Source organism: Achromobacter sp. MUI-25009338 (genome assembly GCF_057359325.1).
In genome coordinates this window covers 3,099,845-3,210,964 of the sequence record NZ_CM170627.1, presented here as the reverse complement: position 1 = coordinate 3,210,964, position 111,120 = coordinate 3,099,845, and the positions used below count along the sequence as shown (strand labels likewise).

The window sequence follows — 111,120 nt, the reverse complement described above, 5'->3', positions numbered from 1 at the left end:
AGAGGCCACCGAGGCCATCCGGCGCCTGTACGGCACGGGCTTTTTCTCCGACGTGCAGATCCAGACCGACAATAACGTCGTCGTGGTGGTGGTGCAGGAGCGCCCCACCATCGCCTCGGTCAACTTCAACGGCATGCGCGAGTTCGACTCCAAGGCCATCACCACGTCGCTGGCGCAGGTGGGCTTTGCCGAGGGCCGCATCTTCGACCGCTCCATGCTCGAACGCGCCGAATACGAACTCAAGCAGCAGTACCTGTCCAAGGGCAAGTACGGCGTCGAGGTCACCGCCACCGTCACGCCGCTGCCGCGCAACCGCGTGGGCGTGAGCTTCGACGTGTTCGAAGGCTCGGTCGCGCGCATCCAGGAAATCCGCTTCGTCGGCAACAAGGCGTTCTCCGAAGGCGACCTGCTGGACGTGTTCCAGCTGACCACGCCCGGCTGGCTGACCTGGTACACCGACACCGACAAATACTCGCGCGAGAAGCTCGAAGGCGACCTGGAACGCCTGCGCTCGTTCTACCTGGACCAGGGCTACCTGGAATTCTCGGTCGAGCCGCCGCAGGTCACGATCTCGCCGGACCGCAAGGACATCCGCATCACCATCACCGTGCACGAGGGCGAGCCCTACAAGGTGCGCAGCGTGAAGCTGGCGGGCAACCTGCTGGGCCTGGACAAGGAAATCAACGCGCTGCTGCAGGTCAAGCCTGACGAGACCTTCTCGGCGGCCAAGGCCAACGACTCGGCCAAGGCCATCACCGACTACCTGGGCGAACTGGGCTACGCCTTCGCCAACGTCAACCCCAACCCGCAGCTGGATCGCGCCAAGCACGAGGCCGACCTGACGTTCTACGTCGACCCGAGCCGCCGCGTATACGTGCGCCGCATCCAGATCGGCGGCAACACCCGCACCCGCGACGAGGTGGTGCGCCGCGAGATGCGCCAGCAGGAAGCGGCCTGGTACGACGCCAAAGACATCAAGACCTCGCGCGACCGTATCGACCGCCTTGGCTATTTCAGCGACGTCAACGTCAAGACCGACCCGGTGCCGGGCTCGCCCGACCAGGTCGACGTCAACGTCGACGTCAAGGAAAAGCCCACCGGCATGATCAACCTGGGCGTGGGCTACGGTTCGTCGGAAAAGGCGATCCTGTCGGCCGGCATCAGCGAAGACAACGTGTTCGGCAGCGGCACCAACCTGACCCTGCAGCTGAACACCAGCAAGACCAACCGCGCGATCGTGCTCTCGCACACCGATCCGTACTGGACCAAGGACGGCATCAGCCGCACGTCGTCGGCCTACTACCGCGTGACCGAGCCCTGGAACAACAACGACGGCGACTATCGCGTCAAAGCCATGGGCCTGGGCATGAACTTCGGCGTGCCGATCTCGGAATACGACCGCATCTTCCTGGGCGCCAACTTCGAACGCAACCAGATCGAGCTGTACAACAACTCGCCGGCCGCCTACGAGAAGTTCGTCGACGACTACGGCGATTCGACCAACTCGGTAATCCTGAGCGCGGGCTGGTCCAAGGACACGCGCGACAGCGCGCTGGCGCCGACCAAGGGCTCGTACACCCGCCTGAAGGCCGACGTTTCCACCATCGACCTGCAGTACACGATGCTGACGGCCCAGCAGCAGTACTACGTGCCGCTGGGCGGTTCGTACACCCTGGCCCTGAACGGCCTGGTGGACTGGGGCCAGAGCTACGGCAGCAAGGACTACCCGGTCATCAAGAACGTCTACGCCGGCGGCATCGGCACCGTGCGCGGCTACGAAGGCTCCTCGCTGGGCCCGCGCGACACCAAGACGGGCGACTACCTGGGCGGCACGCGCCGCATCGTGGCCAACGCCCAGCTGTACCTGCCGTTCCCGGGGGCCTCGAAAGACCGCACCCTGCGCTGGTTCATCTTCTCGGACGCGGGCCAGGTTTCGGCCGGCAGCGGCCTGTCTTGCACCAACGGCAAGCCGGGCAGCGAGGTGGAAGATCCTTGCGGCTGGCGGTTCTCGGCGGGTATCGGCCTGTCGTGGCAGTCGCCGATGGGGCCGTTGCAGTTGTCGTACGCGCGTCCGCTCAACGCCAAGCAGGGCGACGACAAGCAGAGCTTCCAGTTCCAGATCGGGACCGGGTTCTGAGCGCCGTTACGCTTGAAAACAAGGCAGGAGGCCGGCTGGCCGGCTCCCTTGCCGTTTAGTGGCACAATACACACTTTGGCTTTGCCTTACTGGAAGGTGAGATTTTCATGATGTCTGATTCCGCACTTAAAACATCGAATTCGCTGCGCGCCAAGCGCCGCGGCAAGCTGGGGGGTTCCATCGCCCTGGTGGGTGCGCTCATTCTCGGTTCGGCTGCAGCGATTCCCGCGCAGGCGCAAGGCACCAAGATCGGTTTCGTCAACACCGAGCGGATCCTGCGCGAGTCGGGTCCGGCCAAGGCCGCCCAAAGCAAGATCGAAGCCGAATTCAAGAAGCGCGACGATGAACTCCAGCGCTTGAACAATAACCTGCGTTCGCAGGCCGAGAAGTTCGACAAGGACGCGCCCGTCCTGTCGGAATCCGACCGCGTCAAGCGCCAGCGTGAACTGTCCAACCTGGATACCGACCTGCAGCGCAAGCGCCGCGAGTTCCAGGAAGACTTCAACCGCCGCCGCAACGAGGAATTCTCGGGCATCGTGACCAAGGCCAACGAGGCCATCAAGCGCATCGCCGAGCAGGAAAGCTACGACCTGATCATTCAGGACGCCGTGACGGTCAACCCGCGCATCGACATCACCGACAAGGTGATCCAGAGCCTGGGCAAGTAAAACAGCAGCTGTCGCACCATGCCGGTTTTACTGGATCTTGTCCGCGCGCCGACGCTTGAAGCACTGTTGAGCGCCGCCAATACCCAGGGTCTGGACTGGCGTATCAGCGCGCAGCCTGGCGCAGACCCGTTGCGGGTCTGCGGCATCGGCACCCTGTCATCGGCGGGCCCCCAGGAAATCGCTTTCCTGGCCAATCCCCGCTACCAGAGCCAGCTCGGCGCCACGCGCGCCGCCGCGGTCATCGTCTCCCCCGACGTGGCCGAGGCCCTGGAGGCCGAGGGTAGCGCCCGGCCGCCTTTCGCGCTGGTCGTCTGCAAACATCCCTATCTGCTTTACGCCCGCGTGGCGCAGTGGTTCGACGCCGCCCGCCGGCCCGAGCTGCCCGGCAGCACGCATCCGTCCGCGGTGGTGGCCGAAGACGCCGTCATCGAAGAGGGCGCGCGCATCGGCCCGCATTGCGTGGTCGAGGCCGGCGCCCGGATCGGCCGCGGCGCGGTGCTGGGCCCGGGTTGCGTCATCGGCGCCGGCTCGTCCGTGGGCCCGGGCAGCCTGCTGCATGCCCACGTCACCCTGTACGAAGGCGTCAAGGTGGGCGCGCGCGCCATCATCCACAGCGGCGCCGTGCTGGGCGCGGACGGCTTCGGCTTTGCGCCGGACCCGACGCTGGGCCAGGGCGCCTGGGGCAAGATTCCGCAGCTGGGCGGCGTGACCATCGGCGATGACGTCGAGATCGGCGCCAACACCACGGTCGACCGTGGCGCGCTGGAAGACACCATCGTGGCCGACGGCGTGAAGCTGGACAACCAGATCATGATCGGGCACAACTGCCGCATCGGCGCGCATACCGCGATGGCGGCCTGCGTCGGCGTGGCCGGCTCGACCACGATAGGCGAGCGCTGCACCATCGGCGGAGCCGCCATGCTGTCGGGCCACCTGACGCTGGGCGACGATGTCCATATTTCGGGCGGCACCGCGGTCACCTCCAGCATTTCGAAGCCCGGCCGCTATACCGGCGTGTTCCCGTATGCGGAGCACGGCGACTGGCAGCGCAACGCCGCCGTGATACAGCAGTTGGCGCAATTGCGCCGCCGCGTGCGGACGCTGGAAAAAGAGTAGGGCGCATCGCCGCCCCGGCGCGTCCGCGCCGCGAAATTATTTCACTTTGCAGGAAAGCACAGAAAAATGGAACTCGACATCAAGGGGATCATGGAGAGGTTGCCGCATCGTTACCCGATGCTGCTGATTGATCGCGTCGTCGAAATGGTGCCTGGCAAGTCCATCGTGGCCATCAAGAATGTCTCGATCAATGAACCGTTTTTCAACGGCCACTTTCCGCATCATCCGGTGATGCCCGGCGTGCTCATCGTCGAAGCCATGGCGCAGGCCGCGGCGCTGTTCTCGTTCACCGACGAGGACGGCGGGCTCAAGTGCGAAGGCGCCAAGACGGCGTACTACCTGGTCGGCATCGACGGCGCGCGGTTCCGCCGCCCCGTGGTGCCGGGCGACCAGCTGCGCATCGAGGCGCAGGCCGAGCGTTTGAGCCGCAGCATCTGTAAATACAATGCGCGCGCCACGGTGGATGGCCAGGAAGTCGCCTCGGCCAAGCTGATGTGCGCGATCCGCAGCCTGGAAGACTAAATGGCAGGAAACATTCACCCCACCGCCGTCGTCGATCCGGCGGCCAAGCTCGATCCTAGCGTGGTGGTCGGCGCCTATGCCACGATCGGTCCCGACGTGACCATCGGCGCGGGCACCGAAATCGGCCCGTACTGCATGGTGGACGGGGTGACGACCATCGGGCGCGACAACCGCTTCTACCGCTATTGTTCCATCGGCGGCATGCCGCAGGACAAGAAGTACAAGGGCGAGCCCACCCGCCTCGAGATCGGCGACCGCAACACGGTGCGCGAATTCGTCACGCTCAACACGGGCACCGTGCAGGACGGCGGCGTCACCACGCTGGGCGACGACAACTGGATCATGGCCTACGTGCACGTGGCGCACGACTGCCACATCGGCAGCAACACCATCCTGGCCAATTCGGTGCAGCTGGGCGGCCACGTCCATGTCGGCGACTGGGCCATCGTGGGCGGTCTGACCGGCGTGCACCAGTTCGCCCGCATCGGGGCGCACAGCATGACTGGCGGCAACAGCTCGCTGATGCAGGACACGCCGCCTTTCGTGCTGGCCGCCGGCAATCCGTGCCGGCCGGTAGGCGTGAACGTCGAGGGCCTGAAGCGCCGCGGTTTCACCGCCGCCCAGATCTCGGCGCTGCGCGACGCCTACAAGATCATCTACCGCCGCGGGCTGTCCCTGGACGCGGCGCGCGCCGAGCTGCGCGCCCGCCAGCAGGCCGAACCGGAAGTCGCCGAGCACCTGCAGACGATGCTCGACTTCCTGGACGTCGCCAGCCGCGGCATCATCCGGCCATGAGCTACCGGATCGGCATGGTGGCCGGCGAGCCTTCGGGCGACCTGCTGGCCGGCCGCATCATTGCCGGTCTGCAGGCCCGCGATGCCGGCGTGCGCTGCGAGGGCATAGGGGGGCCGCAGATGCAGGCCCGCGAATTCGACGCCTGGCATCCCATGCACGCGCTGACCGTGTTCGGCTACGTCGACGCGCTCAAGCGCCTGCCCAGCCTCCTGGGCACCTACCGCGACGTCAAGCGCCGCTGGCTGGCCGAGCCGCCCGCGGTCTTCGTCGGCATCGACGCGCCGGACTTCAACCTGCGCCTGGAGCACCAGCTGCGCCAGGCCGGCACGCCCACCGTGCATTTCGTCGGCCCGTCGATCTGGGCCTGGCGCTACGAACGCATCCACAAGATCCGCGAATCGGTGTCGCACATGCTGGTGCTGTTCCCGTTCGAGGAAGAGATCTACCGCAAGGAAGGCATTCCGGTCACTTACGTGGGCCATCCGCTGGCCGGCGCGGTGCCGATGAAACCCGACCGCGCCGCCGCGCGCGAGCGCCTGGGCATAGACCAGAACGCGCGCGTGCTGGCCATCCTGCCGGGCAGCCGCTCGTCCGAAATCCGCCTGTTGGCGCCGCGCTTCCTGCAGGCCGCGCAGCTGCTGCAGAAGAAGGACCCGGCCCTGCAATGCGTGGTGCCCATGGTCAACGACCAGCGGCGCGCCGAATTCCAGGCCATCCTGGCCCAGTATCCGGTGCCCGGGCTGCGCTGCGTGACCGCGCAGGATCTGCACGGCGAGGGCGGCGAACGCCAAGCGCCGGTGGCCTGGTCGGTCATGGAAGCCGCCACCGCGGTGCTGGTGGCCAGCGGCACGGCCACGCTGGAGACGGCGCTGTACAAGCGTCCCATGGTGATCTCCTACGTGCTGTCGCCCTGGATGCGGCGCATCATGGCCTGGAAATCCGGCCAGCAGCGGCCTTATCTGCCGTGGGTGGGTCTGCCCAACGTGCTGCTGCGCGATTTCGCCGTGCCCGAACTGCTGCAGGACGACGCCACGCCCGACAAGCTGGCCGAGGCCACCTGGACGGCCCTCAGCGACGAGGCGCTGGCGGCCCGCATCGAGGCCCGCTTCACGGCCTTGCATCAGGATTTGTTGCGCGATACGCCGGCGCTGGCCGCTCAGGCGATCCTGGAGGTGGCCGGTGGAGCAGCCTGATCTGTTCGCCGCGCCCGAGCAGCCGCCGCTGGTGACGGCCGGCGTCGACGAGGCCGGCCGCGGCCCGCTGGCTGGCGCCGTCTACGCCGCCGCCGTGATACTCGATCCCGCCCGCCCCATCGCCGGGCTGGCGGACTCCAAGGTGCTCAAGCCCGAGACGCGCGAGGCGCTGGCGCTGGAGATCCGCGAATGCGCGCTGGCCTGGTTCGTGGCCAGCGCCAGCGTCGCCGAAATCGACAGCCTGAACATCCTGCGCGCCACCATGCTGGCCATGCAGCGCGCGGTCCAGGGCCTGTCGGTGCTGCCGCAGCTGGCGCTGGTCGACGGCAACCAGGCGCCCAAGCTGGGCTGTACGGTGCAGACCGTCATCAAGGGCGACGCGCTGGTCCCGGCGATTTCGGCCGCCTCCATCCTGGCCAAGACCGCGCGCGACGCGGACCTGCTGCGGCTGCACGCGCTGTATCCCCAATATGCGTTCGACCAGCACAAGGGCTACGGCACGCCGCTGCACCTGCAGATGCTGCGCGAACACGGCCCCTGCGCCGAGCACCGCCGCAGCTTCGCGCCCATCAAGGCCTTCGGCCTGACGCCATGAAGCACATCAGTTCCCGCGACAACCCCGCGGTCAAGGCGCTGGCCAGGCTGGCCGGCACCGCCGGCAAGCGCGGCGCGCCCGTGCTGCTGGACGGCGTGCACCTGTGCCAGGCCTGGCTGCAGCACTACGGCGCGCCGGACCGGGCGGTGTTCGACGTCGAGCGCCTGTCGCAGCCCGACATCGCCGCGCTGGCCGCGGCCGTGCCCGAGGCCCGCTCGCTGGCCCTGGACGCGCGGCTGATGCAGTCGCTGGCCAGCGTCGAAAGCGGGCAGGGCGTGGCTTTCCTGGTCACGCCGCCGGCCGTCGAGCCGCCCGACGCCATCGCCGAGAATTGCGTGCTGTTCGACCGTATCCAGGACCCGGGCAACGTAGGCACCTTGCTGCGCACCTGCGCGGCGGCCGGCGTGAAGCGGGTGTTCCTGGCGACCGGCACGGCCGCGGCCTGGTCTCCCAAGGTGCTGCGCAGCGGCCAGGGCGCGCATTTCGCCCTGGCGATCCATGAACACGTCGATCTGGCCGCGCTGCTGCCGCGGCTGCGGGTGCCGCTGGTGGCCACCGCGCTGGAAGGCGCCCGGGACCTGTACGCCGGGCAACTGCCGGCGCGCTGCGCCTGGGTCTTCGGCCACGAGGGCCAGGGCGTGGCGCCGGCCCTGCTGGCCGCGGCCCGCCTCAAGCTGCGCATCCCGCACGACGAGGCCGCCGTGGAATCGCTCAACGTGGGTGCGGCGGCCGCCATCTGCCTGTTCGAGCAGCGCCGCCAGGCGCTGGCCGGCGGCGCGGGCTGAGCCGCGCCTGGGGTCCGGTCTCAGCCGCGGTCCAGCCCCACTTCCTGCAGCACCGTGGTCGCGATCTCCTCGATCGACTTGGTGGTGCTGGACAGCCACGAAATCCCCTCGCGGCGCATCATGCGCTCGGCCTCGGCCACTTCGTAGCGGCATTGCTCCAGCTGGGCGTAGCGGCTGTTGGGACGGCGTTCGTTGCGCACCTCGGCCAGCCGCTCGGGCTGGATCGACAGGCCGAACAGCTTGGCGCGGTGCGGCGTGATGGTCGAGGGCAGGGTGCCGCGCTCGAAATCGTCGGGCGTGAGCGGGAAATTGGCCGCCTTGATGGCGTATTGCATGGCCAGGTACAGGCTGGTAGGCGTCTTGCCGCAGCGCGATACGCCCACCAGGATCACGTCGGCCTGGTCCAGCTGGTTGACGAACTGGCCGTCGTCGTGCGCCAGGCTGAAGTTGATTGCATCGATCCGGTTGCGGTATTTTTCCGAATTGGCCAGCATGTGCGAGCGGCCGATGGAATGGCTGGATTTCAGGCCGAGGGCCTGCTCGATATGGCTGACGAAGGTGCCGAACAAGTCCAGGAACACGCCGTTCGCCTGGCGAACACGGGCCAGCATGTCCGGGTTGACCAGGGTGCTGAACACGATGGGCGGGACGCCCGCTTCCTGGGCGCTGCGGTCGATCCGCATGGCGACTTCTGCGGCTTTTTCCAGCGTGTCGACGAAGGGCAGCCGCACCGGCTTGAATTCGACGCCCTCGAATTGCGAAAGCACCGACTGGCTGAAGGTTTCTGCGGTGATGCCGGTGCTGTCGGAAACGATGTAAACCGTGCGTACGATCGAGGTAGATGTCATGTGTAAAAAATTCCAACCAGGCCGATGGCCGGATGTACTCGACCGAGTACAATCAGGCCCCTATAAGTCACCCCAAGGGCGGTCCAAGGCCAGTTTGGTCAGCGCGTAAAAACACGGCAGGGCAGGGTTGCCGCGTTCGCTTTCTACGCATTGACCAAACTCGCTTTCATTCCATTGTAAAAGGTGACTTCAATGTCGTATGTTGTTTTGTTCGAGCAGCTCCGCATGACGGACGTGGACTCGGTAGGAGGCAAGAACGCATCACTAGGCGAAATGATCAGTCAGCTGTCCGGCGCGGGCGTGCGCGTGCCGGGCGGCTTCGCCACGACCGCGGATGCCTTCCGCGACTTCCTCAAGGCTTCGGGCCTGGACAAGCGCATCGCTGAGCGCCTTAGCACGCTGAACCCCGAAGACGTCCGCGAGCTGGCCAACGCCGGCGCGCAGATCCGCCAATGGATCGTCGAAGCGCCGTTCTCGGCCGAATTCGAAAAGCAGATCCGCGACGCCTTCGCCAAGCTCGACGCCGACGGCAAGGGCTCGTTCGCCGTGCGTTCGTCCGCCACCGCCGAAGACCTGCCCGATGCGTCCTTCGCCGGCCAGCAGGAAACCTTCCTCAACGTGGTCGGCATCGATGACGTGCTGGACAAGATCCGCCACGTGTTCGCCTCGCTGTACAACGACCGCGCCATTTCCTATCGCGTGCACAAGGGCTATGCCCACGCCGACGTCGCGCTGTCGGCCGGCATCCAGCGCATGGTGCGCTCCGACAAGGGCAGCGCCGGCGTGATGTTCACCATCGACACCGAATCGGGCTTCCAGGACGTGGTGTTCATCACCTCGTCGTACGGCCTGGGCGAGACCGTGGTGCAGGGCGCCGTCAACCCCGACGAGTTCTACGTCTTCAAGCCCACGCTGGCCCAGGGCCATTTCCCCATCGTCGGCCGCCGCATCGGCTCCAAGCTCATCAAGATGGAGTTCGACCCCGAGCGTCCCGAAGGCCGCGCCGTGCGCACCGTCGACGTGCCGGTGTCCGAGCGCAACCGCTACTCGCTGACCGACGACGAGGTCAATGAACTGGCCCGCTACGCCGTCATCATCGAGAAGCACTACGGCCGCCCCATGGACATCGAATGGGGCCGCGACGGCGTCGACGGCAAGATCTACATCCTGCAGGCGCGTCCGGAAACCGTGAAGTCGCAACAGGGTGCCGCCGACGTGCAGCAGCGCTACCGCCTGAAGGCCACCGGCCAGGTCCTGATCACCGGCCGCGCGATCGGCCAGAAGATCGGTTCGGGTCCGGTGCGCGTGGTCGGCGACATCTCCGACATGGACAAGGTCCAGCCGGGCGACGTGCTGGTCACCGACATGACGGACCCCAACTGGGAGCCCGTGATGAAGCGCGCCTCCGCGATCGTGACCAACCGCGGCGGCCGCACCTGCCACGCGGCCATCATCGCGCGCGAGCTCGGCATTCCGGCCGTGGTCGGCTGCGGCAACGCGACCGACGTGCTGAAGGAAGGCCAGGCCGTGACCGTCTCCTGCGCCGAAGGCGACGAAGGCCGGATCTACGACGGCCTGATCGAGACCGAGGTCGAGGAAGTGCGCCGCGGCGAAATGCCCGCCATCGACCTGAAGATCATGATGAACGTGGGCAACCCGCAACTGGCCTTCGACTTCGCCCAGATCCCCAACGGCGGCGTCGGCCTGGCGCGCCTGGAATTCATCATCAACAACAACATCGGCATCCACCCGAAGGCGGTGCTGGACTACCCGAACGTCGACGGCGAACTGAAGAAGGCCGTGGAATCGGCGGCCCGCGGGCACGCCAGCCCGCGCGCGTTCTTCGTCGAGAAGATGGCCGAAGGCGTGGCCACCATCGCCGCGGCCTTCTATCCGAAGCCCGTCATCGTGCGCATGTCGGACTTCAAGTCCAACGAGTACCGCAAGCTGGTCGGCGGTTCGCGCTACGAGCCCGAGGAAGAGAACCCCATGCTGGGCTTCCGCGGCGCGTCGCGCTACATCGCCGACGACTTCGCCGAGTGCTTCCGCATGGAATGCGAGGCGCTCAAGAAAGTGCGCGACGAAATGGGCCTGACCAACGTCGAGATCATGGTGCCCTTCGTGCGCACGCTGGGACAGGCCGAGCGCGTGGTCAACCTGCTGGCCAAGCATGGCCTGGCCCGCGGCGAGAACGGCCTGAAGCTCATCATGATGTGCGAAGTCCCGTCCAACGCGATCCTGGCCGACGAGTTCCTGCAGTACTTCGACGGCTTTTCGATCGGCTCGAACGACATGACCCAGCTGACCCTGGGCCTGGACCGCGATTCCGGCATGGAACTGCTGGCCGCTGATTTCGACGAGCGCGACGACGCCGTGAAGTTCATGCTGCGCCGCGCGATCAAGGCCTGCCTGGCCGCCAACAAGTACGTGGGTATCTGCGGCCAGGGCCCCAGCGACCACCCCGACTTCGCGCAGTGGCTGAAGGACGAAGGCATCCTGTCGATGTCGCTCAACCCGGACACGGTTGTGGACACCTGGCAGCGCCTGGCCAAGAACTGATCGGATCGCCGGTTTGAGAAACCCCGCGTCCCCCTTTGGGGGGCGCGGGGTTTTTTTTGGATGCTGCCGGCTGAGGCTGAGCATGGATTTGCCCGCCGCGTGATCCCGGAACGGGTGTGGTTTTTTATTTGGCGATGCCTAGGAACACCGCCATGCAACGCTCGACTTCCAGCAGTGTGTCGGCCTCAATATGGCCAAAGACCCGTCCGAGCTTGTCGCGGCGCACCGTCACGGCCTTGTCCACCATGATTTGAGAAGCTTGTCGAAGGCCGTTCTGCGGGCTCGGCGTGACCGTGACGCGAAGCAGCGGGGCGTCGACCGTGCTGCTGGTTACGGGTAGCACGGTTACGCTTTCATGGGCGTTGAAGAGGTCGGACTGAACGATCAAAGCCGGACGGGGCTTGCCGAAGTCCCCCTGGATGGCGACCGGCACAAGATCTCCCCGGTGCATCAAGCCTTCCAGCCATCCAGATCGGATACGGCTTCGTCCAGAAAGCGCTGCGTGTCTGCGTCCTTGGCGTCGGCCGCGGCAGCCGCGATGGACTGACGCCGACATTCTTGCGCGAAATCGGGCCGCCGCGTGTCGGGCACCCAGATCTGGACGGGCCGCAGCCCGGCGGCGCGCAGCGCCGCGCGGCGCTTGTTGACGCGGGCGCTTGCATCGGTCGTCGGCATGATGATCTCCCTGTTGCCTGAAAGCATAGGGCCGGATCTGCGCGGCATGCAACACCGGGCTTCAGGGCAGGGCAAATATAGGTCGATTGGCTGCCCGCCTACGCCGCCTGCGCTTCGCGCGCGATCAGTTCGCGCTTGCGGTCTATGCCCCAGCGGTAGCCGGCCAGGGAGCCGTCGGTGCGCACCACGCGATGGCAGGGGATGGCCAGGGCGATGTTGTTGGTCGCGCAGGCGCGGGCCACGGCGCGCACGGCTTGCGGCGAGCCGATGCGCCGGGCGATGTCGGTGTAGGTGGCGGTTTCGCCCACGGGGATCTCGCGCAGCGCCTCCCACACGCGGCGCTGAAAGGCGGTGCCTCGCACGTCCAGCGGCAGGTCCAGCCCGCGCGAGGGGTCTTCGACGAAGCCCACGACGGCCGCCACCCAGCGTTCGAACTCGGCGTCGGCCCCGATCAGGCGCGCGGCCTTGAAGCGGTCCTGCAGGTTGCGCACCAGTTGTTCGGGATCGTCGTGCAGGGCGATTTCGCAGATGCCGGTATCGCTGGCGGCCACCAGCAGGGCGCCGAGCGCGCACTGCGCGACCGCGAAGCGGATGTCCACGCCCGCGCCGTTGTTGCGAAAGGCGGTGGGCGTCATGCCGAGGATGGCGGGCGCGGCTTCGTAGAAGCGGCCGCTGGAATTGAAGCCGGCCTCGTACATGGCGTCGGTGACGCTGGCGCTTTGCTCCAGCTGCCGGCGGGCGCGGCTGGCGCGCAGCGCCGTGGCGTAGGCCTTGGGGGTGACGCCGGTGGCCGCCTTGAATACGCGGTGGAAGTGAAAGCGGCTCATGCCGGCCTGTTCGGCCAGCGTGGCCAGGTCCGGCGGCTGCTCCGATTCGAGCGCGCGGCAGGCGCGCTCGATGGCGGCGGCGTGCTGGGTGCCCAGGGAGGCGGCTTGGTTCGCGGCTTGGTTCATCTGGAACTCCTGACGGATGCGCGGATCGCGCGCTTGAACGTATGGTCCCAAGACCCGCGCCGCGCCGCACTCCGGTTGTTGCGCGGACCGGCGCCTAGGCGTAGACCTCCAGGAAGCGGCGCAGCAACCCGCCGGCCACGGGCGTGGCGCGCACGTTGGCCGACAGGCCGGGCACGTCCAGGTTTTCGGCCGCATAGCGGCGGCCGAAACGCTCGAGGTGGGCGCGCACGAACTCGGGGCCGAATTCCGGGTGGAACTGGGTGGAGAACACGTTGCGGCCGATCCGGATCATCTGGTGGTCGTCCAGGTCCGAGCGCGCCAGCACGGCGGCGCCGGGCGGCGGTTGCAGCACGGTCTGCGCGTGCAGCATCTGGGCCGGGAAGGTGGAGGGCAGGCCGGCCAGCAGGCGGTCGCCGGCGGCCGGCGGCAGCAGTTCGACGGTCTGCGTGCCGACCTCGCGGCCGGCCGGGTTGTAGCCCACCTTGCCGCCTAGCGCATGGGCCAGCAGCTGGTGGCCGTAGCACACGCCGAACATGGGCAGTCCGGCCGTGGCGGCCGCGCGCAGCCAGGCGGCGGTGTCTTCGCTCCAGGGTTCCAGGTCGGTCACCATCGCGGGCGAGCCGGTGATGAGGGCGGCGCGGTAGCTGGCCGGCGCGCGCGGCTGCCGGCCTTCATGCACGGCCACGATTTCCATCGTGTCGGGGGTCAGGCCGGCGGCCTGCGCGAGCTGGTCGGCATAGCCGCCGAACTGGCTTTTGAGCGTGTCGTCCGGATCGCCGGTGTGCAGGATCAGGACGGGAAGAGAGGAAGGCATTGCGGCGGTCATTGGGCTTTGCGTAAGTGGTGCGGATCACGGGCCCCGCTGGGTCCGCGCCGCCAGCACACATCATAATCCAGCGCAATTGTTCCCGATGCCCGACGCCTCTGCCGTTACGTCTCGGAAATACGTACAATCCCGCGCAGGGACTCCTCCTTGGGGGCTCGTTCTTTTGGGCGTACGAAACTATGTGGATATGGCTGGGACTGGCCGCGCTGGCCCTGATCGGAGAATTGGCGACCGGAACGTTCTACTTGCTCCTGGTGGCCTTGGGGCTGGCGGCGGGCGGGGTGGCCGCATGGTTCGGCGCCGCCCTGCAATGGCAGCTGGTGGCCTGCGGCGTGGTGCTGCTGGCGGGCCTGCTGGTGCTGCGCAAGACCCGTGTGCTGAAGCAGCGCGGGCTGGACGCGGCGCGCAACGCCGACGTCAATCTGGATATCGGCCAGACGGTGGTGGTTGAGAGCTGGTCCGATAACGGCACGGCGCGCGTCTGGTACCGCGGCGCGCACTGGCAGGCCGAACTGGCCCGCGGCCAGGCGCCCCGGGCCGGCGAACAGATCATCACCGAAATGCGCGGCTCCATCCTGGTGCTGACCCCCAAGCACACCGGCGGGCCGGCCTGAGGCCGGCGCGGCATACGTACTTACAGAGAGAGGCTTTCGAATCATGATCGACACGTCCACCATCGTCCTCGTCGTCATCGTCGCGCTGGCGATACTGATCGTCATCAAGGCGATCGCCATCGTGCCCCAGCAGCACGCCTGGGTGGTCGAGCGCCTGGGCAAGTTCGACCGGGTCCTGTCGCCGGGCGCGGGCTTCGTGATCCCGTTCATCGAGCGCGTGTCGTACAAGCACTCGCTCAAGGAAATCCCGCTGGACGTGCCCAGCCAGATCTGCATCACGCGCGACAATACCCAGCTGCAGGTGGACGGCGTGCTGTACTTCCAGGTGACCGACCCGATGCGGGCGTCCTATGGTTCGTCGAACTATATTTCGGCCATCACGCAGCTGGCGCAGACCACGCTGCGTTCGGTCATCGGCAAGATGGAGCTGGACCGCACGTTCGAGGAGCGCGACGCGATCAACAGCAATATCGTGTCCTCGCTGGACGAGGCCGCGCTGAACTGGGGCGTGAAGGTGCTGCGCTACGAGATCAAGGACCTGACCCCGCCCAACGAGATCCTGCGCGCCATGCAGGCGCAGATCACCGCCGAGCGCGAAAAACGCGCGCTGATCGCGGCATCCGAGGGCCGCCGCCAGGAACAGATCAACATCGCCACCGGCGAGCGCGAGGCCGCGATCGCCCGCTCCGAGGGCGAGAAGCAGGCGCAGATCAACCAGGCGCAGGGCGAGGCCGCGGCGGTGCTGGCGATCGCCGAGGCCACCGCCAAGGCCATTACCCAGGTGGCCGGGGCGGTGCAGCAGCCCGGCGGCATGGAGGCCGTGAACCTCAAGGTGGCCGAGCGCTACGTGGAAGCGTTCGGCAACGTGGCCAAGGAAGGCAATACGCTGATTCTGCCGTCCAACCTGTCGGACGTGGGCGGCATGATCGCCTCGGCCATGACCATCGTGAAGTCCGCCAACCGCAACGGCTGAGAACCGCGCCTGCCGGCGCCCGGACGATGATCGCTCCCGTCAACCTGCTATTGGTGGCGGCGCTGGCGGGACTGCTGGCGCTGTGCGTGCTCGGCTCGCTGGCGCGCAGCGGCATGGCCGGCATCAAGCAAACCATAGGCAGCAGCCTGCTGACGCTGCTGGCGTTCGGCGCGTTCTCGCTGCAGGCCGTCGGCGGTCCCCTGTTCATCTCGGTGATCCTGGCCAACGCGGCCGTGGCCCTGGCGCTTTGCGCCTATTACGCGGGCCTGTGCCGGCTGGTCGGGCAACCGGTGCCCAGGCGCCGCATGGCGCTGGGCGCCGGCGCCACGCTGCTGGTGCTGGCCGCCTACACGTATATCGAGCCGCAGATCGGGGCCCGCATGGTGGCGATGTCGATCCTGATGGCGGGCTTCATGCTGGCCATCGCCGTGACGGTCGGACGCGGCATGCCGTCGAACCGGTCGCGCTACAGCTACCACTTCGTGCGCGTGGTCGCGCTGGCGTCCGCCCTGGTGTGCGCCGCGCGCGCCGTGGTGTACCTGCTGGACATCGCCGAGCCGCAGGCGCTGCTGGTGCCCACCGCCTGGAATATCGTGTTCATGACGCTGGGCGTGCTGACCATGCCTTGCCTGACGCTGGGCACCATCATGATCATCCACGACCGCATGCTGGCCGAGCGCGAGCAGGAGGCCAACACCGATTTCCTGACCGGGCTGATGTCGCGCAAGGCGTGGTGGCTGCAGGCCGAGCGCTATTGCGCGCAGGCGCTGCGCACGCGCCGTCCGCTGTCGCTGCTGTTGCTGGACATCGATCATTTCAAGCGCATCAACGACACGCGCGGCCATGCGGCCGGCGACGCCGTGCTGCGCCATTTCGGCCTGCTGGCCACGGCCACGCTGCGCACCGGCGATCACGTGGGCCGGGTCGGCGGAGAGGAGTTCGCGGTGCTGTTTCCCGACCTGCGCAGCGAGGCGGTGATGGAGGTGGCGGCGCGCCTGCTGGAATCGGTGCGGCGCACGCCGTGCGCGCACGGCGGCAGTTCGATTTCGTATACGTTCAGCGCCGGCGTGGCGGAATGGATGCCGGGCGAAGGCCTGCAGGCGTTCTTCGAGCGCGCCGACGGCAAGCTCTATGCCGCGAAGGCGGCGGGGCGCAACCGCATCGTGGGGCCGGCGGGCGAGGGCGAGCCGGCGCCGCTGCCCGCGGCCGCCTGAATCAGTCGTCCTTGCCGCGGCGCGGGGCGCGGGTGTCGTGCTTCATCATGCGCTCTTTCTCGCGCTGCCAGTCTTTTTCGCGCGCGGTGTCGCGCTTGTCGTAGAGCTTCTTGCCGCGGCCCAGCGCGAAATCGAGCTTGATGCGCCCGTTCTTGTAATGCAGGTTGAGCGGCACCAGCGTGTAGCCGCGCTGCTCGACCTTGCCGATCAGCTTGCTGATTTCCTCGGCCTTGAGCAGCAGCTTGCGCGTGCGCATGGCGTCGGGGTGGATGTGCGTGGAGGCCGTGGGCAGCGGACTGACGTGCATGCCCAAGAGGTAGAGCTCGCCGTCGCGCACGATGACATAGCTTTCCTTGAGCTGCACGCGGCCATCGCGGATCGCCTTGACTTCCCAGCCTTGCAGCACCAGGCCGGCCTCGTAGCGGTCTTCGATGAAATAGTCGTGCGTGGCCTTGCGATTGTCGATAATGCTCATAATGCCTTGGGGGCGCGTTTGGCCGACCGGGGTAGCCCTCGATTAGCCGGGGTGCCGGCGGTGCCGGTAAAATCCCGCCATTCTAGCCATTTGCGATAGCCGATGCACAAAGTACAACGATCCGTCCTGGTACCTTACAGCGCCGCCCAGATGTTCGACCTGGTCGCCGACGTGGAGAAGTACCCCGAGTTCATGCCCTGGTGCGGCGGCGCCGAGGTGCAGACGCGGGACGAGCATGGCATGCAGGCTTCCATCCTGATCAGCTTCGCGGGCATGAAGCAGCGCTTCACCACGCGCAATACCCATGCCTATCCCGACCGCATCGACCTGGAGCTGGTGGACGGTCCGTTCTCCAGCCTGGTGGGGCACTGGGTGTTCCAGCCGCTGGCCGACGACGCCTGCAAGGTGCTGTTCACGTTGGAATACGCGTTCTCGAACCGGGCGCTGGAGATGGTGGTGGGGCCGGTGTTCAACCGCATCGCCACCAGCTTCATCGATTCCTTCACCAAGCGCGCGCAGGCCAAGTATGGCGAATGAGCCGGCCGCCGCCTGTCTGAGCGTCAGCGTCAGCGTCTGCTACGCCTTGCCGGGCCACGTCTGGATGCGGGAGCTGCGCCTGCCGGCCGGCGCCACCGTGGCCGACGCGCTGGCGGCCAGCGGCTTCGCCGCGGCCTTTCCGGTGGTCCAGCCCTGGGAACGCGGCGTGGGCATCTTCGGCCGCGCCACCGAGCCCCAGGCCCGGCTGGCCGACGGCGACCGCGTCGAGATCTACCGCGGCCTGAGCTTCGATCCCAAGGAATCGCGCCGCCGCCGCGCCGAGCACCGGCGCGCCAAGACCGCCAGGAACGGACGCATCCGCCCGGCCGGCCTGCTGTAGGGAACGGCGGCCGGCGCCCTGAAGCGCAAGTTAGCGTTGCTACGGACTTACGTTTACGTTAACGTCATGTCAAAATCGACATACCGGGGCCGGCGCCGCCAGCAATGCCGGCAGACAATACCGACTACAGGAGACAGGCTGTGGATTTGGAACTGAGCGACGAACAGCGGGCCTTCGCGCAGGCCGCGCGCGATTACGCGGAGGGCGAACTCGCCCCCAACGCGGCGCGCTGGGACGCCGAGGGCATCTTCCCGCGCGAGGCCTTCGCCCGGGCCGGCGAAATGGGCTTTTGCGCGATCTACGCCAGCGAGGACATCGGCGGCCTGGGGCTGCCGCGCCTGGACGCCACGCTCGTGTTCGAGGAAATGGCGGCGGTCGACCCGTCCACCACGGCCTTCCTGACCATACACAACATGGCCACCTGGATGGTGGGCAACTGGGGCCAGCCGGCCCTGCGCGAGGCCTGGGGGCCGCTGCTGGCCAGCGGCCAGAAGCTCGCCTCGTACTGCCTGACCGAACCCGGCGCGGGCTCGGACGCCGCGTCGCTGTCGACCCGCGCCCAGCGCCAGGGGGATGACTACATCGTCAACGGCGCCAAGGCCTTCATTTCCGGCGGCGGCGACACCGACCTGCTGGTGGTGATGGCGCGCACCGGCGGCGAGGGCGCCGGCGGCATCAGCTCCTTCGCCATCCCCGCCGACAGCGAGGGCATCAGCTACGGGCGCAAGGAAGAAAAAATGGGCTGGAACAGCCAGTCCACGCGTCCCATCACGTTCGAGAACGTGCGCGTGCCGGCCGCCAACATGCTGGGCCAGGAGGGCGACGGCTTCAAGATCGCCATGAAGGGCCTGGACGGCGGGCGCATCAACATCGGCACCTGCTCGGTGGGCGCAGCCCAGGGCGCGCTGGACGCCGCCCGCCGCTACATGGACGAGCGCCGCCAGTTCAACCGCCGCCTGGCCGAATTCCAGGCGCTGCAGTTCAAGCTGGCCGACATGGCCACGCACCTGGTGGCGGCCCGCCAGATGGTGCGCCTGGCCGCATGCAAGCTGGACGCGGGCGCGCCCGATGCGGCCACCTACTGCGCCATGGCCAAGCGGTTCGCCACCGACATGGGCTTCCAGATCTGCCTGGACGCGCAGCAGATCCATGGCGGCTACGGATACCTGCGGGACTATCCCTTGGAGCGTCTGGTGCGCGATACTCGCGTTCATCAGATTCTGGAAGGGACCAACGAGATCATGCGCGTGATCGTCGCCCGCCAATTGTTGGAAAAAGGAGCCGACATAAGATGAACGCACCGGTGCTGTTCGAAGAAAAAACCGCTGCCAATGGAACGCGTTTCGGGATCGCGACACTGAATTCGCCGCAGACCCTCAACGGCCTGTCGCTGGAGATGGTGGATGCGCTGGCCGCGCAGCTCGATGCCTGGGCCAATGATCCGGGCGTGGTCCTGGTGGTGCTGCAGGGCGCCGGCGAAAAGGCCTTCTGCGCCGGCGGCGACCTGCACGGGCTGTACCGCAGCATGCGCGAGAACGCGGGCCGGCCCGGTTCCGACAACGCCTACGCGCGGCGCTTCTTCGAGCACGAGTACCGGCTTGACTACCGCATCCACACGTACCCCAAGCCGGTGCTGTGCTGGGGCCACGGCATCGTCATGGGCGGCGGCATCGGCCTGATGATGGGCGCCAGCCACCGCGTGGTCAGCGAGACCTCGCGGCTGGCGATGCCGGAAGTCACCATCGGCCTGTTCCCGGACGTGGGCGGCAGCTGGCTGCTGAACCGCATGCCGGGGCGCACCGGCCTGTTCCTGGCGCTGACCGGCGCCAACATGAACACGTCCGACGCTTTTTTCGCGGGGCTGGCGGACTTCCGCCTGAACCACGCCGACTGGCCCAGGCTGCTGGAATCGCTGCAGGAACAGCCCTGGGCCGGCGCGGCCGACGACGGCCTGGCGCCGCGCTCCATCAACGACGGCCTGCTGCGCCGCGCGCTGGCCGCGCTGGAGCCGCAGACCCCGCTCGAACCGGGCCCGCTGCGCCAGCATTCGTTCCTGATCAACAGCCTGTGCAGCGGCAACCGGCTCGACGACATCCACGAGGAGCTGGCCGCGCTGAAAGACCACGAGGACCCGTGGCTGGCGCGCGCCGCGGCGACGATGCTGGCGGGCTCGCCGGGCTCGGTGCGCCTGTCGTTCGCGCTGCAGCAGCGCATGCGGGCGCGTTCGCTGGAAGACGTGCTGCGCGCCGAATACATCGCGGCGCTGGCCTGCACCGCGCACGGCGATTTCGCCGAAGGCATACGCGCGCTGCTGATCGACAAGGACAAGAAGCCGCGCTGGAATCCGGCCACGCTGCAGGAGGCCAGCGAGGCCTGGGTCGAGAAGTTCTTCGAAGACCCCTGGCCCGAAGGCGAGCCGCATCCGCTGGCGGACCTGGGACAGCAAGGGCGCTAGTCGCGTCCCGTCCCGGCGCCGGCCGGCCCGCCGCGCAGCACACGATGATTTCACACCTATAGCAGCAGCAACAGGAGACAAGACATCATGAGCAGTATCGCGTTTATCGGATTGGGCAATATGGGCGCGCCCATGGCATTGAACCTGGTCAAGGCCGGCCACAGCCTGACGGTCTTCGACCTGGTGCCGGCGGCCGTCAAGGCGCTGACCGACGCCGGCGCCAAGGCCGCCGCTTCCGCCGCCGAGGCGGTGCAGGGCGCCGAGGTGGTGATCTCGATGCTGCCGGCCAGCAAGCACGTCGAAGGGCTGTATCTGGACGGCGACCTGCTGGGCAAGATTTCCTCCAGCGCGCTGGTCATCGAATGCAGCACCATCGCGCCGGACTCGGCGCGCAAGGTGGCCCAGGCCGCCGAGGCGCGCGGCGTGGCGATGATCGACGCGCCGGTGTCCGGCGGCACCGGCGGGGCGGCCGCGGGCACGCTGACCTTCATCGTCGGCGGCCAGGCCGCGGCGCTGGAGCGCGCCCGTCCGATCCTGGAGAAGATGGGCAAGAACATCTTCCACGCGGGTCCGGCGGGCGCCGGCCAGGTGGCCAAGATCTGCAACAACATGCTGTTGGGCATCCTGATGGCCGGCACGTCCGAAGCGCTGGCGCTGGGCGTGGCCAACGGGCTGGACCCGAAGGTGCTGTCGGACATCATCGCCAAGAGCTCGGGCCGCAACTGGGCCACCGAGCTCTACAACCCCTGGCCCGGCGTGATGGATCACGCCCCGGCGTCCAAGGGCTATGCCGGCGGCTTCGGCGTGGACCTGATGCTCAAGGACCTGGGCCTGGCGGCCGAGGCGGCGCTGTCGGCGCGCGCCTCGATCCCGCTGGGCGAACTGGCGCGCAACCTGTATTCGCTGCACAGCGCCGGCGGCTCGGGCCGGCTGGACTTCTCCAGCATCGTCAACCTGCTCAAGCGCGAGCCGGACTGACATGGCGCAGCCCCAGGCATCGGACTGCCCGGCCTCGCGGGTCCAGGCCAGCTTCGCCCGGCAGAGCATCATGGCGCTGCTGGGCGCGGACCTGGACGTGGTGGAGCCGGGGCGGGTCGACATCGTCCTGCCGTACCGGGCCGATCTGTGCCAGCAGAACGGCTTCCTGCACGCGGGCATTTCCACCACCATCGCCGACAGCGCCGGCGGCTACGCCGCCTACACGCTGTTCGAACCCGGCGAGGACGTGCTGACCTCGGAGTTCAAGATGAACTTCCTGGCGCCCGCCAAGGGCGATCGCTACGTGGCCAGCGGCCGCGTGGTCAAGCCCGGCAAGCGCCTGTCGATCTGCCAGGTCGAGGTGCATGCCTACGAAGGCGAGCAGGCCACGCTTTGCGTGATAGGCTTGCTTACCGCGGTGCGCGTGACGCCGCGCTGAATCCTGCTTGCGGCGGACCCGTCCACACGAGGGCCGCCGCAAGGTTTGTCGCGCGTAGCATGGGTATCTGGCAATGCCTCCTAGAGAACATCATCGGATTTTCCGCGCCAACTGGCTGCGCGCCGCGGTGCTGGGCGCCAACGACGGCATCGTTTCCACGGCCAGCCTGATCTCCGGCGTCGCGGCCGCGCAGGCCTCGCACGGCGCCATCCTGACTTCCGGGCTGGCCGGCCTGGTGGCCGGGGCGCTGTCCATGGCCGCCGGTGAATACGTGTCGGTGCGGTCCCAGGCCGACACCGAGGCCGCCGACCTGCGGCTGGAGCAGCGCTCGCTCAAGCGCAATTCCAGCGAGGAACTGGCCGAACTGATCGATATCTATGTCTCGCGCGGGCTGACCCGCGACCTGGCGGCGCAGGTGGCCGGCCAGCTGACCAGCCACGACGCGCTCGACGCGCACGCGCGCGACGAACTGGGGATCTCCGTGCACAACCGCGCGCGGCCGGTGCAGGCCGCGGTGGCTTCGGCCGTGTCGTTCGCCGGCGGCGCGGCGCTGCCGCTGGTGGTGGCGGCGGTGGCGCCCCTGCCGCAGCTGGTGGGCTGGGTCATAGGCGCGTCGGTGGCCTGTCTGGCCGGATTGGGGGCGCTGGCCGCCGGCGCCGGGGGCGCGCCCAAGGGACCGGCCGCGCTGCGGGTGACGATCCTGGGCGCCCTGGCGATGGCGGCGACCGCGGGGGTCGGCGCGCTGTTCGGCGTGGCGGTCTAGGGCGTGATGGAATAAGGCAGGTCGGCGGGCGCGATGCGCGGGCCGTCGGCCGCGCCCAGGCGCAGGTCGCCTTGCGGCAGCGCCGCCAGCGTGGTTTCGAACAGCACCGAGACCACGCCCTGCGCGCTGGCGGCATCGACGATGCGGCCGGTGGGCTCGCCGGGCTGGCTGGCGTCGTAGACGTCCTGGCCGGCCAGCGACGCGCCCTCGGCGCCGGCGACGGTGCCGTACGCCATGCGCCGCTTGACCGTGCCGCGGTAATGGCTGCGCGCCACCACTTCCTGGCCGGGATAACAGCCCTTGGTGAAACTGACGCCTTCGATCAGGTCCAGGTTGACCGTCTGCGGAATGAAAACGTCCTGCGTGGCGGCGGTGATCCACGGGATGCCCGCGGCCAGGTCGGCGGCATGCCATTGCGCGGCCGGCGCCAGTCCGAGGACCTCGGCCAGCGCGCCCGACTGCTGCAGCTGCTCGTCAGAGGCGATCCACCACCAGCGCAGCCGCGCGTCGGCCGAGGGCGCGGCGATCCAGGTGCCGGAGGGGAGTTCCGCGCGCTGCCACGGCGTGCGCGGCAGCGCGCCGGCGGCGGCTTCCAGCGCGGCGGCCTGTTCGGCCGTGGCCAGCACGCCGGCCACGGACAGCGGCGCGGGCGCCAGCTTGACCTTGGCGCGCAGCACGAACATCGACAGGCGCTTGAGGAGGGCCTGGGCCAGGTCCCGGCGCACCAGGCCATAGAGCCGGGGGGCGTCGTCGGTTTGCGCGGCGGGCGCCAGCCACATCACCAGCGTGGCCAGCAACCGGCCCTTGGCCGTGCAGTAGCCGGCCAGGCGGGCGGCGTCGGCGGGCAGGCCGGTGACGTCCTGGGTCAGCTGGCCGTGCAGGAAGGTGAGGGCGTCGGCGCCGGAGGCGGCGAAGACCTGGAAATCATCGAGCGGCGCGCATTGCGCGCAACCTTCGGCGCGCGCGGGAATCGAAGAATAGAAAGCATGCATGGCGGCGGCGTTATCGCATCATCAAAGTGCAGATGATAGCCGCCTTCCCCTCGGGGCAGGGCCATGCCCGCGCCGCGCGCAGGGACGGACGGCGCGCTCCGGCCCCGCTTTTGGCGCGACAGGGCCGCGCGATCAATTAAACTTCCGGGACTTATGAAGAAGCGACTCTTTTTTTACGTCTTGTGGTTCTTCCTGCTGGTCGTGCTGGCCGCCGCGGGCGCGGTCGGCTCGGCCTGGTACTGGATGCACCGCCCCATCGCGCTGGCGGCCGACAAGATCGATTTCGTGGTGGACCCGGGCAGCAGCCCGCGCACCGTCGCGCGCACGCTGAACCAGGCCGGCGTGCCGGTGTGGGAGCCGGGTTTCGTCTGGATGGCGCGGCTGTCCGAACTGGACAAGCAGATGAAGGCCGGCGGCTACCAGGCCCATAATGGCGACTCGCCGTGGCGCCTGCTGCAGCGCCTGGCCCGCGGCGACATGACGCAGCGCCAGATCACCTTCGTGGAAGGTTGGACCTATCGCCAGATCCGCCAGGCGCTGCGCGCCAATCCCGACGTCAAACAGACGCTGGACGGCGTCTCCGACGAGGCGCTGATGGAGCGCCTGGGCTCTTCCATCAAGCATCCGGAAGGGCTGTTCTTCCCCGACACCTACATCTTCACGCCGGGCAGCACCGACTTCGACCTGCTGCGCCGCGCGTACGAGGAAGGCCAGCGCATCCTGCAGGACACCTGGGCCCAGCGCCAGCCCGACCTGCCGGTCAAGACCGCCTACGAGGCGCTGGTGCTGGCCTCCATCGTCGAAAAGGAAACCGGCCACGGTCCGGACCGCCGCCGCGTGGCCGGCGTGTTCACCAACCGCCTGAAGGTCGGAATGCTGCTGCAGACCGATCCCACCGTGATCTACGGCATGGGCGAGGCCTACCAGGGCCGCATCCGCAAGCGCGACCTGCAGACCGACACGCCGTGGAACACCTATACGCGCCCGGGCCTGCCGCCCACGCCCATCGCGGCGGCCGGCCGGGCGGCGCTGCTGGCCGCGGTGCAGCCCGAGCAGCACAAATTCCTGTACTTCGTGTCGCGCGGCAACGGGACCAGCGAATTCTCGGCCAGCCTGTCCGAGCACAACCGCAATGTCTCGCGCTACGTCCTGGGCCAGGGCCGCAATGCCGCGCCCGGCCCCGAACCGGCCGCGCCGGCCGCGCCGGCCGCGCAGCAAGCCGCACAACCCCCCGCACCAGAACCCGAACAAGGACCAGACCAATGACCTCGCGTGGACGCTTCATTACGCTGGAGGGCGTCGACGGCGCGGGCAAGAGCACGCATACCGTCTGGATCGCCGACTTCCTGCGCGCGCAGGGCCTGGAGGTGGTGTCCACGCGCGAACCGGGCGGCACGCCGCTGGGCGAGAAGCTGCGCGCCTTGCTGCTGGCCGATCCCATGGGGCTGGACACCGAGACCCTGCTGATGTTCGCGGCCCGCTGCGAGCACCTGCGCCAGGTGATCGAGCCGGCGCTGGCGCGCGGGGCCTGGGTCGTGTGCGACCGCTACACCGACGCCAGCTACGCCTACCAGGGCGGCGGGCGCGGCCTGGGCGCCGGGCGCGTGGCCGCGCTGGAAGACTGGATGCAGGCGGGCCGGCCCGACCGCACCTGGCTGTTCGACGTGCCGCTGGAAGTGGCGCGGGCGCGGCTGGCCGACTCGCGCGAGCCGGACCGTTTCGAGCGCGAGGGCGCGGCCTTTTTCGAACGCACCCGCGCGGCCTACCATGCGCGCGCGGCCGCCGAACCGGACCGCATCCGCATCGTCGATTCGACCCGCCCGATCGCCGAGGTGCGCGCCCGGCTCGAGGCCGGGCTGCGCGAACTGCTGGAGCAGGCGGCATGAACGCCGCCCGCAACGCTCAGGACGCGGCCGCGCAGGGCGGCGACGGCGCGGTCTCCAACGCGCCGCAGTTCCTGCCGTGGCAGATGGACACGGCGCGCGCCTGGCTGGGCAACCGCGACCGTTTCGCCCATGCCTGGCTGGTGCATGGCCTGGCCGGCATCGGCAAGCTGGACTTCGCGGTGGCCGCGGCCGCCAGCCTGCTGTGCGAGGCGCCCGAGCACGGCCTGGCCTGCGGACGCTGCGCCGCGTGCGCCTGGTTCGCCAGCGGCAACCATCCCGACCTGCGCCGCATCCGGCCCGAGGCCATCGCGCTGGAGGAGGGTGCCGACGCCGCCGAGCCCGCCGAAGACGCGGAGCCGGCCGCCGGCGCCAGCAAGCGCGCGCCGTCCAAGGAAATCCGCATCGACCAGATCCGCTCGCTGGAGTCCTGGTTCAACACCGCCACGCACCGCGGCGGCTGGCGCGTGGCGCTGCTGTATCCGGCCCACGCGCTCAACGTGGTGTCGTCCAACGCCTTGCTCAAGGTGCTGGAAGAGCCGCCGCCGCACACGGTTTTCCTGCTCGTGGCCGACGCGCCGGACCGCCTGCTGCCCACGCTGGTGTCGCGCTGCCGGCGTCTGCCGCTGCCGGCGCCCGATCCGGATACGGCCCTGCAATGGCTGCGCGGGCAGAACGTCGAGCCGGCGCGCGAATGGCTGGCGGCCGCCGGCGGCGCCCCGCTGGCCGCGCTGCGCCTGGCGCAGTCGGGCGCCACCGCCTGCCCGGCCTGGCTGGGGCAGCTGGTCGCGCCGCTGGCCAGCGGCCAGGCGCCCGACGTGGGCACCCTGGCCGAGTCCCTGGAGAAGGTGGCGGCCAGCGAATGGATCGACGCCTTGCAGCGCCTGTACACCGACCTGATGCTGGCCGGCGCGGGCGCGCCCGCCCGGTATTTCCCGTCGCTGGCCGAGGGCGTCGCGCAGGTCGCAAAACGCATGAACCCGGTCAAGGTGGCCGAGGGCGCGCGCTGGCTCACGCGTCAGCGCGCCCTGGCCACCCATCCCTTGAACGCCAAGCTGTTCGCCCACGCCGCCCTGCAGCGCGTGGTGCTATCCTGCCAGGCGTAAGCCCTTGATCCGGCGGCGCTTTGCCCGGCTGCGGGCGGGGCGCCGCGGTCCTTTATCCGATTCACCATGTACGTCGATTCTCACTGCCATCTGAACTTTCCGGAGCTCGCCGCCGATCTGCCCGCCATCCTCGAGCGCATGGCCGCCAACCAGGTGACCCATGCGCTGGTCGTCAGCGTCAACATGCCCGAATGGCCCTCGCTGATGTCGCTGGTCGAACCGCAGCCCAATCTGTGGGCCTCGGTGGGCGTGCATCCCGATTACGAAGACACGCCGGACCCGTCCGTGGACGAACTGGTGCGCCTGTCGGCAAATCCCAAGGTCGTGGCCATCGGCGAGACCGGGCTCGACTACTACCGCCTGTCGGAGCCGCTGGACTGGCAGCGCGAGCGTTTCCGCTGCCATATCCGGGCCGCGCGCGAGACCGGCCTGCCGCTCATCGTGCATACCCGGGCCTCGGCCGAGGACACGGTGCGCGTGCTGCGCGAAGAGCAGGCGGCCGAGGTGGGCGGGGTGATGCACTGCTTCACCGAGAACTGGCAAGTGGCCCAGGCCGCGCTGGACCAGAACTTCTATATTTCGCTGTCGGGCATCGTCACGTTCAAGAACGCCCAGGTGGTGCATGAAGTTGCCGCCAAGGTGCCGCTGGACCGCCTGCTGATCGAAACCGATTCGCCGTACCTGGCGCCGGTGCCGTACCGCGGCAAGCTCAACGATCCGTCCAAGGTCATTCACGTGGCCGAGAAGATCGCGGACCTGCGAGGCATACCGGTGGCCGAGGTGGCGCGTGCATCGACCGATAATTTCTTCCGTCTTTTCAATAAGATAAAGAAATAATTGAATCTATTTTATTTAAAGTAAATTCTAGGATATCCATGGCTATCAGTGTCGCTTCCGCTCATCGGACCGTGTTGACGTGCAGCCGCGCCGCGCTGCTGGCGCTGGCGCTCGGGCTGGCCGCGCCGGGTGCGCAGGCGGCCAATCCCGGCGACTGGTGGGTCTATGTCGCCAACGACTATCCCGACGATATCCGCGACCTGCTCAAGCAGGGCGCCGATCCCAACGTGCGCTACAAGAACGGCCAGCCGGCGCTGATGCGCGCGGTAGTCGACGGCGCCTGGAAGGTGTTCGACGTGCTGGCGGCCGACAAGCGCACCGACGTGAACGCGGAGAACCCCGCGGGCGAGACGCCGCTGATGTACCTGGCCATCGTCGGGCAGACCGACCGGGCCAAAAAGCTCATCGCGCGCGGCGCCAAGGTCAACCGCCTGGGCTGGACGCCGCTGCATTACGCGGCCTCCAAGGGTCAGATGGAGATGGCGCGCCTGCTGCTGGCGCAGCACGCCATGCCCAACGCGCCCGCGCCCAACGGCGAGACGCCGCTGATGATGGCCGCGCTGTCGGGCCGCAGGCCCATGGTCGAGCTGCTGCTGAAATCCGGCGCCGACGTGGGCACCCGCGACACCAAGGGCCAGACCGCGGCCGACTGGGCCCGTACCGGCAAATCCACCGCGCTGGCCGCGCAGCTGGACAAGCTGATCGCGCAGCAGGACGAAGCCCGCAGCAGGCGCCGCGCGGGGGTGGAGGCCGCGCCTGCCGCCGAGGCTCCAGCCGCGCCCGCGCCCGCGCCGGCGGCCGAAGCGCAGGCTCCCGCGGCATCGTCGGGCGCCGTCCAAGGCGTCTCGGGCCTGAAGCTGAACAATTACGACGAGCCCGCAGCGCCTTGACGCCGCGTCGCCGGGAGCGCGAGACATGACGACCGGAGAATTCGACAAAAGCCTGTGGAAGGCGCGCGACGACAGCGCCGAACAGGGCGATACGCGGCGCCTGGCGCACATCGTGGCGCCGGCCGCCGGGCAGGAAGTCCGCGACGGCGAAGCGGTGCTGCTGGGCTTTGCCTGCGACGCCGGCGTGGCGCGCAACCAGGGCCGCGTCGGCGCCGCCGGCGGGCCGGCCGGCATCCGCAAGTTCCTGGCCGGGCTGCCCGCGCACGGGCTGGCGCGCCTGCTGGACGCCGGCGACGTGGTGTGCAAGGGCGACCGCCTGGAAGAGGCCCAGGAGCGTCTGGGTCTGCGCGTGGCGGAGCTGCTGGGGCAGGGGGCGCGTCCGGTGGTGCTGGGCGGCGGCCACGAGATCGCCTGGGGCAGCTTCCAGGGCCTGGCCCGCTGGCTGCAGGCGCGCGCCGATGCCGGCCCGGTGCTGGTGCTGAACCTGGACGCGCATTTCGACCTGCGCACCGGACGGCCGGGCAGTTCGGGCACGCCTTTCGACCAGATCCTGCGCGACTGCGAGGCGCGCGGCCAGTCGCTGCAATACGCCTGCCTGGGCGTTTCGCGGCTGGCCAACACGCCGGCGCTGTATGCCCGGGCCGCCGAGACCGGGGCCTTCTGGGTCGAGGACCGCGAGATGCAGGAGCGGCACCTGGAGGCCAGGCTGGCCGACGTGGACGGCCTGCTGCGCGGGGCTGCCCACGTCTACCTGACCATAGACCTGGACGTGCTGCCGGCCGCCGTCATGCCGGGCGTCTCCGCGCCCGCGCCCTATGGCGTGCCGCTGCCGGTGGTCGAGGAAATCGCGCTGCGGGTCAAGGCCAGCGGCAAGCTGCGCCTGGCCGACATGGCCGAATACAACCCGGCCTTCGACATCGACGGCCACGGCGCGCGCGCGGCCGCGCGGCTGGCCTGGCAGCTGCTTGCGGCCTGACGGCCGGGCGGGCTCGCTTCGGGAGGCGGCTTTCTTTCGGGAAAGCCGCCTTTTTGCATTGGCGCCCCGGGGTCGCGGCGGGCAGGGCATCGGGCTGGACGGGCGCAGTGCGGCGGCTTAGGATAGGACCAGATCAGGTCCGGGCTTGCGACCCGTTCGACATCCGCAACACAAATATGTCCCCATTAAATATTTTTCATATTAAATTGGGGACGCTATATTTTTCGTGGATAAAATGGCGCAACTCAGTCAGGAGAGCATGCTCATGTCTCAAACTCCCACCCACGCCTTGCCGTCGTACCTGAATGCCGATGACCTCGGCCCCTGGGGTAATTACCTGCAACAAGTCGATCGGGTCACCCCGTATCTCGGTTCTCTGGCGCGGTGGGTCGAAACCCTGAAGCGCCCGAAGCGTTCGCTGATCGTCGACGTGCCCATCGAGCTCGACAACGGCAGCGTCGCCCACTTCGAGGGCTATCGCGTCCAGCACAACACCTCGCGCGGCCCGGGCAAGGGTGGCGTGCGTTTCCACCAGGACGTGACGCTGTCCGAGGTGATGGCGCTGGCGGCCTGGATGTCGATCAAGAACGCCGCGGTCAACCTGCCGTACGGCGGCGCCAAGGGCGGCGTGCGCGTCGATCCGCGCAAACTGTCGCAATCCGAGCTCGAGCGCATCACGCGCCGCTACACCTCCGAGATCGGCGTCATCATCGGGCCGTCCAAGGACATTCCCGCGCCCGACGTGAACACCAACGCCCAGACCATGGCCTGGATGATGGACACGTACTCCATGAACGAAGGCGCCACCGCCACCGGCGTGGTCACCGGCAAGCCGATCGCGCTGGGCGGCAGCCTGGGCCGGGTCGAAGCCACGGGCCGCGGCGTGTTCGTGGTGGGCTGCGAAGCCGCCCGCGACCTGAACATCGACGTCTCCAAGGCGCGCGTGGTGGTGCAGGGCTTCGGCAACGTGGGCGGCACCGCCGCCCGCCTGTTCCATGAAGCCGGCGCCAAGGTCATCGCCGCGCAGGACCACACCGGCACGGTGCACAACGCCGAAGGCCTGGACGTGCACAAGCTGCTGTCGCACGTGTCGCAGCACGGCGGCGTGGGCGGCTTCTCCGGCGGCCAGGCCATGGACAAGGACGAATTCTGGACGCTGGAAACCGAATTCCTGATCCCGGCCGCCCTGGAAAGCCAGATCACCGCCGAAAACGCGCCCAAGGTGCGCGCCAAGATCGTGGTCGAAGGCGCCAACGGCCCGACCACGCCGGAGGCCGACGACATCCTGGCCGAACATGGCGTGTACGTGGTGCCGGACGTGCTGGCCAACGCCGGCGGCGTGACCGTCAGCTACTTCGAATGGGTGCAGGACTTCTCCAGCTTCTTCTGGAGCGAGGACGAGATCAACCTGCGTCTCGAACGCATCATGCGCGAGGCCTACGCGGCCGTGTCGCAGGTGGCGCGCGAGCACAAGGTCACGCTGCGCACGGCGGCGTTCATCGTCGCCTGCACGCGCATCCTGCAGGCGCGCCAGGTGCGCGGCCTCTATCCCTGATACCGGCTTCGGCGGTGCGTCCCCGGACGCGCCCCGAGGAGGCAAGGAGACAAACCCGATCGCCCCGCAAGGGGCGATTTTCATTGCGGCATGCACGTCCGCGTTGCAGCCATGTGTACGGGCCCCATTTTTTTGGCGGTGTGGGCTGCCGGCCACAATATGTCCCGATTTGTGTCGCTCAGGGCAAATCCGGGCTTGCGCATAACGAATTGACACATTGCGTCCCTAGAATTCGCTGCAACCATGTGCCGGGGACGTCGCCCGCGATGCGAAGCAACCAGCTCATGGTCTGTTCAATCAACGGGAATTTGCAATGAAAAAGACTTTGTTCGCCGCCGCCATCCTGGGCGCGTTCGGCGCAACGGCACAGGCGGAAACCTCGGTGACGTTGTACGGCCTGATCGACACGGGCCTGGGCTACCAGCGCATCAAGGGCGAGAACTACCACGAATCCAAGGTCGGCATGGTCAACGGCGTGTCCAGCGGCTCGCGCTGGGGCCTGCGCGGCAGCGAAGACCTGGGCGACGGCCTGCGCGCCGTGTTCACGCTGGAAAGCGGCTTCAACTCGGGCAACGGCCTGTCGGGCCAGAGCGGCCGCCTGTTCGGCCGCCAGGCCACCATCGGCCTGCAAAGCGATTCGTGGGGCAAGCTGGAACTGGGCCGCCAGACCAACATCGCTTCGAAGTACTTCGGCGCGATCGATCCGTTCGGCGCCAGCTACGGCCAGGCCAACGTGGGCGTGGCCTTCAGCGCCGCCAACACGGTCCGCTACGACAACATGGTGCAGTACTCGACCCCGTCGTTCAGCGGCCTGCAGTTCGGCGTCGGCTACTCGTTCAACGCCTCGGACACGACCAGCGCCCAGACCGGTTTCAAGACCGCCGACAACACGCGCGCCATCACCACCGGCCTGCGCTACGTCAGCGGCCCGCTGAACCTGGCCGTGACCTACGACCAGCTCAATCCGGCCAACCAGCTGAACACCGACGCCACGCCGAAGTCGTGGATCGTGGGCGGCTCGTATGACTTCGAAGTGCTGAAGCTGGCGCTGGCCTACGGCCAGACGCGCGACGGCTGGTTCACCGGCCAGGGCATCAACGCCTTCGGCAGCGGCAGCCCCGAAGCCAAGGGCTTCAGCAGCAACGTGGCCGCGTCCGGCTTCAAGGCCAATTCCTACCTGGTCGGCCTGAGCGTGCCGCTGGGCGGCGCCAGCAACCTGTTGGCCTCGTGGCAGCGCGCCGATCCGGACAGCGATGCGCTGACCGGCGACGACGCGACCATGAACGTCTACAGCCTGGGCTATACCTACAACCTGTCCAAGCGCACCAATCTGTACGCCTTGGCCTCGTACGCCACCGACTACGCCTTCATCGACGGCGTCAAGAGCACCGTGGGTATCGTGGGTATCCGCCACCGCTTCTAAGGCGCGGCCATGAGCGGGCGGCGCGCACGCGCCGCCCCTTGCGCCGAGCCGCGGTTGCACTGAGCGGACTGGGCGTCTTACCCGGCCACAGACGCGAAAAAAGCGGCCACCTCCCTAGCTCCACTCTCAGTCCGCTCACCCGAACCCCGGCCACGCCGCGGCCTGGCGCCTGCCACAGGCGTTCAGGACTGCGGCAGCAGTTCGGGCTTGAGTATCCCGCGCAGATCGGGATAGGCGATGCTCAGTTCGGGCTCGCCATGCGAATACGGCGCGATCGAATACGCGTCGTACTTGACCACGATGCCGTCGCGCGTGAGCGCGAAATTGTCGCTTTCCTGGAACGGCCACATGCGGTTGTACGTCGCCGGATCGCGGCGCGCGTCGGGATTCTGTTCCAGCCACTTGGCGTGCGCGCGCTGCAGCGCGGCGACGTATTGCGCGCGCCGGCCCGGTATCAGGGCTTCGTCCAGGCTCATCACGCGGCCGCGGCTGCGTTCCCAGTTCAGGTACTGCGTGGCGGGAATGCCGTGCGCGGCCCCGGTCAGGTACTGCTCGGTGTGCAGCTCGATGGCGATCACGTCGCCGACGGTGTCCTTGACGCTGGCCTTGAAATAGGTGGCGTCGCGCGGGCGCGCGGTGGACCAGAAGTACTGCGTGTATTCGGACAGCGTGTCGTAGGGGCCGCGGCGGTTGGCGTCGGTGCCGGTCATGTAGGCCAGCACGTGATCGACCAGCGCCGTCAGCTTGGGGATGCCGGGAAAGGCCACGCTGTCGATTTCGATGCGCGGGCAGTCGCCTTCGCAGCCGGGCTTGTTCGAGGCCCACTGGATGCGTTCGGTGGCCAGGTCGCCCAGCTGCTGCGGCGTGGATTGCGCCGACGGCGCCGGCGAGGCCAGGGTGATGTCGGCCGGCGGCGCGCTGCTGCAGCCGGCCAGCGCCAGGATGGCGGCGCCCAGGATGAGACCGCTGGTCGCGCCTCGCGGCGTGTACATGCGACGCATTGAATTACCTCCAGAGAATCAGGACACGGCAGCTCAGGGGACGACGCCCGTCCACTGCGGCGTGGAGAACTTTTCCAGGGCCTGCGCCTGCGCCTGCGCCAGGGTGACCTCGCCGACCTGCCCAGGGCTCAGACGATGGCGCGCGGCAAAAGTTTCCACCATGCGGTCGATGATGGCTTCGCGCGCCAGCCCGGTCTGGGTGCGCAGCGGGTCGACGCGCTTTTTCGCGCTGGTGGTGCCTTTGTCCGACAGTTTTTCGCGGCCGATGCGCAGGACCTCCACCATTTTATCGGCGTCGATGTCGTAGGACATGGTGACGTGGTGCAGCACCGCGCCGGAACGGCGCGCCTGCGCGGCGCCGCCGATCTTGCCGATCTCCGAGGCGATGTCGTTGAGCGGCTGGTACCAGGCCTTGATGCCCAGCCCCTGCAGCGCGTCCAGCACCCAGGCGTCGAGGAAGGCATAGGATTCCTGGAAGCTCATGCCGTGCACCAGCGCCTGCGGCACGCTGAGCGAATAGGTGATGGAGTTGCCCGGCTCGATGAACATGGCGCCGCCGCCGCTGACGCGGCGCACGACTTCGATGCCGTGGCGGCGCGCGCCTTCGGGATCGACCTCGTTCTTGAGCGATTGGAAGCGGCCGATCACCACGGCCGGCGCGGACCATTCCCAGATGCGCAGCGTCGGCGGGCGGCGGCCGGCGCCGACCTCGTCGGTGATGATGGCGTCCAGCGCCATGTGCAGCGCGGGCGGCTGCGGGCCTTCGTGGACCAGCTCCCAGTCGTAATCGTTCCAGTCGGTGCGCGTCATGCCAGCGCCCTCCGCAGCACCACGGCGACGGCCTCGGCCGAAAAGCCGAACATCTCCGCGCCGGGCGGCAGCGCCGACTGCACGGCCAGCGCCAGTTCGAGTTCGCCGGCGTCGGCCGGCAGGCCGTTCAGGCCGCGGTTGATGGCTTCGAGCGCTTCGGGGGGCTCGAGAAAAAAGTCGCCGCTGATGCGCACGTCGGCCAGGCGGCCGTCGCGCACTTCCAGGTCAGCGACCACCAGTTTGCCGCCGGGGACTTTGTATTCGCCATGCATGGGCGCTCCTTGCTGATTCCAGATCGGTAATGAACAAACAGAAAAACAGTGGCTACAGGCTGAGCTTCATGCCGTCGTGGCTGGCCTTGAAGCCCAGGCTTTCGTAGAACCGGCGCGCGTCGGGACGCGCGCGGTCGGTGGTGAGCTGCACCAGGCTGCAACCCTGCACCCGGCACTGCTCGATCGCCCACTCGAACATGGCGCGGCCCAGGCCGGCGCCGCGCGCCGAGGAGGCGATGCGCACGCTCCCGATCTGGCCGCGCCACTGGCCCAGCCGCGACAGGCCGGGGATGAACGATAACTGCAAACAGCCGACCACGCTTCCATCGCGCTCCAGCACCGCCAGGAACTGGTTGCAGTCCTGCGCGATGGCGCCGAAGGCGGCGGTGTAGCGCGGGTCCAGGGGCAGCGAGGGATTTTCGCGGGCCGCGCCGAGTTCGTCGTCGGCCAGCATCGCGACGATGGCGGGAAGATCGGCCAGGCGCGCACGGCGGAACACCAGTTGCGGATCGGGCATGGCGGCTCCTGTCAGCGGGTGACGTTCTGGGCGGTCTGGCCGAACAGGATGCGGCGCGAGGCCTCGTCGCTGACCGACGGCGCGGTGTTGACGGTGTCGGCCAGCGCGTAGGCGCGCACGGTGGCGGGCCTTGCCGCGATGGTTTCGAACCAGCGCTTGAGGTGCGGGAATTCGTTGAGATCCTGGCCCTGCTTGGCGTGCGGCACGATCCAGGGATAGGCGGCCATGTCGGCGATGGAGTAGTCGCCGGCCACGAACTCGCGGTCGGCCAGGCGCTTGTTCAGCACGCCATACAGGCGGTTGGTTTCGCGGACGTAGCGGTCGATGGCGTAGGGGATGCGCTCGGGCGCATAGCCCGAAAAATGGTGGTTCTGGCCGGCCATGGGGCCCAGCCCGCCCATCTGCCAGAACAGCCATTGGGACACTTCGGCGCGGCCGCGCAGGTCGGCGGGCAGGAAGCGGCCGGTCTTTTCGGCCAGGTAGAGCAGGATCGCGCCGGATTCGAACAGCGACAGCGGCGCGCCGCCGTCGGCCGGGGCCTGGTCGACGATGGCGGGGATGCGGTTGTTGGGCGCGATGGCGAGGAACTCGGGCTTGAACTGGTCGCCCCGGCTGATGTTGACCGGGTGGATGTTGTAGGGCAGGCCGGTTTCTTCGAGGAACAGCGTGATCTTGTGGCCGTTGGGCGTGGTCCAGTAATAGAGATCGATCATGGGGGTGTCCTGTTCGTGGCGCCGGCGGCGGCGGCCGGGCGGAACGCCCATGATAGCGGGCCGCCGCCGGCCGCGCCCTGAATAACCGGGGACTGGATACGGGTTTGGCCGGCGGCGCCGCCATCCGCCTAACAGGCCGTGCCCGGCCGCGCCCGGCGCGGCAGGCGCCAGCTCCAGTTCAGGCTGACGCCGGCGGCCGCCATGAAAATCATCGCCACGCCCACGATTTGCGAGCCGTCCATGCGGTGTCCGTAGACCAGGAAATCAAGCATGATGGCAACCGCGGGATAGATGAAGCTGAGCGCGGCGGTCGAGGTCGTGGGCAGCTTCTGGATGGCCGAGTACATCAGGATATACATGAGGCAGGTATGCACCAGTCCCAGGGCCACCAGGCAGCCCCATTGCAGGGGCGCGGCGGGCAGCGCGCCGAAGTCCGCCATCGGCAGCAGCATGAGCGCGCCGAGCGCGACCTGCACCAGCGCCAGCACCTGCGGCGGGATGCCCGTCAGGCGCTTGACGATGAAGGCGGTCACGCCATAGAGCGCGGCCGCGCCCAGGCCCAGCAGCAGTCCCGCCAGATAGCCGTCGCCCGCGTCGCCCGCCTCGGACAATCGCAGCACCAGCATCAGCCCGGCGAACGCGATGACCGACCAGGCCAGCTTGCCGCGCGTGGGCCGTTCGCCCAGGAACAGCACGCCCAGGCCGATCAGAAAGAAGGGCTGCACGTTGTAGACCGCGGTGGCCAGCGAAATGGACGCCAGCCGGTAGGCCGAAAACAGCAGCACCCAATTGAGGACCAGCGCCGCGCCGGCCGCCAGCGCCAGCGCCAGCGTCTTGCGCGTGAACAGCCCGGGCCGCAGCAGCCCGCGCAGCCAGCAGTACAGAAACAGCGACGCCGCGCCGAAGACGCAGCGGAAGAACACCACGTTCCAGGCGCTCTGCCCGGATTCCAGCACGAACACGCCCAGCGTGCCCGACAGCGTCATTGCGGCCGTCATTTGCGCCAGGCCGATGCGTTCCGATGAGGGAGCCATGAGATTTCTCCAGGAGGCGCGCGGCCTCGGTATGCGATGGAAAAATTATCCCAGGCGGATCAAGCTGGTTATATGATGTTGTTGCGGTCAATCGTTCATAGAACCTTTGTTTAGGTGAAATTTATGCGCAACGACCTAAAAAACGAAAATACCAATGAAGGCCCGGTGCTGGACGGTATCGACCGCCGCCTCGTGGAGATGCTGGACGCCAACGCGCGCACCACCACCGCCGACCTCGCGCGCCAGGTCGGCATGTCCGCGCCCAGCGTGGCCGACCGCCTGCGGCGGCTGGAGGAATCCGGCGTGCTGCGCGCCTACACGGTGGACCTCGATCCCGTGGCGCTGGGCTACACGCTGCAGGCCGTCGTGCGCATCCGGCCCTTGCCGGGACAACTGCGCCACGTCGAAGGGCTGATCCAGGAGATCCCGGAGTTCGTGGAATGCGACAAGGTCACGGGCGACGACTGTTTCATCGCCCGGGTGGTGCTGCGCTCGATCTCGCACCTGGACGGCATCCTGGAACGCGTGACCGAATTCGCCGAAACCAATACGGCCATCGTCAAGGCGCACACCGTGCGCCGCCGGCTGCCGCCGCTGCGCTAATCAGTGCCGCGCCTTCAGGCGGACGCGGCCAGCGCTTTCTCGATGGCGCCGGTCAGGCTTGCGGGCGTGTCGGTGGGCGCGTAGCGCTTGATCGGGCGGCCGTCGCGTCCGACCAGGAACTTGGTGAAGTTCCATTTGATCCGGCCGGTGCCGAGCAGGCCCGGCTTTTCCTGCTTGAGCCAGCGGTAGAGGGGATGGGCCGCGTCGCCGTTGACCTCGATCTTGGCGTAGAGCGGGAAGCTGACGTCGTACTGCGTGCTGCAGAATTCGCGGATCGCGGCTTCGTCGCCGGGTTCCTGGTGGCCGAACTGGTCGCAGGGAAAGCCCAGCACCGTCAGCCCGGCCTCGCGGTACTTGCGGTACAGCGCCTCCAGGCCCGCGTACTGCGGCGTGAAGCCGCACTTGGAAGCCACGTTCACGACCAGCAGCACGCGGCCGCGGTACGCGTCCAGGGGGCGTTCCGCGCCATCGATGCCGCGGGCGGAGAAATCGTAGATCGTGCTCATCGGGCCACCTTTGTGCTGCCGGGTCTGCGCGCTCAGGCGTCGGAACGCGAGGGCGCCAGCACGCCGGCCGGTGCGTCCAGTGTAGCCGCGGCGTGGCGGCCGTAGTAGCGCGTGCCCCACAGCGTCAGCAGCAGCACGGCCAGCGTGATGCCGGCCGAGATCCAGGGCAGGTCGGTCAGCGGCAGGCCGTGGCCCAGCGCCAGGCTGCCGAGCCAGGCACCGGTGGCGTTGCCCAGGTTGAACGCGCCCTGGTTCAAGGTGGAGGCGAGGTTGGGCGCCTCGGCCGCCTGGTCCACGATCAGCGTCTGCAAGAGCGGCACCACGGCGAAACCCAGCACGCCCCAGACGAACACCGTCAGGAGCATGGGCGCCAGCGCATACACCGCCTGGCTCAGCGCCAGGAACACCAGCAGCAGGCCCAAGAAGATGCGGCGCAGCGAGGCCTCCAGATTGCGGTCCCCGAGCTTGCCGCCCAGCGTGCTGCCCACGGTCAGCGCCACGCCGAAAAGCAGCAGTACGCCGGTGACGCCGCGTTCGGACACGCCGGTCGCCTCGCGCAGCAGCGGCGCGATATACGTCAGCACGCAGAACAGCGCGGCCGAGGCCAGCACGCTGGCGGCCAGCGGCCACACCACGCGCAGGTCGCGCAGCACCTTGAATTCGCGCAGGATATTGCCGGGCTGCATCGGGATGCGGGCCGGCAGCCATGCCGCCAGCGCGGCCACGGCCGCCAGTCCGATGGCGCTGACCACCCAGAACGTGGAACGCCAGCCCGCCACCTGGCCCAGCGCCGTGCCCAGCGGCACGCCCAGCACGTTGGCCAGCGTCAGTCCGGTGAACATGAGCGCGATGGCGCTGGCGCGCTGGTTGCGCGGCACCAGGTCGGCGGCCACCACCGCGCCCAGGCCGAAGAACGCGCCGTGGCAGAACGCGGTGAACACGCGCGCGGCCATCAGCAGGGCATAGCCGGGCGCCAGCGCACAGAGCAGATTGCCCAGCACGAAGGTGCTGGCCAGGCCGATCAGCGCGGCCTTGCGCGGCAGGCGGGCGGTGACGATGGCCATGATGGGGGCGCCGACCACCACGCCCATGGCGTAGCCGGTGATCAGCAGGCCGGCGATGTCGATGCCGACGTGCAGGTCGTCGGCGACGTTGGGCAGCAGGCCCATGATGACGAACTCGCTGGTGCCGATGCCGAAAGCGGCGGCGGCCAGCGCGATGAGGTGCAGGGGCATGGAGGAAAACAACGGTGGGCCGCGGCGGCGGCATGGAAAGGGCAAGGGCGCGATTCTAGGGCAGGGCGGCCGCGTCGCCCGGACAAAGCCCTGTCGTCGTTAAGGGTATACCCGTAGGTCGGGCGGGCCTGCGCCGATTCCTTGCGCGGCGCGGGGCCATTGTGCGGGCCGCGCGGGCGCCGTCCTATCATGTACGGCAACGAAATCGTCAAGCGGCTGAAGGAGAGCGGCTATGGATGGAATGATCGAACGCCTCGAGGCGATGCTGGCCAAGGGCACGGACAACATGCTGCTGCGCTTTTCGCTGGGCAAGGCCTACGCCGAACGCGAACGGTTCGACCAGGCCGAGGAACACCTGCGCGTGGCGCTGGCCTTCGATCCGGCCTATTCCGTGGGCTGGAAGTGGCTGGGCAAGGCCCGCCTGGGACGCGGCGACACGGCCGGCGCGCGCGAGGCCTGGGAGTCGGGCCTGAAGGCGGCGCAGGCGCGCGGCGACCAGCAGGTGGTCAAGGAACTGCAGGTGTTCATCAAGCGCCTGGACAAGCAGGCCGCGGCCGGCGTCTGAGCGCGAGCCGATGTAAAAACTAAGAGTAGATGTGTCCGTCCGGGCGCGGGCGGGCCGCGCGGCGGTCAAACCATGAAACACGCCAGGGACCCACGCATATTGACGCGGATGGGAGCCGCGCCATGTAATCCCAATAAACGACTAGAGAATGCTATGGGAAATCTGATGGACCTACGCCCGTCCTTTTTAAAGGGTCGCCCGCGTGCCGCCAAGGCGCCGCAGGACGTGTTGCAGGAACTCTGGCGCTCGGTCGACATGCCGGCCGAGTCCCTGAGCCACGTCGTGCTGACGGGCGCCGATCCGGTCCTTCCCTCGTCCTTCGCCGTCGGCACGGCGGCGCAGACCAGCATGGCCGCGGCCGCGCTGGCGGCCGCCGAACTCTGGCACCTGCGCGGCGGCGCGCGCCAGCAGGTGGGCGTGGACATGCTGCACGCGGCGCAGGAGTGCCGCAGCTACTTCAAGATCAACGGCGTGGCGCTGGACCCGCGCGACCCGCTCACCGGCATGTATCGTTGCGGCGACGGCGGCTGGGTGCGCATCCACGCCAATTTCGCCCATCACCGCGATGGCGCGCTGGCGCTATTGGGCTGCCCGCAGGGCGACGGCGCCACGCGCGCCGCCGTCGAGAGCGCCCTGAGCCGCTGGAAAGCGCTGGATTTCGAGCAGGTGGCGGCCGACGCCGGCCTGCCCGTGGCGGCCATGCGCAGTTTCGACGAATGGGACCATCATCCCCAGGGCCAGGCGCTGGCCGCGCAGCCGCTCCTGACCATAGAACGCATCGGCGAGGCCGACGCCCGGCCCTTGCCCAAGTACGGCGAAGACGCGCGGCCGCTGAGCGACATCCGCGTGCTCGACCTGACCCGCATCATCGCGGGGCCGGTCTGCGGCCGCGCGCTGGCCGCCTACGGCGCCGACGTGATGCTGGTGAATTCGCCGCAGCTGCCCAACATCGACAACATCATCGAAACCAGCCGCGGCAAGCTGTCGGTGCTGGCCGACCTGGACACGGCCGACGGCCGCATTGCGCTGGGCAATCTGCTGCGCAGCGCGCACGTGTTCGTGCAGGGCTACCGTCCCGGCGGCCTGGCCGCGCTGGGCTTCGGCCCGCAGGACGCGGCGCGCATCCGCCCCGGCATCGTCTATGTGTCGCTGTCGGCCTACGGTCCCAAGGGGCCTTGGGCCGGCCGCCGCGGCTTCGATTCGCTGGTGCAGATGGCCACGGGCTTCAACCACGCCGAGGCCCAGGCGGCCGGCCAGGACGCGCCCAAGCCGTTGCCCATGCAGATCCTGGACCACGCCTCGGGCTATCTGATGGCGTTCGGCGCGCAGGCGGCGCTGGCGCGCCAGGCGACCGAAGGCGGCAGCTGGCACGTGCAGGTATCGCTGGCCCAGACCGCGCACTGGCTGCGCAGCCTGGGGCGTGTGGAAGGCGGGCTGGCCTGTCCGATGCCGGGCTTCGAAGGCCTGCTGGAAACCGAGCCCTCCGGCTTCGGCGAACTGGTCAGCCTGCGCCATGCGGCGCATTTCTCGTCCACGCCGGCGCGCTGGACGCGCCCGTCGAGCCCGCCGGGCACGCACCCGCCGGTGTGGCCGTTCAATTAGCGGCGCTTATTGGCGGGTCTTCCACGCCCGCAGTGCGCGCATGGTGTTGGCGACGTGCGATTCAGGGCTCATGTCCGTGAATTCATAGAGGATCTTGCCCTGCGGCGAGATCACGTAGGACACGCGCTGCGCGTATTCCGGGCGCTTGTCGTGCACCGCGTCATAGGCCTTCATGATCTTGCCGTCGCTGTCGGCGGCCACCGCGAACTTGCTGCGGCATTCGCTGACCGAGAATTTCTTCAACGTACCGATGTCGTCGGTCGAGACGCCGATCACCGTGGCGCCCAGCGATTTGTATTCGTCCGTGGCTTCGGCGAAATTGCGCGCCTCTATGGTGCAACCCTGGGTGAAGGCCGCCGGAAAGAAATACAGCACGACCGGACCCTGCTTGAGCGCCTCGGCGAGCTTGAACGTGAACACGTCGCCGCCCAGCGAAGCCTGGGCGTTGAAGTCGGGCGCGGGGGCGCCGACCGTGAGCGCGGCCTGGGCGGACCCGCCGGCCAGCAGGCCGCATAGCAACAGGCAGGTGGCGGTGCGTTTCATCGGAATCTCCTTCGGTCGGGGCGTCGGTGGGTCTACTACTGTAGTCTCGCGCCGGGCCGGGGTCCAGGCCGGCTAGTCGCGCCCCGACTGGCCGCGGCCATTGCCATTGCCGTTGCCTTCGCCCCGCGGTTGGTCGCGGCCGCCGCCCTGCGGACGAGCCTGCTGTTCGCGCTGCTGTTGCTGGCGGGCCTGCTGCTGGGCCTGTTGGTCGCGCTGTTGTTGCTGGCGCATCTGCTGCTCGCGCTGCTGTTGCTGGCGGGCCTGCTGCTGGGCCTGTTGGTCGCGTTGCTGCTGCTGGCGCATCTGCTGTTCGCGCTGTTGTTGCTGGCGGGCCTGCTGCTGGGCCTGTTGGTCGCGTTGCTGTTGCTGGCGCATCTGCTGTTCGCGCTGCTGTTGCTGGCGATCCTGCTGGCGCGCCTGCTGCTCGCGCTGCTGTTGCGGCGGCGGCGCCTCCCTGCGTCCGTCCTGGCCGCGGTCTGGACCGCCGCGTTGACGGTCCGGCCCGTTGCCGGGCCGCGCGCCAGTGTCCGGGCGCCGCGGGTCGGACGCGTGGTTGACGTAGGCCTGGGGCGGGCGGCCGCGGTTGCGTTCGTAGGACTGGTTGCGGTCGCGGCTGGCGTCGCGCACGTAGCCGTGCTGCATCTGGGTGGGAGGCGTGTGGCGTTCCTTGCGCGCGGCCAGTTCGCGGGGATCGGCGCGGCGCTGGATGCCCGACGGTCCGCCGTGGTAGCTGACGCGGCGCTGGTCCACGTTCTTGACCACCACGTTGTGCTGATAGACGTTGGTCACGCGCGTGATGTTGACGTTGGTGACCGAGCGGTTGTAGTAGAAGCGGTCGCGCTTCCAGTAGCCGCCCACATAGCCCATGCCGGTGTAGCCGAAGCCGTAGTTGATGCCGCCATAGAAGCCCACGTGCGGCCCCCAGTAGCCGGCGGTCCAGATGTACACGCCATTGGCGAAGCCCCAGTAGCCCGGCGTCCACAGCGCGCCCACGTAGGGCGCCAGCACCCAGGCGCCCGGCACCCAGAAAAAGCCGTAGTGGTTGCGGCTCCAGTAGCCGGGAACCCAGAGATAGCCGTCGGCCGGGGCGGGCGGCTGCGTGTAGACGGGCAGGGGCGGCGGCGGCTCGGGGCTGCGGTCCACCAGCGCCAGGTTGGCGTCGGCCGGATCGCCGCCCTCGTACACGGGAGCGGCGGGCGCGGGCGGCGGCGCTTCATAGACTTGCGCGACCGCGCCGGCGCTGGCCGCCAGCAGCACGGCCGCGGCCAGCGGCCGCGCGGTAAGAATCCGGGTAGGGGCGATCATGGTTTTTCCTTTACGCGACGGATGCGCGGATCAGTGGCCACGATAGTAGTAATGCGGCGCAGGGTAGGCCGGGTAGTAGTACTGCGGCGTGTAGTAGACCGGGGCCGGGCGGTAATGGGCCGGCCGGGCCGGCACCACCACGCATCCGGTAAGGGCGCTGGACACCGCCAGCATCAGCAACAGACTATTTTTCATTGTGCGACTCCTGCCAAGCGCCAGGCGCGGCGTGCGCCCCGATTGCGCTTGTAAGGATTAGGCCATAGGCCGGCGCTTGCAGTTCTGGACTGTAATCGTTCCGAAACAGCTTTCAGGTGACGGATGTTTGCGTTTGCGTGACGGTTGATGTCGTTCGTATCAATGATTCCGGAAGCCATGAAAAAGGGCCGCTCTTGTGAGCGGCCCTCATGGCGCGGAACAGCCGGCGGCGCGGTTTTCAGTTCCAGCGTCCGCCGTTGCCGGCGAGGCTGAAGCGGCCGGCGCCCATGAAGGCGATGGCCAGGCCGGCGAAGAGGAACATGCCTTGCAGTTCCAGGGCCCAGCCGCCGTTGCTGGTCAGGCTGCCGATCTGCCCGGTGTGGGCCAGCAGGATGGCAACGATCATGTTGATCGCGACCAGCAGGCCGCCCAGGCGGGTGTAGATGCCGATGATGAGGAGGACAGGGGCGATGATTTCGCCGACGTAGACGCCATAGGCGAGAAAACCGGGCAGGCCGTGCGACGACAGCATGCCGCCGATGCCGCCGACGCCGCCGCCGGTGAGTTTGAACAAGCCGTGCAGGAGTATCAGGATACCGAGGGCTAGACGCAGGATCAGTTTGCCGGTGTCATCGGACTTGATCATGGTGGGTTCTCTTCTAATGGTTGAAAGGGACTGCGGCCGTTGGAGCAGGTTGCGAGCCTTTGGTTCCGCGCCCCGCGAACCGGGGACGGACCGACTCATTATGGCAAGAGCGTAGTGAAACCATCAACCGTTTGTGGCGGCGCCGCGACGTTTTGCAACGAAGGCAGGCCGGTTCAGAACGCTTCCAGGAAGCGCATGCGGAAACGCCGTCCCTTGATATTGCTGTTGGACAGCCGCGAGAACGCCTGCTTGGCGATCTGGCGGTCCAGCGCCACGTAGGAGGCGAATTCGCCGATATTGATCTTGCCGACCTGCTCGAACGCCAGGCCGCCGTCGCCCGTCAGCGCGCCCAGCAGGTCGCCGGGACGCAGCTTGTCTTTCTTGCCGCCCTGGATGCACAGGGTGATCATCGGCGCGCGCAGCGGGCGGTCCGCCTTGGGACGCAGAGACTTGATGTCGGCCCAGACCAGCGGCGCGCCCTGGTATTGCTCGATCAGGTTGGCCCAGCGCATTTCGTCGGGCGAGCACAGGCTCAGCGCCAGGCCTTTCTGTTCGCCGCGGCCGCTGCGGCCGATGCGGTGCACGTGCACCTCGGTGTCCTTGGTGACGTCCACGTTGATGACCGCGCCCAGGTTCTGTATGTCCAGGCCGCGCGCGGCCACGTCGGTGGCGACCAGCACGGCGCAGCTCTGGTTGGCGAACTGGATCAGGATCTCGTCGCGCTCGCGCTGTTCCAGGTCGCCATTGAGCGCCTGGGCGCTGATGCCTTCGGCCTGCAGTCGCTCGACCAGATCGTGGCTGCGAATCTTGGTGTTGCAGAAGGCCAGCGTGGAGGCCGGCCGGAAATGCGCCAGCAGGCGCGCCACGGCGTCCAGCCGGTCGCGCTCGTCGATCTCGTAGAAGATCTGTTCGATGCGGCTGGCGTCATGCTGCGTTTCCACCTTGACCTCGGCGGGATTGCGCAGGAAGCGCGCGGCCAGCTTGCGGATGTTGTCGGGATAGGTGGCCGAGAAAAGAAGAGTCTGCCGGCGCGGCGGGCAATGCGAGGCGATGGCGACGATGTCGTCGTAGAAGCCCATGTCGACCATGCGGTCGGCCTCGTCCAGCACCAGCGTGTTCAGGCCCGAGAGGTCCAGGCTGCCGCGCGCCAGATGGTCCTGGATGCGGCCGGGCGTGCCCACCACGAGGTGCGCGCCGCGCGCCAGCGATTCGGCCTGGGGACGGGCCGCGGCGCCGCCGCACAGGGTCAGCACCTTGACGTTGGCGATCTGCCGGGCCAGGCGGCGCAGTTCCTGCGCGACCTGGTCGGCCAGCTCGCGCGTGGGGCACAGCACCAGCGCCTGCGGCGCCAGGCGGGCCGGGTCCAGCTTCTGCAGCACGCCCAGGCCGAAGGCCGCGGTCTTGCCGCTGCCGGTCTTGGCCTGCGCGATGAGATCGCGGCCCTCCAGGATCAGCGGCAGGCTCTGGGCCTGGATCGGCGTCATCTGCTCGAAGCCCAGGCTTTGCAGGTTGCCGAGCAGGGCGGGCAGAAGAGGCAGGGTGGTAAAGGCGTTGTCGGTCACGGTAACAGGGGAAAAAGCGCGGCGGGGACGGAATGTCCGTTACGTCCGAGAGTGTACCGCTAGGCCCGCGCTTCGTAGGTGCCGGCCAGCGCGCGGGCGGCCTCCTGCATGCGCGGCAGCCACGCGCGCGCGCCGTCGATGGACAGCCGCGCCACCGGCGCATGCAGCGCCACGGCGGCGATGGCGCGCTTGCCGTGCAGGATGGGCACCGCCATGCAGACGATGCCGAGCAGGTATTCCTCGCGGTCGAAACTGGCGCCCTCGGCCTTGATGGCGCGCAGTTCGCGCTCCAGCGCCGCCACGTCGCACAAGGTGTTGGGCGTGTAGCGCGGCAGCGGCGCGGCGGCCAGCAGGCGCTGGCGCGCCTCGCGCCGCATATGGGCCAGGAACAGCTTGCCGCTGGCCGAGCAGTGCAGCGGCACGCGCGAGCCCGGCTGCAGGTTGACGCGCAGCGGCCACGCGGTCTCGACGCGGTCCAGGTAGATGACTTCGTCGCCGTCGAGCATGGTGCAGTTGCAGGTCTCGCCGATTTCGTCGACCAGGCTGTCGAGGATGCGGTGGCGTTCGCCGCGCAGCGGCGAATTGATCAGCGTGTCGCGCGCCAGCGCGCTGAGCCGCGGCCCGCTGACGTAGCTCTTGGCGGCCGGCTCGCGCAGCAGCATGCCGGCGTCGACCAGCCGCGAGAGGATGCGCAGCACCGAAGGCTTGGGCAGGCCGGTGGCCTCGGTGAGCGCGGCCAGCGACACCGGATGTGCGGCGCGCGCAACCTGTTCCAGCAAGGCCAGCGCGCGCAGCGCGGCGGAGGATTCGTCTTTCATCTTTCAATAATTGAAGATTCGGCGCGGTGATGCCTATGCTCGCACGGATTTTGCGGAAAATGAAACGCGGCGGGCTGGGATAGGCGGGCGTTCTGCTGCAGTATCAAGGCACGCCGGCCTAGATGCAACCCGACCCGCGCCGGCCTGCCAGGAGAGACACCATGAGCAGCAAGCAACACATGACGCCCAGCGAAGCCTTCGTCGAGACGCTGGTCGCCCAGGGCGTAAAGGATGTATTCGGCATCGTCGGCTCGGCCTTCATGGACGCGCTGGACCTGTTCCCGGCGGCGGGCATCCGCTTCGTGCCCACCGTGCACGAGCAGGGCGCCGCGCACATGGCCGACGGCTATTCGCGCGTGACCGGCCGCCACGGCGTGTGCATCGCGCAGAACGGCCCCGGCATCACCAACTTCGTGACCGGCGTGGCCGCCGCCTACTGGGCGCACAGCCCGGTGGTGGCGATCACCCCCGAGACCGGCACCTCGGGCATGGGCCTGGGCGGCTTCCAGGAAACCGAGCAGCTGCCGATCTTCTCGCGCATCACCAAGTATCAGGCGCACGTCAACCGGCCCGACCGCATGGCCGAATTCACCGCCAAGGCGTTCGACAACGCCATGGCCGAGCGCGGTCCGAGCCAGCTGAACATCCCGCGCGACTACTTCTACGGCGAGATCGACGTGGCCATCCCCGAGCCGCGCCGCGTGCGCCGCGGCCCCGGTTCCGACGAGGACCTGGAAGCGGCGGCCGCGATGCTGGCGCAGGCCAGGTTTCCGGTCATCGTGGCCGGCGGCGGCGTGCTGTTCTCGGACGGCCAGGCCGAATGCGTGGCGCTGGCCGAACTGCTGGGCGCGCCGGTCGTCACCAGCTACCTGCACAACGACGCCTTCCCGGCCAGCCATCCGCTGTGGTGCGGGCCGCTGGGCTATCAGGGCGCCAAGGCCGCCATGCTGCTGCTGTCGCAGGCCGACGTGGTGCTGGCGCTGGGCACGCGCCTGGGCCCGTTCGGCACCTTGCCGCAGCACGGGCTGGACTACTGGCCGCAGAACGCGCGCATCATCCAGGTCGACGCCGACCACCGCATGCTGGGCCTGGTGCGGCCGGTCTCGGTCGGCATCTGCGGCGACGCCAAGCCGGCCGCCGCCGCGCTCACGGCAAGGCTGCAGCAACGGGAAGTCGCCAGCGCCCGCACCAAGGCCGAGCGCGCCAGGCAGATCGCGGCGCAGAAGGCCGAATGGGAAAAGGAACTCGACAGCTGGGCGCACGAGCGCGACGACTGGAGCCTGGACGTGATCGAGCGCGGGGGCGGGCGCATGCACCCGCGCCGCATGCTGCGCGAACTGGAGCGCGCCATGCCCAAGCACGTGATGGTGTCCACCGACATCGGCAATATCTGCTCCGTGTCCAACAGCTACCTGCGCTTCGACGAGCCCAACTCCATGCTGGCCGCGATGAGCTTCGGCAATTGCGGCTACGCCTTGCCGGCGCTGATCGGCGCCAAGCTGGGCCGGCCCGACCGTCCGGCCGTGGCCTACGTCGGCGACGGCGCCTGGTGCATGAGCTTCCAGGAACTGCTGACCTGCGTGCGCGAGCAGATCCCGGTGACGGCCGTGGTGTTCCACAACGGCCAGTGGGGCGCGGAGAAGAAGAACCAGGTGGATTTCTACGGGCGCCGCTTCGTCGGCAGCAACCTGAAGAATCCCAACTTCGCCGAGCTGGCGCGGGCCATGGGCGCCGAGGGCATACGGGTCGAGCACGAGGACCAGGTCGGCGCGGCGCTCGCCGCGGCGTGCCGCGCGCAGTCCGAGGGCAAGACCACGGTGCTGGAGATGATGGTCAGCCAGGAGCTGGGCGACCCGTTCCGGCGCGACGCGCTCAAGCAGCCCGTGCGCCTGCTCGACAAGTACAAGCGCTACGTGAACCAGCCGTTCCGCCCTGGCGAGGTGGCGCTGCCCATCGATCCGGTCGGCAGTTGACGCGACCCGTGCGGCGCGGCGCCCGCCGCGCCCGGCCCGCTGGCAGGAGCACACAGAATGGAAAGCGATCGAATGTTCGAGCCGCTGCGCCGCGCCGCGCTCGAGGCCGGACGCCTGCGCACGGCGGTGGCCTATCCGCTGTGCCCCACCAGCCTGGGCGCCGCGGTGCAGGCGCGCGAGGCCGGCTTCATCGAACCGGTGCTGGTGGGTCCGGCGGCGCGGCTGCGCGCGCTGATGGCCGAGACCGGGCTGGCCGAGGACGCGCTGGAGGTGGTGGACACGCCGGACGACGAAAGGCTGGCGGCCGGCGCGGCCGCCGCCCTGGCGCGCGACGGGGCCGTGCGCATGCTGATGAAGGGCAGCCTGCACACGGATCATTTCATGTCGGCCGTGGTGGCGCGCGAGGCCGGGCTGCGCGGCGCCCGGCGCATCAGCCACGCCTTCGTGATGGCGGTGGCGGCCTATCCCAAGCTGTTCATCCTGACCGATGCGGCGGTCAACATCGCGCCCACGCTGCAGGAAAAGGCCGATATCGCCCAGAACGCCATCGACCTGGCGCGCGCGCTGGGCGTGGCGCGGCCCAAGCTGGCGGTGCTGTGCGCCACCGAATCGGTCAACCCGTCCATGCCCGCCACGCTGGACGCGGCGGCCCTGTCGAAAATGGCCGACCGCCAGCAGATCCGCGGCGCCGAGGTCGACGGCCCGCTGGCCTTCGACAACGCGATCTCGCGCGCCGCGGCCGAACAGAAAGGCATCGTGTCGGCCGTGGCCGGGGACCCCGACATCCTGCTGGTGCCGGACATCGAGGCCGGCAACATGCTTTACAAGGAACTCACCTGGCTGGCCGGGGCGGGCACCGCGGGGCTGGTGCTGGGCACGCGCGTGCCGGTGCTGCTGACCAGCCGTTCCGACTCCATGCCGGCCCGCGTCAACAGCTGCGCGGTGGCCGTGTTGTACGCGCGCGCGCTGGCCGTCTCGTGAGCACCGGGGCGGGGCGCGCTGGTTCCAACAAGTCCGGCGGTTTGGTACTAAGCCCGGACCCGCATGCTGGCTACGCTACCCCCCAAGACCATCATCCGATGCATGGTTCATAAGCCGGAACATAAAGGGGTTCGACATGCGCAGCGCAAGACACTACCTGACCACCATACTGGCCGCGCTGGCGCTGGCCGGAACCGCCGCGGCGGCCGATGCGCCCAAATCCGGAGGCACGCTGGTCATCGGCTCGACGCAGGTGCCGCGGCACCTGAACGGCGCGGTGCAGTCCGGCACCGCGACCGCGCTGCCCAGCACCCAGCTGTTCGCCAGCCTGCTGCGCTACGACGCCGACTGGAAGCCGCAACCCTATCTGGCGCAAACCTGGGAGCTGGCCGAGGACGGCAAGTCGCTGACGATGCACCTGCGCAAGGACGCGCTGTTCCATGACGGCAAGCCGGTCACCTCGGAAGACGTGGCGTTCTCCATCATGGCGGTCAAGAAGAACCACCCGTTCCAGACCATGTTCGCGCCGGTCGAGGCCGTCGACACGCCCGACCCCTATACCGTGGTGCTGCGCATGAGCAAGCCGCACCCGGCGATCCTGCTGGCGCTGTCGCCGGCCCTGATGCCGGTGCTGCCCAAGCACATCTACGGCGACGGCCAGGACCTCAAGACGCATCCGCGCAATTCGGCCAATGTGGTCGGCTCGGGGCCGTTTGTATTCAAGGAATTCAAGCCGGGCCAGGAAATCGTGCTGGAGAAGTTCGACAAGTTCTTCCTGCCGGGCAAGCCCTACCTGGACCGCATCGTCATGAAGTTCAACCCGGACGCCACCAATCTGCTGATCGGGCTGGAGCGCGGCGACATCAACGTCTTGCCCTACATGACCGAGCCGACCATTCTGCGGCGCGCCAAGGACAACGCGGCGCTCACCATGACCAACCAGGGCTATGAAGGCATAGGCGCGCTCAGCTGGCTGGCCTTCAACACGGCGCGCAAGCCGCTGGACGACGTGCGCGTGCGCCAGGCCATCGCCTACGCGATCGACAAGCGCTTCATCACCAAGGCGCTCAATGGCGGTTTCGCCAAGGCCGCCGACGGCCCCATCGTCGCCACCAGCCCGTTCGCGTCTCCGGACGTCAAGAAGTATCCGCTGGACCTGAAGAAGTCCGAAGAACTGCTGGAGGCGGCCGGCCTCAAGAAGGACGCCAACGGCGTGCGCCTGACGCTCACGGTGGACTCCATACCGGGCTCGGACGTGCAGGGCAAGAACGTGGCGGAGTACCTGCGCAGCCAGCTCAAGAAAGTGGGCATCGCCATCCAGGTGCGCGCCTCGCCCGACTTCGCGACCTGGGCCAAGCGCGTGTCCAGCCACGATTTCGACCTCACCAACGACATTGTCTTCAACTGGGGCGACCCGGTGATCGGCGTGCACCGGACCTACCTGTCGACCAATATCCGCGACATCATCTGGACCAATACGCAGTCCTACGCCAATCCCAAGGTCGACGCGCTGCTGGAGCAGGCCGGCACCGAGACCGACGTGGACAAGCGCCGCGCGCTGTACGCCGAATTCCAGCGCATCGTCACCGAGGACCTGCCCATCGAGTTCCTGACGGTCGTCCCGTACCACACCCTGGCTTCCAAGAAGGTGCACGCCTTGCCCAACGGAATCTGGGGCGTCATGTCCCCCATGGACGACACCTATCTGCAGTAGGAGCGCGGCCATGATGCGCTATCTCGTGCGCCGTCTCGCCTATGCCCTGGTGCTGCTGCTGGCGGTGGTGACGCTGAATTTCCTGCTCATCCACATCGCGCCGGGCGATCCGGTCGAGACCATCGCCGGCTCGATGGGCGGCATCAGCGCCGAACTGAGCGCGCAGCTGCGCGCCCAGTACGGGCTGGACAAGCCGTTCCTGGCGCAGCTGGGCATCTACCTGTCGCAGGTGCTGCGCGGCGACCTCGGCTATTCGTACTTCTTCAACGTGCCGGTGGCGCAGCTGATCTGGGAGCGGGTGCCGGCCACGCTGCTGCTGGTGGTGACCTCGGTGCTCAGCGCCTTCCTGGTCGGCACGCTGCTGGGCACGCTGGCCGCGCGCAAGCCCAACGGGCCGCTGTCGCAGGGCATCACGCTGCTGTCGGTGGTGGGCTATTCGGCGCCGGTGTTCTGGACCGGCATCATCCTGATCCTGCTGTTCGCCTCGGTGCTGCCGCTGTTTCCGGTGTCGGACATGCGCTCGGCGGGCGGCCCGCAGGAGGGTTGGGCGGGCGTGCTGGACGTGCTGCACCACCTGGTGCTGCCGGCCTTCACGCTGGCCTTCGTGTACCTGGCGCAGTACAGCCGGCTGGCGCGCGCCAGCGTCATGGAGGCGCTGGCGGCCGACTACATCCGCACCGCGCGCGCCAAGGGCCTGCCCGAGCGCTCGGTGCTGTACAAGCACGCGCTGCGCAACGGCGTGCTGCCGGTGGTGACCATGCTGGGCCTGCAGTTCGGCAACGTGCTGGCTGGCGCCATCCTGGTCGAGACGGTCTTCAACTGGCCCGGGCTGGGGCGGCTGGCATTCGATTCCGTGCTCAGGCGCGACTATCCCACGCTGCTGGGCATTCTGCTGTTCGCATCGCTCCTGGTGGTGGTGATGAACCAGCTTACCGATCTGGCCTACCGCCTGATCGATCCCCGGATCAAGACGACATGAGCCAAGCTCCCTCCGCCATGCCTGTTATCGCGCCCGCCGACACGGCGGCGGCCCGCCCGCCGGCCCGGCCTTCCTACGAAGCGCTGCGCGTGTTCGCGCGCAATCCCTCGGCGGTGGCCGGCGCGCTGCTGCTGGCCGCCATCCTGGGCGTGACGATCTTCGGGCCGATGGTCATGCAGGCCGATCCTTTCGAGATCGCCTGGGCGCCCATGACCCCGCCGGGCGAGGACGCGCTCTTGGGCACCGACTACCTGGGACGCGACGTGCTGACCGGCATGGTCTACGGCGGGCGCGCCACCTTGCTGGTGGGCCTGGTGGCCGCCGTGCTGTCCATGGCCATCGGCCTGACGGTGGGCGCGCTTGCCGGCTATTACGGCGGCTGGATCGACGAGATCCTGATGCGCATCACCGAGTTCTTCCAGGTGCTGCCCACCTTGCTGTTCGCGATGGTGCTGGTGACGCTGTTTTCGCCATCGCTGGCCACCATCGCGGTGGCCATCGGCGTGGTCAGCTGGACCGGCACGGCGCGGCTGGCGCGCGGCGAGTTCCTGCGGCTCAAGCGCCGCGAGTACGTGCTGGCCGAGAGGGTCATCGGCGCGTCGGACGCGCGCATCATCTGGAAGGTGATCCTGCCCAACGCGCTGGCGCCGCTGATCGTGTCGGCCACGCTGGCCATCGGCACGGCGATCCTGTTCGAGGCCGGGCTGTCTTTCCTGGGCCTGGGCGATCCGAACGTGATGAGCTGGGGCCTCATGATAGGCAGCAACCGGCCCTACATCCTGACCGCGTGGTGGGCCGTGACGCTGCCCGGCGCCGCCATTTTCCTGACGGTGCTGGCCGTGAGCCTGATCGGCGACGGGTTGAACGACGCGCTCAACCCCAACTCGCGGGGGCGCGCATGACGGCCGCCGACCAGACCCCGGTGCTCGAAGTCGACGGCCTGAGCCTGGAATTCCGCACGCGCTCGCGCGTGGCCGAGGTGCTGAGCGCGGTGAGCTTCGACATGCGCGCCGGCGAAACGCTGTGCCTGGTGGGCGAGTCGGGCTGCGGCAAGAGCATGACGGCGCTGGCCATCATGCGGCTGATCCCGCCGCTGGGCCGGATCGGCGCGGGCAGCGTGCGCCTGCGCGGCGCCGACCTGGCCGCGCACGACGAAGCGGCCATGCGCGAGGTGCGCGGCAACAAGATCTCGATGATCTTCCAGGAACCCATGACCGCGCTCAACCCGGTCTACACCGTGGGCGACCAGATCGCCGAGCCGCTGCGCCTGCACCAGGGCCTGAGCAAGGCCCAGGCGCGCCAGCGCGCCATCGAGATGCTGAAGTCCGTCGGCATTCCGCTGCCCGAGCGGCGCGTGGACGACTATCCCCACCAGATGTCCGGCGGCATGCGCCAGCGCGTCATGATCGCCATCGCGCTGGCCTGCGACCCGGACGTGCTGATCGCCGACGAGCCCACCACTGCGCTGGACGTGACGGTGCAGGCCCAGATCTTCGACCTGCTGCGCGAGCAGCAGGCGCGCCGCGGCACCGCCGTGCTGCTGATCACGCACGACATGGGCGCGGTCTCGGAAATGGCCGACCGCGTGGTCGTGATGTACGGCGGGCGCGTGGTGGAGCAGGGCGGCGTGCGCGAAATCCTGGCCGAGCCGCGCCATCCCTACACCCGCGGGCTGATCGCCTGCCTGCCCGAACTGGACCGCCAGCCTACCGACATCCGGCCCGACCTGCCGGAGATTCCCGGCGTGGTGCCCTCGGTCTGGGAGCGCGGCGCGGGCTGTCCGTTCCGCGACCGCTGCAGCCAGGCGATGGCGCGCTGCGCCGAGGCCTTTCCGCCGCTCACCCAGGTGGGCGCCGCCCACGAGGTGGCCTGTTGGCTCTATCCGGAGGCAGCGCCATGACGACGCCGCACGCTCCCGCCTTGCTGTCCGTGCGCGACCTGGCGGTGCATTTTCCCATCGGCGGGCGCGGCCGCGACGGCAGGCCCGCGGTGGTCAAGGCCGTGGACGGCGTGTCGTTCGACCTGGCGCGCGGCCGCACGCTGGCGATCGTGGGCGAGTCGGGCTCGGGCAAGACCACCACGGCGCTCTCGGTGCTGAGGCTGGCCGACCCGACCGCCGGTTCCATCCACTTCGACGGCGCCGACCTGACGGCCTTGCGCGGCCAGGCCCTGCGGCGCATGCGGCGGCGCCTGCAGCTGGTGTTCCAGGACCCGTATTCCTCGCTCAATCCGCGCCAGCGCGCGGGCGACATCGTGCGTTCGCCGCTGGACCTGATGGGCATCGATCCGCCCGGCGGGCGTGAGGCGCGCGTGGCCCGCATGTTCGAGCTGGTCGGCCTGCGGCCCGAGCAGCGCCAGCTGTTTCCGCACCAGTTCTCGGGCGGCCAACGCCAGCGCCTGAACGTGGCGCGGGCGCTGGCCAGCGCGCCCGACCTGATCGTCTGCGACGAACCCGTGTCGGCGCTGGACATCGCCATCCGCGCGCAGATCCTGAACCTGCTGCGCCGCATCCAGCGCGAGCAGGGCCAGTCCTTTCTGTTCATTTCCCACGACATGGCGGTGGTCGAGCACATCTGCGACGACATCGCGGTCATGTACCTGGGCAAGATCATCGAACAGACCACGCGGGAAGCGTTCTTCTCGCGCCCGCTGCATCCCTACAGCGTGGCCCTGATGTCGGCGGTGCCTACCGTCAAGGGCGGACGCGAGCTGGCCGCGCGCCGCGTGCGGCTGGCCGGCGACCCGCCCAGCCCGGTGGACCCGCCGCCGGGCTGCCGCTTTGCCGGGCGCTGCCCGGCCGCCCAGCCCATGTGCGCCGCGCAGGAGCCGGCGCTGCGCGAGGTCGCGCCGGGCCACCGCGTGGCCTGCCATTTCGTCGAAACCCGCAACGGCGTGCTGACTTCGCCGCTGCAGGGCTGACCCCGGATAGCCAGAGGAGAGAGCCGGATGAACACCACGATCTATGCCGCACGCAGCATCCTGACGATGAACCCGGCGCAGCCGCGCGCCACCCACGTCGCCGTGCGCGACGGCCGCATCCTCGGGGTGGGCACCAAGGAGTCGCTGGCTGGCTGGGGGCCGGCCCGGCTGGACGAGCGCTATGCCGGCCAGGTGCTCATGCCGGGGCTGGTGGAAGGTCATTGCCATTTGCCCGAAGGCGGCATGTGGAAGTTCGTCTACGTCGGCTTCTATGACCGGCGCGGGCCCGACGGCCGGCTGTGGGAAGGGCTCAAGAGTTTCGAGGCGGTCGCCGCGCGGTTGCGCGAGGCCGAGCGCGCGCTGGCCCCGGACGCCACGCTGATCGGCTGGGGCTTCGATCCCATCTTCTTCGAAGGCCGGCGCATGGACGTGCGCGACCTGGACGCCGTTTCGGCGCAAAGGCCGGTCGTGGTCATGCACGCCAGCATGCACCTGATGAACGTCAACACGCCCATGCTGGCGCGCGCCGGCATCGACCGCGACACCGACATCGAAGGCATCACCCGCATGGACGACGGCCAGCCCAGCGGCGAGCTGTGCGAATTCGCCGCCATGTTCCCGGTCATGCGCCTGATCGGCAGCCCGTTTCGCACGCTGGGCGTGTCGGAAGAGGGGCTGCGCATGTTCGGCCAGGTGGCGAAATGGGCCGGCGTGACCACCGCCACCGACCTGGTCAACGAGCTGACCGAGGAGGGCGCCGCCGCGCTGGCGCGCGTGACCGCGGAGCCGGACTATCCGGTCCGCATCGTGCCGGCGGCCTCGGCCCTGACCTACGCCGGCGATCCGGCGGGCTGCCTGGCCCGGCTGGAGCGGGCGCGCGCGCAGAACCACGACAAGCTGCATTTCGGCATGGTCAAGCTGGTGGTGGACGGCTCGATCCAGGGCTTTACCGCGCGGGTGCGCTGGCCGGGCTATTACAACGGCGCGCCCAATGGCATCTGGGTCACCGCGCCGGCGGAACTGGACGCGCTGGTGCAGACCTATCACGACGCCGGCGCGCAGCTGCACATCCATACCAACGGCGACGAGGCCACGCAGCTGGCCATCGAGGCGGTGGACCGGGCGCTGCGCCGCAATCCGCGGCGCGACCACCGCCACACGCTGCAGCACTGCCAGATGGCCGACGCCGCGCAGTTCCGGCGCATGGCCAGCCTGGGCATGTGCGCCAACCTCTTCGCCAATCACATCTACTACTGGGGCGACGCCCACTACGCGCTGACCATGGGCCCGGACCGCGCCAACCGCATGGACGCCTGCGCCACCGCGGCGCGTGCCGGCGTGCCGTTCGCGATCCACTCGGACGCGCCGATCACGCCGCTGGGGCCGCTGTTCACCGCGTGGTGCGCCGTCAACCGGCAGACCGCCTCCGGCCGGGTGCTGGGCGAATCCGAACGCATCGGCGTGGACGCGGCGCTGCATGCGGTGACGCTGGGCGCGGCCTACACCCTGCACCTGGATCATCTGGTCGGTTCGATCGAAGTCGGCAAGTACGCCGATTTCTGCGTGCTGGAGGACGATCCGCTGAGCGTGCCGGCCGACGGCCTGAAGGACCTGAAGGTGGCCGGCACCGTCATTGGCGGGGTGCCGCTGGCCTTGCAGGAGGGCTGATGGCCGCGCGCATCGCGCTCACGGTGGTGGGCGGCTTCCTGGGCGCGGGCAAGACCACGCTGCTCAACCACGTGCTGGCCGACAGCCGCCGGCGCGCGGCGGTGCTGGTCAATGACTTCGGCCCGGTCGACATCGACGCGGGCCTGATCGCCCAGCGCGCCGACGAGGTCATCCGGCTGGCCAACGGCTGCGTCTGCTGTTCGATGGCCGGCGGGCTGGACGACGCGCTGGCGCGCGTGCTGGCGCTGGACCCCTTGCCCGAATGGATCGTGATCGAGGCCAGCGGCGTGTCCGACCCGGCCCGCATCGCCCAGGTCGGCATGAGCGATCCGATGCTGCAGCTCGAAAGCGTGGTGGTGGTGGCCGACGCCGCCCACGTGCGGACGCTGGCCGTCGATCCGCTGCTGGCGGACACGCTGGAACGCCAGCTGCGCGCCGCCGACCTGCTGGTGCTGAACAAGACCGACCTGGCGCCGCCGCGGGAACGCGAGGCGCTGCGCGCCTGGCTGGACCGCATGACGGGCGGCGCGCCGCTCATCGAGGCCTGCGAAGGACGCGTGGACCTGCGCTATCTGCTGGGCGAAAGCGCCGCCGCGCCGGTGGAAGGCCATGCCTGCGCCGGCCCGGGCTGCAGCCATCCGGCGCACCATCACGAGGACCCGGCTCATCCGTTCGAAAGCTGGCTGTGGCCCGCGCCGGCCTTGCTGAACGCCGACCGGCTGGCCGAACGGCTCAGGCAGACGCCGCGCCAGCTGCTGCGCGCCAAGGGCTGGGTGCGCACGGACCGGCACGGACTGGTGCTGGTGCAGCTGGCGGGGCGCCGGGTGCGCTACGACACGCGGGCGAGTCCGCCGACAGAGGCGCCGCCGCAGGGGCTGGTGATGATAGGGCTGCGCGGGGCGCTCGACCGGGACGCGTTGGCGGCATGGCTGGCTGCGGCGGTTGTGGGGGGGTGATGGGTTTCGCGCGTTCGATATTTGAGTTCTTGCATAAGGGATCGCGCGCTGCACCCATCCTACGACCCGGCAACGTCGGATGGGTGCAGCGCGAGATTCCTTGCGCAAGCATTCGGCTATAGCGCGCGCGAAACCCATCGGTCCGCCCCAGATTCTGGTGCAAGCGATTTCCCGTTTCTGGTTCTAGACCCTGTCCCGGCGCTCACTTACCTTGGCTCATGAGCACTGGCGCGCCGTGCGCCGGCGCATACCGGAGGGTCGCAATGCACAACACCGTCACCGAGGAAATGCTGGCCGACTTCGCGGCTGCCTGGAACCGCCACGATATCGACGCCCTGATGTCCTTCATGAGCGAGGACTGCGTGTTCGAAACCGTGGGCGGGCCCGAGCAGTGGGGCACGCGGCATTCGGGGCGCGAGGCGGTGCGCGCCGCCTTCGCCGCGGCCTGGGCCGCCTTTCCCGACGCGCAATGGCGCAACGGCAGGCACTGGGTCGCCGGGGATCGCGGCGTGTCCGAATCGACCTTCACCGGCACCGCGGCCGACGGGTCGCGGGTGGAGGCGGACATGGTCGACGTCTTCACCTTCCAGGACGGCAAGATCCGCGTGAAGAACGCGTTCCGCAAGCAGCGGCCGGCCCTGCCGGCGCGTTCCTGACCGTCGGCTCGCATCCGTCAGCCATGCATCCAACAACCGGAAGCCGCAGCATGGATACCCAAATGTCCTTCGAATCCGCAGGTCCGGCCCGCCCGGGCGGCGCGGCCATCAACGCCTATAACCCGGCCTACGATCCGCTGGTCTCGCCGCCGGGGCGCGGGCAGGACTACGCGCCCACCTACTGGGTCGCGACGGCGGGCGAGCCGCCCGCCGACGACGGCCCGGTCGACGGCGATATGGAGGCCGACGTGGTCATCGTCGGTTCGGGCTTCACGGGCCTGTCCGCGGCGCTGACGCTGGCGCGCGACTTCGGCGTCAAGGCGGTGGTGCTGGAGGCCAACCGCGTGGTCTGGGGCTGCACCAGCCGCAACGGCGGCCAGGGCCAGAACGCCTCGGGCCGGCTGTACCGCTCGCAGTGGATCGCGCGCTGGGGCCTGGACACCGCCAAGCGCCTGGACGCCGAGATCCGCGACGGCTTCGAGTACTGGAAGAGCCTGGTCGCGCAGGTCGATTGCGACGCGCAGCCGGGCGGGCACCTGTACACCGCGCACCGCCAGAAGAAAATGGCGTTCCTGCAGAACGAGGCGCGCGTGATGCGCGAAGTGTTCGGCTACGACACGAAGATGCTGGGCAAGGCGGAACTGCGCGAGCGCTACATCGACGACCACGAGGCGGTGGGCGCCATGCACGAGCCCGACGGCGTGGGCGTGCATCCGCTCAAGCTCGCCTACGGTTATCTGCGGCAGGCGCGCGCGCTGGGCGTGCGCGTTCATCCGGGCAGCCCGGTGCTGGGCTGGCGCGCGGAAAACGGCCGGGTGCGGCTGCAGACGCCGGGCGGCGTGGTGCACGCGCGGCGGGTGGCGTTCGCCACCGGCGGCTACACCGCGCAGGGCGTCAACCGGCTGCTGGACAACCGCATCATGCCGGTGCTGTCGAACTCGCTGGTCACGCGCGTGTTGTCGCCCGCCGAGCGCGAGGCCGCCGGCCTGAAGAGCACGGTGTTCATCACCGACACGCGCACGCTGCGTTTCTATTACCGCCTGCTGCCGGACGGCCGCATGCAGATAGGCAGCCGCAGCGCGCTGCGCGGCGCGGATGCGCAGCATCCCCGCCACCTGGCCTTGCTGCGCGAGGGGCTGGCGCGCAAGTTTCCCGCGCTCAAAGGGATAGAGGTGGCGTATTCGTGGTGGGGCTGGGTGGACGTCAGCCACGACATGATGCCGCGGGTCACGCAGCCCGATCCGGCCCAGCCGGTGTATTACGCGTTCGGCTATGGCGGCAATGGCGTGGCGTTCTCGGCGCAGGCCGGCCGGCGGCTGGCGCAGCGCATGATGGGCCATGACGACCAGGCCTGGAACCTGCCCATCTACGACACCCCCTTGCCGGGACATCCGTTCGCGCCGTTCCGGCGGCTGGGCCAGGGGCTGCTGTACCGGTGGTACTACTTACGAGACGAACTGCTCTAGGGCGCTGAGGGCCGGGCCGGCCGGCTGCCGGCTTTCGGCCTGCGCGCGGTAGCGGGCCACCACCCTGGCCAGCCTGGCGATGCCCGGCTCGATGTGTTCCGGGCGGATGGACGTGAACCCCACGCGCAGGAAGTTGCGCGGCGCGCTGGCGCCGTCCATGAAGAACACGTCGCCCGGCTCGACCACCACGCCTTCGGCCAGCGCCGCCTCGGACAGCTCGGCGGCGTCCAGCCAGGGCGGGCCTTGCAGCCAGCACGAGGACGATCCGGTGATGGGGATGGCCTTGAAGTCGGGCAGGTGCTGCGCCAGCGCGCGCGCCAGCTCCTGGCCGCGCTTCTGGTAGGCCTGGGACTGCCGGCGCAGCAGCGCGTGGTGATGGCCCAGCGAGATGAACAGCGAGAATGCCCGCTGGATATAGGCCGACGGGTGGCGCAGCATCAGCCGGCGCAGCGCGCGCAGCTCGGCCGTGAGTTCGCGCGGGGCCACGATATAGCCGATGCGCAGGCCGGGCGCGAAGGACTTGGCCAGGCTGCCCACGTAGATCACGCGGCCGTCGCGGTCCAGGCTCTTGAGCGCCGGGATGGCGCCTTCGCCCCAGCGGGTCTCGCTTTCGAAGTCGTCCTCGATGATCAGGCTGTCGGCCTGGCGCGCCAGCGCCAGCAGGGCCTGCCGGCGTTCGGGCGCGAGCGTGACCGTGGTGGGGCACTGGTGGCCGGGCGTGACGAACAGGTAGTCGCAGCCCAGCAGGTGCGTGCCGGTGCGCAGGCCCTGTTCGTCCACCGGCATGGGCAGCAGGTGGCGCGTGTGGCTGGCGAAGATGTTGCGGGCGTCGGGGTAGCCGGGATCTTCCATGCCGACCACCGTGTCCTCGTTGACCAGCAGGTCGGCCAGCAGGTAGAGCGCGTGCTGCGCGCCCACGGTGATGACGATTTCCTCGGCGTCGGCCCATACGCCGCGGCGCGGCAGCACCTGGGTGCGGATCTGCTCGATCAGCGCCGGGTCGTCATGGGTGATGAGGTCGGGCGCCCAGCTGCGGATGTCCAGGACCGACAGGGCCTTGATGCAGCATTCGCGCCATTCGGCGGTGGGGAACAGGTCCTGGTCGAATTGCGCGTAGACGAAGGGGTAGGGCTGCTTCTGCCAGTCGCGCGGCTTGCTGATGTTGCGCTGGCGCGAGGGGCGGAAGCGCAGCCGTTCGTTCCAGCGCACGGCGGGCGCGCCGCCGGCCGGCGGCGCGGGATCGGAGGCGGGGCCGGAATGCCCCTGCATGACGGTCTCGCTGACGAAATGGCCGCTGCGCTCGCGCGAGACGAGGTAGCCTTCGCTGACCAGCTGCTGGTAGGCGAAGACGACGGTGTTGCGCGCGATCCGCAACTGGTCGGCGAGATGGCGGCTGGATGGCACCGGCGTGCCGGGCGGCAGGTGGCCGCTGAGGATGGCGGACACCAGCATCTGGCGCACGCAGCCTTGCAGGCTGAGGTTGGGCGCGCTTTCGCGTTCGAACAGGCGCTCCCACAACACGGGCTTGAGCATCGAGGCCTGGCTGGACATGAGGGCTCCCCCTTGGGTGGACCGCGGGGACGGCGCTGCGTCCCGGGGCTGCCACTGAGAATAGAGGAGCGGGGTTGGCGAAGGAATGAGGGATTGCCCGGGCGGCGATCAGACCCGTCCCTTCCAGGGTATGGCGAACTTTTCGAGGTAGCGCACCAGCAGGTCGAAGGCGAAGGCGAACACCCCGATCACGATGATGCCCATGATGACCGTGTCGCTGGCCAGGAACTGGGCGGCGTTGAGCACCATGAAGCCCAGGCCGCGATCGGCGGCCACCATTTCGGCGGCGACCAGCGTGGTCCAGCCCACCCCGATGCCGATGCGCATGCCGGTGAAGATTTCGGGCATGGCGGCCTTCAGGATCACGTGCCGGACGATCTGCGCGCGCGAGCCGCCCATGGCGTAGGCCGCGTGGATCTGCTCGATGGACACCGAGCGCACGCCGGCGCGCGCGGCGATCGCCATGGGCGCGAAGATGGCCAGGTAGATCAGCAGGATCTTGGGGAATTCGCCGATGCCGAACCAGATGATGATCAGCGGCAGGTAGGCCAGCGGCGGCAGCGGGCGGTAGAACTCGATGGGCGCGTCGAATATGCCGCGGGCGTAGCGGTTCACGCCCATCAGGATGCCGACCGGGATGGCGGTGGCGCAGGCCAGGAAAAAGGCGCCGAAGACCCGCGACAGGCTGGCCAGCGCGTGCTCGGCCAGGGTGGAGTTGGCCACGCCTTCGGTCATGGCGAAGACGAACTTGTCGTAGACCGCCAGGGGCGAGGGCAGGAACAGCGGCCGCACCCAGCCGGAGGCCGTCACCAGGAACCACAGCGCGATCAGCGCCAGGCTGGTCAGCAGGCTGATGTGGCCGCTGTAACCCGCGCCCGGCGCGCCGTACACCATGCCCGGCGCCGCGGGTTTGTGCCCCTTAGGCATGGAGGCCCGGCGACGAGGCGACGGCGCGCTCGTCGCCATAGATGATGCCGAGGACCTGCTCGCGCATGTCGATGAAGTCGGGACTGGATTTGATGCTGCGGCCATCTCGGGTCTCCAGGTAGCGTCGGTTGAAGTCCGGCGTGAAGGTGTGCGTAATCCGCCCCGGGCGCGGTGACATGACGATCAGCCGCGAGCCCAGGAACAGCGCCTCTTCCACGCTGTGCGTGATGAAAAAGAACATCTTGCCGGTCTGGCGCCAGATGTCCAGCAGCAGCTCCTGGATGGTTTCGCGCGTCAGCGCGTCCAGCGCCGCCATGGGTTCGTCCATCAGCAGCATGGCGGGGTCGCAGGTCAGGGCGCGCGCGATGCCCACGCGCTGCTGCATGCCGCCGGACAGCTGGTAGATCATGTGGCGGTGGAAGTCCTGCAGCCCGACCAGTTCCAGGTTGCGGCGCGCCCGCGCGCGGCGGGTCTGCTTGTCCACGCCCTGCAGCATCAGGCCGAACTCGGTGTTCTCCAGCACGTTCAGCCAGGGCAGCAGGGCGTGCTTCTGGAACACCACGCCGCGGTCCGCGCCGGGGCCGACGATGGGCTTGCCGCCCAGCGTGATCTCGCCCTCGGTCGGCGAAAGAAACCCCGCCAGCAGGCTGAGCAGGGTGGTCTTGCCGCAGCCGGAGGCGCCCAGCGCGACCACGAACTCGCCCGGCTGGATGGTGAGGTTGACGTTCTGCAGCGCGATCACCGGGCCGCTGTCGTGCAGGCCGGGGTAGGTGACGCTGACGCTTTCCGCGCACAGGCGCTGCGCGGCGCTGGGGGATGGCTGGGTCATGCCGGCTCCTGGTTGAACGGCGGGGATAGCTACTTGGCCGCCGCCTTGGCGTACTGGCCGTTGACGTGGGCGCTGTAGTCGTCCAGGCTGCGGTCGATCTGCTTCTGGTCCTTGAGGAACTTGGCGCTGGCCGCGAACGCGCGCGCCGCGCCCGACTCCTTGCCGCCGCCCAGCCACTCGTTGGAAGCCTGCTCCTGCGCGGTGGGAAACACCAGCAGCTTGAGCGCCTCGACCACGTCTTCGGGCTTGCCGCCGATCAGCTTGACCATGCCCTTGACCTGCGGCGAATCGGCCGTCCATTTGGCGCCGTTGGCGCGATAGTCGGCGTAGGACTTGGCCAGCACGGCGGTGAACGCCGCCATGAACTTGGGATGCTTGGCGGCCCAGGCCCGGTCGGCCACGATGCCGTCGAAGGTGGGCACGCTGGCCTTGCCGATCTGTTCCGAGTCCGCAATGATCTTGCCGGTCTTGGCGATCTCGGTGAGCGCCGGCGGCCAGACGTAGGCGGCGTCGATGTCGCCGCGCTGCCAGGCGGCGACGATCTGCGGCGGCTGCATGTTCAAGAGGCGCACCTCGCGCGGGTTGATCTTCCAGACCTGCTCCAGCCCCACCAGCAGGTGGAAGTGCGAGGTGGAGACGAACGGCGTGGCGATGCGCTTGCCCTTCAGGTCGGCCGTGCCGTTGATGCCGGAGCCGTTGCGCGCCACCAGCGCTTCGGACTTGCCGATGTTGTCCAGCACCCAGAAGAGCTCCATGTCCACGCCGCGCGTGGAAGCCGCGGTGATGCCGGTCGAGCCCAGCACGCCGACCGGCACGTTGCCCGAGGCCAGCGCGGTGGAGATGTCGCCGCCGGACGTGAACTGGCGCCAGTCCACCTGGTAGCCCGCCTGCTTGAGCGCGGCGTCGAAGCTGCCGTCGGCGATGGCGGACAGGAACGGGCCGACGATCAGCTGGTATCCGACCACGAGCTTGGTCTGGGCGTATGCGGGAGCGGCCAGCAGCGCGGCGGCCAGGCCGGCCAGGGTGCAGCGGCGGATGAGGCGGGATATCGCGTTCATGGTGATCTCCGTGGGTGAGACCGCGTTCCGGCGCGTCCGGCTACGCCGCGTTGCTGCGGTTTGATGTCAGTTTGCCCGGATGGATTCGGAACGCTAGGACCAGATGGGGAGATCAGTAGGTGCCAAAGAGACGGTGCGTTCAGGTCCGGCTGAATTGCTCGACCAGGAAATCGAGAAAGGCGCGCAGCTTCGGGGCGACATGCTGTCTGGACGGATAGACCGCATAGAGCGTGGTTTCGACCGTGGCCCAGTCTTCGAGCGCCGCCTGCAGCCGTCCCGCTTTCAAATCGTCTTCGACGTAAGGACGAGGCATCAGGCTCAGGCCCAGCCCGCCGCGCAGCGCATCGCGCACGGCCAGGCTGGATGACACGGAGTATTGCCCTTTGACCGCGATGCTTTCGGTGTGGCCGTTCTTGCTGAACTCCCAGGCGTCCGCATGTCCCGAAAGGCTGAACCGGATGCAGTTCAGCGCCTTCAGGTCGGCGGGCGCTTGCGGCTTTCCATGCGCCTTGAAATAAGACGGCGCCGCGCACAGCACGTGCGGCATGACCGCCAGCTTTCTGGCGATCAGGCTGGAGTCTTCGAGCTTGTCGCTGCCGCGGACGGCGAGGTCGAAACCCTCGCGGATGAGGTCGACCCGCCTGTCGTCCAGATGCAGGTCGAGCCTGAGGTCGGGATGGCGCGCCAGGAATCCGGGGATGGCGGCCGACAGGCGCGTCAGGGTCACGGTCATGGGCGCGCTGACGCGCAGCGTGCCGCTGGGCGCCGCCTTGACCGGGCAGAGGGCCTGGTCCGCCTCGACCAGCGCGTCGAGCCCGCGCGTCACGTGTTCCAGGTAGATCCTGCCTTCTTCGGTCAGGGCCATGCGCCGCGTGGTCCGATTGATGAGCCGCACGCCCACGTGCGCTTCCAGTTCGGCGATGTTCTTGCTGACGGCCGCGGGCGAGAGACCGAGCCGGCGCCCGGCCTCGGCGAAGCTGTTGCGTTCCGCCACCTGGCGGAATACCTGCAAGGCGGTCAGGCGGTCCATGGATAATATTCTTTTGGTAAATAATGAATTTGTTTTATCGAATATTATATTTATTGGGTGAATTATGTATATTTTTCCGTAAGCCCCTCAAGAGCAGAACGAAATGATGATCGACGTCCTGGAAATCGCATGAGCACGCGCGGCGCCGATCTGCTGCTGACGGCCGTGGCCCCCGCCATATGGGGCAGCACGTATATCGTCACGACCGAATTCCTGCCCGGCTTTGCGCCGATGACGGTGGCCATGCTGCGCGCGCTGCCGGCCGGGTTGCTGCTGCTCCTGATCGTGCGGCGCCTGCCTGCCGGCATATGGTGGCTGCGCATCTTCGTCCTGGGCGCGCTCAATTTCTCCATCTTCTGGAGCATGCTGTTCATCTCGGCGTACCGCCTTCCGGGCGGCGTCGCCGCGACCGTGGGCGCGATCCAGCCGCTGATCGTGGTGTTGCTTGCCGCCGTCCTGCTGGGCAGCGCGCTGCGCGCGATAACGGTCGTGGCGGCCATCGCCGGCGCCTTCGGCGTGGCGCTGCTGGTGCTGACGCCGGGCGCCTCGCTCGATGCCGTCGGCGTCACGGCCGGCCTGGCCGGGGCGGTGTCGATGGCGTTCGGAACGGTGCTGAGCCGCAAGTGGCGGCCGCCGGTGTCGCTGCTCACCTTCACCGCGTGGCAATTGACGGCGGGCGGCCTGCTGCTGGTTCCGGTGGCGCTGCTGTTCGATCCGTCCATGGGGCTGCCGACCGGACGCAACCTGATCGGACTGGCATGGCTGGGGCTGATCGGCGCGGCGCTGACCTATATGCTCTGGTTCCGCGGCATCGCGCGGCTGGAATCGGCCGTCGTGTCCTCGCTGGGCTTTCTCAGCCCGGTCACCGCGGTGCTGCTCGGTTGGCTGTTCCTGGGCCAGACGCTGACCCCGGTTCAGTGCATCGGCGTGGCCCTCGTCATCGGCAGCATCTGGTTCGGCCAGCGCGCCGGCGTCCGGAACCAGACTGGAGGGATGGCTGCGCAGCAGCCGGAACGACGTTAAGCTCGATGCCGTCCACTGAACGGAGGCATCCCCCATGGCCCGCATCGAGTCCGTAGACATTTTCCTGGTCGACCTGCCGCCCAAGACCGTGCGCACCGACGCCGTGCAGAGTTTCGAACGGCAGGAAACCCCAATCGTGCGCATCACCGACAGCGACGGCGCGGTGGGAGTGGGCTACAGCTACACCATCGGCACGGGCGGCTCGGCGGTGGCGCGCCTGCTGGACGAACACCTGGCGCCCATGCTGCCCGGTCGCGAGGCCGAAGACATCGAAGGCCTGTGGCGGGACCTGATGTACCGGGTCCATGCGACCACGGTGGGCGCGCTGACTTCCATCGCGCTGGCCGCCATCGACACCGCGCTATGGGATTTGCGGGCGCGCCGCGCCGGCCTGCCGCTGCACCGGCTGGCCGGCGGGGCCAAGGATCGCATCGCGCTCTACACCACCGAGAGCGGCTGGCTGCACCTGCCCGCGCAGGCCCTGGTCGAGGGCTGCGAGCAGGCGCGGGCCGATGGCCTGCGCGGCGCCAAGCTCAAGGTCGGGCGGCCTCACGTATCCGAGGACGTGGCGCGCATCGCGGCGGTGCGCGAGGCGATGGGAGAGGGCTGGGAGATCATGGTGGACGCCAACCAGGGCTTTTCGCTGCCCGAGGCGATACGCCGGGCGCGCGCCTTCGAAGCGCTGGACCTGGCCTGGCTGGAAGAACCGATACATGCCGACGACGTGCACGCGCATCGGCGCCTGTCGGAGTCCACCCGCCTGCCCATCGCGGTGGGCGAGTCGCTCTACAGCCTGTCGCAGTTCAAGGACTATCTGCATAGCGGCGCGTGCTCGGTGGTGCAGGTGGACGTGGGACGGATCGGCGGCATTACGCCGTGGCTGAAAGTGGCGCACCTGGCCGAAGCCTACAACGTGCCGGTCTGCCCGCACTTCCTGATGGAAATCCACGTGGCGCTGTGCTGCGCCGTGCCCAACAGCCGCTGGCTGGAATACATCCCGCAGCTGGACCTGATTACCGAGTCGCGCCTGCGGATCGAGGACGGCCACGCGCTGCCGTCGCAGGAGCCGGGGCTGGGGATTGCGTGGGACTGGGCCGCGATCGAGCGGCTGGCGGGGTCTCGCAGCCGGCACGGGTGATTGGCGGCCGGGGCCGCCGATGGGTTGCGCGCGCTCGCGGTTCTCTTTCTTGCCTATGGTTTCTCGCGCTGCACCCGTCCTACCGGATCAGGCTGAGGAATTCCGCGCGGGTCGAGGGGTTGTCGTGGAACTCGCCCAGCATCACGGACGTGACCATGGACGAATTCTGTTTTTCGACCCCGCGCATCATCATGCACATGTGCTGGGCCTCGATCACCACGGCCACGCCGGCGGCGCCGGTGACCGACTGCACGGCCTCGGCCACCTGGCGGCTGAGGTTTTCCTGGATCTGCAGGCGGCGCGCGTACATCTCGACGATGCGCGCCACCTTGGACAGGCCCAGCACCTTGCCGTTGGGCAGGTAGGCCACGTGCGCCTTGCCGATGAAGGGCAGCATGTGGTGCTCGCACAGCGAATACAGCTCGATGTTCTTGACCAGCACGATCTCGCGCGTGTCGGAGGTGAACAGCGCGCCGTTGACGATCTCTTCCAGGTTCTGGCCGTAGCCGCGGCACAGGTGGCGCATGGCCTTGGCGGCACGCGCCGGCGTATCGGCCAGCCCTTCGCGGGACGGATCTTCCCCCAGCTGTTCGAGTATGGCGGTGTAGTGTTGTTCCAATGACATGGGGGACTCCTGGATGCTGCGGCGTTTTGCTGTTGCTCTGGGACGCAAGTCTACCTCAGGGTCAGACCCCTCGGTTCTCTACGGCGTATTTGATGAGCTCGGCCTGACCGTCTATGCCGAGTTTGCGCTTGATGTTCAGCCGGTGCGTTTCCACCGTGCGCACCGACAGGCCGAGGTCGTGGGCGATCTGCTTGTTGGCGTGGCCGCTGGCGATGTGGCGCAGCACGTCGCGTTCGCGCTGGGTCAGCAGGGTGGCCGGCGCGCTGGCCTGGGACAGGCGCAGCGCGACGGCGGCGCTGAAGTAGCTGCGCCCGGCCATGACGGCCTCGATGGCGGTGACGATTTCGTGCGCCGGCTCGTCCTTGAGCAGATAGCCGCGCGCGCCCGCCTTGACGGCCTGCACCATGTATTCGGGGTTGTCGTGCATCGACAGCACCAGCACGGCGATCTGCGGGTAGCGCTCGTGCAGTTCGGCGGTCAGCTCCAGGCCGCCGACGCCGGGCATGTTCAGGTCCATCAGCGCCAGGTGCGGCAGCGTGCCGCCCTGCGGGTCCTCGGCCATACAGGCGCCCAGGAAGGCGCGGGCCGCGGCGGCGTTGCCGGCCTCGCCGACCACGCGCAGGTGCGGCACGGTCTCCAGGCGCAGGCGCAGTCCGTCGCGCACCAGCGGATGGTCGTCGATCAGCAGGAGTCGGACAGGGGCGGGCTTGGCGGTCATGCTTGGGGCTCCGGAGCGGAGACGGCAGGCGGCAGGGGCAGCCAGGCCTGCAGGATCGTGCCGTGGGCGGTGGATCGGAAAGTCAGGTTACCCGATAGCGCATTCATGCGTTCGCGCATGTTGCGCAGGCCGATGCCGCGGCGCGGGTCCTGCTGCACTTCGTCGTAGTCGAAGCCGCGGCCGTCGTCGGCGATGGTCAGGCGCAGGTCGCGTTCGGAATAGGCCAGGGTCATGTCGGCGCGGGTCGCGCCGGCGTGGCGGATGACGTTGGTCAGCGCTTCCTGGGTCACGCGGAACAGGGCGGTGGCGTAGGCTTCGGGCAGCTTGACCGGACGGCCGGTGGTGTGCAGGCGCACGGCCAGCGGCGGCGCGCCGTCCGGGCTGGGGATGGCGAACTCGCGGCCCAGGTGTTCGAGCGCGGCCGGCAGGCCCAGGTCGTCGAGCAGGGTGGGGCGCAGGTTGTGCGAAATCCGCCGCACTTCGCCCACGGCGGTGTTCAGGCGCTCCAGCGCGCCGCCCAGCGGACCGTCGATGTGGGCCAGCGCGCCGGCGTCGGCCGGCAGCGACTGGCGCAGCCGTTCGCGCGCGGCTTCCAGCGACAGCTTGCTCGACACCAGCACCTGGCTGATGCCGTCGTGCAGCTCGCGCGACAGGCGGGCGCGTTCGTCCTCCTGGGTGCGCACCAGCTGCCGCGCCATCAGGCGCAGCTTGGCGTCGGACTGGCGGTGGTCGCTGATGTTCAGGGCCAGGCCGCAGGCGGCCACGCCCAGGATGGAGACGGCGGCGATGCCGGCCACCCAGGTGAACATATTGATGATGTTGGCCTGCGCCGCCGCGTCGATGCGCTCCAGCGCCTGTTCCACGTCGTCCAGGTAGATGCCGGTGCCCAGCATCCAGCCCCAGCGCTCCAGCACCACGACGTAGCCCAGCTTTTCCTCGGTCTGGTGGGTGGAGGGCTTTTCCCACAGATAGCGCACCGCCTCGCCTTCCTGGCCGCTGCGGCGGGCGGCGGTCAGCAGGTTCTGGATCACGGGCTGGCCGTGGGTGTCGCGCAGGTTCCACAGGTCCTGGCCCACCAGTTCCGGCTGGCGCGGGTGCATCAGGTTGCGGCCGTGCAGGTCATAGACGAAGAAATAGCCGTCGTGGCCGAATTCCATCTGCGCCAGCAGGTCCAGCGCGCGCTGGCGCGTGGCCTCGTCGTCGGACAGGGCCTGCAGCGGGGCGATGGCGCTGTAGGCCAGGTTCACGTAGTGGCGCAGCTCGCCTTCCTTGCTGGCCAGCCAGGCGTTCTCGACCACCTGTTTCTCGCGCTGGGCCAGTTGCAGGCCCTGCACGTAGACGGCGACCGTGATGGCGGCCAGCGCCACCAGCAGGGGCACGGCCGCCAGCAGCAGGATTTTCAGGCGCAGCTTCATAGGGATTTGTATCAGCGCGGATTCGCTTGTTGCGATGCAATATCGCGTGGGCCCCGATGGAGGAACGTCCGGGGCATGCCGCAGATTTTACGATTTCCGGAAAATTATGTTGCGGCGCATTGCGTAGTAATACGTAGCGGGCTTGCGTAGTTCCGCGCTTGTTGCTGCCGGGGCAAAACGAAATACTAGCGTCCGCGCTTACCGGGCGCAGTGTGGACGCGTGCGTCCGCCACCCCACAACAATGAGTCTGCCTTCCGCGGGACGACAACAGCGTTTCCACGCCAAGAGCATGGCGGGAGGCAAGAGGAGCAGTTATGCAAACCAGCAGTAAAGGACTGGGTCAACACCTGGTCTGGCTGGCGGTTGCGGTGCTGGGCGCGTTCGCGCTGGGCACCGTGGCGCTGGCCAGAGGGGAGACCATCAACGCGCTATGGGTGGTGATCGCCGCCGTCTGCGTCTATCTGATCGCGTATCGCTACTACAGCCGATTCATCGCCAACAAGGTCTTCCAGCTGGACCCCACGCGCATGACCCCGGCCTGGAAGTACAACGACGGCCTGGACTACGTGCCGACCAACAAGCACGTGCTGTTCGGCCACCACTTCGCCGCGATCGCCGGCGCCGGTCCGCTGGTCGGCCCGGTGCTGGCCGCGCAGATGGGCTATCTGCCGGGCATGCTGTGGATTCTGGCCGGCGTGGTGTTCGCCGGCGCGGTGCAGGATTTCACCATCCTCTTCATCTCGACCCGCCGTGACGGCCGCTCGCTGGGCGACCTGGTCAAGTCCGAACTGGGCAAGGTCCCGGGCGTGATCGCGCTGTTCGGCGCCTTCATGATCATGGTCATCATCCTGGCGGTGCTGGCGCTGATCGTGGTCAAGGCCCTGACGCACTCGCCCTGGGGCACGTTCACCGTGGCCGCGACCATCCCCATCGCGCTGTTCATGGGCGTGTACCTGCGCTATATCCGTCCGGGCAAGATCGGCGAAGTCTCCATCATCGGCTTCGTGGGCCTGATGGCCGCCATCACTTTCGGCCAGGACGTGGCCGCGCACCCGGTGATCGGCCCGATGTTCGACTTCGACGGCAAGGGCCTGACCTGGATCCTGATCATCTACGGCTTCATCGCCTCGGTGCTGCCGGTGTGGCTGCTGCTGGCGCCGCGCGACTATCTGTCGACCTTCCTGAAGATCGGCACCATCGTCGGCCTGGCCATCGGCATCGTGGTGGTTGCGCCCGAGCTGAAGATGCCCGCGCTGACGCAGTTCGTCGACGGCACCGGTCCGGTGTGGTCGGGCAACCTGTTCCCGTTCCTCTTCATCACGATCGCCTGCGGCGCCGTGTCGGGCTTCCACGCCCTGATCTCCTCGGGCACCACGCCCAAGCTGATCGAGAACGAAACCCAGGCCCGCTACATCGGCTACGGCGGCATGCTGATGGAATCCTTCGTGGCCATCATGGCCTTGGTGGCGGCCTGCGTGATCGAGCCGGGCATCTACTACGCCATGAACAGCCCGGCCGCGGTCATCGGCACCACGCCGGACCAGGTCGCCCAGGTGGTTTCGAGCTGGGGCTTCGTGGTGACGCCGGCCGACCTGGTGCAGACCGCCAAGGACGTGGGCGAAAGCACCATCATCTCGCGCGCCGGCGGCGCGCCCACGCTGGCCGTCGGCATGGCGCACATCCTGCACCAGGCCCTGGGCGGCCCGAGCATGATGGCGTTCTGGTATCACTTCGCCATCCTGTTCGAAGCCCTGTTCATCCTGACGGCCGTCGACGCCGGCACGCGCGCGGGCCGCTTCATGCTGCAGGACCTGCTGGGCACCTTTGCGCCCTCGCTCAAGCGCACCGACTCGCTGCCCGCCAACCTGATCGCCACCGGCCTGTGCGTGCTGGCCTGGGGCTACTTCCTGTACCAGGGCGTGGTCGATCCGCTGGGCGGCATCAACACGCTGTGGCCGCTGTTCGGCATCGCCAACCAGATGCTGGCCGCGGTGGCGCTGACGCTGGGCACCGTGGTGCTGTTCAAGATGAAGCGCGACCGCTATGCGTGGGTCACCGTGCTGCCGACGATCTGGCTGCTGGCGTGCACGCTGACGGCCGGCTGGCAGAAGATCTTCGACGCCGATCCGCGCGTCAGCTTCCTGGCGCACGCCGCCAAATACAACGCGGCGATCGCCGAAGGCAAGGTCCTGGCCCCGGCCAAGTCGCTGGCCGAGATGTCCCGCGTGGTGTTCAACGACTACATCAACGCCGGCCTGTGCGGTATCTTCATCTTCGTCGTGGTGAGCATTCTGGTGTTCGGCCTGCGTTCGGTGCAGCGCGCGCGCAACGAGAACAAGCCCACCGCCCGCGAAACCCCGTACGAGACGCTGCCCGCCGGCGCCGGCGCGGATTGAGCAGGAGAGCCGCATGCTGTTCGCCAACATGAGCTCGGCCGCCGGCGCGGCCGGCCGCTACCTGGGGCAGACGCTCCGGCTGATGGTGGGGGTGCCCGACTACGAGACCTACGTCGAGCACGTGCGGCGCACCCATCCCGACCGGGAGCCGATGAGCTACGAAGAGTTCTTCCGCGAGCGCCAGGACGCGCGCTACGGCGGCAAGAAACGCATCGGCTGCTGCTGACGCCAAAAGGCCTCGCCACCCGGCGAGGCCTTTTTTCATGGCACTCAGAACGAGGCCGTGAGGCTGGCGTAATAGGCGCGGCCGGGTTCGTTGTAGGTGGCCGCGCCGGCCTCGACCGCGTTGCCTTCGCGGTAGCGCTTCTTGTCCAGCAGGTTGCTCACGCCCACGCGCAGCCGCAGGTTGCGGTTGAACGCGTAGCCGGCGCTCAGGCCCACCAGGGCGTAGGGGCTGACGCCTTGCAGCCCGCGGTCCGTGATCGCCTCGCCGCGGCGCGGGTTCAGGGTCGGACCTTGCTGCCGGCCGTAGTAGGTCAGGTTGGCCTGCAGCGAAAGCCGTTCGGTGGCGTACCAGTCCAGCGTGGAATTGACGGTGTATTTCGGGATCACGCTCAGCGGCTGGCCGTCGTCCTTGCTTTCGCTGCGGATCATGTAGGTGAAGTTGGTGTTCCAGTCCAGGTCCGGCGCCAGGGCGATGAACAGATTGCCTTCCACGCCCTCGACCACCGCCTTGCCGGCGTTGCTCCATTGCAGCACGCGCGCGCCGTTGGCCAGGCGGTAGGCGATGTCGGTGCCGGCGACGATCTTGTTGCGGTAGTCGTTGCGGAAATAGGCCGCGCTCGCGCGCCAGCCGCCCGGGTCGTACTCGAAGCCAATTTCCTTGTTGACGCTGGTCTCGGGCGCCAGATCGCGGTTGCCGACGAGATAGCAGCCGTTGCGGTTGGCCTGCGATACCGGGCAGCCGTAGCCGCGGCTGTACATCAGGTAGTTGGGGTTGGACTGGTACAGGTTGGGCGCCTTGTAGGCGCGCGCGACGCCGCCTTTCAGGCGCAGCGCCGCGGTGAGCTCGTAGGCGGCGTTCAGGCTGGGGCTCCAGTTGCTGCCGAACTTGTCGTTGCGGTCGAACCGCAGGCCCGGCGTCAGCGTGGCGCGCGCGCCGGCCTGGATGTTGTCCTCCACGAAGAGCGCATAGCTGTTCTGGGCGGTTTTCGGGTCGCGGCCGTCCATGGCCACGCCGCCGATGGCGCCGCCGGTATAGGTCTGGCGCAGGCTGGCGGCGTCTTCCAGCGATTCGCGCAGCCATTCCACGCCTATCGTGGCGACCTGCTCGAAGCCCAGCTCGAACGGCAGATTCACTTCGCCCACGGCGCTCCAGTTGCGCAGCCGCGACGTGGCCCGGCCCAGGTCCACCGGCATGCCTTCGCCGCCGCCGGCCAGGCCCTCGTTCTGGCGCGCATTGCGCGTGTAGTCGTAGCCCAGCGCGGCGCGCGATGTGCCCCAGTCCCAGACGCCGCGGTGGGTCAGGCCCAGGCTTTCGCGGTAGAGCGCGCTGGTTTCCTTGCCGTACAGGCTGTCGGAGAAGGACGAGGTGCTGTTGAGCATGGTGTCGCCGGCGTACAGATTGCCCTGGCGGCTGAACGCGGCCTCCAGGTCCACCGTGTTGCGGGCATCCGGGCGCCACGAGAACAGCGCGTTCAGGTCCTGGTTGACCACGCCTTCGCGGCCGGCCGATTCCGCCAGGCCGTCGGCGTTGAGCTGCGAGCGCGCGGCGTTGATGTTGCGCGCGTCGGGATTGGTTTTGTTGTAGTTGCCGTAAAGCCGCAGGCTCAGGGTGTCGCTGATCGGGCCGCTCAGGCGGATGCCGATGCGGTTGGTATTGCCTTCGTCGCTGTCCTCGGGCTGGTTCAGGTAGTAGGTGAGCGACCCGCCGAACCGGTCCGCGGGACGCTTGGTGATGATGTTCACCACGCCGCCCATCGCGCCCGAGCCATAGCGCGCGGCGGCCGGTCCGCGCAGCACCTCGATGCGCTCGACTTCCTCGGCCGGCACCCAGTTGCTGTCGCCGCGGGTATCGCGGTCGCCGTTCCAGCCGTAGCGCACCGCATTGCGCGACGTGGCGGGCCGGCCGTCGATCAGGATCAGGGTGTTCTCGGGGCCCATGCCGCGGATGTCGATCTGGCGGCTGTTGCCGCGCGAGCCGCTGGCGCTGTTGCCGGTGAGGTTCACGCCGGGTTCGCGGCGCACGATGTCCGACAGATCGTTGACGGGCGGGCGGCGGGCGATCTCGTCGGCCGTGATCACCGAGACGCCGAGCGCTTCCTTGACTTCTTCTTCGGCGGTGCCCAGCACCTGCACGGTCGGCAGTTCCGGGACGGCCTGCGCGGCGGCGATGGTTCCATGCAGGCCGCAAAGCAGCAGGGCGGCGTAGTTCAGACGGTGCACTGACATTTCTCCAAGAGCAGAAAGGCAACCCGGAAGCGGGCGGCCATGTTTTAATTGAGAACGATTGCTATTTGAATTTCGGCGAAATTATGTCAGCGGCTACACGCGCCGGGGTTTGCGGCGCCACCACAAAACTTTGCGGCAGCGCCAACTCCCCAGAATCGGACCAAGAGAAAGCAGGCGGCGTGGGCGGGCCGCAACTGCTGCCGGCGCGCCCGGACGGGTATGGCCGGACGGCCGCGGCGCGTCCGCGCGCCATGCTGGAGGGCTGGTCCGACCTGACGGAACTGGCGCCGGGCATGGTGCTGCGGCGCCTGGACGTGCGCGATCTGCAGGGCGCGAGCGCGCGCGGCTCGCTGCGTCCGGGCCTGCACATTGCCCTGGTGGTGGGCGGGCGCGTGAACGTGACGCTGGCCGGCCAGCGGCTGGCCCTGGGGCCGCGCCCCGACGGCAAGGTGCTGGGCGTGGCGCTGTCGGTGCGGGAGCCGGACGGCTTCGTGCGCGAATCGTGCCTGGGCGACATCGAGCGCACGGTGCTGCTGAGGCTGGAGCACGAATGGATGGATCGCCAGCGGCTTTGCGCCGGACTGCCGGCGCTGCGCAATTTCGCGCAACGCCACATGGCGTTGCGGACCTGGCAGGCGTCGGGGCCGGCGGTCGCGGCGGCGGAGCAGATGCTGCGTCCGCCCGTGATGGCGCCGTCGCTGTGGCGTCTTTACCAGCAGTCGCGCGCGCTGGCCATTCTGGTGGACGCGTTGGAAGGGCTGCAGGATGGGGCGGCCGAACACACGCCGGAACTCGGCCAGCGCGAGCGCCTGCGCATGATGGCGCTGCGCGAACTGCTGGACGAGGGCGGCGCCGATGCGCTGTCGCTGGCGCAGATCGCGGCCCGGGCGTGCATCAGCGTCAATACGCTGCAACGCCATTTCCGGGCGATGTGGGGCACCACGGTCGCCCAGTACCTGCGCGAGCGCAAGCTGGCGCGCGCGCGGCTGGCGCTGGAGGTCGATGGCGTCAGCGTGACGCAGGCGGCATGGCTGGCCGGCTATAACAGCGCGGCCAATTTCGCCACCGCGTTCCGGCGCAGGTTCGGCATGACGCCGGGGCAGGTGCGCGCGCGCCGCCGCTGACGCAGCCGGGCGGCGCGGCGCTCGGGATCAGCGCTTCATGCCGTCCTTGGACATGCCATCCTTGGCCATGCCGTCGTGCGACATGCCGTCCTTGCCCATCTTGTCCTTGGACATCTGGTCCTTGCCCATGGCGTCCTTGGACATGCCGTCCTTGCCCATCGCATCCTTGCCCATCTTGTCCTTGGACATCTGGTCCTTGCCCATGCCGTCCTTGGACATGGCGCTGTGGTCGCCGGCTTTCTTGTCCATGGCGTCGGCCGCGAGCGCCGTGGTGGCGGCGCCGAAGGCCAGGCAGATAGCGAATGCTGCGGTAGCGTAAGTCTTCATGGTGTGTTCCTTTTAGAACAGGGGTGGGGAAAAAAATCTTGGCCTAGCTGCCGCCGAACCAGTTGTAGCCCTGGTCCTCCCAGTAGCCGCCGGGATAGGTGTTGGTGACGAAGATCGCCTGGACGTGCTTGGGGTTCTTGTAGCCAAGCTTGGTCGGCATGCGCAGCTTCATGGGAAAGCCGTATTCGCGCGGCAGCGTGCGGCCGTCGTAGGTCAGCGCCAGGATGGTCTGGGGATGCAGGGCGGTGGGCATGTCGATGCTGGTGTAGTAGTCGTCGGCGCACTTGAATCCCACGTACCTGGCGCTCAGGTCCGCGCCCACGCGCTTGAGGAAATCCGCGAACGGCACGCCGCCCCATTTGCCGATGGCGCTCCAGCCTTCCACGCAGATGTGGCGGGTCACCTGTTCGGCCTGGGCCATGGCGCGCAACTCCTCGAGCCGCCAGGCGCGGCGGTCGGCGACCAGGCCGCTGACTTCCAGCCGGAACGATTCCTCGTCCACGCGCGGCGCCTGGTCGATGCCGTAATAGGCGTTGAACGGAAACGGCCGCGCGATCATGGATTCGGGATAGGTGGGAGCCAGCTGGGTCGGATCGAACAGCCAGCCCTGGACGCGGTCGTTCCAGCGCGACACCGCGGCCAGCGCGCGCTCCACGCCTTCGTCGTCGGCCAGCGAGCAGCCCGACAGCATGGCCAGCCCGCCCAGGGTCAGCCCGCGGCGCAGGAAGGCGCGGCGCGCCGGCTGCGGCAGGCGCTTTTCCAACAGCCCGCCGGCTTCGCGCAGGATCTCCGCGGCGTCCGGGCGGGCGGCGAGACGGTTTTTCGGCTTGGATTGCGGATTCATTCGTGGCTCCCGTTCGTTTGCTCAGCGCCCGCGGATCATGGCGGCCAGGCTGCGCGGCACCACGGCCACCATCAGCACGTGCACCGCGACGAAGGCCGCGAGCAGGGCCATGGCGTAGAAGTGCACCAGGCGCGCCCCTTCGTATCCGCCCATCAGTTCGCGCAGCAGTTCGAACTGCACCGATTTCCACAGCACCAGGCCGGAGGCGACCAGCAGCGCGATGTCGGCCATCGCGAACAGGTAGGCCAGGCGCTGCAGCTGGTTGTAGCGGCGCGGGTCGGCGTGCGAGAGCCGGCCGCGCAAGGCCGCGCCCAGGTCGGCGGCCAGGCCGCGCAGGCTCAGCGGAAAGAACTTGCGGCGCAGCCGGCCGGTGGCGAGATTGGCGGCCAGGTACAGCACGCCGTTACCGGCCAGCAGCCACATGCCGGCGAAATGCCATTGCAGGGTGCCGCCCAGCCAGCCGCCGAGCGTGACGCCGGCGGGGAAGCTGAAGTCGAACAGCGGCGAGGCGTTGTAGATGCGCCAGCCGCTGGCGGCCATGACGCCCACGGCCAGCGCGTTCAGCCAGTGCTGGATGCGCAGCCAGCCGGGGTGGACAGGGCTGGCGCCAGGGGCGCGGTGGGCGGGAATGGCCGGCATGGAAGGCTCCGGGTTGCTTGTCGTTGGCGACATTCTTGTCCGGGGCCGGTGGCGAAGTCCTCACGCAAACTTAAATTAAATGTGATAACTCGCCGCGCGCGGATTGGCGACAATACGCGCATCATTCCCCATCCGAGCTGCCCATGGACACGCCCCGACGCGTACTGATAGTCGAAGACGACGCCCACATCGCGGAACTGCTGCGCATGCACCTGCGCGACGAAGGCTATGCGGTCGAACACGCCGCCGACGGCCACGACGGCATGCGCAGGCTGGAGGAAGGCAACTGGGACGCGCTGGTGCTGGACCTGATGCTGCCCGGCATCGACGGGCTGGAGATCTGCAAGCGGGCGCGCGGCATGGCGCGCTACATCCCCATCATCATCACCAGCGCGCGCTCCAGCGAAGTGCACCGCATCCTGGGCCTGGAGCTGGGCGCGGACGACTATCTGGCCAAGCCGTTCTCCATGCTGGAGCTGGTGGCGCGCGTGCGCGCGCTGCTGCGCCGCAGCGAGGCGCTGGAGCGCAACGCGCGGCTGGACGCCGGCAGCCTGTCGCTGCACGGCCTGGCCATCGATCCGCTGGCGCGCACGGCCGACGTCGACGGCCGCCGGCTGGAGCTGACGCCGCGCGAATTCGACCTGCTGCTTTTCTTTGCGCGCAATCCGGACCAGGTGTTCTCGCGCCTGGACCTGCTGAACCAGGTGTGGGGCTACCGGCACGAAGGCTACGAGCACACGGTCAACACCCACATCAACCGGCTGCGCGCCAAGATCGAGGCGGACGCGTCCAATCCGCAGCGCATCCTGACGGTCTGGGGCCGGGGCTACAAATTCGCGGCGGCGCCCGGCCGCGCGGGAGACGCGGCATGAAACGCCTGACGCTCACCCAACGCCTGTCGGGCGTGTTCGCGCTGCTGCTGCTGGCCTGCTGCGGCGCCTCGGCCTGGCTGCAGATCGCCGCCAATTCGCGCTACCAGCAGGAGGTGGTGCAGCGCCTGTCCAGCGGGCTGGCGCAGCATATCGCCGGCACCAACGAGCTGATGGACGTCAACGGCTGGCGGCCGCAGGCCGTGCGCTCGCTGTTCGACATGCTGATGGCGGTGAATCCGGCGGTGGAGGTCTATCTGCTGTCCAACGACGGCCACATCGTGGCCGACGCCGCGCCGCCCGGCGAAATCAAGCGCGGGCGCGTCGACATGAAGCCGATCCGCCGGCTGCTGGCCGGAGACATGATGCCCATCGTCGGCGACGATCCGCGCAATCCGCAGGCGCGGAAAGTCTTCAGCGCCGCGCCGGTGCGCGTGGGCGGACAGGAGCAGGGCTATGTCTACGTGGTGCTGCAGGGCCAGGCGCGCGACGCGCTGGCCCAGGACGTGTCGCGCAGTTCGGTGCTGCGCATGACCTTGTGGTCCATCGGCCTGGTGGCGCTGCTGGGCCTGGCCGCCGGCCTGGCGGCGTTCGCGCTGATCACACGGCCGTTGCGCGGCCTGACGCGCGCGGTGCGCGCTTTCGGCACGGACGACGGCATGGCGCTGGCCGCGCTGGAAGGTCCGGACGACGGGCGCGCCGGCGAGCGCGGCGACGAAATCGAGGTGCTGCGCCGCAGCTTCGTGCAGATGGGCGCGCGCATCTCCGAGCAATGGCGCGAGCTGACGCGGCAGGACCAGCAGCGGCGCGACCTGGTCGCCAATATTTCGCACGACCTGCGCACGCCGCTGACTTCGCTGCACGGCTACCTGGAAACGCTCCGGCTCAAGGACGCCACGCTGGAGCCGGCCGAGCGGCGCCGCTACCTGGACATCGCGCTGGCGCAGAGCCGCAAGGTGGGCCGGCTGGCGCAGGAGCTTTTCGAGTTGGCGCGGCTGGAGTCCGGCCTGGTGAGGCTGGAGCCCGAAACCTTTTCGCTGCCGGAGCTGGCGCAGGACGTGATCCAGAAATTCGAGCTGGCCGCCGAGGCGCGCCAGCAGCGGCTGGCCACCGACATCGCGCACGGGCTGCCGCCAGTGCGCGCGGACCTGGGTCTGATCGAACGGGTGCTGACCAACCTGCTGGACAACGCCATCCGCCACAGCCCGCCGGGCGGGCGCATCGAACTGCGCCTGGGCGCGGCGCAGGACCGGGTGCGCGTGCAGGTCAGCGATTCCGGCGACGGCATCCCGCAAGCGCTGCGCCCCGGGCTGTTCGTGCGGGCCAGCGCGCTGAACCGCGGGCCGGGGGAAAGCGGCGGGCTGGGGCTGGTGATCGTGCAGCGCATCCTGCAACTGCACCAGAGCGAGATCCGGCTGGTGGAGCAGGCGGGGCGGGGGGCGGTGTTCGAGTTTGAATTGGTGGCGGCTGGGGCCGCCTGATGGGTTTCGCGCGTTCGGTATTCGAGTTCTTGCATAAGGAATCTCGCGCTGCACCCATCCTACGTTCGGGGATCGGATCGTAGGATGGGTGCAGCGCGCGGCATCCGATATAAGAAACCTGCTGTCAAACGCGCGAAACCCATCAGGCGGCCCCAGCCGCCACCGCCTAAACCCGCCGCACCGTCCCCCCGCCCGCATCCACCTCCAGCACGTCCCCGCTGCGGACTTCCCGCAATATCCCCTGCACGTTCACGACAGCAGGAATACCGAATTCCCGCGCCACGATGGCGCCGTGCGACAGGTAGCCGCCGGCCTCCATGACCAGCGCCGCGGCGCGCAGGAACAGCGGCGTCCAGGCCGGATCGGTGGAGGGTGCGAGCAGGATGCTGCCGGCCGGCATCTCCAGTCCCTCGGCCGGCGTGCGCGCGACGAAGGCGGGGCCGGTCGCCCGTCCGCCGGCCGCGGGCGTGCCGCGCCAGGCGCCCGAGGCGGATTGTCCGGCCGGGCGGCTTGCCGGCTGCGCCGGCGCCGGCGCGCCGCCCGCCGCGGGTTCGACGATCACGTCCGGGTCGGGCGTGGCGGCCCAGGTTTCCAGCTGGGTGCGGCGCAGGGCCGCGCGGCGGCCCGCCGCCACGGGTGCGAGCCGGCCGTCGGCCAGCGCGAACAGTTCGGTGGCGGTCAGGTGGAATACGTCGTCGGCCGCCGCCAGGCCCTGGCCGAGATAGCGTTGCCCCAGCGCCAGCGCGCTGCGGCGCGCCGCCGCCAGGTAGGCCACCAGCACGCTGCGCGCGGCCTCGCGCTGCCGGCCTTCAAGGCGCGAGGCCTGCAGCAGTTTCGCGGCCAGCGGACGCTGCCAGAACGGCAGCGCGGCGCGCAACTGCTGCCAGGCCTGGCGCGCCGCTTCCTCCTGGCGCGCGCGCAGCGCGCCGGCGTCGGCGCCGATCAGGTTGACCACGCTGTCGAGCAGGTAGCCCGGCGCCTCGCGCCAGCGCGGATTGCGCAGATAGGTTTCATACACGGCGCGATGGCCGTAGCGGCCCAGGAAGTCGGCGAAGGCCTGTTTGAACGGGCTGCCGTCGGGCAGCGCCTCGCGCCAGGCGGCGCTGTCGCGCTGCGGGCTGCGCAGCCAGGCCAGCGCCGCCGCGTCGGCCTGCGCCAGCTCGGCCAGCGCCATCAGCGCATAGCCCTGGCTCGCGGTCACGCTGGGCTCGCCGCCCGCCATCAGCGCGGCCGTCAGGGCATGGCCCTGGCCCGGGCAGGCCTTCTCGACCAGTTCCAGCAGCTTCGACAGCGCGCCGCCGCCCGAGCCTTGCAGGAAGAACAGTTCGTCCGCGCCCAGCACCGTCAGGAACTGCGTGCGCAGGCGCGCGCCGAGTTCGGCGCCGGCGGCCGGCAGCGGCTCGTCCAGCCAGGCCCGGGCGCGCGCCAGCAGCCGTGGCAGGTCGGTCTCGGCGCGCTTGCGCAAGGGGGCGGCGCGGCGCAGGTAGCGCAGGATGCGCGCGGCATGGCGCAGGCGCTGCGCGGGCGTGGGCGCAGGCGCCTCGATCGCGGGCTGGGGGCCGCCCAGCAGCGCGTTCATGGCCGCCGGCGGCACGCCCAGGGCGTCGTAGCCGACCCACTGGATGACCGAGGCGTCCAGGTACACGCGGCCCTGGAACAGCGCCGCCAGCCGCACGCCCGGCAAGGGCGCGTAACCGCTCAGTTCGAAACCGCTGCTCAGCATGCGTTGGGCCATGACCCGGCCGCTGTCCCATTCCAGCGCCGACATGGCCTCGGGCAGCACTTCGCGCGTGTTGCCGCGCGACCAGTACGAAGGCTGCGAACGCAGCGCGGGATAGGTGTAGCGCGCCGCCGCGGTGATCGGGCGCGCCTGCAGAATCCAGAATTGCCGCCCGTCCCAGGCCCATTCGAGGTCGTGGCCGGCACCGGCATAGTCCAGGGCGCGGGCCGCGTCGCGCGCGATCTCGCCCAGCGCCTCGGCCTGCGCATCACTGAGCACGGGCTGCGCGGCCCGGGCGGCCGCGGTGTCGGCCAGTTGCGTGCCGCCGGCGGCGGCGGGCAGGCTGGCCTGGCGCTTGGCGCCCACGCGCCGCGACGCCAGCGGCCAGGCCAGGCGCAGGTAGTCTTCGCGCAGCCGGTATTCGTCGCCGTCGGCCTGTCCGGCCACCAGCGATTCGCCCAGGCCCCAGTTGGCGTGGATCAGCATTTCGTCGCGGCGTCCGGACAGCGGGTCCATCGTGAACGCGATGCCGGAAGCGGCGGCCTCGATCAGCGGCATCACCACCACGGCCATGCCGCCCTCGGCGTCCAGCCCCAGACGCTGGCGATAGGCCTGCGCCTGCGGCGTGGCTTGCGAGTCCCAGACGCGCGCCAGCGCCTCCAGCACGGCCTGTTCGCCGGTTACGTTCAGGCAGGAAAGATGGATGCCCGCGAAGGACGCGCCCGCCGAGTCCTCCTGCGGCGCGGACGAGCGCAGCGCCAGCGGCCGCGTCAGCCAGCCGCGGTCGCGCAGCGCCTGCAGCAAGACGCGCTGCGCCTCGGGGGGCACCGGCTGGCCCGGCTGGCGGCCCAGGCTGGCCGCGGCCGCCAGCACGAAGCCTTCGGGCACGGGCACGCCGAGCTGCGCCATGCGCGCCAATTGCCAGCCCTTGCCGCCGGCGGCGCGCGGCCCGGCTTTTTCGGCCGCCGCCCAGTCCAGCACCAGCGCGTTCATGGCGCCTCCTTGGCGGCGCCGCCCAGAAACAGGCTCAGGGCTGCGTCGTATTCGTCGCGCAGGCTCGCGCCGGGCCGGTCCAGCCAGCGCAGCATCGCGCCCAGGTGCAGGAATTGCAGGTGGTGAGCCAGTTGCTCGGCGGACAGGTCGGCGCGCAGCTGGCCCGCGGCCTGCGCCTCGGCAATCAGCGAGGCGTACGCCGGTTGCAGGCCGCTGCGGGGATGGCGGGCGGCGTCGGACTGCGCATGGGCCAGGCGATAGCGCAGATACGGGCCCAGATACGCGCGATGCGATTCGGACCAGTCGGCCGAGGCGCGCAGGATGCGCGTCAGCCGTGCGGCGAACGAGGGCAGGGCGCGCAGCGCCGGCCACAGCGCCGCCAGCGAGGCGGCGAGTTCGCCGTGCAGATGGTGCGCGAGCAGCGCCTCCTTGACCGGGAAATGGTTGTACAGCGTGCCCTTGGCGACGTCGGCCGCGGCCGCGATCTGCTCCATCGTGACGGCGTCGTAGCCCTGCGCCTCGAACAGGCCGAAGGCGGTGCGCGCCAGATGGTCCAGCGTCTGCAGGCGCTTGCGCTCGCGGCGGCCGGGATCGGCCGCCGGCGCGGCGGGCGAGAGGGATTCGGTGGCGGACATGGCGGCTCGGATTATCTGAACGATGAATAATATTATACGTCGTTCAATAATTTATCAAAGCCGCCCCGTGGGCGGTGGCCGCCGGGATCAGGCGTTGGCGGGCATCTGTCCGTGCAGCAGGTAGTCCATCAGTTCGCGCACCGAGCGCATGGCGTTGCCGAAAGGCAGCTTGGATGCGCCGCGGAAGAACAGGCCGCGGCTGACTTCGCCGCGCATGGCGGCGGCCAGCTTGAGGTCGATGCAGAACTGGCCGAAGCGCGACAGCCCGTCGCGCAGGCCGCACTGCGTCAGGCAGTCCATGCGCTGGCTGCAGCGGCGCGCGTCGCAGCGGGTGTTTTCCTGCAGCGTCTTTTCCTGGCGCAGGTAGCGCGTCAGCCACGGCGTGGCCACGGCGCGCGCCGGCAGGCCGGCCACGCTGGTGAATTCCTTCAACTGGTCGGGGTCGGCGTCGATCAGCACGCGCTTGAAATTCTCGTGCGCGTCGCCCTCGATAGTGACGGCGAAGGCGGTGCCCACCTGTACGCCGTCGGCGCCGTGCCCCAGCCAGTGGCGCACCTGGTCGTGGCTGCCCACGCCGCCGGCCACGATGAGCTTGGGCGCGTCCTTGCCCAGCGCCAGTTCCTGGAACAGCTTGTGGCAATCGGCCAGCACGCGCTTGAAATCGAAGCGTTCGTCGTGCACGTCTTCGAGCCGCGCCGCGCCCAGGTGGCCGCCGGCGTGGCCGGGATGTTCGATCACCACGGCGTCGGCCAGCCGGCCCTTCTTGATCCATTTCTTGAGCACCGCGGCCACGCCGCGCGCTTCGGACAGAATCGGCACCAGCGCGACCTTGGGGAAATCGGCGGTCATTTCGGGCAGGTCCAGCGGCAGGCCCGCGCCCATCACGATGGCCTGGGCGCCGCTTTCGCAGGCCTGGCGCACCAGGGCCGGGTGGCCCCGCACCGCCTTCATGACGTTGACGGCGACCAGGCCGCGGCCCTGCGCCGTGTCCAGCGCGGCGCGGATTTCGCGGTGCAGCGCTTCGAGGTTGGCGCTGTCGATCAGGTCGCGGTCATGGCAGCGCTCGGTCTTTTCGAGCAGATCCGGATGATGGTGGCGCAAATCGATGCTGGCGATGGTGCCCATGGCGTTCTGGCTGGCGACCGCGCCGGCCAGGCGATGGGCCGAGATGCCGACGCCCATGCCGCCCTGTACGATGGGCAGCAGTTCGCGTCCGGCGAGAGTGAGTGATTTGAACCACGTCATGATCAGGTCTTTCCTCAGGTCAAGTTGACAGAGGCTAGAGCAAGGGGCGTCCGATCGCCTTGCGCGGGATCAAGCGGCGGGGAATTGCGGACGGGGCCGGGCCCCGTCCGACACGCGGTATTTCAGGCCAGCAGCTTGACGATCGCCGGCACCGACAGCACGGCGGTGTAATAGCCCATGAACTGCACGCCGGTGTTGAAGCCGAACAGGCGCGACAGCAGGCCGCCGAACAGGCCCATGGTGAGGATCACGAGCAGGCCCAGGAACTGGCCTTCCCAGACGCTGATGACGATGATCAGGCCGACGAAGGTGGCGATGATGGCCTCGTGGCTGACCTTGCGCGACACGAACAGCGCGGCGCGGCGCGCAAAGTTCATGGCGAACGGATAGGACACCACCGCGGCCAGCAATACCGCCAGCATGCCGTAGCCCAGGAACTCCCAGTGGTTCAGCAGGTTGTGCAGATTGTTGGTCTGGCCGGTGGCGGCGTCCACCGTGAAGCGCGGCGGCGCGTTGAACAAGGGCGCCGCGGGGCCGGCGGCCACCGGACTGAGCGGCAGGCCGAAGGCGATCAGCGGAATCAGCGCCTCGGCGATGTAGGTGGCCTCGGTGACGCCGTTGCGCGCGCTCAGCACGGTGGTCAGGCGGTGATAGGCATGCTTGACGCGCGAGCCCACCAGCTCGCCCAGCACCACGGTCATGGCCACGGGGCTGAACACGAAGGTGGCGCTGGAGACCGCGGCCGTGGCCAGCGTCCAGCGGGTCTGCGTGCGGTCCATGACCTTCAGCGGGTTGGGGAAGTAGCCCGACCAGCCTTTCACGTCCGGCGCCAGCGAGAAGGTGCGTACCTTGTCGCGCAGCATGCGCGAGCGCCCCTGCGGCGAGGCCACGCTGAACAGGTCCGCGATCAGCGGCCCGATGGCGATGCCCAGGAAGTAGCTGATGCTCAGCTTGACCCCGTACTTGGCGGTCAGGCTCTGCAGCGCGACGATGAGCACGACGAACGGCGCCAGCAGCGCGACCGCGGCCCAGCGGCCGGCCGAGAAGTAGGCGATGAGCAGCGCCGCGGCCAGGAAGATCCAGGGCGCGAACCGGGTGATGACCGCGCCGAACGGCGCCAGCAGCACCGCGAACAGCACGGCCAGCGGCACCGCCACGAACGCGGCGACGATGGCGCCGGACACCATCTTGCGCAGCGCGATGTGCGGCACGCCCAGCTTGCGCAGCATGTTCGCGTCCTGCAGCAGCGGCGTGGCCATGGTGTCGCCGGGTATGCCCAGCAGCGCCGTGGGCACGGCATGGGTCATGTGCTTGGCCACGGCGCCGGCCAGGAAAAAGGTGAAGACGCCCGCCGGCGGCACGCCCAGCAGCACCACCAGCAGGGTCAGCGGCGCCAGCGTGGTGGTTTCGTCGGTGCCGGACACCAGGCCGATGGCCGCGAACACCACCGCGCCCAGCAGGCCCATGGCGGCCGCCATCATGATTTGTTCGAGTAGCGCGGGATTGCTCATGCCAGCGCCTCCTTGTTCGCGCCCTGCGGCGCTTCGGCGCGCACGCGCGCATCGGACGCGGGCGCGGCGGGCTGGGCGAACAGCTCGTACAGGTCCAGCGCCTTGAGTTCGCGCACGGCGGCCTCGGGCAGATCGGCCAGCGTGCCCAGGCCGCCGGGCTGCTCGGCCAGTTCGGCCAGCACTTCGGCGCGCCAGGCCGGGTCCTGGGTGGCGCTGTGTTCGACCACGATGCGCTTGGGCGGGAACAGGCGGGCGCAGATCAGGCCGGCCAGCACGCAGCCCGCCAGCCCGGCCAGCATGGCGTAGGCATGGGCCAGCTCGGGCGAGGCGACGACGCCGCGCAGCCAATGGCTGGCGGCATAGAACCCCGCCACGCTGATCACGATGCCGATGCCGATGGCCCACGCCAGCTGGCGCAGGTCGACCGTGTCGCTCCAGACTTCCGCCAGGCGCGCAGGCGGCGCCGGGGTGTTCGGATTCATGTCTCTCTCCTTGGTTCTTGTCAGGCCGGATGGCCGGGTTTATCGGGGCGCGCGCAATTCCTCCAGCAAGGCGCGCGCGCGGTCGCTGGTTACGTCCCGCAGGGCCGCCATGCGCTTGGCGACGGTGTCGATCTCGGCGCCCGCCGCGCCGGCGGCCAGGGCGATGTTGCGCGCGTGCAGCGCCATGTGGCCGCGCTGGATGCCTTCGGTGGCCAGCGCCCGCAGCGCGCCCAGGTTCTGCGCCAGGCCCACGGCCACGGCGATTTCGCCCAGTTCCTGCGCGCTTTTCACGCCCATGATCTTCAGCGCCAGGCGGGCCAGCGGATGGGTCTTGGTGGCGCCGCCCACCAGGCCCACGGGCATGGGCATTTCGATGGAGCCGACCAGCGCGCCCGCGGCGTCTTTCTCCCAGTGGGTGAGGGAGGTGTAGCGGCCGTCGCGGCTGGCGTAGGCGTGGGCGCCGGCTTCCACCGCCCGCCAGTCGTTGCCGGTGGCGACGATCACGGGGTCGATGCCGTTCATGATGCCCTTGTTGTGCGTGGCCGCGCGGTAGGGATCGACCGCGGCGAAGGTGTAGGCGTCGAGCACGCCTTCGATGATGTCGGCGCCGCTGCGCTCGGCCGTGTCCAGCGCCTGCGGCGTCAGGCGCACGCGGGCGCGCGCCAGGCGCAGGTCGGCCAGGTTGGACAGGATGCGCAGGCGCACGGAGCCGCCGGAAATTTCCTCGATCAGCGGCGCCACGGCCTCGGCCATGGTGTTGACGGCGTTGGCGCCCATCGCGTCGCGCACGTCCACGATCAGGTGCAGCACCAGCATGGGGCCGCGCGGGGTGTCGGGAAATACGTGGACTTCGATGTCCTGGCAGCCGCCGCCCAGCTCGACCAGGGTGCGGTCGCGGCCGTTGGCCAGCGCCACGATGCGCTCGCGTTCGCGCAGCAGCGCCAGCCGCGCGCCCTGCGGATCGCCCAGCCCCAGCACCTGCACCTGGGCGCGCATCAGCGGCCGGGTGCTGGAAGTCTCGAAGCCGCCGCAGGCGCGCGCCAGCTTGGCCATGTAGGACGCGGCGGCCACCACGGACGGCTCCTCGACCGCCATCGGCACCAGCACGTCGCGGCCGTTGACCTGGAAGTTGGCGGCCACGCCCAGCGGCAGTTCGAACGCGGCGATGACGTTCTCTATCATGCCGTCGGCGCGGTCCAGGCCCAGCGCGCCTGGCGCGGCCAGCAGCCGGCGCTCCTCGGCGCTCAGGTCCGCGGCGTCGGCCACGGCCGCCAGGCGGTCGGCGGGGGTGAGGGAACGGAAGTTGGGCAGGCGGGAATCGGCCAATTGCGGGGTCTCCATGTATCGGAATCGGGTGGCCAGATTCTAGGTAGACTGTACCGGTATTGAGAGGTACAGTTTCGACAAACAGTGTCATTGCACTGCACCAATTTTTGCATATGTCCGGCAGCCTTCCTCCCCTGGCGACGCGCCCGCCGCGCGCCGCGCCCATCGCCGAAAGCCTGGCCCGGCTGATCGGCCAGCAGATCGCCGACGGCGTGTACCGGGCCGGCGACAAGCTGCCGTCGCTGCGCGAGCTGGCGCAATTGCACCGCTACGCGAAGAACACCGTGGTGGTGGCGTTCGAAATGCTGGTCGCGCAGGGCCTGGTGGAGCCGCGCCGGGGTTCCGGCTTCTACGTGCTGGAGACGGGCAGGACGCGCAAGGCCGCCGACGAGGAGCCGGGGCAGCTGAGCCGCGCCATGGACATCGTGTGGCTGATGCGCGAGCAGCTCAAGACCCAGCCCGACGCGGTCGCGGTGGGCGACGGGTTTCCGCCGGTGGAATGGCTGGCCGACATGCGCATGGACCGCTACCACCAGAAGGTGGTGCGCACCGGGCTGGGCGCCTTGTTCCGCTACGGCAGCCGCTTCGGCTATGCGCCGCTGCGCGAAAGCCTGGTGCGCAAGCTGGGAGACGTGGGCATCAATGCGGCGCCGCCGCAACTGGTGCTGACGCACGGCGCGAACGAGGCCATGGACCTGGTGATCCGCTACTTCGTGCCGCAGGACGCGCCGGTGCTGGTCGACAACCCCGGCTATTACCCCCTGTTCGGCAAGCTCAAGCTGGCCGGGGCGCGCATGCTGGGCGTGCCGCGCCTGCCGGACGGTCCGGACATCGCCGCGCTGGAAGCGCTGCTGCAGCGGGAAAAGCCGCGCCTGTTCTTCACCCAGTCGCTGGCGCACAACCCCACGGGGTCGGACATCTCGCCGGCCAAGGCGTACCGGGTGCTGCAGCTGGCGGAGCGCCACAACCTGATCCTGGTGGAGAACGATCCGCTGGCGGACTTCAAGCCCACGTCCGCGGTGCGCCTGGCGGCGCTGGACCAGCTGGAGCGCACCATTTACATCGGCAGCTTCTCCAAGTCATTCTCCGCCGCGCTGCGGGTGGGATTCATCGCCTGCAACGCCGCGCTGGCCAGCGACCTGGCCGACCTCAAGGCGCTGGTGCACGTCAGCAGTTCCGAGTACTGCGAGCGCATGGTGGACGTGATGCTGCGCGACGGCCACTACGAGCGGCATCTGGTCAGGCTGCGCCAGCGCCTGGAAGCCGCCACCGGCCATGCGCTGCAGGTGCTGGATTCGCTGGGCGCCGAGGTCTTCGCCCGGCCCACCAGTTCGCTGTACCTGTGGTCGGCCTTTCCCGGCGTGGACGACACGCTGGCCCTGGCCGCCGAGCTGATGCCGGAAAAGATCATCATGGCGCCGGGGCGGGTGTTCAGCGTGGACCCCACGATCCGATCGCCCTGGGCGCGCTGCAACGTCGGCGCCATCGGCTCGCCGCGTTTCCGGGAGGCGATGGCGCGGCGTGGGGGGTGACGCGCGGGTTGGCGTGGGGCGGGCGTAGGATGGGTGTAGCGCGAGAATACTTACGCAAGAATTCAACAATTCAACGCGCGTAACCCATCAGGCGGCGCCAGCCGCCGCCTTTCGAGGCAAGAGACAAACCGCCGGCTCTCGCCGGCCGATGGGTTACGCGCGTTCGGAGTCGGAATTCTTACCCGCCGGTTGCCGCGCTACACCCATCCTACGACCCAATATCATGGTTCATGGTTCGACCCGCAGCCACGTGCCCACGCCATGGTTCCACGCAACGCCATCCCCTCAGCGATACTCGAACGCTTCGAACCATTCCCGCATCCGGCTTTCGGCCTGCGCGCTCAAGTGGCGCGCGGCGGGCGAGTCCGGCGTGCTGCGCGCGCCCTGCACGGCGAAGCGTCGCACGCCGCGGCGGGACAGTTCCCGGGCCACGTCCAGCAGCCGGGTCTCGTCGAACCAGTCGGGATGCCAGGTGACGCGGCATTCGAAATCGCGCCGCGCCGACAGCAGCTGGGCCAGGCACGACATGGCGGGACGCTCGGAATCGCGGCGGCCGGTGATGTCGTCGTAGCCGGCGGCGTCGGCCTTGATGTCCAGGCCGACCCAGTCCAGGTGCTGCAGCACGTCGGCCAGTCGCAGCGGATAGATGCCGGCGGTGTGCATGCCGACCTGGTAGCCCATGCGCCGCACGTCGCGGATCATCTGGGCCAGGCGCGGTTCGCTCAGGGGTTCGCCGCCGGAGAATACGACGGCGTCCAGCAGCCCCTTGCGGGTTTCGAGGAAAGCGCGGATGTCATGCCAGTCGTAGCGCGCGGTGCGCGTCTGCAATTCGGTGTTGTGGCAGTAATGGCAGCGCCAGGGGCAGCCGGCGATGAAGACCACGGCGGCCAGCTTGCCGGGCCAGTCCACGGTGGAAAAAGGCACCAGCCCGCCCACCGAATGGGCGTGGCGCGGCAAGGGCTGCAGCACCGGCTGCGGCAAGGCGGCGTAGGCCGGCCTGACGGCCATCCTGCGCGCGGCGGGCGCGGACCCCGGCCCGCAGGCCGGGGCAGGACGCGCGCCCTCAGGCGCGGCGTTCGACGAAGAAGCGGCGTTCATTGAATTCGCCTTGTTTGCCGGTGTTGAAGGACGAAACGGGACGGTGGTAGCCCATCACGCGGGTCCAGATCTCGCAACGCACGCGCTGGCTGTCGTCCAGCATGGGGGCGGTGGCGGGGGCGATGTCGGGGGTGGTCAGGGTTTGCATAGGGGTTCCTTGGTAGAGGCCAGGGGGATATCCGGCTAGGCCGGGGTGCAGCATGACGATTGCCGGGCGAGCAGCTCGGCATCGCATTTGGGGCAGAACTCGTGGCGTCCCGCCAGATAGCCGTGGTTGGGGCAGATCGAGAAGGTCGGCGTGACGGTGATGTAGGGCAGGCGGAAATTCGACAGCGCGCGGCGCACCAGCTCCTTGCAGGCGCCGGCCGAGGACACGGCCTCGTTCATGTACAGGTGCAGCACGGTGCCGCCGGTGTACTTGCCCTGCAGCGTTTCCTGAAGCTCCAGCGCATGGAAGGGGTCGTCCGTATGCCCCACCGGCAGCTGGCTGGAATTGGTGTAGTAGGGCTGCGCGTCGCTGCCGGCCTGCAGGATGTCGGGATAGCGCTTGCGGTCCTCGCGCGCGAAACGGTAGGTGGTGCCTTCGGCCGGCGTGGCCTCCAGGTTGTACAGGTGGCCGGTCTGTTCCTGGAATTCGGTCATGCGGGCGCGCACGCGGTCCAGCAGCCGGACCGCCATGGCGTGGCCCGGCCCGGTGGTGATGTCGTCCATATCGCCGGTGAAGTTGCGGATCATCTCGTTGATGCCGTTCACCCCCAGCGTGCTGAAGTGGTTGCGCAGCGTGCCCAGGTAGCGGCGGGTGTAGGGATACAGGCCCTGGTCGATGTAGCGCTGCACCACCTTGCGCTTGGTTTCGAGCACGTCGCGCCCCAGCTCCAGCAGGTGGTCCAGGCGCGCCATCAGCTTGCCCTCGTCGCCGCGGCAGGTATAGCCCAGGCGCGCGCAGTTGACCGTGACCACGCCCACCGAGCCGGTCTGCTCGGCCGAGCCGAACAGGCCGTTGCCGCGCTTGAGCAGTTCGCGCAGATCCAGCTGCAGGCGGCAGCACATGGAGCGCACCATGTGCGGCTCCAGGTCGGAATTGAGGAAGTTCTGGAAATAAGGCAGGCCGTAGCGCGCCGTCATTTCGAACAGGCGTTCGGTGTTGGGATGGTCCCAGTCGAAGTCCGGCGTGATGTTGTAGGTGGGGATGGGGAAGGTGAAGACGCGGCCCTTGGCGTCGCCGGCCATCATGACTTCGATGTAGGCGCGGTTGATCATGTCCATCTCGGCCTGCAGGTCGCCGTAGGCGAACGGCATTTCCTCGCCGCCCACGTACGGAATCTGTTCGCGCAGGTCGGCCGGGCAGGTCCAGTCGAAGGTCAGGTTGGTGAACGGCGTCTGCGTGCCCCAGCGGCTGGGCACGTTGAGGTTGTAGATCAGCTCCTGCATGGCCTGCTTGACCTGCGCGTAGGTCATGGCGTCGCGGCGGATGAAAGGCGCCATGTAGGTGTCGAACGAGCTGAAGGCCTGCGCGCCGGCCCATTCGTTCTGCAGCGTGCCCAGGAAGTTGACGATCTGGCCGATGGCGGCCGACATGTGGCGCGGCGGCGTGGCCTCGACCTTGCCGGGGATGCCGTTGAAGCCTTCGGTCAGCAGCTGGCGCAGCGACCAGCCGGCGCAATAGCCGCTCAGCATGTCCAGGTCGTGGATGTGGATGTCGCCTTCGCGGTGGGCGCGTCCGGCCTCCGGCGCGAAGACATTGGACAGCCAGTAGTTGGCGGTGACCTTGCCCGCGACGTTCAGGATCAGGCCGCCCAGGCTGTAGCCCTGGTTGGCGTTGGCGTTGACGCGCCAGTCGCGCTGCTCCAGGTATTCCTCCATGGCGCTTTCCACGTCCACCAGGGTGTGGCGCAGCGAGCGCAGGCGGGCGTGCTGCTCGCGGTAGACGATGTAGGCGCGCGCCGTGCGCCAGCGGCCGGCCTGGACCAGGACTTCCTCGACGCGGTTCTGGATGGTTTCGACGCCGGGGCAGGGCTGGTCGGCCAGCGCGTCGATGACGGCGTCGGTCAGCGCCTGCGCGCCCGCGAGGTCCAGTTCCCCGGTGCTCTGGCCGGCCGCGGCGATGGCGTGGGCGATCTTGTCGCGGTCGAACGCCACGACCCGGCCGTCGCGCTTGAGTATGTGCTGGATATGCATGACTGACACCATATGTAGTAGGGTGGTGAAACTCTATCACCACATATGGTGTCGTCGACGTACGCGAGACGCGGGATTTTAGCCCTGCTTGATGCGCATCAAACGCGTTTTTCGCGCCTTGCGCGGACCGTCAAAAGCCGATTCCGACCCCGGCCAGCGCGATCGCCAGGGCCAGCGCCGCGGTGCGCGCCGCCGGGCGCGGGGCCCACGACAGCATGCCGACCCACAGCAGGGCGCCGGCCGACAGCCAGCCCAGCCAGGCCACCACGCCCACCGTATTGCCCCACAGGCTGACGCAGGGCAGAAGGGCCAGGGCCAGCAGCAGCAGGCCGGCGCCGCGCAGCACGCGGCTGTGTCCGGCCGACGGGTCGCGGCCCCAGACCTGGTCGTAATGGCGCGGCATGGCCAGGCTCAGGCAGGCCATGCCGGAGTAGGTCAGCAGCAGGGCCATGCCGATGGCGTACAGGTCGTTGGAATTCATGCCGCTGCCTCTTCGTTTGCGCGGGGGATGCGCTGCGAGGGCGCCGTAGCGGGCCGGCGCCATAACCGCAGGGCCGCCCAGCCCGATAGTACGCCGAAAGCCAGGGCGCTCAGTTCGACGCCGGCGCTTTCCCAGTCGCCGCGCGCGATCTGCGCGTACAGGTGGTCGCCCACGGCGGCGTACGACATCAGCGGCAGCAGCAGGCACAGCGCCGACAGCAGGCCCAGCTGCATGATCCAGGCGCGGCGCGGGGCGCATAGCCAGGCATGCGGCAGCGTCAGCGCCCAGATCAGGAAGAAGACGCGCAGCTCCCAGGCGGCCCGGTCCTGCAGCGTCACCGGCAGCAGGCGATTGGCCCAGAAATAGCCGACGCAGGCGATGCCCAGCCCGGCCATCGCGGCCACGTTCAGTCCTTCGATCAGGCGGTAGACGCGCGCGGTGGCGGCGCCGAATTCGCCGCCGTGCCGGGCGCGGCGCTTGACCATGAAGAGGATGGCGCCGGTGCCCATCAGGGCCGCGCCGGCCATGCCGCAGATGAAATACAGCCATTGCATGGCCACGCCGCCGAACCTGGCCATGTGCAGGTCGCTCAAGACCTGGCGCGTGCGCGGCGCGGCGCCGCCCAGCACTTCGCCGGCCGGGCGCACGCGCAGCAGTTCGCCGTCGCCCGTGAACTCCGCCATGCCGGTGGTGGCGCTGATGTTGCGCAAGGTGTCGGCCGCCTCGTTCCAGCCGTACACGCCGATGCGCATGGAGCTGTCTTCGGGGTTGCGGATGACGATGGCGCGGGGGGTCTGCCCGATCAGGCTTTCGGCCCGGGCGACGATGGGCTCCAGCGCCGGCACGGCCTGGGCGGCGCCGCTGCGCGCGAGCATCGGCTCGCCTTCCAGTTCGGCCAGATAGACGCGCAGCGCCTGCGGGCCCTCGCCGTAGGTGGCGGAAACGGGAGCGGGCATGAGCGTCGCGCCGGAAATCACCACGCCGGTGTAGGCGATCATGAACAGAAAGGGCAGGGTCAGCACCGCGCTCGTATTGTGCGCGTCCAGCCACGAGCGCTGGCCCTTGTTGGCGCGGAAGGTGAAGAAATCCTTGAAGATGCGTTTGTGCGTGACCACGCCGGAAATCAGCGCCACCAGCATCGCCATGGTGGCGAAGGCCACGATCCACAGCCCCAGCCCGGCGTCGTGCAGGGTGTAGTGGAAGTCCACGAAGTGCTGGCCGCCCGGCGTGGCACGGCTTTCGGCCTCGTCGTGGTGCTCGTCCAGTTCGGCGCCGGTGACGGGGTCGAGCTCGGCGTCGGCGTAAAGGCCGTTCTTGTCGAACCAGTAAACCGTCAGCCCATTGTCGTGGTGGCGGTTGACCGGCCAGATTTCCCACATGCCCGCGCCGGCATGGTTGCGGGCCATGTAGTCCACCGCCAGCCCGAAGCGGTGGGCGCGGTCCACCGGCGCGCCTTGCCGCTCGGCGGCCGAGGCTTCGGCAGCCTGGTGTTCGGGCGTCATCCAATGGGTGATGGGTTCGGAGAACACGGCCAGCGAACCCGTCAGGAAGACGGCGAACAGCAGCCAGGAGAACCACAGGCCGACCCACGTATGGAGCCAGGCCATGGACAGGCGGAAACCGGATTTCAGGGTGAGCCTCTTTCTTGTGACGCCGCCGCGAACCGAGGCGGTCTGATTTTTATTGAGAATAATTCCGATTCTAAACTAAATGGGGCCAGTGTTGTCCGGTCCGGGGCTTTGTATTTTCTGCACCCGGTGCGCGCAGGCGCGGCGTGCGGGGCGGCGCGGGAACGCCGGTTGCTGGGGTCGCGCAGGTCGCCAGGCCGCCGGTACGCGGCGGCGGTGGCGCGACACCACACAGACAGAGGAGCGTCCAATGAAACGCAAAGCCGGAAATGCCGCGCAGATCGAGGAACTGCTGTATCAGGCCCTGGAAACCGAGATCGGGGGATTGAAAATCTACGAGACCGCCGTGACCTGCGCCGTCAATGAAGACCTGAAGCAGGAATGGCAGGACTATCTGGAAGAAACGCGCACCCATCGCCGCGTGCTGCTGACCGTGTTCGAGCAGCTGGGGCTGGACCCCGAGCGCGAGTCGCCGGGCCGCGAGGTCGTGCGCCATATCGGCGAGTCGCTGGTGAAGGCCATGAAGATGGCGATCGCCGCTGGCGACGCCGACGCCGCGCAGCTGGTCGCGACCGAATGCGTGGTGCTGGCCGAGACCAAGGACCACGCCAACTGGACGCTGATCGGCGTGATCGCCGAGCAGCACGGCGGCACCGAGGGCAAGGTGCTCAAACAGGCCTATGACGCGGTGGTCACCGACGAGGAACACCATCTCTATCACACCAAGGGCTGGTCGCGGGAGCTGTGGATCGAAGCCCTGGGCTATCCCGCCGTGCTGCCGCCGCCCGAAGAGGTCAAACAGGTGGAGTCCGCGATCGGCGCATCCCGCGCCGAGCAGTCCCGCGCCAAGATGCTTTAGGAGAACCGCCATGCCAGGGAAGAAACCAGCCAAGGCGGGCGCCGCGCCGGCCGTCGATAGCGCCTACCAGAACACCGACAGCGGCCCCGGCGCCGCGCCCGAGGGCGGCGCGCGCGGCCGGGCGCGCAGTCCGGCGGCCAGGCGGGCCGCGGCCGTGGACGCCGCCGCATCCGCGCTGGACCACAACGCCGGCAAGGCCGCCGAGTATGGCGAGGAAGGCGCGCGCTGTCCGTATACGGGCGCCAGCGTGTCTCCGGCGGACCCGGCCGCGGGCGCCAGCTCCCTGTCCGAAAGCGCGGACTCGCCCAAGACCGGCGGGCCGGCCGCGCCCGGCGTCAACGCCGCCGACGGCCGGCTGGCGCGCGTGCGCGCCGACCCCACGGGCCAGCCGCTGACCACCAACCAGGGCGTGCGCATCAGCGACAACCAGCATTCGCTCAAGGCGGGGCTGCGCGGGCCGGCGCTGCTCAAGGATTTCATCCTGCGCGAGAAGATCACGCACTTCGACCATGAGCGCATCCCCGAGCGCATCGTGCACGCGCGCGGCTCGGCGGCGCACGGCTACTTCGTCTGCGAGCGCGCCCTGACCGACCTGACCGCGGCCGCGCCGTTCGCCGAGGTCGGCAAGCGCACGCCGGTATTCGTGCGCTTCTCGACCGTGGCCGGCGAGCGCGGCTCCAAGGACACCGCGCGCGATGTGCGCGGCTTCGCGGTCAAGTTCTACACCGACGAAGGCAACTGGGACCTGGTGGGCAACAACATGCCGGTGTTTTTCATCCAGGACGCGATGAAATTCCCGGACCTGGTGCACGCGGTCAAGCCCGAACCGCACCACGCCATGCCGCAGGCCGCGTCCGCGCACGACACGTTCTGGGACTTCGTGTCGCTGATGCCGGAATCCACCCACATGCTGATGTGGCTGATGTCGGACCGCGCGATCCCGCGCAGCTTTCGCATGATGCAGGGCTTTGGCGTGCACACCTTCCGCTTCGTCAACGCCGACGGCGAGTCGCGGCTGGTCAAGTTCCACTGGAACCCCTTGCTGGGCACGCATTCGCAGGTCTGGGACGAGGCCGTCAAAACGGCCGGCGCCGACCCCGATTTCCACCGGCGCGACTTGTGGGAGGCCATCGATTCCGGCAACCCCCCGCAATGGGAGCTGGGCGTGCAGGTCTTTACCGAGGAAGAGGCCGAACGCTTCAGCTTCGACGTGCTGGACGCCACCAAGATCGTGCCCGAGGAACTGGTGCCCGTGGTGCCGGTGGGCCGGCTGGTGCTGGACCGCAACCCCGACAACTTCTTCGCCGAAACCGAGCAGGTGGCTTTCTGCGCGGCGCACGTGGTGCCGGGCCTGGACTTCACCAACGATCCCTTGCTGGCCGGACGCATCCATTCCTATGTGGACACGCAGATTTCGCGGCTGGGCGGCCCCAATTTCCACGAGATCCCGATCAACGCGCCGCTGGCGCCGGTGCAGAACAACCAGCGCGACGGCATGCACCGCCAGGCCATCCACCGGGGGCGGGCGGCCTACGAGCCCAATTCGCTGGGCGGCGGCTGTCCGTTCCAGGCCGGCATGGACGGTTTCGTGTCCTTTCCCGAGCCGGTGGCGGGCGACGAGCTGCGCGGCCATCCCGAGAAATTCGCCGAGCACTACAACCAGGCCACGCTCTTCTACCTGAGCCAGACCGAATGGGAGCGCCGCCACATCGCCAGCGCGTTCGCGTTCGAACTGAGCAAGGTCACGGTGCCGGCCGTGCGCCGGCGCATGGTGGCGTCCCTGCGCAACGTGTCCGACGAGCTGGCCGGCTCGGTGGCGCAGCGCCTGGGCATGGCCTTGCCCGATCCGCTGCCGCGCGCCTGCGAACCGCCGGCGCCCGAGGTCGAGGTCTCGCCCGCGCTGTCGCTGACCGCGCGGCCCGGAGACGGCGGCGCGGCCACGCGCAAGGTCGCGATCCTGGTGGCCGAAGGCGTGGACGCCCGCGCCGTGCGCGCCTTGGCCGACGCGCTGATCGCCGCCGGCGTGGTGGTGCGGCTGGTCGGCCAGCGCATCGGGCCGCTATCGGGCGAGGGCGAAGTGCTGGACGCCGACGCATCGCTCGACAACCAGCCCTCGGTGCTGTTCGACGGCGCCATCGCGCCCGGCGGCGCGGCAGCGGTGGAGCGTCTGCACGCCGACGGACGGGCGCTGGAATTCCTGCGCGACGCCTATCGCCACGGCAAGACGCTGATGGGGCTGGCCGAAGGCAAGCAGCTATTCGTTGCGGCCGGCATCGAGCCGGACGAAGCCGACGGCGGCCTGCTGCTGGTCGACGGCGAGCCGGGCAACAGCGCGCCGCTGTTTCTGGAGGCGCTGGCCCGCCATCGCCATCCCGAACGGGAGACCGATCCGCCCGCCGTCTAGTCCTGTCGCGTCCAGGCCCTCGTCCATCGGCGGAGCTTGACAACGTACGCGCGCCTGCCAATACTTGCTCGGGCAAGTCGGGGCGAGCGCGCGTGGCGCTTGCCGTCTTCATTCCAGGAGGCTGTATGCGTCGCGTATCCGTTTTGCCTGTCAAGTTTCACGGTTGGCTGTGGGCCAGCCTTTTTTTATGGGTGGCCGGTTTCTGTATGGCGACCCAGGCCCGCGCCGAGTCGGCCGCCGACATCAGCCGCGATGCGCGGGCGGCGCTGGAACGGCTGTACCAGCAGGAGCCCAAGACCCGGGTGCTGGGCGAGAAGGCGGTCGCCGTGCTGGTGTTTCCCAGCATTCTCAAGGGCGGACTGCTGGTCGGCGCCGAGAGCGGCGACGGCGCCCTGATCCGCGGCGGCAAGGTCCAGGCCTACTACAACATCACCGCGGTGTCCTTCGGCCTGCAGGCCGGCGCGCAGAAGTTCGGCTACGCGCTCTTCTTCATGAACGAGGCGGCGCTGAAGTTCCTGGACCAGAGCGACGGCTGGTCGCTGGGTTCCGGACCCACGCTGGTCATGGTGGACGAAAGCTACGCGGCCAGCATCACCACCACCACCCTGACCCAGGACGTGTACGCCGTGCCCTTCGGCGGACAGGGGTTGATGGCCGGGGTGGGGTTGCAAGGGTCCAAGATCACCTCGTTGAACCTCAATTGAGCGTTGGCGGCCCGGCGATGCCGGGCCGCGCTGTCATCGCGCGGATTGGTCAGCAAGAGCGTAGGCGCCTGGGTCGGCGCGGCCGCGCTTAAAATGCGCCTGTCGATGCGCGGCCCGTCGCCGCGCCACGCTGATGAAAGGCTCCCGCCATGCAACAAAATCCGCCCGCCGCGCCGCAGCCGCGCCAGAAGTTCGAAGCCCTTAGGCACGATTTGCAAGAGGCGCAGGCCCGGCTGTCCCGGTGGGGGCAGGTCGCGCAGGACTATGCGCAGCGGTACGCCGACGAGCTGGCGCCGCTGGAAACCATGGAAGTCGAACTGAAGGCCAGACTGGTTCTGTGTTTCGACCACGCCTGCAAGCAGAAGGAACTGAGCAAGGGGCAGCGCCAGCTGGCCTCCGAAATCGCGGCGCAGCTTGCCGACGAAACCCTGTGTTCCCTGGAGCTGGACGGCACGCCCGGGGAATGCGACCTCGCGAAGCTGAAGGCCGTGTACCGCAAGCACGCGGGCAGCGATTTCGACGCGGACTATGCCGATGAGCGCGGCGCCGCAGACGCGCTGGCCGAGGAGCCGCCCGCCGCCTTACCGCCGGCGGATGCGCCGGCCTTGCCGGAAGAGGCCGGGGCGCTGGAGGCGCGGCTGGCCGAGGTGCGGGCGGCGGTGGCCGGCGCCGAACGCGCGTTCAAGGCGCGCTACCGCTTCGACCCGGAACAGTCGATAGATCCGGCCGAGCTGATGGAGGACCTGGAGGCCGAGATCGCCGACGTGCGCGAATATATCGGCGAGCTGGAGTTCGAACTGGCGCAGTTCGTGGACATGCAGCAGGTCAAGGCCTGGCTCGATGCCATGAAACAGCAGATGGCGGCGCAGCGGCGGCGCGAAGCGCGCCGCTGAACGCATTGCGCGCGATTCAGGCGGCCGGGCGTCCGGGAGCCGGCGCGACGCGCATGACCGGCGCGGCGGTTTTGCCGGCGTCGGCGCGCGGCCGGATCATCATGGGGAAGAAGCGCCACAGGTACAGCGCGAAGCCCAGCGCCCACGCCGTGGCCGAGGCGTGCAGCAGGCCCAGCGCGGCCGCGGTGGGCAGCAGGGCGGCCAGGCGCAGCAGCGCGGCCAGTATCACCAGCACGTAGCTGGCGACCATGCTGCGGTCGGCGCGCAGCGGCCGGCCCAGGTGGCCCAGCGCGGTGCGCGTGGCCATGCCGATGATCAGCACCGAAAACCCGGCCACGCCGACCACGTGCGCGGGCCAGGCGGTGCGCAGCACGAAGCCGGCCAGCTGCGCCGCGCCGACCAGCAGGCCCACGCCCAGTCCGAAATAGCCCGCGTACAGAATCCACAGCAGCGGCACGCGGCGCGCGGCCCAGGGCTTCCAGGAGATCCATTGCACCAGCGCGATCAGCCCGGTCGCGGCCAGCGCCACGGCCGCGATCTGCGGACGTCCGGCCAGCAGGCAGGCGATGGCGACCACGCCCGTGCCCAGCTGCCAGTGGCCGCTGCGGGTATGCGGTGGAATGTCCAGGCCGGCCACGGCGCGCTTGGCGAAAAAGGGCAGGATGCGGCGCGCGATCAGCAGGGTCAGCACGGCCATGCAGAGCAGGCCGGCGTTGAAGTAGCGCATCAGCGCGAAGTAGTCGCCCTGGACCGTGGCCCACAGGTACAGCGCGTTGGTCAGGGCCAGCGCCACCAGCAGCAGCGGTATGCCGTAGTTGCGCCGGTTGCGCGTGATGGCCACGGCGCGTCCCAGCGCGGCCGCGCCCCACAGGAAGAACAGCAGATCGGCCAGCGCGGCGATGAGAAACGCGGGCCGGCCCGGCGCCAGGTAGCCCGCGCGCGCCACGATCCATAGCACGCACAGCGCCGCCAGGGCATTGCCGCGCAGCGGATTCCTGCCGGTCCAGTTGCCGCCGGCGGTCAGCAGAAAGCCCACGGCGATGGTGGCGACGAAGCCCCACAGCATTTCGTGCGCATGCCAGGGCATGCCGGCCAGCACGCCGTTGAGCAGGGACGGGGCATGCACCCACAGCAGCACCGAGGCCAGCGCCCAGAAGCAGCCCGCCAGATACAGCGGGCGGAAACCCATTTCGGTGAAGGCGCGCCATTGCGGGCGCGCGCGGCGCGAGTCCTGGTCGGGTTCGTCGATGGTCAGCAGCGTGCTCATGGGGGCCTGCGTTTTTAAAGGTGTATTTCAAATGCATATTAATACGCCGCACCGCGCATCGCCAGCTTGGCGAATTGATCCAACGCAAGCCCGGCCGCAACGGCGGGGTGACTAGTCACATCGACAGGCCGCTTCTGGTCGGCTGGCGAATGGTGCGCAAGGCGCGCCGTCCTTAGGCTTGGGGCAAGTCAGATTTCTTCGTGACCAAAGCGAGAATAACCATGGCAGCAACCAGTCATTCCTCGGCCGGCGCGCCGATGCGGGTCCTGATATCCAGCACGTTCGCCTTCACCATCTGCTTCGCGGTGTGGATGATCTTCGCCGTACTGGGCATACCCATCAAGACGCAGCTCGGCCTGTCCGAAACCGAATTCGGCCTGCTGGCCGCCATGCCAGTGCTGACCGGTTCGCTGGTGCGGGTGCCGCTGGGCATCTGGACCGACCGCTACGGCGGCAGACCGGTGTTCTTCGTCCTGATGCTGGTGGCCGTGGTGCCGATCTGGCTGCTGTCCTACGCGACGCAGTACTGGCAGTTCCTGGTGCTGGCGCTGTTCGTGGGCCTGACCGGGGGCTCGTTCTCGGTGGGCACGCCCTACGTGGCGCGCTGGTTTCCGCGCAACAAGCAGGGCCTGGCGATGGGCGTGTTCGGCGCCGGCAACTCCGGCTCGGCCATCACCAAGTTCGTGGCGCCCGCGCTGATCGCGGCCACCGCCGGATCGTGGATCATCGTGCCGCAGGTCTATGCGATCGCGCTGCTGGTGACGGCGGTGCTGTTCTGGCTGTTCTCGGCCTCGGACCCGTCGCACCGGGTGACCGGCGGGGCCAGCCTGTCGGCGCAGTTCGCCATGCTCAAGGACCCGCGCGTCTGGCGCTATTGCCAGTACTACTCGGTGGTGTTCGGCGGCTACGTGGCGCTGGCGCTGTGGATGACCAAGTACTACATCGGCGAGTACGGCTTCGACATCAAGCTGGCGGCGCTGCTGGCGGCCTGCTTTTCGCTGCCCGGCGGCGTGCTGCGCGCGGTGGGCGGCTGGATCTCGGACCGCTACGGCGCCTACAAGACCACCTGGTGGGTCATGTGGGTGTGCTGGGTCGCCTTCTTCATCCTCAGCTATCCGCAAACGCACTTTACGGTGCTGACCACCGCGGGCGCGCGCAGTTTCGATATCGCGCTCGGACCGGTCGTATTCACCATTCTGCTGTTCGTGGTCGGCATCGCCATGGCGATCGGCAAGGCCTCGGTGTTCAAGTTCATTTCGGACGAGTTCGGCGAGAACATCGGCGCGGTTTCGGGCATCGTCGGCCTGGCGGGCGGCCTCGGCGGATTCGTGCTGCCCATCCTGTTCGGCATCCTGCTCGACTACACGGGCGTGCGCTCCAGCGCCTTCATGCTGCTGTACGGCACGGTCTGCGTCTCTCTCATCTTCATGCATTTCAGTTTCCGGCCGGAAAGCGCGGCGCTGGCCCGGCAACACGCCACCTGATCCAACCTCAATCTGGGAGCACCTATCATGTCCACTCAAGTCCTGGCGCGCTGGGAGCCGGATAATCCCGGCTTCTGGAAACAGACGGGTTCGCGCGTCGCCAACCGCAATCTCTGGATCTCCATTCCCGCCCTGATGCTGGCGTTCTGCATCTGGATGCTGTGGAGCGTGGTCGTGGTCAACCTGGACCGCGCCGGCTTCATGCTGTCGAAGAACCAGATGTTCTGGCTGACGGCGCTGCCGGCGCTGTCGGGCGCCACGCTGCGCATCTTCTATTCGTTCCTGGTGCCGGTCTTCGGCGGGCGCAAGTGGACCGCCATTTCCACCGCCTCGCTGCTGATCCCCGCGCTGGGCATGGGCTTCGCGCTGCGCGATCCCACCACGACCTATCCGACCCTGCTGATCCTGGCGCTGCTGTGCGGCCTGGGCGGCGGCAATTTCAGCTCCAGCATGGCCAACATCAGCTTCTTCTTCCCCAAGGAAAAGAAGGGCCTGGCGACGGGGCTGAACGCCGGCATCGGCAACCTGGGCGTGTCGGTGGTGCAGTTCGTGGTGCCGCTGGTGATCTCCGCCAGCGTGTTCGGCGTGCTGGGCGGCGATCCCCAGACGGTGACCCGCGACGGCGCGCAGCCCAGCCTGTGGCTGCAGAACGCCGGCTTCATCTGGGTGATTCCCATCGCGCTGGCCTCCATCGCCGCCTGGTTCGGCATGAATGACATCGCCGACGCGCGCGCTTCCTTCGCGGACCAGGCCGTCATCTTCAAGCGCAAGCACAACTGGCTGATGTGCTGGCTGTACGTGGGGACGTTCGGCTCCTTCATCGGTTTTTCGGCGGGCTTCGCCATGCTGACCAAGACCCTGTTCCCGCAGGTCGATCCCACGGCCTACGCCTTCCTGGGCCCGCTGGTCGGCTCGCTGACCCGTCCGGTCGGCGGCTGGGTCTCGGACAAGCTGGGCGGCGCGCGCGTCACGCTGTTCACTTTCGCCGCCATGATCGCGGCGGTGCTGGGCGTGGTGGCCTACCTGCCGGGCGCCTCGGGCGCGGGCGACTTCAACGGCTTCCTGGCCATGTTCATCGTGCTGTTCGCGCTGACCGGCGTGGGCAACGGTTCCACGTTCCGCATGATCCCCGCGATTTTCCTGCGCGAGCGCATCCAGGCCGCCAAGGGCAAGGACGCGGCCGCGCAGAAGCAGGCGCTGGCCGACGCCGCCAAGGAATCGGCCGCGGTGCTGGGCTTCTCGGGCGCCATCGGCGCGTACGGCGGCTTCTTCATCCCGCGCAGCTTCGGCACCTCGCTGGAGATGACCGGCAGCGTGCAGGCCGCGCTGTACTGCTTCATTGCCTTCTACGCCACTTGCATGGCGATCACGTGGTGGTACTACGGCCGCCGCGGCGCGCCGGTGCCGTGCTGACCGGCGGGCGCTTGGCCGGGGTGACTAGTCATTCTGCCGCGCCCGGCCTATGCCACCGGGCAATGGTCCCGCAGACAGGCCAGGCCTAAAGTGATTGCAACCGCATCGATCGCATTACGCGCCGGCCGGGCCGGCGCTCTTGGAGAATAGAGAATGAGCCATTTTCTGGACCGCTTGAAGTTCATGTCCAGGGTGAAGTCCACCTTCGCGAACGGACACGGCGAGACGGTCAACGAAGACCGCAGCTGGGAGAACGCCTACCGCGCCCGCTGGCAGCACGACAAGGTGGTGCGCTCGACCCACGGCGTGAACTGCACGGGTTCGTGCTCGTGGAAGGTGTACGTCAAGAACGGCCTGATCACCTGGGAGACCCAGCAGACCGACTACCCGCGCACGCGGCCGGACCTGCCCAACCATGAACCGCGCGGCTGTCCGCGAGGGGCTTCCTACAGCTGGTACGTGTATTCGGCCCAGCGCGTGAAGTATCCGATGATCCGCGGACGCCTGATGGAAATGTGGCGCGAGGCCCGCAAGACCATGGACCCCATCGCCGCCTGGGAATGGATCAGCCAGGACCCGGCGCGCGCCAAGCGCTACAAGGCCGTGCGCGGCCTGGGCGGCTTCGTGCGCGCCGACTGGGACACCGCCACCGAGATCATCGCCGCGGCCAATGCGTACACGATCAAGAAGTTCGGCCCCGACCGCCTGATCGGCTTTTCGCCGATCCCGGCCATGTCCATGGTCAGCTACGCCGCCGGCGCGCGCTACCTGAGCCTGCTGGGCGGCGCCTGCCTGAGCTTCTACGACTGGTACTGCGACCTGCCGCCGGCCAGCCCGCAGGTCTGGGGCGAGCAGACCGACGTGCCGGAATCGGCTGACTGGTACAACTCGACCTATCTGATGGTGTGGGGCTCCAACGTGCCCCAGACCCGCACGCCCGACGCCCACTTCTATACCGAGGTCCGCTACAAGGGCACCAAGACCGTGGCCGTGTCCAGCGACTACGGCGAAATGGTGAAGTTCGGCGACATCTGGCTGGCCCCCAAGCAGGGCACCGACGCGGCGCTGGCCATGGCCATGGGCCATGTGATCCTGAAGGAATTCCACCTGTCCGGCGCCTCGGCCTATTTCCGCGACTACGTGAGCCGCTACACCGACATGCCCATGCTGGTGCAGTTGAAGGAGCGCGACGGCTGCTACGTGCCCGACCACTTCCTGCGCGCTTCGCACCTGGACGGCGCGCTGGGCGAGCAGAACAATCCCGACTGGAAGACGCTGGTCCTGGACGCCAAGAGCGGCGACCTGGTCGCGCCCAACGGAAGCATCGGCTTTCGCTGGGGCGAGGGCGCCGTCAACGGCGGCGAGAAGGTCGGACGCTGGAACCTGGAATCCAGGGACGGCGGCAGCGGCCGCGAGATCGAGCCCACGCTGACGCTGCTGGGCCGGTCCGACGCCGTGGTCGGCGTGGGCTTTGCCTACTTCGGCGGCGAGCATGGCGATCTGCAGGTGCGCAACGTGCCGGCGCGCCGCATCCGCCTGGCCGACGGCGGCGAGGCCCTGGTGGCCACGGTGTACGACCTGCAGATGGCCAACTACGGCCTGGACCGCGGCCTGGGCGGCGGCAACGTCGCCGGCAGCTATGACGACGACGTGCCCTACACGCCGGCCTGGCAGGAAAAGCACACCGGCGTGCCGCGCGCGCAGGTGATCCAGGTGGCGCGCGAGTTCGCCCAGAACGCGCACGACACCGAGGGCAAGTCCATGGTCATCGTCGGCGCCGGCCTGAACCACTGGTACCACATGGACATGATCTACCGCGGCATCATCAACATGCTGATGATGTGCGGCTGTGTGGGCAAGAGCGGCGGCGGCTGGGCGCACTACGTGGGCCAGGAAAAGCTGCGTCCGCAGTTCGGCTGGGCCCCGCTGGCCTTCGCCGCAGACTGGGTGCGCCCGCCGCGCCAGATGAACGGCACCTCGTTCTTCTACGCCCACACCAGCCAGTGGCGCCATGAAAAGCTGGACGTCACCGAAGTGCTCGGCCCCACCGCCGACCGCGCCAAGTACGCCGACCTCAGCATGATCGACCTGAACGCCCGCGCCGAGCGCATGGGCTGGCTGCCGTCGGCGCCGCAGCTGCGCACCAATCCGCTGGACGTGGTGGCCGAGGCCGACGCGGCCGGCAAGGACCCGGTTGCCCACGCCGCCGAAAAGCTCAAATCCGGCGAACTGCGCATGGCCTGCGAGAACCCGGACGACCCGGCCAACTTCCCGCGCAACATGTTCGTGTGGCGCTCCAACATCCTGGGCTCCAGCGGCAAGGGCCACGAGTACTTCCTGAAGTACCTGCTGGGCACGCAGAACGCGGTGTTCGGCGACGAGGCCCAGGCCATCCGGCCGTCCGAAGTCACCTACCATGAAGACGCGGCCCAGGGCAAGCTCGACCTGCTGACGGTGCTGGACTTCCGCATGAGCACGACCTGCCTGTACGGCGACATCGTGCTGCCCACGGCCACCTGGTACGAAAAGGACGACCTCAACACCTCGGACATGCACCCGTTCATCCACCCGTTGAGCGAAGCCGTGCAGCCGTTGTGGGAAAGCAAGACCGACTGGGAGATCTACAAGCTGCTGGCCAAGCGCTTCAGCGAGATCGGCGGCCCCTACCTGGGCAAGCGCCGCGACCTGGTGCTGACCCCGCTGATGCACGACACGCCGGGAGAACTCGGCCAGGCCTTCGAGCCCAAGGACTGGAAGCTGGGCGAGTGCGACCTGGTGCCGGGCAAGACCGCGCCGAGCATGACGGTGGTCGAGCGCGACTACAACGACATCTACCGCAAGTTCACCTCGGTCGGCCCCTTGCTGGACAAGCTGGGCAACGGCGGCAAGGGCATCAGCTGGAACACCGAGCACGAAGTGCGCGAGCTGGCCAACCTGAACGAGGCCGTGGCCGAAGCCGGCGTGAGCCAGGGCCGTCCGCGCCTGGACACCGCCATCGACGCCGCCGAGATGATCCTGACCTTCGCGCCCGAGACCAACGGCCACGTGTCGGTCAAGGCCTGGGAGGCGCTGGGCAAGATCACCGGCCGCGACCATACCCACCTGGCGCTGGGCCGCGAACACGACAAAATCCGCTTCCGCGACATCGTGGCGCAACCGCGCAAGATCATCTCGGCCCCGACCTGGTCGGGCCTGGAAAGCGAGGAAGTCAGCTACAACGCCGGCTACACCAACGTGCACGAGCTGATTCCGTGGCGCACGCTGACCGGCCGCCAGCAGTTCTACCAGGACCACCGCTGGATGCTGGACTTCGGCGAAGGCTTCTGCGTGTACAAGCCGGCCATCGACACCAAGACGGTGGCGCCCATGCTGGGCCGCTACCCGAACGGCGAGAAGGAACTCGTGCTGAACTGGATCACGCCGCATCAGAAGTGGGGCATCCACAGCACGTACTCCGACAACCTGCGCATGCTCACGCTCAGCCGCGGCGGCCCCCACGTCTGGGTGTCGGAAACCGAGGCCCGGCAGGCCGGGCTGGTCGACAACGACTGGGTCGAGGTGTTCAACGTGAACGGCACGCTGACCGCCCGCGTGGTGGTCAGCCAGCGCGTGCCGGTGGGCATGTGTCTGATGTACCACGCGCAGGAAAAGATCGTGAACGTGCCCGGCGCCGAAACCAGCGGCAAGCGCGGCGGCATCCACAACTCGGTCACGCGCACGGTGCTCAAGCCCACCCACATGATCGGCGGCTACGCCCAGCAGGCCTATGGCTTCAATTACTACGGCACGGTGGGCGCCAACCGCGACGAGTTCGTGGTGCTGCGCAAGATGAAAAAGGTGGACTGGCTGGAAGGCCCGCTCGTCGAAGAATCGCAAGAGGAAGAGAAGCAATCATGAGGATACGCGCCCAAATCGGCATGGTGCTGAACCTGGACAAGTGCATCGGCTGCCACACTTGCTCGGTCACCTGCAAGAACGTCTGGACCAGCCGCGACGGCGTCGAGTACGCCTGGTTCAACAACGTCGAGACCAAGCCCGGCATCGGCTATCCCAAGGAATGGGAGAACCAGGCCAAGTGGAAGGGCGGCTGGGTCCGCAACGCCGCTGGCAAGCTCGAACCGCGCCAGGGCAGCAAGGTGCGCATCCTGGCCAACCTGTTCGCCAACCCGAACCTGCCGCAGATCGACGACTACTACGAGCCGTTCACCTTCGACTACGAGCACCTGAAGAACGCGCCGCTGTCGCAGACGCCACCGACGGCGCGGCCGGTGTCGGTGCTGACCGGCCAGAAGATGGACAAGATCCACTGGGGCCCGAACTGGGAAGACGACCTGGGCGGCGAGTTCAGCGCGCGCAGCCGCGACGCGCTGTTCGAGGGCGTGCAGAAAGAGATGTACTCGACCTTCGAGAACACCTTCATGATGTACCTGCCGCGCCTGTGCGAGCACTGCCTGAACCCGACCTGCGTGGCAAGCTGTCCGTCCGGCTCGATCTACAAGCGCGAAGACGACGGCATCGTGCTGGTCGACCAGGACAAGTGCCGCGGCTGGCGCATGTGCATCTCGGGCTGCCCGTACAAGAAGATCTACTACAACTGGAACAGCGGCAAGGCCGAGAAGTGCACCTTCTGCTATCCGCGCATCGAGGCCGGCCAGCCCACGGTCTGCTCGGAAACCTGCGTGGGCCGCATCCGCTACCTGGGCGTGCTGCTGTACGACGCCGACCGCATCGAGTCCGCGGCGTCCGTGGCCAGCGAGCAGGACCTGTACGAATCGCAGCTCGGCCTCTTCCTGGACCCGCACTCGCCCGAGGTCATCGCCGCCGCGCGCGAGCAGGGCATCCCGGAAGCCTGGCTGGAGGCCGCGCGCAATTCGCCGGTCTACAAGATGGCGGTGCAATGGCGCGTCGCCTTCCCGCTGCACCCGGAATACCGCACGCTTCCGATGGTCTGGTACATCCCGCCGCTGTCGCCGATCCAGTCGGCCGCCGAGTCGGGCAAGATGCCGCAGCGCACCCTGGGCAAGACCGCCATCATCCCGGACGTCTCCAGCCTGCGCATTCCGGTGCGCTACCTGGCCAACCTGCTGACCGCCGGCAAGGAGGCCCCGGTGCTGCTGGCGCTGGAACGCATGCTGGCCATGCGCGCCTACAAGCGTTCGGAAACCGTGCATGGCGAGCGCGACACCAGCGTGCTGGCGCCGGTCGGGCTGTCCGAGGAAATGGTGCAGGACATGTACAAGATCATGGCCATCGCCGACTACGAGGACCGCTTCGTCATTCCGTCCAGCCACAAGGAGATGGTCGAGGACAGCTTCAACGAGAAGGGCAGCTGCGGCTTCACCTTCGGCAACGGCTGCTCGGGCGGCGCTTCGGACAGCACCCTGTTCGGCCGCAAGCCGCAGGGCAGCGAGATCTTCATCGAGATGCCGAAATCCCGCAAGAAGAAGGCCGCTTCGGTCTAGGAAAGGAGAAAACCATGAGTCCGTACCGCCTGCTTTCCGCCTTGCTGTGTTATCCCGAGCCCGAGCTGCTGGACGCGCTGGGCGAGATCGAAACCGCGCTGGCCGACGATCCCGACGCCGAAGAGGCCTTGCAGCCGCTGATGGCGTACCTGGCCACCCACGACCTGATTTCGCTGCAGGAGAACTACGTGGCCACCTTCGACCGCAACCGCTCGCATTCGCTGCACCTGTTCGAACACGTGCACGGCGAAAGCCGCGACCGCGGCCAGGCCATGGTGGATCTGCTGCAGACCTACCGCCAGCACGGCTTCGAGCCGGTGGCCGCCGAGCTGCCCGACCACGTGCCGCTGTTCCTGGAATTCCTGGGCGTGATCGACCCCGACCAGGCCCAGGCGCTGCTGGACGACGCCATCCACGTGCTGGCGGCGATCGGCGCGCGCCTGGCCCGCGACGATAGCCCCTACGCCTGCGTCTTCGCCGTGCTGCGCGCCCGGTCGCGGGTGGTCCCGCGCGAGCAGACCGATGCGCCCGTACGCGACATGGACGAGGCCATGGAGATGTACGGCGCCGGCCATGACGGCGTGGAACCGCTCTTGCGGCCGTTCTCGGGCGATGGCGCGCAGACCGTGCGCTTCCATCCGCGCATGGCCCATTAATCTTCAGGACGACGCAACATGAACACCCTGAACCAGTTCTTCTTCGGCATCTATCCCTATATCGCGGGCGCCATCTTCCTGCTGGGCAGCCTGGTGCGCTTCGAGCGCGAGCAGTACACCTGGAAGTCGGACAGCTCGCAGCTGCTGCACCGCGGTCAGCTGCGGCTGGGCAACATCCTGTTCCACGTCGGCATACTGGGCCTGTTCTTCGGCCATCTGGTGGGCCTGCTGACCCCGGTGGTGGTGTGGGACGCGCTGGGCGTGTCGCATACGTTCAAGCAGGGCGTGGCCATGGCGGCCGGCGGGGTCATGGGCATCATCTGCCTGATCGGCCTGGCGATCCTGATCCACCGCCGCCTGAGCGATCCGCGCATCCGCGCCACCACGCGCACCGGCGACAAGGTGCTGCTGCTGTGGATCCTGGTCACGCTGCTGCTGGGCCTGTCCACCATCGTCGTGTCGGCCGGCCACATGGACGGCGAAATGATGGTGCGCCTGATGACCTGGGCCCAGCACATCGTCACCTTCCGCGGCGACGCCGCCAGCCATATCACGGACGCGCCGTTCCTGTTCAAGGCGCACCTGTTCATGGGCCTGACGCTGTTCCTGATCTTCCCGTTCACCCGGCTGGTGCACATCTGGAGCGGCTTCGCCTCGCTGGGGTACCTGGGCCGCGCCTGGCAGCTGGTGCGCCCGCGCTGAACCCCGTCACCAGGAGCCGAACATGCCCGTCATCGTCAATGGCGTCGAACTGAACGACGCCGATCTGGAACAGGAACTGCCGCAGCACCAGCAGGCCGACAATCCCATGCGCGCGGCGGTCACCGCCCTGGTGCTGCGCCGCGTGCTGCTGGACGAAGCCGGCCGGCAGGGGCTGGACGCCACGGACGAGGAGGGCGCCATCGGCGAACTGCTGGCCCGCGAGGCGACCGCGCCCGAGGCCGACGAGGCGGCCTGCCGCCGCCATTACCAGATGCACCCCGAGCGCTTCATGGTGGGCGAGCTGGTCGAGGCCGACCACATCCTGTTCCAGGTCACGCCCGGCGTGAACCTGGACATGCTGCGCGGGCACGCCACCATGGTGCTGGAAGCGCTGCTGGCCGACCCCTCGCGCTTTGCCGAGGTGGCGCGCGAGCAGTCCAACTGCCCGTCGGCCGCGGTCGGCGGCAGCCTGGGCCAGCTGGGCCGCGGCGATACGGTGCCGGAGTTCGAGCGCGCGCTGTTCGCGCTGCCGGCCGGCGGCCTGCTGCCGCAGCTGCTGCAGACGCGCCACGGCCTGCACATCCTGCGGGTGACGCGCCGCATCGAAGGGCGGCTGCTGCCCTACGAACACGTGGCCGGC

Annotated in this window: 105 protein-coding genes (2 of these 105 only partly in view); 60 read left to right on the top strand and 45 right to left on the bottom strand. The window is 68.7% G+C overall.

What is annotated here, in order from left to right; genetic code table 11:
- From bamA to AC1IQ6_RS15180, 8 genes are all read left to right on the top strand, one after another.
- On the top strand, positions 1-2,137 hold the 3' portion of the coding sequence (gene bamA, locus AC1IQ6_RS15215) for an outer membrane protein assembly factor BamA (RefSeq protein ID WP_102770953.1). It extends 197 nt beyond the left edge of the window; 2,137 of the gene's 2,334 nt are visible here — the last part of the coding sequence; its start codon lies off the left edge, out of view; the stop codon is at positions 2,135-2,137.
- A 107-nt stretch (positions 2,138-2,244) separates the two neighbouring features.
- Positions 2,245-2,805, top strand: coding sequence for an OmpH/Skp family outer membrane protein (locus AC1IQ6_RS15210; protein WP_102770954.1), 561 nt, complete (start codon positions 2,245-2,247; stop codon positions 2,803-2,805).
- Positions 2,806-2,823: 18 nt separating this feature from the next.
- The gene (gene lpxD, locus AC1IQ6_RS15205; protein ID WP_102770955.1) at positions 2,824-3,921 is read left to right on the top strand and encodes a UDP-3-O-(3-hydroxymyristoyl)glucosamine N-acyltransferase; all 1,098 of its coding nucleotides are present in this window, start codon (positions 2,824-2,826) and stop codon (positions 3,919-3,921) included.
- 66 nt (positions 3,922-3,987) lie between these two features.
- Positions 3,988-4,443, top strand: a complete 456-nt coding sequence (gene fabZ, locus AC1IQ6_RS15200; RefSeq protein WP_102770956.1) for a 3-hydroxyacyl-ACP dehydratase FabZ — start codon at positions 3,988-3,990, stop codon at positions 4,441-4,443.
- Positions 4,444-5,238 carry an acyl-ACP--UDP-N-acetylglucosamine O-acyltransferase gene (gene lpxA / locus AC1IQ6_RS15195; RefSeq protein ID WP_111825267.1) on the top strand — a complete coding sequence of 265 codons (795 nt, stop codon included), beginning with the start codon at positions 4,444-4,446 and terminating at the stop codon, positions 5,236-5,238.
- Entirely contained in the window at positions 5,235-6,431 is a 1,197-nt protein-coding gene (lpxB, locus tag AC1IQ6_RS15190) for a lipid-A-disaccharide synthase (RefSeq protein WP_485864865.1), read from the top strand. The genes lpxA and lpxB overlap by 4 nt, the downstream gene beginning before the upstream one ends.
- The gene (gene rnhB / locus AC1IQ6_RS15185) at positions 6,418-7,026 is read left to right on the top strand and encodes a ribonuclease HII (RefSeq protein ID WP_102770959.1); all 609 of its coding nucleotides are present in this window, start codon (positions 6,418-6,420) and stop codon (positions 7,024-7,026) included. Before lpxB ends, rnhB begins: the two co-directional genes overlap by 14 nt.
- Positions 7,023-7,811: a TrmH family RNA methyltransferase gene (locus tag AC1IQ6_RS15180; protein WP_102770960.1), complete on the top strand. Its 789-nt coding sequence runs from the start codon at positions 7,023-7,025 to the stop codon at positions 7,809-7,811. The genes rnhB and AC1IQ6_RS15180 overlap by 4 nt, the downstream gene beginning before the upstream one ends.
- A gap of 20 nt (positions 7,812-7,831) precedes the next feature.
- Here AC1IQ6_RS15180 and ppsR read toward each other — a convergent pair whose 3' ends face one another.
- Positions 7,832-8,659: a posphoenolpyruvate synthetase regulatory kinase/phosphorylase PpsR gene (gene ppsR / locus AC1IQ6_RS15175; RefSeq protein WP_102770961.1), complete on the bottom strand. Its 828-nt coding sequence runs from the start codon at positions 8,657-8,659 to the stop codon at positions 7,832-7,834.
- 192 nt (positions 8,660-8,851) lie between these two features.
- Here ppsR and ppsA point away from each other — a divergent pair, with 192 nt between their 5' ends.
- Positions 8,852-11,218, top strand: a complete 2,367-nt coding sequence (gene ppsA / locus AC1IQ6_RS15170; protein WP_102770962.1) for a phosphoenolpyruvate synthase — start codon at positions 8,852-8,854, stop codon at positions 11,216-11,218.
- A 124-nt stretch (positions 11,219-11,342) separates the two neighbouring features.
- Here the strand turns inward: ppsA and AC1IQ6_RS15165 are convergent, their stop codons facing one another.
- The 4 genes from AC1IQ6_RS15165 to AC1IQ6_RS15150 form a co-directional block, all read right to left on the bottom strand.
- Positions 11,343-11,669 carry a type II toxin-antitoxin system PemK/MazF family toxin gene (locus tag AC1IQ6_RS15165; protein ID WP_102770963.1) on the bottom strand — a complete coding sequence of 109 codons (327 nt, stop codon included), beginning with the start codon at positions 11,667-11,669 and terminating at the stop codon, positions 11,343-11,345.
- A complete protein-coding gene (locus AC1IQ6_RS15160; RefSeq protein WP_246842389.1) occupies positions 11,669-11,920 on the bottom strand; it encodes an antitoxin MazE family protein in 252 nt (83 codons plus the stop codon). The genes AC1IQ6_RS15165 and AC1IQ6_RS15160 overlap by 1 nt, the downstream gene beginning before the upstream one ends.
- Positions 11,921-11,991: 71 nt before the next feature.
- On the bottom strand, positions 11,992-12,846 hold the full coding sequence (locus AC1IQ6_RS15155; RefSeq protein ID WP_102770964.1) for a bifunctional transcriptional activator/DNA repair enzyme AdaA: 855 nt from the start codon (positions 12,844-12,846) through the stop codon (positions 11,992-11,994).
- A 94-nt stretch (positions 12,847-12,940) separates the two neighbouring features.
- Positions 12,941-13,672 (bottom strand): glutamine amidotransferase, encoded by a 732-nt coding sequence (locus AC1IQ6_RS15150; protein ID WP_485864864.1) that lies wholly within the window; start codon positions 13,670-13,672, stop codon positions 12,941-12,943.
- A 179-nt stretch (positions 13,673-13,851) separates the two neighbouring features.
- Here AC1IQ6_RS15150 and AC1IQ6_RS15145 point away from each other — a divergent pair, with 179 nt between their 5' ends.
- Genes AC1IQ6_RS15145 through AC1IQ6_RS15135 form a run of 3 tightly spaced genes read left to right on the top strand, consistent with a single transcriptional unit; the run spans position 13,852 to position 16,473 of the window.
- Positions 13,852-14,286 (top strand): NfeD family protein, encoded by a 435-nt coding sequence (locus AC1IQ6_RS15145; protein WP_111825264.1) that lies wholly within the window; start codon positions 13,852-13,854, stop codon positions 14,284-14,286.
- Positions 14,287-14,329: 43 nt separating this feature from the next.
- Positions 14,330-15,259 (top strand): SPFH domain-containing protein, encoded by a 930-nt coding sequence (locus tag AC1IQ6_RS15140; protein WP_111825263.1) that lies wholly within the window; start codon positions 14,330-14,332, stop codon positions 15,257-15,259.
- A gap of 26 nt (positions 15,260-15,285) precedes the next feature.
- Positions 15,286-16,473 (top strand): GGDEF domain-containing protein, encoded by a 1,188-nt coding sequence (locus AC1IQ6_RS15135; RefSeq protein ID WP_102770968.1) that lies wholly within the window; start codon positions 15,286-15,288, stop codon positions 16,471-16,473.
- Between the two features lies 1 nt (position 16,474).
- Here AC1IQ6_RS15135 and smpB read toward each other — a convergent pair whose 3' ends face one another.
- Positions 16,475-16,948, bottom strand: a complete 474-nt coding sequence (gene smpB, locus AC1IQ6_RS15130) for an SsrA-binding protein SmpB (protein ID WP_102770969.1) — start codon at positions 16,946-16,948, stop codon at positions 16,475-16,477.
- 102 nt (positions 16,949-17,050) lie between these two features.
- Here smpB and AC1IQ6_RS15125 point away from each other — a divergent pair, with 102 nt between their 5' ends.
- From AC1IQ6_RS15125 to AC1IQ6_RS15095, 7 genes are all read left to right on the top strand, one after another.
- Positions 17,051-17,485 (top strand): type II toxin-antitoxin system RatA family toxin, encoded by a 435-nt coding sequence (locus AC1IQ6_RS15125; protein WP_102770970.1) that lies wholly within the window; start codon positions 17,051-17,053, stop codon positions 17,483-17,485.
- On the top strand, positions 17,475-17,825 hold the full coding sequence (locus AC1IQ6_RS15120; protein ID WP_485864863.1) for an RnfH family protein: 351 nt from the start codon (positions 17,475-17,477) through the stop codon (positions 17,823-17,825). Before AC1IQ6_RS15125 ends, AC1IQ6_RS15120 begins: the two co-directional genes overlap by 11 nt.
- 140 nt (positions 17,826-17,965) lie before the next feature.
- Positions 17,966-19,120 (top strand): acyl-CoA dehydrogenase family protein, encoded by a 1,155-nt coding sequence (locus AC1IQ6_RS15115; RefSeq protein ID WP_485864862.1) that lies wholly within the window; start codon positions 17,966-17,968, stop codon positions 19,118-19,120.
- Positions 19,117-20,280 (top strand): enoyl-CoA hydratase/isomerase family protein, encoded by a 1,164-nt coding sequence (locus AC1IQ6_RS15110; protein ID WP_111825261.1) that lies wholly within the window; start codon positions 19,117-19,119, stop codon positions 20,278-20,280. The genes AC1IQ6_RS15115 and AC1IQ6_RS15110 overlap by 4 nt, the downstream gene beginning before the upstream one ends.
- Before the next feature lie 87 nt (positions 20,281-20,367).
- Positions 20,368-21,258: a 3-hydroxyisobutyrate dehydrogenase gene (gene mmsB / locus AC1IQ6_RS15105; protein WP_102770974.1), complete on the top strand. Its 891-nt coding sequence runs from the start codon at positions 20,368-20,370 to the stop codon at positions 21,256-21,258.
- 1 nt (position 21,259) lies between these two features.
- A complete protein-coding gene (locus tag AC1IQ6_RS15100; protein ID WP_111825260.1) occupies positions 21,260-21,697 on the top strand; it encodes a PaaI family thioesterase in 438 nt (145 codons plus the stop codon).
- A gap of 73 nt (positions 21,698-21,770) precedes the next feature.
- Positions 21,771-22,460, top strand: a complete 690-nt coding sequence (locus AC1IQ6_RS15095) for a VIT1/CCC1 transporter family protein (protein ID WP_102770976.1) — start codon at positions 21,771-21,773, stop codon at positions 22,458-22,460.
- Here the strand turns inward: AC1IQ6_RS15095 and ygfZ are convergent.
- Positions 22,457-23,452 (bottom strand): CAF17-like 4Fe-4S cluster assembly/insertion protein YgfZ, encoded by a 996-nt coding sequence (gene ygfZ / locus AC1IQ6_RS15090; protein ID WP_485864861.1) that lies wholly within the window; start codon positions 23,450-23,452, stop codon positions 22,457-22,459. The genes AC1IQ6_RS15095 and ygfZ overlap by 4 nt on opposite strands.
- A gap of 153 nt (positions 23,453-23,605) precedes the next feature.
- On the opposite strand from ygfZ, the gene mltG reads away from it, so the two are divergent.
- From mltG to AC1IQ6_RS15050, 8 genes are all read left to right on the top strand, one after another.
- A complete protein-coding gene (mltG, locus tag AC1IQ6_RS15085) occupies positions 23,606-24,718 on the top strand; it encodes an endolytic transglycosylase MltG (protein WP_485864860.1) in 1,113 nt (370 codons plus the stop codon).
- Positions 24,715-25,338 (top strand): dTMP kinase, encoded by a 624-nt coding sequence (gene tmk, locus AC1IQ6_RS15080; protein WP_102770979.1) that lies wholly within the window; start codon positions 24,715-24,717, stop codon positions 25,336-25,338. The genes mltG and tmk overlap by 4 nt, the downstream gene beginning before the upstream one ends.
- Positions 25,339-25,421: 83 nt before the next feature.
- Entirely contained in the window at positions 25,422-26,441 is a 1,020-nt protein-coding gene (holB, locus tag AC1IQ6_RS15075; protein WP_485866575.1) for a DNA polymerase III subunit delta', read from the top strand.
- Positions 26,442-26,507: 66 nt separating this feature from the next.
- Entirely contained in the window at positions 26,508-27,278 is a 771-nt protein-coding gene (locus tag AC1IQ6_RS15070) for a TatD family hydrolase (protein ID WP_485864859.1), read from the top strand.
- A 38-nt stretch (positions 27,279-27,316) separates the two neighbouring features.
- The gene (locus tag AC1IQ6_RS15065) at positions 27,317-28,168 is read left to right on the top strand and encodes an ankyrin repeat domain-containing protein (protein ID WP_485864858.1); all 852 of its coding nucleotides are present in this window, start codon (positions 27,317-27,319) and stop codon (positions 28,166-28,168) included.
- A gap of 25 nt (positions 28,169-28,193) precedes the next feature.
- A complete protein-coding gene (gene hutG, locus AC1IQ6_RS15060; RefSeq protein ID WP_485864857.1) occupies positions 28,194-29,144 on the top strand; it encodes a formimidoylglutamase in 951 nt (316 codons plus the stop codon).
- 265 nt (positions 29,145-29,409) lie between these two features.
- Complete coding sequence (locus tag AC1IQ6_RS15055) at positions 29,410-30,699, top strand: Glu/Leu/Phe/Val family dehydrogenase (protein ID WP_102770983.1); 1,290 nt, start codon at positions 29,410-29,412, stop codon at positions 30,697-30,699.
- A gap of 313 nt (positions 30,700-31,012) precedes the next feature.
- Positions 31,013-32,122 carry a porin gene (locus AC1IQ6_RS15050; RefSeq protein WP_485864856.1) on the top strand — a complete coding sequence of 370 codons (1,110 nt, stop codon included), beginning with the start codon at positions 31,013-31,015 and terminating at the stop codon, positions 32,120-32,122.
- A gap of 182 nt (positions 32,123-32,304) precedes the next feature.
- Here the strand turns inward: AC1IQ6_RS15050 and AC1IQ6_RS15045 are convergent, their stop codons facing one another.
- The 6 genes from AC1IQ6_RS15045 to AC1IQ6_RS15020 form a co-directional block, all read right to left on the bottom strand.
- Positions 32,305-33,123: an RsiV family protein gene (locus tag AC1IQ6_RS15045; RefSeq protein ID WP_102770985.1), complete on the bottom strand. Its 819-nt coding sequence runs from the start codon at positions 33,121-33,123 to the stop codon at positions 32,305-32,307.
- Positions 33,124-33,156: 33 nt separating this feature from the next.
- Positions 33,157-33,933 (bottom strand): lipoate--protein ligase family protein, encoded by a 777-nt coding sequence (locus AC1IQ6_RS15040; RefSeq protein ID WP_485864855.1) that lies wholly within the window; start codon positions 33,931-33,933, stop codon positions 33,157-33,159.
- Positions 33,930-34,205 carry a lipoate-protein ligase small subunit gene (gene lplB / locus AC1IQ6_RS15035; protein ID WP_102770987.1) on the bottom strand — a complete coding sequence of 92 codons (276 nt, stop codon included), beginning with the start codon at positions 34,203-34,205 and terminating at the stop codon, positions 33,930-33,932. The genes AC1IQ6_RS15040 and lplB overlap by 4 nt, the downstream gene beginning before the upstream one ends.
- Before the next feature lie 52 nt (positions 34,206-34,257).
- The gene (locus tag AC1IQ6_RS15030; protein WP_485864854.1) at positions 34,258-34,722 is read right to left on the bottom strand and encodes a GNAT family N-acetyltransferase; all 465 of its coding nucleotides are present in this window, start codon (positions 34,720-34,722) and stop codon (positions 34,258-34,260) included.
- A gap of 11 nt (positions 34,723-34,733) precedes the next feature.
- Positions 34,734-35,435 (bottom strand): glutathione binding-like protein, encoded by a 702-nt coding sequence (locus AC1IQ6_RS15025; RefSeq protein ID WP_102771808.1) that lies wholly within the window; start codon positions 35,433-35,435, stop codon positions 34,734-34,736.
- Positions 35,436-35,563: 128 nt separating this feature from the next.
- Positions 35,564-36,469: a DMT family transporter gene (locus AC1IQ6_RS15020; protein ID WP_485864853.1), complete on the bottom strand. Its 906-nt coding sequence runs from the start codon at positions 36,467-36,469 to the stop codon at positions 35,564-35,566.
- Positions 36,470-36,592: 123 nt separating this feature from the next.
- Between AC1IQ6_RS15020 and AC1IQ6_RS15015 the strand changes: the two genes are divergently transcribed.
- A complete protein-coding gene (locus AC1IQ6_RS15015; RefSeq protein WP_102770990.1) occupies positions 36,593-37,072 on the top strand; it encodes an Lrp/AsnC family transcriptional regulator in 480 nt (159 codons plus the stop codon).
- A 14-nt stretch (positions 37,073-37,086) separates the two neighbouring features.
- On the opposite strand, the gene AC1IQ6_RS15010 is transcribed toward AC1IQ6_RS15015, so the two are convergent.
- Both AC1IQ6_RS15010 and AC1IQ6_RS15005 read right to left on the bottom strand, forming a co-directional pair.
- Complete coding sequence (locus AC1IQ6_RS15010; RefSeq protein ID WP_102770991.1) at positions 37,087-37,578, bottom strand: glutathione peroxidase; 492 nt, start codon at positions 37,576-37,578, stop codon at positions 37,087-37,089.
- Positions 37,579-37,610: 32 nt separating this feature from the next.
- Positions 37,611-38,813, bottom strand: coding sequence for an MFS transporter (locus AC1IQ6_RS15005; protein WP_485864852.1), 1,203 nt, complete (start codon positions 38,811-38,813; stop codon positions 37,611-37,613).
- Positions 38,814-39,045: 232 nt separating this feature from the next.
- On the opposite strand from AC1IQ6_RS15005, the gene AC1IQ6_RS15000 reads away from it, so the two are divergent.
- Positions 39,046-39,378 (top strand): hypothetical protein, encoded by a 333-nt coding sequence (locus AC1IQ6_RS15000; RefSeq protein WP_102770993.1) that lies wholly within the window; start codon positions 39,046-39,048, stop codon positions 39,376-39,378.
- Positions 39,379-39,633: 255 nt separating this feature from the next.
- Entirely contained in the window at positions 39,634-40,980 is a 1,347-nt protein-coding gene (locus AC1IQ6_RS14995; RefSeq protein WP_440130617.1) for a CoA transferase, read from the top strand.
- Positions 40,981-40,986: 6 nt separating this feature from the next.
- Here the strand turns inward: AC1IQ6_RS14995 and AC1IQ6_RS14990 are convergent, their stop codons facing one another.
- The 6 genes from AC1IQ6_RS14990 to AC1IQ6_RS14965 form a co-directional block, all read right to left on the bottom strand.
- Positions 40,987-41,523 carry a peroxiredoxin gene (locus tag AC1IQ6_RS14990; protein WP_102770995.1) on the bottom strand — a complete coding sequence of 179 codons (537 nt, stop codon included), beginning with the start codon at positions 41,521-41,523 and terminating at the stop codon, positions 40,987-40,989.
- A gap of 72 nt (positions 41,524-41,595) precedes the next feature.
- Positions 41,596-42,828 carry an adenylate cyclase gene (locus tag AC1IQ6_RS14985; protein ID WP_485864851.1) on the bottom strand — a complete coding sequence of 411 codons (1,233 nt, stop codon included), beginning with the start codon at positions 42,826-42,828 and terminating at the stop codon, positions 41,596-41,598.
- 30 nt (positions 42,829-42,858) lie between these two features.
- Positions 42,859-43,023, bottom strand: coding sequence for a hypothetical protein (locus AC1IQ6_RS14980; RefSeq protein ID WP_485864850.1), 165 nt, complete (start codon positions 43,021-43,023; stop codon positions 42,859-42,861).
- A 238-nt stretch (positions 43,024-43,261) separates the two neighbouring features.
- Positions 43,262-43,669 carry a DoxX family protein gene (locus AC1IQ6_RS14975; RefSeq protein WP_102770997.1) on the bottom strand — a complete coding sequence of 136 codons (408 nt, stop codon included), beginning with the start codon at positions 43,667-43,669 and terminating at the stop codon, positions 43,262-43,264.
- 173 nt (positions 43,670-43,842) lie between these two features.
- Positions 43,843-45,231, bottom strand: coding sequence for an ATP-dependent RNA helicase DbpA (gene dbpA / locus AC1IQ6_RS14970; protein WP_102770998.1), 1,389 nt, complete (start codon positions 45,229-45,231; stop codon positions 43,843-43,845).
- Between the two features lie 59 nt (positions 45,232-45,290).
- A complete protein-coding gene (locus tag AC1IQ6_RS14965; RefSeq protein ID WP_479729883.1) occupies positions 45,291-46,049 on the bottom strand; it encodes an IclR family transcriptional regulator in 759 nt (252 codons plus the stop codon).
- A 161-nt stretch (positions 46,050-46,210) separates the two neighbouring features.
- On the opposite strand from AC1IQ6_RS14965, the gene xsc reads away from it, so the two are divergent.
- From xsc to AC1IQ6_RS14910, 11 genes are all read left to right on the top strand, one after another.
- Positions 46,211-48,022, top strand: a complete 1,812-nt coding sequence (gene xsc, locus AC1IQ6_RS14960; protein ID WP_485864849.1) for a sulfoacetaldehyde acetyltransferase — start codon at positions 46,211-46,213, stop codon at positions 48,020-48,022.
- A 57-nt stretch (positions 48,023-48,079) separates the two neighbouring features.
- The gene (locus AC1IQ6_RS14955; protein WP_485864848.1) at positions 48,080-49,003 is read left to right on the top strand and encodes a bifunctional enoyl-CoA hydratase/phosphate acetyltransferase; all 924 of its coding nucleotides are present in this window, start codon (positions 48,080-48,082) and stop codon (positions 49,001-49,003) included.
- A 136-nt stretch (positions 49,004-49,139) separates the two neighbouring features.
- The gene (locus tag AC1IQ6_RS14950; protein ID WP_102771002.1) at positions 49,140-50,717 is read left to right on the top strand and encodes an ABC transporter substrate-binding protein; all 1,578 of its coding nucleotides are present in this window, start codon (positions 49,140-49,142) and stop codon (positions 50,715-50,717) included.
- 10 nt (positions 50,718-50,727) lie between these two features.
- A complete protein-coding gene (locus AC1IQ6_RS14945) occupies positions 50,728-51,696 on the top strand; it encodes an ABC transporter permease (protein WP_102771003.1) in 969 nt (322 codons plus the stop codon).
- On the top strand, positions 51,693-52,598 hold the full coding sequence (locus AC1IQ6_RS14940) for an ABC transporter permease (RefSeq protein ID WP_102771004.1): 906 nt from the start codon (positions 51,693-51,695) through the stop codon (positions 52,596-52,598). Before AC1IQ6_RS14945 ends, AC1IQ6_RS14940 begins: the two co-directional genes overlap by 4 nt.
- Positions 52,595-53,596, top strand: coding sequence for an ABC transporter ATP-binding protein (locus tag AC1IQ6_RS14935; RefSeq protein ID WP_485864847.1), 1,002 nt, complete (start codon positions 52,595-52,597; stop codon positions 53,594-53,596). The genes AC1IQ6_RS14940 and AC1IQ6_RS14935 overlap by 4 nt, the downstream gene beginning before the upstream one ends.
- A complete protein-coding gene (locus tag AC1IQ6_RS14930; protein WP_111825246.1) occupies positions 53,593-54,615 on the top strand; it encodes an ABC transporter ATP-binding protein in 1,023 nt (340 codons plus the stop codon). Before AC1IQ6_RS14935 ends, AC1IQ6_RS14930 begins: the two co-directional genes overlap by 4 nt.
- A gap of 27 nt (positions 54,616-54,642) precedes the next feature.
- Entirely contained in the window at positions 54,643-56,283 is a 1,641-nt protein-coding gene (locus tag AC1IQ6_RS14925) for an amidohydrolase (RefSeq protein WP_102771007.1), read from the top strand.
- Positions 56,283-57,239, top strand: a complete 957-nt coding sequence (locus tag AC1IQ6_RS14920; protein ID WP_485864846.1) for a CobW family GTP-binding protein — start codon at positions 56,283-56,285, stop codon at positions 57,237-57,239. The genes AC1IQ6_RS14925 and AC1IQ6_RS14920 overlap by 1 nt, the downstream gene beginning before the upstream one ends.
- A gap of 263 nt (positions 57,240-57,502) precedes the next feature.
- Positions 57,503-57,895 (top strand): nuclear transport factor 2 family protein, encoded by a 393-nt coding sequence (locus AC1IQ6_RS14915; RefSeq protein WP_102771009.1) that lies wholly within the window; start codon positions 57,503-57,505, stop codon positions 57,893-57,895.
- A 50-nt stretch (positions 57,896-57,945) separates the two neighbouring features.
- Positions 57,946-59,361, top strand: coding sequence for an NAD(P)/FAD-dependent oxidoreductase (locus AC1IQ6_RS14910; RefSeq protein WP_485864845.1), 1,416 nt, complete (start codon positions 57,946-57,948; stop codon positions 59,359-59,361).
- Here AC1IQ6_RS14910 and pdxR read toward each other — a convergent pair.
- From pdxR to AC1IQ6_RS14885, 5 genes are all read right to left on the bottom strand, one after another.
- Positions 59,341-60,912, bottom strand: coding sequence for a MocR-like pyridoxine biosynthesis transcription factor PdxR (pdxR, locus tag AC1IQ6_RS14905; RefSeq protein WP_102771011.1), 1,572 nt, complete (start codon positions 60,910-60,912; stop codon positions 59,341-59,343). The genes AC1IQ6_RS14910 and pdxR overlap by 21 nt on opposite strands.
- Positions 60,913-61,020: 108 nt before the next feature.
- Positions 61,021-61,839, bottom strand: coding sequence for an ABC transporter permease subunit (locus tag AC1IQ6_RS14900; protein WP_485864844.1), 819 nt, complete (start codon positions 61,837-61,839; stop codon positions 61,021-61,023).
- Positions 61,832-62,668, bottom strand: coding sequence for a taurine ABC transporter ATP-binding protein (locus AC1IQ6_RS14895; RefSeq protein ID WP_102771013.1), 837 nt, complete (start codon positions 62,666-62,668; stop codon positions 61,832-61,834). The genes AC1IQ6_RS14900 and AC1IQ6_RS14895 overlap by 8 nt, the downstream gene beginning before the upstream one ends.
- 29 nt (positions 62,669-62,697) lie before the next feature.
- Positions 62,698-63,726 (bottom strand): taurine ABC transporter substrate-binding protein, encoded by a 1,029-nt coding sequence (gene tauA, locus AC1IQ6_RS14890; RefSeq protein WP_102771014.1) that lies wholly within the window; start codon positions 63,724-63,726, stop codon positions 62,698-62,700.
- Between the two features lie 139 nt (positions 63,727-63,865).
- Positions 63,866-64,756 (bottom strand): LysR family transcriptional regulator, encoded by an 891-nt coding sequence (locus AC1IQ6_RS14885; protein WP_102771015.1) that lies wholly within the window; start codon positions 64,754-64,756, stop codon positions 63,866-63,868.
- A 129-nt stretch (positions 64,757-64,885) separates the two neighbouring features.
- Between AC1IQ6_RS14885 and AC1IQ6_RS14880 the strand changes: the two genes are divergently transcribed.
- Both AC1IQ6_RS14880 and AC1IQ6_RS14875 read left to right on the top strand, forming a co-directional pair.
- Complete coding sequence (locus AC1IQ6_RS14880; RefSeq protein WP_485864843.1) at positions 64,886-65,779, top strand: EamA family transporter; 894 nt, start codon at positions 64,886-64,888, stop codon at positions 65,777-65,779.
- A 34-nt stretch (positions 65,780-65,813) separates the two neighbouring features.
- Positions 65,814-66,917: a mandelate racemase/muconate lactonizing enzyme family protein gene (locus tag AC1IQ6_RS14875; RefSeq protein ID WP_485864842.1), complete on the top strand. Its 1,104-nt coding sequence runs from the start codon at positions 65,814-65,816 to the stop codon at positions 66,915-66,917.
- A gap of 79 nt (positions 66,918-66,996) precedes the next feature.
- Here the strand turns inward: AC1IQ6_RS14875 and folE are convergent, their stop codons facing one another.
- From folE to AC1IQ6_RS14860, 3 genes are all read right to left on the bottom strand, one after another.
- The gene (gene folE, locus AC1IQ6_RS14870; RefSeq protein ID WP_209166149.1) at positions 66,997-67,542 is read right to left on the bottom strand and encodes a GTP cyclohydrolase I FolE; all 546 of its coding nucleotides are present in this window, start codon (positions 67,540-67,542) and stop codon (positions 66,997-66,999) included.
- A 61-nt stretch (positions 67,543-67,603) separates the two neighbouring features.
- Positions 67,604-68,260 (bottom strand): response regulator, encoded by a 657-nt coding sequence (locus AC1IQ6_RS14865; protein ID WP_102771019.1) that lies wholly within the window; start codon positions 68,258-68,260, stop codon positions 67,604-67,606.
- Positions 68,257-69,675 carry a cache domain-containing protein gene (locus AC1IQ6_RS14860; RefSeq protein ID WP_102771020.1) on the bottom strand — a complete coding sequence of 473 codons (1,419 nt, stop codon included), beginning with the start codon at positions 69,673-69,675 and terminating at the stop codon, positions 68,257-68,259. The genes AC1IQ6_RS14865 and AC1IQ6_RS14860 overlap by 4 nt, the downstream gene beginning before the upstream one ends.
- Before the next feature lie 315 nt (positions 69,676-69,990).
- Here AC1IQ6_RS14860 and AC1IQ6_RS14855 point away from each other — a divergent pair, with 315 nt between their 5' ends.
- On the top strand, positions 69,991-72,072 hold the full coding sequence (locus tag AC1IQ6_RS14855; RefSeq protein ID WP_102771021.1) for a carbon starvation CstA family protein: 2,082 nt from the start codon (positions 69,991-69,993) through the stop codon (positions 72,070-72,072).
- A gap of 13 nt (positions 72,073-72,085) precedes the next feature.
- Complete coding sequence (locus tag AC1IQ6_RS14850; protein WP_102771022.1) at positions 72,086-72,298, top strand: YbdD/YjiX family protein; 213 nt, start codon at positions 72,086-72,088, stop codon at positions 72,296-72,298.
- 44 nt (positions 72,299-72,342) lie between these two features.
- Here the strand turns inward: AC1IQ6_RS14850 and AC1IQ6_RS14845 are convergent, their stop codons facing one another.
- Positions 72,343-74,523 (bottom strand): FepA family TonB-dependent siderophore receptor, encoded by a 2,181-nt coding sequence (locus AC1IQ6_RS14845; protein ID WP_485864841.1) that lies wholly within the window; start codon positions 74,521-74,523, stop codon positions 72,343-72,345.
- A gap of 179 nt (positions 74,524-74,702) precedes the next feature.
- Between AC1IQ6_RS14845 and AC1IQ6_RS14840 the strand changes: the two genes are divergently transcribed.
- Entirely contained in the window at positions 74,703-75,647 is a 945-nt protein-coding gene (locus AC1IQ6_RS14840) for a helix-turn-helix transcriptional regulator (RefSeq protein ID WP_485864840.1), read from the top strand.
- A 27-nt stretch (positions 75,648-75,674) separates the two neighbouring features.
- Here AC1IQ6_RS14840 and AC1IQ6_RS14835 read toward each other — a convergent pair whose 3' ends face one another.
- Genes AC1IQ6_RS14835 through AC1IQ6_RS14825 form a run of 3 tightly spaced genes read right to left on the bottom strand, consistent with a single transcriptional unit; the run spans position 75,675 to position 77,457 of the window.
- Positions 75,675-75,974, bottom strand: a complete 300-nt coding sequence (locus AC1IQ6_RS14835) for a pentapeptide MXKDX repeat protein (RefSeq protein WP_485864839.1) — start codon at positions 75,972-75,974, stop codon at positions 75,675-75,677.
- A gap of 43 nt (positions 75,975-76,017) precedes the next feature.
- Complete coding sequence (locus AC1IQ6_RS14830) at positions 76,018-76,818, bottom strand: molybdopterin-dependent oxidoreductase (RefSeq protein ID WP_485864838.1); 801 nt, start codon at positions 76,816-76,818, stop codon at positions 76,018-76,020.
- Positions 76,819-76,839: 21 nt separating this feature from the next.
- Positions 76,840-77,457: a cytochrome b/b6 domain-containing protein gene (locus AC1IQ6_RS14825; protein WP_485864837.1), complete on the bottom strand. Its 618-nt coding sequence runs from the start codon at positions 77,455-77,457 to the stop codon at positions 76,840-76,842.
- 143 nt (positions 77,458-77,600) lie between these two features.
- On the opposite strand from AC1IQ6_RS14825, the gene AC1IQ6_RS14820 reads away from it, so the two are divergent.
- On the top strand, positions 77,601-78,329 hold the full coding sequence (locus AC1IQ6_RS14820; RefSeq protein WP_102771027.1) for a response regulator transcription factor: 729 nt from the start codon (positions 77,601-77,603) through the stop codon (positions 78,327-78,329).
- Positions 78,326-79,807: a sensor histidine kinase gene (locus tag AC1IQ6_RS14815; protein ID WP_111825235.1), complete on the top strand. Its 1,482-nt coding sequence runs from the start codon at positions 78,326-78,328 to the stop codon at positions 79,805-79,807. Before AC1IQ6_RS14820 ends, AC1IQ6_RS14815 begins: the two co-directional genes overlap by 4 nt.
- Before the next feature lie 166 nt (positions 79,808-79,973).
- Here the strand turns inward: AC1IQ6_RS14815 and AC1IQ6_RS14810 are convergent, their stop codons facing one another.
- The 6 genes from AC1IQ6_RS14810 to AC1IQ6_RS14785 all read right to left on the bottom strand — a co-directional run bounded on the left by AC1IQ6_RS14810 (position 79,974) and on the right by AC1IQ6_RS14785 (position 87,734).
- Positions 79,974-82,520, bottom strand: coding sequence for a PEP/pyruvate-binding domain-containing protein (locus AC1IQ6_RS14810; RefSeq protein WP_485864836.1), 2,547 nt, complete (start codon positions 82,518-82,520; stop codon positions 79,974-79,976).
- A complete protein-coding gene (locus AC1IQ6_RS14805) occupies positions 82,517-83,155 on the bottom strand; it encodes a TetR/AcrR family transcriptional regulator (protein ID WP_485864835.1) in 639 nt (212 codons plus the stop codon). Before AC1IQ6_RS14805 ends, AC1IQ6_RS14810 begins: the two co-directional genes overlap by 4 nt.
- Before the next feature lie 87 nt (positions 83,156-83,242).
- Positions 83,243-84,400 carry an NAD(P)H-dependent flavin oxidoreductase gene (locus AC1IQ6_RS14800; protein ID WP_102771031.1) on the bottom strand — a complete coding sequence of 386 codons (1,158 nt, stop codon included), beginning with the start codon at positions 84,398-84,400 and terminating at the stop codon, positions 83,243-83,245.
- Between the two features lie 122 nt (positions 84,401-84,522).
- Positions 84,523-85,911, bottom strand: coding sequence for a tripartite tricarboxylate transporter permease (locus tag AC1IQ6_RS14795; RefSeq protein ID WP_102771032.1), 1,389 nt, complete (start codon positions 85,909-85,911; stop codon positions 84,523-84,525).
- Positions 85,908-86,393 carry a hypothetical protein gene (locus AC1IQ6_RS14790; protein ID WP_479729872.1) on the bottom strand — a complete coding sequence of 162 codons (486 nt, stop codon included), beginning with the start codon at positions 86,391-86,393 and terminating at the stop codon, positions 85,908-85,910. The genes AC1IQ6_RS14795 and AC1IQ6_RS14790 overlap by 4 nt, the downstream gene beginning before the upstream one ends.
- Before the next feature lie 39 nt (positions 86,394-86,432).
- Positions 86,433-87,734, bottom strand: a complete 1,302-nt coding sequence (locus tag AC1IQ6_RS14785) for a hydroxymethylglutaryl-CoA reductase, degradative (RefSeq protein ID WP_485864834.1) — start codon at positions 87,732-87,734, stop codon at positions 86,433-86,435.
- Between the two features lie 98 nt (positions 87,735-87,832).
- On the opposite strand from AC1IQ6_RS14785, the gene AC1IQ6_RS14780 reads away from it, so the two are divergent.
- On the top strand, positions 87,833-89,251 hold the full coding sequence (locus tag AC1IQ6_RS14780) for an aminotransferase-like domain-containing protein (protein ID WP_111825230.1): 1,419 nt from the start codon (positions 87,833-87,835) through the stop codon (positions 89,249-89,251).
- A 285-nt stretch (positions 89,252-89,536) separates the two neighbouring features.
- On the opposite strand, the gene AC1IQ6_RS14775 is transcribed toward AC1IQ6_RS14780, so the two are convergent.
- From AC1IQ6_RS14775 to AC1IQ6_RS14755, 5 genes are all read right to left on the bottom strand, one after another.
- On the bottom strand, positions 89,537-90,349 hold the full coding sequence (locus tag AC1IQ6_RS14775; RefSeq protein ID WP_485864833.1) for an anaerobic ribonucleoside-triphosphate reductase activating protein: 813 nt from the start codon (positions 90,347-90,349) through the stop codon (positions 89,537-89,539).
- Positions 90,315-90,497, bottom strand: coding sequence for an anaerobic ribonucleoside-triphosphate reductase (nrdD, locus tag AC1IQ6_RS14770; protein ID WP_102771037.1), 183 nt, complete (start codon positions 90,495-90,497; stop codon positions 90,315-90,317). Before nrdD ends, AC1IQ6_RS14775 begins: the two co-directional genes overlap by 35 nt.
- A 35-nt stretch (positions 90,498-90,532) precedes the next feature.
- Positions 90,533-92,527, bottom strand: coding sequence for a ribonucleoside triphosphate reductase (locus AC1IQ6_RS14765; protein WP_485864832.1), 1,995 nt, complete (start codon positions 92,525-92,527; stop codon positions 90,533-90,535).
- A 130-nt stretch (positions 92,528-92,657) separates the two neighbouring features.
- The gene (locus AC1IQ6_RS14760) at positions 92,658-93,008 is read right to left on the bottom strand and encodes a DUF3325 domain-containing protein (protein WP_102771039.1); all 351 of its coding nucleotides are present in this window, start codon (positions 93,006-93,008) and stop codon (positions 92,658-92,660) included.
- Entirely contained in the window at positions 93,005-94,615 is a 1,611-nt protein-coding gene (locus AC1IQ6_RS14755; RefSeq protein ID WP_485864831.1) for a PepSY-associated TM helix domain-containing protein, read from the bottom strand. Before AC1IQ6_RS14755 ends, AC1IQ6_RS14760 begins: the two co-directional genes overlap by 4 nt.
- A gap of 271 nt (positions 94,616-94,886) precedes the next feature.
- Between AC1IQ6_RS14755 and AC1IQ6_RS14750 the strand changes: the two genes are divergently transcribed.
- From AC1IQ6_RS14750 to AC1IQ6_RS14735, 4 genes are all read left to right on the top strand, one after another.
- Positions 94,887-95,495 (top strand): hypothetical protein, encoded by a 609-nt coding sequence (locus AC1IQ6_RS14750; RefSeq protein WP_102771041.1) that lies wholly within the window; start codon positions 94,887-94,889, stop codon positions 95,493-95,495.
- 10 nt (positions 95,496-95,505) lie between these two features.
- A complete protein-coding gene (locus AC1IQ6_RS14745; RefSeq protein ID WP_485864830.1) occupies positions 95,506-97,899 on the top strand; it encodes a catalase in 2,394 nt (797 codons plus the stop codon).
- Between the two features lie 206 nt (positions 97,900-98,105).
- On the top strand, positions 98,106-98,603 hold the full coding sequence (locus tag AC1IQ6_RS14740) for a lipid-binding SYLF domain-containing protein (RefSeq protein WP_246842386.1): 498 nt from the start codon (positions 98,106-98,108) through the stop codon (positions 98,601-98,603).
- Positions 98,604-98,752: 149 nt separating this feature from the next.
- The gene (locus AC1IQ6_RS14735) at positions 98,753-99,496 is read left to right on the top strand and encodes a hypothetical protein (RefSeq protein WP_485864829.1); all 744 of its coding nucleotides are present in this window, start codon (positions 98,753-98,755) and stop codon (positions 99,494-99,496) included.
- A gap of 16 nt (positions 99,497-99,512) precedes the next feature.
- Here the strand turns inward: AC1IQ6_RS14735 and AC1IQ6_RS14730 are convergent, their stop codons facing one another.
- On the bottom strand, positions 99,513-100,763 hold the full coding sequence (locus AC1IQ6_RS14730; protein ID WP_485864828.1) for an NnrS family protein: 1,251 nt from the start codon (positions 100,761-100,763) through the stop codon (positions 99,513-99,515).
- 221 nt (positions 100,764-100,984) lie between these two features.
- Between AC1IQ6_RS14730 and AC1IQ6_RS14725 the strand changes: the two genes are divergently transcribed.
- The 7 genes from AC1IQ6_RS14725 to AC1IQ6_RS14695 form a co-directional block, all read left to right on the top strand.
- Complete coding sequence (locus tag AC1IQ6_RS14725; protein ID WP_209166556.1) at positions 100,985-102,247, top strand: MFS transporter; 1,263 nt, start codon at positions 100,985-100,987, stop codon at positions 102,245-102,247.
- A gap of 27 nt (positions 102,248-102,274) precedes the next feature.
- Positions 102,275-103,660, top strand: a complete 1,386-nt coding sequence (locus AC1IQ6_RS14720) for a NarK family nitrate/nitrite MFS transporter (RefSeq protein WP_485864827.1) — start codon at positions 102,275-102,277, stop codon at positions 103,658-103,660.
- A 153-nt stretch (positions 103,661-103,813) separates the two neighbouring features.
- Complete coding sequence (locus AC1IQ6_RS14715; protein ID WP_485864826.1) at positions 103,814-107,557, top strand: nitrate reductase subunit alpha; 3,744 nt, start codon at positions 103,814-103,816, stop codon at positions 107,555-107,557.
- Positions 107,554-109,122 carry a nitrate reductase subunit beta gene (gene narH / locus AC1IQ6_RS14710; protein ID WP_485864825.1) on the top strand — a complete coding sequence of 523 codons (1,569 nt, stop codon included), beginning with the start codon at positions 107,554-107,556 and terminating at the stop codon, positions 109,120-109,122. Before AC1IQ6_RS14715 ends, narH begins: the two co-directional genes overlap by 4 nt.
- Before the next feature lie 14 nt (positions 109,123-109,136).
- A complete protein-coding gene (gene narJ / locus AC1IQ6_RS14705; protein WP_485864824.1) occupies positions 109,137-109,778 on the top strand; it encodes a nitrate reductase molybdenum cofactor assembly chaperone in 642 nt (213 codons plus the stop codon).
- Positions 109,779-109,796: 18 nt separating this feature from the next.
- A complete protein-coding gene (gene narI, locus AC1IQ6_RS14700; protein ID WP_102771051.1) occupies positions 109,797-110,480 on the top strand; it encodes a respiratory nitrate reductase subunit gamma in 684 nt (227 codons plus the stop codon).
- Between the two features lie 22 nt (positions 110,481-110,502).
- Positions 110,503-111,120 carry the 5' portion of a peptidylprolyl isomerase gene (locus AC1IQ6_RS14695; RefSeq protein WP_485864823.1) on the top strand. The gene runs 144 nt beyond the window's last position, so only the first 618 of its 762 coding nucleotides appear in the window; the start codon lies at positions 110,503-110,505; the stop codon falls past the right edge of the window.

Bases quoted from the DNA above. Each gene is read 5' to 3' on its own strand.
- AC1IQ6_RS15050 (WP_485864856.1), top strand. From the start codon at position 31,013: ATGAAAAAGACTTTGTTCGCCGCCGCCATCCTGGGCGCGTTCGGCGCA.
- lpxD (WP_102770955.1), top strand. From the start codon at position 2,824: ATGCCGGTTTTACTGGATCTTGTCCGCGCGCCGACGCTTGAAGCACTG.
- AC1IQ6_RS14910 (WP_485864845.1), top strand. From the start codon at position 57,946: ATGGATACCCAAATGTCCTTCGAATCCGCAGGTCCGGCCCGCCCGGGC.
- AC1IQ6_RS14875 (WP_485864842.1), top strand. From the start codon at position 65,814: ATGGCCCGCATCGAGTCCGTAGACATTTTCCTGGTCGACCTGCCGCCC.
- AC1IQ6_RS15025 (WP_102771808.1), bottom strand. From the start codon at position 35,435: ATGATCGATCTCTATTACTGGACCACGCCCAACGGCCACAAGATCACG.
- lpxB (WP_485864865.1), top strand. From the start codon at position 5,235: ATGAGCTACCGGATCGGCATGGTGGCCGGCGAGCCTTCGGGCGACCTG.
- AC1IQ6_RS14895 (WP_102771013.1), bottom strand. From the start codon at position 62,668: ATGACCCAGCCATCCCCCAGCGCCGCGCAGCGCCTGTGCGCGGAAAGC.
- tauA (WP_102771014.1), bottom strand. From the start codon at position 63,726: ATGAACGCGATATCCCGCCTCATCCGCCGCTGCACCCTGGCCGGCCTG.
- AC1IQ6_RS14985 (WP_485864851.1), bottom strand. From the start codon at position 42,828: ATGATCGCCCCTACCCGGATTCTTACCGCGCGGCCGCTGGCCGCGGCC.
- AC1IQ6_RS14805 (WP_485864835.1), bottom strand. From the start codon at position 83,155: ATGTCCGCCACCGAATCCCTCTCGCCCGCCGCGCCGGCGGCCGATCCC.
- AC1IQ6_RS14740 (WP_246842386.1), top strand. From the start codon at position 98,106: ATGGCGACCCAGGCCCGCGCCGAGTCGGCCGCCGACATCAGCCGCGAT.
- AC1IQ6_RS14820 (WP_102771027.1), top strand. From the start codon at position 77,601: ATGGACACGCCCCGACGCGTACTGATAGTCGAAGACGACGCCCACATC.
- AC1IQ6_RS14915 (WP_102771009.1), top strand. From the start codon at position 57,503: ATGCACAACACCGTCACCGAGGAAATGCTGGCCGACTTCGCGGCTGCC.
- AC1IQ6_RS14975 (WP_102770997.1), bottom strand. From the start codon at position 43,669: ATGATCAAGTCCGATGACACCGGCAAACTGATCCTGCGTCTAGCCCTC.
- AC1IQ6_RS14930 (WP_111825246.1), top strand. From the start codon at position 53,593: ATGACGACGCCGCACGCTCCCGCCTTGCTGTCCGTGCGCGACCTGGCG.
- AC1IQ6_RS15070 (WP_485864859.1), top strand. From the start codon at position 26,508: ATGTACGTCGATTCTCACTGCCATCTGAACTTTCCGGAGCTCGCCGCC.
- AC1IQ6_RS14845 (WP_485864841.1), bottom strand. From the start codon at position 74,523: ATGTCAGTGCACCGTCTGAACTACGCCGCCCTGCTGCTTTGCGGCCTG.
- holB (WP_485866575.1), top strand. From the start codon at position 25,422: ATGGACACGGCGCGCGCCTGGCTGGGCAACCGCGACCGTTTCGCCCAT.
- narH (WP_485864825.1), top strand. From the start codon at position 107,554: ATGAGGATACGCGCCCAAATCGGCATGGTGCTGAACCTGGACAAGTGC.
- smpB (WP_102770969.1), bottom strand. From the start codon at position 16,948: ATGAGCATTATCGACAATCGCAAGGCCACGCACGACTATTTCATCGAA.
- lpxA (WP_111825267.1), top strand. From the start codon at position 4,444: ATGGCAGGAAACATTCACCCCACCGCCGTCGTCGATCCGGCGGCCAAG.
- AC1IQ6_RS15165 (WP_102770963.1), bottom strand. From the start codon at position 11,669: ATGCACCGGGGAGATCTTGTGCCGGTCGCCATCCAGGGGGACTTCGGC.
- AC1IQ6_RS15125 (WP_102770970.1), top strand. From the start codon at position 17,051: ATGCACAAAGTACAACGATCCGTCCTGGTACCTTACAGCGCCGCCCAG.
- AC1IQ6_RS15210 (WP_102770954.1), top strand. From the start codon at position 2,245: ATGATGTCTGATTCCGCACTTAAAACATCGAATTCGCTGCGCGCCAAG.
- AC1IQ6_RS15040 (WP_485864855.1), bottom strand. From the start codon at position 33,933: ATGACGCGCACCGACTGGAACGATTACGACTGGGAGCTGGTCCACGAA.
- mmsB (WP_102770974.1), top strand. From the start codon at position 20,368: ATGAGCAGTATCGCGTTTATCGGATTGGGCAATATGGGCGCGCCCATG.
- ygfZ (WP_485864861.1), bottom strand. From the start codon at position 23,452: ATGCATGCTTTCTATTCTTCGATTCCCGCGCGCGCCGAAGGTTGCGCG.
- AC1IQ6_RS14955 (WP_485864848.1), top strand. From the start codon at position 48,080: ATGGAAAGCGATCGAATGTTCGAGCCGCTGCGCCGCGCCGCGCTCGAG.
- AC1IQ6_RS14990 (WP_102770995.1), bottom strand. From the start codon at position 41,523: ATGAAACGCACCGCCACCTGCCTGTTGCTATGCGGCCTGCTGGCCGGC.
- xsc (WP_485864849.1), top strand. From the start codon at position 46,211: ATGAGCAGCAAGCAACACATGACGCCCAGCGAAGCCTTCGTCGAGACG.
- AC1IQ6_RS14755 (WP_485864831.1), bottom strand. From the start codon at position 94,615: ATGGCCTGGCTCCATACGTGGGTCGGCCTGTGGTTCTCCTGGCTGCTG.
- AC1IQ6_RS14730 (WP_485864828.1), bottom strand. From the start codon at position 100,763: ATGAGCACGCTGCTGACCATCGACGAACCCGACCAGGACTCGCGCCGC.
- AC1IQ6_RS14880 (WP_485864843.1), top strand. From the start codon at position 64,886: ATGAGCACGCGCGGCGCCGATCTGCTGCTGACGGCCGTGGCCCCCGCC.
- AC1IQ6_RS14995 (WP_440130617.1), top strand. From the start codon at position 39,634: ATGCCGGCCGAGTCCCTGAGCCACGTCGTGCTGACGGGCGCCGATCCG.
- AC1IQ6_RS15005 (WP_485864852.1), bottom strand. From the start codon at position 38,813: ATGCCCCTGCACCTCATCGCGCTGGCCGCCGCCGCTTTCGGCATCGGC.
- AC1IQ6_RS15020 (WP_485864853.1), bottom strand. From the start codon at position 36,469: ATGGCTCCCTCATCGGAACGCATCGGCCTGGCGCAAATGACGGCCGCA.
- AC1IQ6_RS14790 (WP_479729872.1), bottom strand. From the start codon at position 86,393: ATGAATCCGAACACCCCGGCGCCGCCTGCGCGCCTGGCGGAAGTCTGG.
- narI (WP_102771051.1), top strand. From the start codon at position 109,797: ATGAACACCCTGAACCAGTTCTTCTTCGGCATCTATCCCTATATCGCG.
- AC1IQ6_RS14945 (WP_102771003.1), top strand. From the start codon at position 50,728: ATGATGCGCTATCTCGTGCGCCGTCTCGCCTATGCCCTGGTGCTGCTG.
- AC1IQ6_RS14850 (WP_102771022.1), top strand. From the start codon at position 72,086: ATGCTGTTCGCCAACATGAGCTCGGCCGCCGGCGCGGCCGGCCGCTAC.
- AC1IQ6_RS15015 (WP_102770990.1), top strand. From the start codon at position 36,593: ATGCGCAACGACCTAAAAAACGAAAATACCAATGAAGGCCCGGTGCTG.
- AC1IQ6_RS14925 (WP_102771007.1), top strand. From the start codon at position 54,643: ATGAACACCACGATCTATGCCGCACGCAGCATCCTGACGATGAACCCG.
- AC1IQ6_RS14775 (WP_485864833.1), bottom strand. From the start codon at position 90,349: ATGAACGCCGCTTCTTCGTCGAACGCCGCGCCTGAGGGCGCGCGTCCT.
- narJ (WP_485864824.1), top strand. From the start codon at position 109,137: ATGAGTCCGTACCGCCTGCTTTCCGCCTTGCTGTGTTATCCCGAGCCC.
- AC1IQ6_RS15055 (WP_102770983.1), top strand. From the start codon at position 29,410: ATGTCTCAAACTCCCACCCACGCCTTGCCGTCGTACCTGAATGCCGAT.
- AC1IQ6_RS14860 (WP_102771020.1), bottom strand. From the start codon at position 69,675: ATGAAGCTGCGCCTGAAAATCCTGCTGCTGGCGGCCGTGCCCCTGCTG.
- AC1IQ6_RS14765 (WP_485864832.1), bottom strand. From the start codon at position 92,527: ATGCATATCCAGCACATACTCAAGCGCGACGGCCGGGTCGTGGCGTTC.
- pdxR (WP_102771011.1), bottom strand. From the start codon at position 60,912: ATGTCCAGCCAGGCCTCGATGCTCAAGCCCGTGTTGTGGGAGCGCCTG.
- AC1IQ6_RS14750 (WP_102771041.1), top strand. From the start codon at position 94,887: ATGAAACGCAAAGCCGGAAATGCCGCGCAGATCGAGGAACTGCTGTAT.
- AC1IQ6_RS14745 (WP_485864830.1), top strand. From the start codon at position 95,506: ATGCCAGGGAAGAAACCAGCCAAGGCGGGCGCCGCGCCGGCCGTCGAT.
- mltG (WP_485864860.1), top strand. From the start codon at position 23,606: ATGAAGAAGCGACTCTTTTTTTACGTCTTGTGGTTCTTCCTGCTGGTC.
- AC1IQ6_RS15110 (WP_111825261.1), top strand. From the start codon at position 19,117: ATGAACGCACCGGTGCTGTTCGAAGAAAAAACCGCTGCCAATGGAACG.
- AC1IQ6_RS14980 (WP_485864850.1), bottom strand. From the start codon at position 43,023: ATGAAAAATAGTCTGTTGCTGATGCTGGCGGTGTCCAGCGCCCTTACC.
- AC1IQ6_RS14795 (WP_102771032.1), bottom strand. From the start codon at position 85,911: ATGAGCAATCCCGCGCTACTCGAACAAATCATGATGGCGGCCGCCATG.
- AC1IQ6_RS15095 (WP_102770976.1), top strand. From the start codon at position 21,771: ATGCCTCCTAGAGAACATCATCGGATTTTCCGCGCCAACTGGCTGCGC.
- AC1IQ6_RS15150 (WP_485864864.1), bottom strand. From the start codon at position 13,672: ATGACCGCCGCAATGCCTTCCTCTCTTCCCGTCCTGATCCTGCACACC.
- AC1IQ6_RS15100 (WP_111825260.1), top strand. From the start codon at position 21,260: ATGGCGCAGCCCCAGGCATCGGACTGCCCGGCCTCGCGGGTCCAGGCC.
- AC1IQ6_RS14865 (WP_102771019.1), bottom strand. From the start codon at position 68,260: ATGACCGCCAAGCCCGCCCCTGTCCGACTCCTGCTGATCGACGACCAT.
- lplB (WP_102770987.1), bottom strand. From the start codon at position 34,205: ATGCATGGCGAATACAAAGTCCCCGGCGGCAAACTGGTGGTCGCTGAC.
- ppsA (WP_102770962.1), top strand. From the start codon at position 8,852: ATGTCGTATGTTGTTTTGTTCGAGCAGCTCCGCATGACGGACGTGGAC.
- AC1IQ6_RS14725 (WP_209166556.1), top strand. From the start codon at position 100,985: ATGGCAGCAACCAGTCATTCCTCGGCCGGCGCGCCGATGCGGGTCCTG.
- AC1IQ6_RS14735 (WP_485864829.1), top strand. From the start codon at position 98,753: ATGCAACAAAATCCGCCCGCCGCGCCGCAGCCGCGCCAGAAGTTCGAA.
- AC1IQ6_RS14825 (WP_485864837.1), bottom strand. From the start codon at position 77,457: ATGCCGGCCATTCCCGCCCACCGCGCCCCTGGCGCCAGCCCTGTCCAC.
- folE (WP_209166149.1), bottom strand. From the start codon at position 67,542: ATGTCATTGGAACAACACTACACCGCCATACTCGAACAGCTGGGGGAA.
- AC1IQ6_RS14900 (WP_485864844.1), bottom strand. From the start codon at position 61,839: ATGCCTAAGGGGCACAAACCCGCGGCGCCGGGCATGGTGTACGGCGCG.
- AC1IQ6_RS14965 (WP_479729883.1), bottom strand. From the start codon at position 46,049: ATGAAAGACGAATCCTCCGCCGCGCTGCGCGCGCTGGCCTTGCTGGAA.
- AC1IQ6_RS14810 (WP_485864836.1), bottom strand. From the start codon at position 82,520: ATGAACGCGCTGGTGCTGGACTGGGCGGCGGCCGAAAAAGCCGGGCCG.
- AC1IQ6_RS15145 (WP_111825264.1), top strand. From the start codon at position 13,852: ATGTGGATATGGCTGGGACTGGCCGCGCTGGCCCTGATCGGAGAATTG.
- AC1IQ6_RS15120 (WP_485864863.1), top strand. From the start codon at position 17,475: ATGGCGAATGAGCCGGCCGCCGCCTGTCTGAGCGTCAGCGTCAGCGTC.
- AC1IQ6_RS15030 (WP_485864854.1), bottom strand. From the start codon at position 34,722: ATGCCCGATCCGCAACTGGTGTTCCGCCGTGCGCGCCTGGCCGATCTT.
- AC1IQ6_RS15010 (WP_102770991.1), bottom strand. From the start codon at position 37,578: ATGAGCACGATCTACGATTTCTCCGCCCGCGGCATCGATGGCGCGGAA.
- AC1IQ6_RS15155 (WP_102770964.1), bottom strand. From the start codon at position 12,846: ATGAACCAAGCCGCGAACCAAGCCGCCTCCCTGGGCACCCAGCACGCC.
- AC1IQ6_RS14935 (WP_485864847.1), top strand. From the start codon at position 52,595: ATGACGGCCGCCGACCAGACCCCGGTGCTCGAAGTCGACGGCCTGAGC.
- AC1IQ6_RS15140 (WP_111825263.1), top strand. From the start codon at position 14,330: ATGATCGACACGTCCACCATCGTCCTCGTCGTCATCGTCGCGCTGGCG.
- AC1IQ6_RS14760 (WP_102771039.1), bottom strand. From the start codon at position 93,008: ATGAATTCCAACGACCTGTACGCCATCGGCATGGCCCTGCTGCTGACC.
- ppsR (WP_102770961.1), bottom strand. From the start codon at position 8,659: ATGACATCTACCTCGATCGTACGCACGGTTTACATCGTTTCCGACAGC.
- fabZ (WP_102770956.1), top strand. From the start codon at position 3,988: ATGGAACTCGACATCAAGGGGATCATGGAGAGGTTGCCGCATCGTTAC.
- AC1IQ6_RS15045 (WP_102770985.1), bottom strand. From the start codon at position 33,123: ATGCGTCGCATGTACACGCCGCGAGGCGCGACCAGCGGTCTCATCCTG.
- AC1IQ6_RS14885 (WP_102771015.1), bottom strand. From the start codon at position 64,756: ATGGACCGCCTGACCGCCTTGCAGGTATTCCGCCAGGTGGCGGAACGC.
- hutG (WP_485864857.1), top strand. From the start codon at position 28,194: ATGACGACCGGAGAATTCGACAAAAGCCTGTGGAAGGCGCGCGACGAC.
- nrdD (WP_102771037.1), bottom strand. From the start codon at position 90,497: ATGCAAACCCTGACCACCCCCGACATCGCCCCCGCCACCGCCCCCATG.
- AC1IQ6_RS15180 (WP_102770960.1), top strand. From the start codon at position 7,023: ATGAAGCACATCAGTTCCCGCGACAACCCCGCGGTCAAGGCGCTGGCC.
- AC1IQ6_RS14715 (WP_485864826.1), top strand. From the start codon at position 103,814: ATGAGCCATTTTCTGGACCGCTTGAAGTTCATGTCCAGGGTGAAGTCC.
- AC1IQ6_RS14920 (WP_485864846.1), top strand. From the start codon at position 56,283: ATGGCCGCGCGCATCGCGCTCACGGTGGTGGGCGGCTTCCTGGGCGCG.
- AC1IQ6_RS14835 (WP_485864839.1), bottom strand. From the start codon at position 75,974: ATGAAGACTTACGCTACCGCAGCATTCGCTATCTGCCTGGCCTTCGGC.
- AC1IQ6_RS15135 (WP_102770968.1), top strand. From the start codon at position 15,286: ATGATCGCTCCCGTCAACCTGCTATTGGTGGCGGCGCTGGCGGGACTG.
- AC1IQ6_RS14780 (WP_111825230.1), top strand. From the start codon at position 87,833: ATGTCCGGCAGCCTTCCTCCCCTGGCGACGCGCCCGCCGCGCGCCGCG.
- AC1IQ6_RS14940 (WP_102771004.1), top strand. From the start codon at position 51,693: ATGAGCCAAGCTCCCTCCGCCATGCCTGTTATCGCGCCCGCCGACACG.
- tmk (WP_102770979.1), top strand. From the start codon at position 24,715: ATGACCTCGCGTGGACGCTTCATTACGCTGGAGGGCGTCGACGGCGCG.
- AC1IQ6_RS15065 (WP_485864858.1), top strand. From the start codon at position 27,317: ATGGCTATCAGTGTCGCTTCCGCTCATCGGACCGTGTTGACGTGCAGC.
- AC1IQ6_RS14800 (WP_102771031.1), bottom strand. From the start codon at position 84,400: ATGACGTGGTTCAAATCACTCACTCTCGCCGGACGCGAACTGCTGCCC.
- AC1IQ6_RS14855 (WP_102771021.1), top strand. From the start codon at position 69,991: ATGCAAACCAGCAGTAAAGGACTGGGTCAACACCTGGTCTGGCTGGCG.
- AC1IQ6_RS14785 (WP_485864834.1), bottom strand. From the start codon at position 87,734: ATGGAGACCCCGCAATTGGCCGATTCCCGCCTGCCCAACTTCCGTTCC.
- AC1IQ6_RS14950 (WP_102771002.1), top strand. From the start codon at position 49,140: ATGCGCAGCGCAAGACACTACCTGACCACCATACTGGCCGCGCTGGCG.
- AC1IQ6_RS14815 (WP_111825235.1), top strand. From the start codon at position 78,326: ATGAAACGCCTGACGCTCACCCAACGCCTGTCGGGCGTGTTCGCGCTG.
- AC1IQ6_RS14720 (WP_485864827.1), top strand. From the start codon at position 102,275: ATGTCCACTCAAGTCCTGGCGCGCTGGGAGCCGGATAATCCCGGCTTC.
- AC1IQ6_RS15160 (WP_246842389.1), bottom strand. From the start codon at position 11,920: ATGCTTTCAGGCAACAGGGAGATCATCATGCCGACGACCGATGCAAGC.
- AC1IQ6_RS15000 (WP_102770993.1), top strand. From the start codon at position 39,046: ATGGATGGAATGATCGAACGCCTCGAGGCGATGCTGGCCAAGGGCACG.
- AC1IQ6_RS14830 (WP_485864838.1), bottom strand. From the start codon at position 76,818: ATGAATCCGCAATCCAAGCCGAAAAACCGTCTCGCCGCCCGCCCGGAC.